This is a genomic window from Thainema salinarum CENA647 (genome assembly GCF_057732415.1).
Map to the genome: position 1 here is coordinate 4,141,722 of NZ_JBYJZJ010000022.1, position 115,343 is coordinate 4,257,064.

Consider the following 115,343-nt stretch of genomic DNA (forward strand, 5'->3'; position numbering starts at 1 on the left):
ATAAAGTACTACCCCTATTTGTAGTATTTCCGGAAACACCAGATCGAATTTTGCGGGGACTGCGAGGAGCCGGTTTACCGTTTGTTGTCTCACAATCACCCGCCATTCAGGAAAATTTTGCCGGAGCGGATGATGAGTCTGCCTCATCCCGTGAGTCCCAGGATCAACCGCAGGACTAGGCAAGTAGCAGTTAACTTATTAAGTATAGTGATTCCAGTTAAGAGTGAGAGAACGAGAGAGGAGAGTGCCTCATCCTGAGGCACTCTCCTCTCTCGTTCTTATCTAGAATCCCTATAACTACTTTTGCGTGGGCTGACAAGGATATTCAGAAACAATGAGCATAGTTTGTTTTAAGCAACTTGCCCACCGCTCGGCCATCAAAGCCTATCGGTGTCAAATGTAGTAACATCCAGTCTATCGGTATCTAATCCAGCCCTAACCTTCGAGCCGTCAATATTCAGCATATTCCAGGGTAAGTGAGGGCCGAGCTGTGCTGCTGTGCTGGTGCTGCCTGGGAATAGCGTGGGCTGTTGCGATCGCAAAATTGTTTGCTGTAGGGTAGCGACTTGATGCCAAGCACCTAGCGCTTCTAAGTGAATTGCAGAGGCCAACTGGCGGAGCGGTGTGTTGGTGCCGCCCTCTGGACGCGCTGTCACCCGTAGCCACTGCGACAAGCCAGGGGGAAGTTCTTCGTTCAGCCGCAGGGGCAAACCTTCAGTTGCAAATGACTGGGCGTATTGAGCCGTCAGGAAAGGCTGATAGCGATCCGCTTGCGGCGTTTTTTGCATGATGAAGGCCAAGCTAATTCCGCGTACAAACTGACGCAGTGCATCAGTCTCATAACCTGGGCGCTCTCGAATCAGCGGATTTTCCGTCAGAGCCGGATTCAGATAGGCCGGATCGCCCACGCTGAGATGGGTGCCACGCACGGCAGTAATGAGGTATTTTTCACTGTGCAGTTGCTCAAATGGCCAAAGCTGCTGAGAAATGGCGGGTGTAACCGGATCTTCAGTCCCGCTCAGCATCAGGGTTGGAACGCGTACTCCCTGTAGGCCGTGCTGACCAAATAGTTGACCAATGATTGGATTAAATAGCATCACTTGCCGAATCCGATGATCGGCCAGTGATTGACGAGGTCTATTCAAGTCGGTGGCAGCGCACTGGAGCCAATCAGCTGGAGACAAGTCAACTGATCGCTGATTCTGGCAAAAATCCTGTAGCTCAGGCAATGAGAGTCGTGCGCCTGCCAAAACTAGCGCTGTATAGCCGCCCATTGAGTGGCCAATAATACTGACCTCATTGGTGTTGAGTCGTCCTTTGAGGACGTGGGAATACTGATTGAGCCATTCAAGATGGTCGAGTACAAAGGAAACATCCTGAGGCCGATCAATAAACTCAGTGGCGGGTAAAATGCGGCTGGCTTCGCTTTGATCCGGCACATCCCCGTCAGATGTCTCACGAAACAGCGTTGTTAAGGCGGCAACATTACTGCCGGGATGCTCAATGGAGGCAACAACAAAGCCATAAGAAGCTAAATGTTCAGCCAGATAGGTTAAGAATTTGCGATCAGCTCCAAATCCGTGGGAAATGACAATCAGCGGCCCGTGCGAGTAGCGCTTGCTCCAGTACAGCTCGACGGGAATCAAGCGATCGCGTTCTGTATCGCGGAGTAGCAGCCCTCGGTGACGAGTGGAAAACGGGCCGACCTGAGTTGGATCAACGGTTGAAGGTAAAGCAGATTCCTCCTCATCGGTGGCAACATAAAGCTGCTGCGCCAGAACTGCCCCCATAGACTGGCTTTGTAAATAGGAAAAATTGATCTGTGAGGCAAACATGGTGGCTGCCAGGGCATCAATCGTCACGGTTTCCTGCGGCAGAGCCTTTAACATCCCTAATAAACTCAGCTTTTGATCCCGTTGAGCCGCTACGGTGAGCGCTGATCGTAGTTCTGGAATCGAAACATCTGGAGTTATTTCTCCGAGGGATTCGATCAGCCTCACGCCACTGCGAGTTTGCAATAAATCCTTAACGACTTTGTTGCCAAGATCCGGGTTGACTGCAAGCTGGTCAGACAAAATGCGCTGCACGTTGGGCGTGAGCAACGGATGGTAAAGCGATAAGCTGTCGGGTGGCTCACCAGTTTTAGCAAAGGCTTCTAAATCTGCGATCGCAACGGATTGCTTGACGGGACCAACTTGAATAATCAATCGCTCTGCGGCGCGGGTGCGGAGTTGACTTCCTGCCAGCAGTAAACCGCTCATACATAAAATTGAGCCAATCTGCCGAAGTCGCCGCTTTAACAGGGCAGGCCGATTGCGGACACTGGGTGTCAACAAATTGATCGATAAACTCAGCATTCTCAAATGGCTCAATGACAGAGATAGAGATATGTTGTTTTCCAACGTATCCAAACAGCCAACGTATCCAAACAGTAAGTAAGTTGGCATAAGTAAATGCAAAAGCTAAAAACCGGGGGAGAGCCCCTCCGGAGGGACTCTCCCCCGGTTTTTAGTATGCGTTCATTTACATACAGCTACATTACCTAAACAGTAACGGACAGATATAGACCCGTTATGTTCCTCTCAACGTACCCAAAATTGACTTTTCACACTGCATCATCAACAACTGGCTTTACGAAGTTTGACAAAATGTGGTCAGCTCAACCAGCTTAAATTGAACAGTACGATCATGATGCAGTGCAAGCTGGCAGTGTAAGCCCTGCCTCATGAGTTCGTGTTGGCAGGGAATATAAGCAGCGCCATTTGTTCAGTGTAGTTTAATCAATCTTTTGGCCTATTCACTCTATCTATAGATCCTTAATTTCTACAGATACCTAAGATACTGATCAGACACTCAAATACATTACAAATTCGTTACGCTGCTTATGCCCCACATTACGATTTACGGAACTCCGGTTAGCACCTACGTTCGCACGACGCGCATGCTGCTCGAATCAGCAGGCGTTGACTATGACTTGCAGGATGTTGGCATTTTTAACAGCGAGAATCAGTCATCGGATTACTTGGCTAAGAATCCATTCGGTAAAGTGCCCACACTAGAGGTAGACGGCACCCTGATGTATGAAACCAGTGCCATTACGGACTACGTCAACACCACACTCGCCAATGGCAAATATAGCCCCACTGATCCGCTGCTGCGGGCGCGGATGCTCCAAATTATGAGCATTGTTGATAACTATCTCTATCCGGCTGTAATTGGCAAAATTGTAATTCAGCGGCTGATTGTGCCCAGCCAGGGTGGACAAACTGATGAGCAGATCGTAAAAAGTGCGATCGCACCTGCCCACACCGCCATCGCCGCCATTGAAGCCCTGATTGCAGATGCGCCCTATCTGCTGGGTAGCGAATTGAGTCTTGCCGACCTGTATGTGATTCCGGTGCTGCTCTACCTGGCTCAAACGCCAGAGTTTCAGCCCGTGATGAGCGAGTCGCCCAAACTGCTCGACTGGTGGCAAAAAGCCAGTCAACTACCCGTTGTGCAAACGGTTTGCCAGTAGCCTGCCGTAACACAATGCAGATATTTTCGCCAGTAGAGAATTCCATCAGAGGACAGACCCTCATTTAGTTTACACATTGTTACAATGCGGTTAATGCTTCAGTTTGTATGTGCTGCGCCGAGCGAAAGCCTCTTACGCTGCATGTTCCAACTGAATGGCATGACCACTCCAAGGGAAAGTCAATCGTCCTGTTGATCGTGATCCATTCTGCGATCGCGCCAGTATCAAGTCCGTGTAGAAGAACCCAATTTACTTGTTTTTTGTGAAAGCTTGTAAGTAATTGGCTTTCAACCGGACTTTGGATAACTAGACATTTCAGTATTTACCTAGATATTGAGCGATTGCCTTTTCCGTTGAACGATAAGGAATCACATGAACGGTTTAAGATTCGGCAATTTATTTGGCATTCCGTTTTACATCAATCCCTCTTGGTTTTTAGTCCTCGCGCTTGTGACCTGGGATTATGGTGGCGGACTGGCTCAGCAGTTCCCCACGCTAACGGGTGCGGCTCCCTGGTTATTAGGTTTAGGCGCGGCGCTGCTGCTGTTTGCGTCCGTGCTGGCTCATGAACTGGGTCACAGCTTCGTGGCCATTCGTCAGGGCATCAACGTAAAGTCCATCACCCTATTCATCTTTGGTGGACTGGCTAGCCTGGAACGAGAATCAGACAGTCCGGCGGAAGCATTTTGGGTTGCGATCGCAGGCCCACTAGTTAGCTTCATGCTGTTTTTCCTCTTCATGACGATCGGCATCTTGGCTCCGGTTTCTGGGCCAATTGCAGCGATTGTGAACCTGCTGGCCTACATCAACCTGGCAATTGGTTTGTTTAACCTGATTCCCGGTTTGCCCTTGGACGGCGGCAACGTCCTGAAGTCCCTGGTCTGGAAGATTACGGGTAATTCCTATAAAGGAATCACCTTCGCTGGTCGAGTTGGCCAATTCATCGGCTGGAGTGCCATCGGCCTCAGCATACTGTCCTTCTTCGGCCTCAGCCCTATCGGTAGTGTCTGGACTCTGTTGATCGGTTGGTTCTTGCTACAAAATGCTGGGTTTGCAGCACAGTCAGCGCAATTTCAAGAGCGCTTGGACGGCTTGACCGCTGGCGATGTGGTTGAACCCGATAGCCCAGTAATCGCGGCTAATGCATCCCTACGCCAGTTTGCCGACGAGTCAATCTTGAATCAAAATAGCGGTTGGCAGCGGTTCTTGGTCACGGATGACGATCAGCAGCTCATGGGTACGGCCTCCATTGAAGATTTGAAGCAGATTCCAATTGACCAGTGGGAAACGCAGACAGTGCGCGATATTGCTAAGCGGACTGAATCTGAGTTAACCATTCAATCGAATCGCCCTCTGCTGGACGTGATTCAACTTCTGGAAGAAAAGCGCTTATCCGCTCTCACCGTCATCACTGAAAACGGTAACGTTGTTGGACTGCTTGAGAAAAGTGCCATTATCGATCGCTTACGCAATCCCAATCAGCTTAAATCTGCGTAGAGTAAGGCTCGTGAAGTAACGCTTGATGCGTGAGGAAAGAGGCGTAAAACTGGCCTTCCTTAATCAGCACAGTCAGGCAGCACAGTTAAAGCCAGAAAGCGCTCCCGTGGGAGCGCTTTCTGGCTTTTGGTGCAAGATTAGATCACAAGAACGAATTGGCCTAACCTTTGTGCTTACCGTTGCCGCGTTTGCCTTTATTTTTATGTTTTGCTCCTGGCTTTGTTCCGGGCGGCGTCCGGTGATCGCCAAAATACTTCTCACTGCGGTAGCGCAGCCAAACTTTTAGCACCTCCGGAATCTGCTGCTTTTGCTCCTTTGTCAGTTGGTTATACAGCTCTAGTGCCTTTTCTCGTTCACCGCGACAGGCGCGGTTATTGTGAGCATCCCAATAGGAGCGTGCCACTCGAATTCGCCGACAAACTTCTTTGATGAGGGCATCGCCTTCGAGGGGTTGATCGGGATTTTGCTTGGCCATATTACTTCGCTTGGGCAATGAAGGTGCGGTGGCGGGGGCTGTTGAATGTGACGGTCGGTGTTGCAAATCCCGCTGATTCAATCGCCTGGGCTAGATCGAGCGCAAAATACTGATCTAGATAGGGTTCGGTGCTTTTGAGCAGCGTGAAGACAAAGGGCGGAATGGTTTTCAAAAATTCCGATTGGGGATTCATATCCATAATAGCTACGTGACCACCAGGACGTACCAGGCGACGAGCTTCTTGCAAAATTGCGATCGCAGCCGACTGGGGCAGTTCATGGAACATCAGGCAGGCGGATACTAAGTCAAATGAGCCGCTGGATAACGGTGTATCTTCAGCGGCGGCATGTACCCACCGCATGGACTGGTAGTGCGCTGTCTGCTGAGCTTTATACTGCGCGACGGTGACAAAGTAGGGCGACAGATCCACACCCGTCAGTTGCGCGTTGGGAAACGTATCTTGCAGCGTAAACGTGCTCAAACCCACGCCGCAGCCCAAGTCCGCAATCGTCTCGGGCGCAGTCGGCAGTTGTGCCGTCAGGACATCATGGTAGCTCTGCCGCAGGCGGGCATCGCCTTGTGCGCCCGATTCCGGCCAGATACGGGCGTGAACTGCACGGGCTGCCACATCTAGCTCCATGGCAGGTGTCCAGCCCAGATTGCCCTCGTCGTAGGCGTGAAAACTGGTGGTGTAATAGTCGGGATAGGCCAAATTGGGATCGGTCATCGCGGCCAAATCCTGCTCCCAAGCGGCATCAAATTCGGCTCCCGACTGGCGCGATCGCAGATCGTGGACTTCCTGTCGCCACTGCACCCCAATGGTTTCGGCTCGCTTGACCATCATGGAGCGGGCACGGGTCTTGGCTAACTGCGCCAGCGGCTTGACCGCTAGGACGCCATTCACCACGCCGTTCATCACTTGAGACGTAGCCGCTGATAGGGGGGAGACAGTCGCAGACATAGGACGCTATAAGATGATGTAAAACAAGAATGAATTAACTGTCCATATTTACCTAAATCAAATCCTGGCACAAGCGGTTGAGCGGGAATTTCAGGCAAATTTTGGTTAAGGTGCGGATATTGCGATCGCAGGTCGGTCAGAACCGAACCTGACAGTATCAGTCCCTTTGATATCGTTAAGACTAGAATCGTTAAGACTAGATAAATATCTAAAGTTAAAAATAGTTGATCGTCTGAGCTACGCTACACCAATGTACGTATAACAGTCCCAGGACGATCTGATTAGAATCTTAATTTACGTAAAACGCCCGGTTTCTCTGCAAGCCTCAGGGCAGATTAGATCAGACGTATCGAACGAACAAGTTCAAGCAGGAGGCAATTTGGATGGCAGCAACTGATTTCAAAGACTATTACGCCATTCTGGGAGTAGACAAAAGCTCAAATGCTGACGAAATTAAGCGAGCCTATCGCAAATTGGCCCGTAAATATCATCCTGACTTGAATCCTGGCGATAAAGCAGCCGAGGCTCGTTTTAAAGAAGTCAATGAAGCCTACGAGGTGCTGTCTGATCCCGATAAGCGGAAAAAGTATGACCAGTTTGGTCAATATTGGAAGCAAGCCGGACAGGCGGGTGGCTGGGCAGGTGGCGCACCCGGCGGCGTGGGTGGCTTTGACTTCAGCAACTACGGCAGCTTTGACGAGTTTATTAACGAACTGCTGGGGCGCTTCTCCACGGGTGGCGCAGCTGGAGGCCGAAGCCGCACCTATGGCTATGGTGGCTCGCCACGGGGCGCAGGTGGTTTTAGTGGCTTTGATGATTTCGCTACGGGGTTTGGTGGCCGGGGAGGCTCAACCGCTGGTGCCAGCTTAGACCAGGAAGCGTCTATTTCCCTGACCTTTAGCGAAGCCTTCCACGGTGCCCAAAAGCGACTCAATTTGGGGACTGAGGTGATTGACGTACGGATTCCCGCCGGAGCAAGAAATGGCAGTCGGATTCGGGTGCGGGGCAAAGGTGTGGCCGATCCAATGGGATCGAATAAGCGGGGCGATTTGTACCTGAATGTGCAGCTCCAGCCCCATACGTTCTTCAAGCTGGATGGCGATAATCTGACCTGCGAAGTGCCGATTGCACCGGATGAAGCTGCGTTAGGTGGCTCAATTGATGTACCGACACCGGATGGTTCTGTCACCATGACGATTCCGGCTGGTATCCGCTCTGGTCAGTCGCTCCGACTGCGGGGCAAAGGCTGGCCAAACCGCAAAGGCGGACGTGGCGATCAGCTTGTGCGGGTGCAAATTGTACCACCGAAGACTCTCAGCGAGGTTGAGCGCGAGTGCTACGAAAAAATTCGCGACAGCCGCACAATGAATCCCCGCAGCAGCATCGCCAATATTCATCTGTAGAGTCTTAAAGTTTGTCAACCTGTGGCTCTATCCTAAAGTTTTTGCCTATAGAGAGAGGAGCTTTCCCTATTCTGCTCCCTTCTCACCGTGGAAAAACGAAGAGATGTTCTGATCAAAAAAGGCCCTTCTGTGTCAACTCGCTGACCAGAAGGGCTTCAGTTATCAGTAGAGAACTTGTCAGATGAAAGTAGTCAAAGAAGGATTGCTTCTGGGACTAGCTTGAAAGCAAACTACAGCGTTGCGTGGCTAACTTGGCTAGATAGGGTATACAGTGCCATCCAAGTTTGAGGGCCAACAATGCCATCGACAACGAGGCGATATTCGCCTTGGAACACTTTGACCGCGGCTTCCGTTTTGGGGCCAAAAATGCCATCAATTGGGCCAGCATGATACAGCGGATAGATCAGATTGTCGAAGCCAGAGAATACTCGCTGCAGGCGCTCAACATGCTCATTGCGGCTACCTGAACGCAGAACTGGCATATCAACTGGATAGCCTGCGTCTAAAGATTTCCAGGTTTTGGGGCCAACAATACCATCTTCTGCCAGAAACAGACGGTACTGCATTACTTTGACTGCGAACTCAGTTTGAGGGCCAAAGATGCCATCAACTTGAAGCTGGATGGGGCCACGCTGATTGAGTAAGTGCTGTAAATCTTTTACAACTGCACCTTGAGAACCGCGCTGTACAGTGGGACGTTGGATGTTGATATTGGTTTGCATCAGAAACTCCTTACAGGATGTGAGTCGATAGGGGTAATCGATAATTACGAATGGACTCGAAGTGAACTTGATGGAACGCTTGAATCCGTTCTAATAAAAATATCAATTCGCTCCTAGGAGATTTCGGCAGACCCTATGACCCAAACCGGGGCATTTAGGCGCAAAAGCAGTTTTCAAAGATTAAGAGAAAACCCCAGAATCTTGAAAGGGCTGATATTGCGAGCCTTTCAAAAGGATTTTGGGGGTTTCAGAACAGTTGCTGGATGGCTTAGCTCAGCCGCTGGAGGATATCGGGATTTTTCAGATCCGCTAGCGTTGCGCTACCAGTGCAGAACATAGCTGTCGAGATTTCGGCGACCAATAGCTCAGCTAAATCATAAACTGCCGCTTCTGAATCCGATGCGGCCTGCAAAAATGGCCAAGCCAGTCCCGCTAGATCTGCCCCCAGCGCAATGGTTTTCGCTACATCTAAACCTGTCCGCAGTCCACCGGAAGCGATTAGGGGGATTTCAGGTGCGATCGCACGTACCGAAGTAATACAATCAGCAGTCGGCAAGCCCCAATCGGCAAAGGTATTGCCCAAGCGGCGCTGCTTGAAGTCCTGCGCTCGCTCACTTTCGACCCGTGCCCAGGAGGTGCCGCCCGCGCCCGCCACGTCAATGGCGCTGATGCCGCAGTCAATCAGCCGCTGCGCCATTTTAGCCGAGATGCCGTTACCGACTTCTTTGGCGATGACTGGGACAGGCAACTGCTGACAGAGAGTTTCAATTTTTGCCAGCAGTCCCTTGAAATTCGTATCGCCCCGCGTCTGGACGCACTCTTGCAGCGGATTCAGGTGCAGAATCAGCGCATCGGCTTCCAGCCAGTCCACCACCTGCTGGCACTGTTCTAAGCCGTAGCTGTAGTTCAACTGCACCGCGCCGAGGTTGGCAAAAATTAGCGCATCGGGTGCGATCGCACGAATAGAAAAGGTCGATTGCAGCTCTGGATTTTCTACAGCCACCCGCTGCGAGCCGACGCCCATTGCTAAGCGATACTGCTGCGCCACTTCGGCCAGTCGAGTGTTAATCAGCTTGGCCTGCTCGGTGCCGCCCGTCATGGAGGAGATCAGCAGCGGCGCACCTAGAGATTTGCCGAGGAACGTTGTACTCAGCACCAAATCCTGATAGTCCAATTCGGGCAGGCAGCAGTGGACAAACCGATAGCGGTCGAGACCATTGCCTGTGCGATGAAACTGCACGTCTTCGTCAAGACAAATCCGCAGATGATCGGCCTTGCGAACCTGAGTTTCATGAGCGGTTTCGGGGGCTGCGTGAGCGGTATCTGGCGTACCTTGAGCGGGAGCGGAATGGGTGGAAGAAGATGGAGTCACGGATCGAAGTCGTTGTTCTACCTTGCGAAGATCCAGTTTCCCACGCATCGGTTCTGGAATGGCTTTTGGTAAATATTTTGTTGTTCTAGAGGTTGAGGGAAGGCTGTAGAGGGCTGTAGAGGCTGTAAAGGATTAGTGGGGGATGTGGGAAGTCTAGTTTTATATTGCGATCTGGATCTGCGATCGCACTTACGGAGGCGGATGACGATCTAGCAGTTTTTCCTCTGTGCGAATGGCTAGCATTGTAGGCCGATTCAAATCGAGAGCTTGTATAGTTGCTCGACCTACGGACGTTAAGCCGACAACGTACACATCATCCCAAACAAAATGTTCCTGCCAAACCTGTTGGCGAGGATTAAAGATTAAGACAATTTCACCCGTCTCAATATCTTCAAGCTCTTGTCGTGCTCCTTTACGTAGCGAACAAGACACACAAGCAAGAGCCAGATTTTCAGCGATTGTTTTACCAGAAGCCGCGACTGGTACAACATGATCAATGTGAAATGTGGCAACCTGCCCAACTTGAGAAATGCCACAGTACTCACAGCGGTTATTGGCTCGTTCAATGACAAGCCGACGCAAAGCAGCGGGAATGGTCGGCATTATGAGCGCTTCGTAACACGTGTAGACCGTAAGCGGAGTAGAGATAAGAACTCTGCTAATTCAACTAGTCCTTCTGCCTCTTGACGCTCCGCATGAGACAGTACATGGCCTTCGTCTTGCCGATCTAGCAGGAATTGCAGACGATCTTGAACGGCTTGTGGAAGCTGGAACTGAGTGAGTTCAACTGGAATTTCGACCACTTCAGACATAGAAAGTTGAAAGTTGATGATTGTAGATTCAGTCTAAACCGATCAGCCAAAGTTTAGGTTGATTCAATCAGAAAAACTCGCGATCGCACCTCACCCCTCCTCAACTTGAGATTGCACTTCTCAATTCTCTCAACCTGCGATCGCACTATTTCAGCTCTTTAGCGAAGTCTCGCTGCAATGTCTGTAAAGTGACTTCTAAACCGGAGGAATGAATCCAGCCTACATAACCGCCATAGACGCAGCGCTTGTTTTCATCACGGATAAATACATGATCCACACCGAATGGATTCTTCCAGATATGTACTTGAACACCGTTTTGGAATTTGAGCAGAGGCTGAGAGTGATGAAAATCAGCACGGTTTGCTTTAGTCATTCCAGGAACTTGATTAAGCCGCGATCTGAGTGTTTCGATTAGCGAATTTGTTTCAGAGTCAGAAACGGCTTCAGAGAATTTTTGATGAGAGCGACCTAGCAAGGCGTTGATTTCAGACAAAACTTCCGGGAGATGGGTTTTGTAGTCCAGGTGTCCACCTACAAGTTCAGTAGCATCTAGGTTAAGAACGCCATCCATTTCTAATTCGCTCATACCAATTGGGCTAGCTAGCCATTCCGCTGTCCGGTAAACATAGGCTAGGACTAAATCCTTTTGGGAATAGACGTTTACGATATTGCCTTCGACAACTTGCCTAGCACGTTCTAGCCGAGGGTCGTTTTGTGCTACTGCACCTGCGAGTAGGTATACATCAAATACCTTTCCTGACACGCCTCGATTTGCTAGTTGATCAAGTGCTGCAACGATGACTCGTGTTCCCAAGGAATAGCCAACGAGGGTAATTGGTAAGCCTCCAAATTCACCATCAGCGATGTAATTCCCCAAGAGCTTGCCAGCTTGCTCTGCACGGTTTTTAGCTACACCCCAGGGATTGTCTAATAATGTTGAGGGCAGAAAATGCAGCAACTGGCATTGCCGCCATTCCAAATGCTTTTTTAGTTGCAGACATTGCGGCTTTAGCTATGAATCCGCCGGAGATGCCTTTTAAGGAAACAGAGGTCAGAACCTTAAAAAGATCTTGTTGTTTTTTGGATTCCCATTTCAGATCATAGCTACAGGATTGAGGAAAGGATTGCTGAAGAGCTGACCACACATCGCTAGATTGTTCGCCTTGTTGTAGAAAGCCACTGATCCCAAGACAAATGTGTAATCCTTCACCTCCGATATGCTCAATATCCCACTCTTTAATATCGCCTAATCGATGATTTGCTTTCCAATTTGCAACTCCAGCGCCACAAGCTCCTAAAGCTGCCTGTACAACAAGACCTCCGCCTGCCATACCAAATCCGCCTGCGGCAAGTGAACCACCACCCAAAAAGGCCAGACCTGCCGAGGTAGCTGCTGCACCACTTAAACCTAAGAAAGTCGTGCCGATTGCTCCCCCGATTATTGGTGCTGCCAATCCACCTGTTAAAGCAATTGCACCACCTCCAACAATTGTTACACCTGCTATTTGAGCAACTTTCCCCCAATCCCAAGATTTGGGGTCTTGAGCAGTGTTTTCTGTGTTTTTCTTTGCTTCTTCTAGGGTGTTGCGGAATCGCTCAACCAAGTCATGCTCAATATTTTCAATAGTTGACCAAGGAACATCAAGAACTTTAGCTACTTCACTGATAGCCACCCGTTCTCGTGCATCGTAGACACCATCTGCAAAAGACATCTGGAGCAGTAACTCTAGTACGAACTGCTTAGACGCCGTGGTTTTAAGATCAAGCAGAATAGTTTGAAGTTCCGCTAAATCCACATTTTTCACTGGCGGTAGAGGATCAATTTGCAGGTGTAGGGCAACGTTTTCCAAGAATTCTAATTCCTGTTTAGAGATCTCTCCGTCTCTTGTAGCTAGCCAGATTAAAAGCTTGAGGATTGCCCGTTTTTCAGTATTTTTCCAGGATTGCATGAACTCTTAATTCCTTGGCGAGACCACAATATTAGATCAGATTTCCACTGCTATTTCGAGAAGATGTTAGGTTCTGGTTTAGTCAACCTGGCAAACTTCGATTTCTAACTCAGTAGAAGGTTCTTTTCCTTAAGATCTTCAACTTGAGAATGCCCAATCAGGAAAGTGGATCTGCGATCGCACTTATCATTTTCAATAAATTTCGGTAAGTTGTCCGAAATATTTGATTTGAACATGCTTTAAATTAGGATGCAGATTTACTCCTGACATCAGGTGTACACATGGGTTCACAGTCTCTACCAGCATTCAAAAATGGATCACGATGGATTGTTGCCGCCAGCGCGATCGCACTTTTAGGCACAGGCAGCGTCTTGGCGTATCTATTCTGGCAGCAACAGCCTCCCAAAGCCGTCAGCGCCAGGGTTCTGACCGTCGAGCGGGATACCGTCGAAGAAACAATCAACGCCAGCGGCACCGTCGAACTGGGCGATCAGCAAACTCTGACCTCCCCCACAGAAGGAGCAGTTGAACAGGTGTTCGTCAACTCTGGCGATCGCGTCACAGCGGGACAAACTCTGATTACCCTACGCAATGCCGAGCGGGAAACAGCCACGACAAACCAGCAACTGCTGATTGCTCAACAGGAAGAAACCCTCCAGCGCAGTCGCCAGCGGATCGCCGAAGCAGAGGTGCAGCTCACCGCCTATCGGGCCGATTTGGAGCGGTTGAGTCAGTTAGTAACTGAAGGTGCGATCGCAGAAACAGGAACGGAAATTCTTAATAAGCAGGAGCAGATTCGCGACACCGAAGCTCAACTGCGGGATGCCCAGTCTGAAGCCAACAAAGCGCTGCTAGAGCTAGATCGGCTGCAAGTGGAGGATCAAAAAGTGCAGCAGCAGCTCCGTGAAACCGTGGTCACAGCACCGATTAGCGGCATGATCCTGAATATCGGCGTTCTAGATGGCGATGGGGTTGAGGTTCGCACCGATCTGCTGACCCTGGGCGATCCAGCGGAAGAGGTCGTCCGTTTGAAGTTGTCTACCCTGGATGCCGCCCGCGTCAAAGTCGGTCAAACAGCCCGTGTCAGCGTCATTGGCCCTAATCCAGAGATCTACATGGGGCGAGTGGTCTATCTTTCACCGCTAGCGGTCACCGACGATAGCAGCAATGGTGGCGAACAGTCGGCTCAGTCGGTTGTGACGACACTGGTTCAACTGGATCAGCCAACGCGTACTTTGATTCCGGGTAGCCAGGTCAACGTCGAAATCATTCTGAAATCGCGTCCTGATGTGATAGCGCTGGGTACCGAAACGATTCAGCGCAATGGTGAAGACCCGTTTGTCTGGGTGATTGATGACCAGGGACAAGCGCAGCAGCGCCCCGTTGAACTGGGTCTTGAAGGACTCGTCACGGTTGAAGTCACCGACGGTCTTGAACCAGGCGACCAAATTATCGTGCCATCGCCCGATCAGCCTCTGACCGCAGGCACACCGATTGAAGCTGAATCCCCCAGTTCCTCCGCATCTCCTGAAGCCAATGAGTCTTTCATCAACTGATCTGCTGCGTCTCACGTTTCATGCCCTGCGCGGAAATCCCGTCCGCTCCACTTTATCAATGGTGGGCGTATTTATGGGCGTCGCTGCCGTCAGCGCCACGCTGCAAGTGGGCAGCATCAGTCGCGCTGTCATTCAGCAGGAACTGCAAAAGCGAGATGCGCCCAGCGTCATTGTCTATCCACGTTGGGAACCTGGCAAAACCTACCGTCGATTTACAACCGATGATTTGACATTCTTACAGCAGCGCTTGGGGCAATCTGACTCGGTGAGCGCCCTATCCTATGCTGGGGCTAGCTCAATGCTTTTTCAGGATCAAGAGTCAAATCCGTTTGTGCTGGCGGTGACGCAAAACTTTTTAGACAATACCGGACGCAGGCTGCTGTCAGGGCGGCTGTTTACCCCAGCCGACTTTAATAACTACCGTTCGGTATTGGTAATTGATAGCTTCCTAGCCGATAGCTTATTTGGCCAAACTGATGCTGATCCGGTTGGTCAACGAGTGTACGTCGATCAGCGTCCTTATGTAGTGATTGGAGTCGTAGAAGCCAAAATTGACGAAGAAGATGAAGCCCCGCAAGGCGAAGCCTACATTCCTATGTCCTTGCACCACGCGCTACAGGGCGATCGCAATCTCAACAATATGCTTATTCATGCTGAAAATTTGAACACCATTAAACCGTTGGAAGAGCAGGCAAAGGTATTGCTCACGCAGCGATCACCAGAGCAGAAGTATGGGACGTGGAACAACGTCGAGGATATCCGAGAACAGCAGCGTGTCTTAACTCTAGCTTCTCGCTCGCTCGCTGCCGTGGGTATGGTGACGCTGCTCGTCGGTGGTGTGGGCATTGCCAACATTATGATTGCCTCCGTCACCGAACGCACCGCTGAAATCGGCCTGCGTCGCGCTATTGGTGCCACTCAGCGAGACGTGATGCTGCAATTCATCCTGGAATCTGTAGTGATCAGCGTCGTCGGAGGAGTAATTGCGATCGCAACCGTCCACGGTCTAACCCGCATCGTCGCCACCACGTTTAACTTGCCCTATCAGTTTGAGCAGCGCACCATCATTATTTCTCTGGGTTCTGCCCTAGTCGTTGGCGTTGGTGCCAGCTTTGTACCAGCCTTACAAGCTAGTCGGCTTGATCCAGTCGAGGCCCTTAGATCCGACTGATGAACTGATCAAACCCCCAACTGGATTATCTTGCCGACATTACAGCGATATCTGTTGAGTTGTTGTGCAAAATGTGAGCAAAACCTACTGGCATGAATCGTGCTGATCGACCGATGGCGGCAGCGGTACCGGATCGTAGCCGCCAGGATGAAAGGGATGACACTTAGTAATGCGACGAACGGCTAGCCAGCTACCTTTAATCACACCAAAGCGATCAATGGCTTCGAGCGCGTACTGCGAACAGGTAGGCTGAAATCGGCAAACCGGCGGAAAGAGTGGCGAAATCAGCCGACGGTAGCCGCGAATCAGCAATAGGAAAAGCTGCTTGATCATGTATGAGTACCCAAGAAGTACCGATAGGAGTCCTCAAATTCTACGGTAGCCAAAATTGGGGCAAAAGCGCATTGCCAAAATCCCGAACCGTGCGATTGAGCGATCGCGCCAGTTGAATATGCGGTTCATCGGCCTGAACAGGCAAGATAGGGGCGGCTTGTCCCTGTCCCAAATGACTGATAACCAGATTCGCTGCTTCTAATCCGGTTACGTAAGCTTTTTCCTGTGACCAAGAACCATGCCGATTCACAATCCAGTCGCCACTCATAAACAAGTTATCGAAGCTAGTTTGAGCAGGTAGCAAATAGCGATAGCTACCCGGAGCAAAGTGGCTGACGGCTTGCGGCAGGCGAATCACGCTGTAATCGACGACATTCGCTTCACGGAAATCCGGCACACAAGCAGCTAGGTCTCGCTGAACCAGGGGAATGATTTCCTCATCGTCTAGCCCTAAAAACTGATTGGCATGATAAAAATCGGCTTCAACAACGCTGCCAGGGGCGTGACGATACTGATCGTGCAGGGCATTGAGATCGAAAAACGTCCAGCCTGTGGTGGGATGGAAGCCGAAACAGGCGTTTGATGGCTTAGGAATATCAATCTTGCGGTCAAACCAGAGGCGCGTCGCCAGGACATCAATTGCGCCCAAATTACTCAAGTTGCGGAACTCGGGTCGAGTTCGCAGCGTTGGGCTGCCAGCCACAATTTTTTTCATGCCCGTAATGCCGACAGCAAAGATGACGGCATCGGCTTCAAACTGTTTATCACCACAGACAACGCCAGTAATGCGATCGCAATTTTCCTTGTCTACCAAAACATCGCTGACGCGCTGATGGGGCAGAATCTGACCGCCCAGTTGCTCAATTTCCTTCACCCAAGGCCGGAAAATCTGCTCACCAACTGTACCGCGACACCACATCACGTCGAAATCCGGCTGATGAGCCAGGATGAAGAAGTAGAGCATCCCGAGAGCGGCAGCAGCGGAACACTGTTCTCCGGGCGCAAAAAGGCCGACCAGCAGCATCGGTTCAAATGACTCGCGATAGAGCCGTTCGGAAACGCCAAACTGTTTGAAGAGTTCCCGTGCGGTTACGCGATCGTAGCGCTGCCAAGCCTCGTCGGAGTTGTCGAAGTCAATCACGGCATAGAGCAGCGGCAGAGCTGACAAGCGATCAACCAGCGGCAAGCGCTTGAATTGGGTGTAGAGAAACGTGCCTAGCGGACTCGGCAAAGGCGGCTGATGCTGAAAAATGGGCGATTCAACTTCCAGACCAGCGGGTGAATATTGAGCCGATTGGATAAACGGCGTAAACGGCTGAAGCGCCAGTTCGTCAACCAGCGAAAAAATGTTGTAGTAGGGATACCAAAAGCCATGAATCCCAGCTTCGACTGACTTACCTTGATTCGTTTCCCAGCCTGCCACTAATCCGCCTGGATGGGCACCCGCTTCTAAAAGCGTGACCTCGTATCCCTGTTTAGCTAAATGATAGGTTGCGCCGAGCCCAGCCCAACCTGCACCGACGACTACAACTCGCTTGCCCGTTTCTGACATGATGATTTGACGATTGACAACTTGCCTAATGACAGGCCGATAGGACTCAGCCTGGCATGACTACAGGCTAATGCTACGGCAATCCGGTTGATCTTGCGGCTTAGATCTTGAGTTGATGAGATTTACGCCAGGTTTGCTGCTAGAGAATGCCCGCAAAATGGAGCGGCCCATGACCTGTGATCAGCTCAACTAGTAGGGCAATAAAGCCAATCATGGCTAGGCGACCATTCCAGCGTTCGGCGGTGGTGGTCAAGCCCCACTCCCAGCGCTCTTGGGGATATATTTTGGTGTCTTTACCGGGATGCACAACATCTTCAAACCGCTGTTGGGGAGAGCGCAGGGCTTCCTCGACCATGTCGGCCATGTCGTTAATAAAGATGGGGTGAGTATTGAGGGCTGGAACTCGCCGGAAGTTCTCAATACCAGCTTCTTCAGCGATTTCGCGGTATTCAATGTCGATTTCTTGCAGCGTTTCAATGTGCTCAGAGACGAAGCTGATGGGAACGACAACCATGTCGCGCACGCCCTGTTCTGCCAAATCTTCAATTGCATCTTCAGTGTAAGGTTGCAGCCATTCCACTGGGCCAACCCGGCTTTGATAGGCCAATGTCCAAGCGTTGGGGCGATTCAGGGTCTGCATAATCAGCTTTGAGCACTGCTCAATTTCCGCTTGGTAGGGATCGCCGGAGTCCTCGACGTAGCTGACGGGCACACCATGAGCGCTGAAGAAGACATGGACATCATTGGGATTGGGAAACTGATCCAGTTCCTGGGCAACTAAATCGGCCATTGCCCGCAGATAACCGGGTCGATCAAACCAAGACGGAATCACCGTGTAGTTAATTCGCTGTAAAAGCGGATCTTCTAGCCAGAGCCGCTCTAGCACCCGAAAGCTGGAACCACTGGTGCTGATGGAAAACTGGGGATACAGCGGTAAGATAACTAGTTCGTCGATCCGATCGCGTTTGATGCGTGCGATCGCTTCTTCCGTAAAGGGATGCCAGTAGCGCATGCCCACGTAGACCATCACGTCCTCGTGGCCATGCTGCTGTAGCTCCTTTTGCAGCGCCTGCGCCTGTTCTTCGGTAATGCGCCGCAGCGGCGAGCCACCGCCAATTTGACGATAGTTTTCTTGAGACGTGCGAGTCCGATTGGTCGAAATGAACCAGGCCAGCGGCTTTTGTAGCCACGGAAACGGCAGCCGGATAATTTCGGGGTCTGAGAATAGATTGAACAAAAATGGACCAACATCATCCAACTGCTCTGGCCCACCTAGATTTAGCAGTAAAACCCCAACACGACTCATGGCTGTTCCTGTTTTCGAGCGCTTTTAATAAACTTCACTGATCGTAACAAGATATTGCTGGCTTCGAACGTAAATTTCAACCAAAATCGTTGCAAGATCTTGATTTAAGCAAAGTCCGGCCAAGTTAAAGAATTCAATAGTAGGATGTATGATCCTAAATCCTTATTAAAGCTTATTAAACTCTAGCCGGGTTGAGAAGTGAATTTTTACCGTATGACTTATGGCAGAGATTTCGCCCATTGACGAAAAGATTAGTACGCTGAATCAGCGGCTCAAGGTGGCTCGCTTGGGTTTACAGGTAGAGCGACGCGGCCGAAAGCTGGGTCTACGAGGTACGTTTCCGCCCAAACCCGACAGCGATCGCAGACGACCTCATCAGCAGCGGTTGAGCCTGGGACTGCCGGCAACGCCTAGCGGTTTGAAAGAAATCGAGAAAGAAGCCAAAGTGATTGCGGCTCAGTTGATTCAAAACAGCTTTAGCTGGCATGACTATTTACCGGTTGCTAACGGCAAGCGACTCAGTCAGATGGATTTGACTGAGCAAATGGATGCCTTTCACGCTCAGTTTCTGGCTGATCCAGATCGAACATCCCGCCCAGCATCCAGCCGCACTACCTGGGAAACGGCCTACGCACCGTATTTACGTCAGCTACTTGAAACCGTTCGACAGCGACCGATGCTGACGCTCGTTGAATCAATTTACGCCACCGTCAAAGCCACCCGCGCCAATTCCCGCAGTCGTCAGGTCTGCTGCACGGCGCTGGGCGCATTTGCCGAGTTTTTGAATCTAGAACTGCCCAATGATCTAAAGGACTTTTGGGGCAACTACGGCACCGGACGCACTCAGCCCCGCCGCTTGCCCACCGATGAGGACATCTTGACCAACTTCAGCAAAATTCCTAACCCGGCTTGGCAGTTTGTCTATGGCGTGATGGCAACTTATGGGTTGCGTAATCATGAGGTATTTTTCTGCGACTATTCCAGCTTGGTTAGTGGTGATCCAGAAGCTGCGATCGCAGTTCTGGAAACTACCAAAACGGGTGAGCACACCGTCTGGCCGTTCTATCCCGACTGGGTGGAGCAGTTCAACCTGCGCGATATTCGTCTGCCGCCGTTAAACACAGATCTAACCCAAACCACACTGCAACGGGTAGGCCAACAGGTCAGCACCCAGTTTCGCCGCTATCAAATCCCATTTTCACCTTACGACCTGCGTCACGCCTGGGCCGTGCGCACCATCCACATAGGTTTACCCGATACCGTCGCCGCCCGCATGATGGGGCACTCCGTAGCCATTCACAACCGCACCTACCACCGCTGGATGACCCACCGCGATCAGCAAAAAGCGGTCAGAGCAGTGCTAGATTCAAGATCTGCCCACTTTTCTCCTTAACTTAGATGGCAAAAGTGCGATCGCAACAGCATCTACTACCCACCAACCATTAACTATCAACCTCTACTAATCACCCTCCACTACAACCCTAACCCTGCCGCATTGCCCCCAAACGACCAAACAAGTGACAGCAAACACGGCAAGTGCTAGAGGGATGCATCACCATAAACTCAGATTGAACGAAATTAAGGTTTCTAATCCTGTTTCATACGGTGTTGAGTTGTTTATTGTTGATGCCCCTTTTAATGCCCCTTTAAAGAGTGCGCTTGTTCAAACCTATGACTTTTCTTCGTTCTGCCTGGCACGGCTTGATTAGACTGTTGACCTACCGAACAGTCACGCTGCTGACACTCCTCTTCATGGCGGTCGTCATCGCGACCCTATGGAATATGTCATGGCTTTCTAACGATCTGGTTCAGACTCAGGCACTGCAAAACGCGGTGCTTTCGGCTGAGGCAATGCGAGAAGCGCGTACGGTGTATAGCTCAGAAGCCGTTGCCAGAGTTCCAGACGATAACGTTCAGGTCACGCATGACTATCTATCACAAGACAGCGCCATTCCCCTGCCCGCAACGTTTTTGCTAGAGCTAAGCCGCCGTCTTCGGGAAGACAACCCAGAGATGTCAATTCGAGTTTATAGTGACTATCCGTTTCCTTGGCATCAGGAAGATGGTGGGCCACAGGATGAGTTCGAGGAGAAGGCCCTCCAGGAACTGCGCCAAAATCCCGCTCAACCCTACATCAGTGTTGAAGACTTTCAGGGACGGCAATCGCTGCGCTATGCCGAGGCCGACATCATGATGCCGAGTTGCGTCACCTGCCATAATACTTACCCTGGCAGCCCTAAAACTGATTGGGTCGTTGGCGATGTGCGCGGTATTTTAGAGATTACTCAACCGCTGGATGCCTTTCAGGCGCGGATTCGGCAGGGATTGAAAGGTACGTTCCTGATGCTGGGTGGGCTGTCTGTTATTGGGATTTCCGGGCTGACGGTAGCCATTCGCGGTTTGCAACAGCGATCGCAGGAGCTAGCGATAGCCAGAGATCAGCTAGAAGCGGTAATTGATGCGGTGCCTGGCCCAATTTCGTGGATAGGTTCCAACGGAGTTTACCTGGGCGTGAATCGTAAACTAGCCGATGACTGGCAGATTTCCCAGGAGGCTTTTATTGGCAAAGAGGTGGGATTTTTACGCGGTAGTGATCAGCTTTCCATCTTTTTACAGCAATTTTTGGTTAACTCCGACACGTCAGCCTCTCAGGTGATTGATGTCAACATCAATGGCGAAGAACGAGCCTATTTGTTTGCGGCACAGAAGTATCAAAACGGTGAAGCAATTGTTTCAGTTGGCATCGACGTAACGGAACGAAAGCGAGCCGAGAAAGCGCTGCGAATTGCCGAAGAAAACTATCGCAGTATTTACGAAAACGCCCTAGAAGGAATTTTTCAGTCTAATCTCGAAGGCCGCTTTATCAGCGTCAATCCGGCAATGGCACGGCTGTATGGCTACAGTTCACCGGACGATATGGTCAACAGCATCACCAGCATTGCAGAGCAGATTTACGTTGAATCGGAATGTCGCGATACGTTTACGCACTTGTTGGTGAATCGGGGTGAGGTCAAGGGGTTTGAATATCGCAGCTATCGCAAAGACGGCAGCATTATGTGGGTAGAAGAAAACACCCGCGCGGTGCGAGACGATAAGGGTAAGCTGCTCTACTTTGAAGGAATTGTGCAGGATATTAGCGATCGCAAATTGCGTGAGGCGGATTTAAAGCGCCAGTTGCAAGAACTGCAAATTGAAATTGATGAGAAAAAGAAAGCCCAAGATGTAGCTAAGATTACGGAAAGTAGCTACTTTCAAGACCTGCAAAATGAAATTGCCCGCATTAATCTCGATGAGTTTTGGGATTAGACCTGATTCGTTATTCTTAAACCTGAGAGATGAGAGAGGGGGATTGAGCTGCCGCGTCGCGGTAGCTCAATCCCCCTCTCTTAGGTTTTGGTGCAATATTTGAAAAAAATGCTAACGCACGTCAATCTGCGATAGAGCCGTATTGGTGTAGTAGTGCGTCAAAATTTGGTCATAGGTGTAGCCCTGTTGCGCCATATTATGTGCGCCCCACTGACTCATGCCCAGACCATGCCCAAAGCCACCACCCTCAAAACGGAAAACACTGGGACTCGGGACACCATCAGCGCTGGCAACCTGACCAATTTCGGGCGAGATTGAGAACAACAGCGTGCTGCGTAAACCCAATGCCGTTCGCAATTCATTGCCACGCAGGCTCTTCTCGCCTGCATCCCCTACGACTCGGACTGACCGAACGCGGCCTGTGGGAGTCGTGGATTCGACCACAAATGAGAGGACATTGCCGACACCAGAAATTCGGTTGCTGACTTCGCTAGCTGAGAGTTCTGCAACCCAGCGGTAAACGGGTGCGCCTTCATCAAAATCGGGTACGCCTCGCAGATAAGGCAGCGGTTGCGACCAAACATTTTCCACGTTTTCGGTGTGACCACCAGACGACGAGTGAAAGACCGCTTCAATAATTTGGCCGTTGTGGGTCAGCACTTGACCAGCCGTGGCATTAACCGCGCTGATTGTGCCGGGAGCCTCGTCGATTAAGCCTTTGTAAACCTGCCAGGTCGGGGTATCTCCGACGTCATATACAGGCGTGGCAGACTTTTGGCGACGATACAGCGCATAGGAGCGAGCCGCCACCGCTTGAGCTTTGAGGGCTTCTTGCGGCCAACTGCCGCTCATTTCGCCACCCAGAACGCTATAGAGATAGTGTTCTAGATCAACGTAATTGACAGCCGTTAAACCACCCGAGGTTTTAACTAGAAGTGTGCGGCCCCGATACCAGCGATCGCTGATATAAACAAAGCCGCCTTCGCTGGGTTCAATCCAAATTTGGTCATCGAACCACTGATCGACTTCAACCCCAGAGGATTCAGCTTCGGCAGTGAATGAACCCATTGCGGGCAGCTGACCGAGGACTTGACCATCGCTATCTCGCACAACAGCAGTGGTGTTGCTGCCAACGGTGACTGTACCAACGTTTTCTTCAATTGCCACTCGCATTTCGAGAGCAGCAGCTGGTGCCATTAAAAATAGCCACCACATAAAAAGGCTTCCCCACCAGCGAGGCTGGGGAAGCCGAGTAATTGCCGTAAATAAAAGACGAACTGGGGTAGTTTGTGTGTGTGTCATAAGGAGAAACGAACCTCACACCATTGCGGTTTGGACAAATATCAAATGGGTCAGCGCAGATAGAAGGGACTGACCAACATTGCGATCAACTTCTATTCTTTGACGCCAGTTTCAATCTGAATTTCCTGATGGTTGGGACTGCTACTTTAAGTTAAAACTGCGGCTGATAGATTGAGTTTCAGCCAAATCCAAAGCAAATTGGATCAAGGTTAGCATTGGCTTGATCCCGGACAAAACCGTATTGTCGAAAAAGGATGTACGAAAAAGTTACCAATCGTCAGAAATTACACGATCTGCGATCGCACTTCATATCCTCAATTCCCCGATAGAAGAACTACACAGACACCATCGGAGCCAGCTAACGTTCAAAGACTACGGACAAACTAAGAAAGTTTCTGATTCACGATTCAATAATTTTTCATAACAAAACTCTACATTTAGCGCTAGATCGATTCTCTTCCCGCTGAATGTAGCCGTTCCCACCCAATTTCCACGTTGACTCAACCGCTATAATCCCCAACCAGCCAGTTGAAAAGACACTTATTAAACTGTCCCCCTCGCACTAGTTCTCCTGCTCCCCATCTCCCCACCCACCCATCTACTCATCCACCCTCCTCCCCTCGCCATCGCCATCTAAGAACCCTCTTGTCATAATGATGAAAGTGAGTATTCAACCCAAATTATTTTGCAGCTGACATTTTTAGGAACCAGTTCGGGTGTGCCAACGCGATCGCGCAATGTGTCGAGTGTGGCCTTGCGTCTACCACAGCGGGCGGAAGTTTGGCTGTTTGACTGTGGCGAAGGCACGCAGCATCAACTGTTGCGCAGCGACCTGAAGGCTGGACAAATTCGCCGCATTTTTATCACCCACATGCACGGCGACCATATTTTTGGTCTGATGGGACTGCTGGCCTCCTGCGGTTTGGCGGGTAGTCCACAGCAACAAATCGATGTATATGGGCCACCTGACTTAAGGGATTATCTCAAAGCCTGTCGGCGCTATTCGCAGACTCGCTTTGCCTATCCCTTAAAGGTGCATACTATCTCACCTGGTTTGGTCTACGAAGACGATGAATTTAGCGTATTCTGCGATCTGCTAGAGCATCGAGTCCCGGCTCACGGCTATCGGGTGGTGGAGAAAGACCGACCGGGTCGGTTTGACGTGGAACGAGCCAAAGCGCTGGGAATTCCGCCTGGCCCGATCTATGGTCGGCTCAAGCAGGGGGAGGTGGTTACGCTGCCAGATGGTCGGCGGATTAATGGTGCCGATTTATGTGGCCCGATTGAGGTGGGACGCAAGTTGGTCTACTGCACCGACACGATTTATTGCGATCGCGCCGTAGATCTTGCTCAAGATGCTGACGTGCTGATTCACGAAGCAACGTTTTCCCACCAGGACGCGGATATGGCCTATCAGCGGCTGCATTCAACTTCGACAATGGCCGCTCAAGTTGCCCTGGCTGCACAGAGCAAGCAGTTGATTTTGACCCACTTCAGTCCCCGCTATGCACCCGGCAATCCGATTGGTTTAGAGGATTTGCTGGCGGAAGCGCAGGCCATTTTCCCAAATACGGTTCTAGCGAAGGATTTCTTGACCTATGACATTCCGCGTCGAGAAGCCGCTCAACTCGTTTCCAGATAAGCGGTGGCCATGTTGATTAGGACGTAGAATAACCGCTCCTAGCTGAATTAATCGAAAAAGCAGTAGCGCCGATCAGACACTGATCGGCGCTACTGCTTTTTCTGGAGTTTATGCGTTAGCTGTTGATTGAGCCGTAATTGCAATCCACAGGAGGGCTAGGCAAAGTGCGATCGCAACTCGCACTGCCCAGCGCTTCAGTCCAACTGCTTTGTTTGACTGGGCTTTTAGCAACTCATCTGGAGAAGACGCATTGGACATTAGCTGGTTGGGGCGACTCTTGAGTAGATGAAGGCATAACTGGCAATCGACATAGCCATCGGCGAGAATTGCAGCTATTCTAACGTTTCACCAGCTTCAGCCTCATCCGCATCAGAAGCAAACTGCTGCACCCAGTCCTCACCAATCCGAATTGTCAAATCAGACTCGATATTACCCGTCGAAGCGGCCACAACACGACCAGTACCCAGTACCGATTCGATAACTCTAGCGTTTTCTACATCTCCCTGCTGGGCAATAATCTGGGTTTGTCGAATGGAATCCGGCCAGTCATTGACAACATAGACATCGTAAAAGCCTTGCTGCTGGAGGTAGTCTGCTACGTCGCGGGCAATATAAGGTTCGCCTGTCGCGTTCTGCACAGCGATGTGCAAGTCTCGGGCTGCCCGCTGCGTAATATCTGATGTTACCGTCGCGCCAAAATAGTCATTCATAATCCGATCGCCAGCGTCCGGATCGCGAATCCAGTAGCTAGCCACATACTCATTTGGATCGCTGAAGCGGCCTGGCAGCATCACCATTTGGAACGACTCTTCATCCAGGTTGAGCGCAAAATTTGCCAACGCCAACATTTCTTCCAGACTGAGATTGGTATCTAAATACTGCTGAGCAATTCGCATAATTTGGGGAATCCGGGGCAGAATGGCTGGACTCATAATACGATCGCGCAGAGACGATAATAACTGCTGCTGCCGCTGCACCCGACCAATATCGCCAAACCCATCGCTGCGGAAGCGGGCAAACTGTTCGGCCTCATTACCATCGAGAGTCTGCCAGCCCTGGGGCAAGTCAATATACAAATCCTGGGTCTGGTCAACATACTCCATCGGTTCAGGCACGTAAACCTCAACCCCACCGACGAGATCCACCACTTCCCGAAACGCTTCGGTGCTGACGCGCACATAGCGGTCAATTGGCACATCGTTCAAGGTTCGGCTGACAACACGAGCCGACATACTGGGGCCACCAATCACGTTCGCCTGGTTGATCTTGGTGACGCCGTAGTTGGGAATCTCAACCTGCGTGTCGCGGGGAATCGACAGCACAGTGAGCTGGTTATCGTTGGGATCAACCCGAACGAGCAGCATCGTATCCGTGCGGCCAGAGAGGACTTCCGGTGAATTACGATCGGCATCGGGTACCCGATCAATCCCCATAATCAGGATATTAACTGGGCGATCTACCTGATAGCGAATGCCGCGCTTCCACAATTCTCGTAGCGAAAAACTCTCTTGGGCTTGAGCAAACCACTGAGGCGGCAGTGGCGAAACCATGGCTAGCCAAGCCCCAAACCCAGCTGAAACAATTGCAGTCAAGAAAAAGGTGGAGCCTAAAAAGAAGCCTCGCCAAGGATGGCGCGGCTCTAATTCAGTTTCAGCAGCATCCAAATTGAGGTTCTCTTCTTGATCAATTGAATTAAATTGGTTGACTGAGTCATCCGTGGATACAGTTCGATCTGAGCCTAAATCCGATTTAGAATCTGCTTGTGTAGGTATATCTGAGTCATGTGACTGTTTTACTCCCTCAACCACGCCATTTCACTCCCTTACCACAATGAGGTCTCCTGCGAATATGCAGGTCTGAGACAAATTTGTGAGAAAAACCAGCCTTAGCCTTTCGCGACAACAATCCGGAATTTAGACCGAATTTCAAATGAGACCAACATACGGCGCTAAATCTAAACCCATTCTTTTAGATTTGTTACGACGCATTAGGGCGATTATAGCTTGGTCATTGAATCAACAGAAGTATCGTCTTGATTAGAATTGCTGAAGTTATGGTGTGGTTATCCTGAAAGACTTGATTTTGGCTTGAAAGGTTGCATAATCAGGCTGATGCCGTTGTTGATCTCAACTAATCCGAACTGAATCATGCAAAATTCTCTGATTCCCGTTATTTTGGCCGGTGGAAAAGGTGAACGTTTCTGGCCACTCAGCCGCATTCAGCGTCCCAAGCAGTTCTTGAGTTTAGATGGTAGCGGTAAGAGCTTACTCCAGACGACGGCGGAGCGTCTCTTACCCGTGGCTGGTGATTGGGAAAGACTGTGGGTAATTACGGCATCGCATCTGGAACAGGGGGTGAAAGAACAATTACCCAATTTGCCCTCAGAAAATTTACTTGTTGAACCGGAAGGGCGGGATACGGCTCCGGCAGTGGCCTGGACGACACTGGAACTGAGTCAACGCTATGGGGAAGATGCGATCGCAGGTTTTTTCCCTGCTGATCACTGGATTGCGGATGAAGATGCGTATCGACAAACGCTTCAAACTGCTGCCAACCTAGCAGCAACTCAGCACGGTATCGTCACACTGGGTATCCAGCCCAACTATCCGTCCACGGGCTATGGCTATATTGAGCAGGGCGAACCGATTGCAGTAGAGGGTATGGCCAGTAGTTCCGCCACCAACGCATTCACCGTTAATCGCTTCACGGAAAAACCCGATCTCGCCACTGCCGAAGCGTTTATCGACAGCGGGCGCTATAGCTGGAATAGCGGCATGTTTATTTTCGAAACTCGCACCATGCTGCAAGAGCTAGAATCCTATGCGCCGGAGCTGATTGCCACATTGAAGCAGCAAGGGGTTGCCGCTTATCCAACGTTGAATAAGCTAAGCATTGACTATGCCGTGATGGAGAAAACACAGCGAGCTTTTGTCATGCCAGCCGTATTTGGATGGGATGATTTGGGTGATTGGAATGCGTTGGAGCGGCTGTTGAAAAATGGCCAAACTAACGTTGAACTGGGTCATCATATTGGTCTAGATACACAAAACAGTCTGTTTTATGCCTCTGATGATGAAGAGGTCATCGTCACAATTGGATTGGATGATGTGGTTGTTGTGCGCGATGGTCAAGCGACACTCATCGTGCATAAAGATCGGACACAAGATATCAAGACAATCCTGAGTAAGCTAAAGAACGATCCGAAAACTCAAGGTCTTTTGTAAGTTCAATTCATAAATCATCCGAACTCGCTGTCATCTTCTTCCGTTGCATGGCGAGATAATGGGAGCATGATTGAGCGAATTTCAATAGAGCTGACGAATCAGTGCGGCAAGCACTGCCACTTCTGCTATAACCACAGCCAGCCGCAGGGTCAAACGACTTGGGCACCAGAAGAGGTTGTCCAGTTTGTGCAGGACTGTGCCCAGCAGGGAACCCAGGCGGTTTCGTTTGGTGGTGGAGAACCGCTGGAATATCCCAGCGTATTTGAGGTGCTGCGACAATTGCGTGGTACGGTGTTTCGGTCGCTGACGAGTAATGGATTGCATCTGCATGGCGATATGCTGGATCGACTGGTGGCGGCTCAGCCGGATAAGGTGCATCTGTCGATTCACTATCCCGAGCAACCAGCGGAGGTGAATCGGGTGATCCAGCAGGTGCAGGAACTGGAGATGCTGGGCATTCGCGGCGGTATTAATCTTTTGGTGCCTCGCTCGAAACTAGCGGCTGTAGCTCAGGCGGTGCAGGCGATTCATCAGGCGGGAATTGGCAATGATCGGATAGTGTACTTGCCGATGCGAATTGCCGATACGCCCACGCCAAAGCAGATTGCTCAGGTCAGTGGTGGTCAGCCGTTTCAGTCAATGAGCTGTCTAACAGCTTGTCAAAAAAGCCCCCGCTTCTGCTCAATTTCTTGGGATAAGCAAGTGGGCTGGTGTTCGTATACGATTGCCCGCCACCCACTCACGGCACCGACTGCTGAGGCTTTAGCAATGGCATTGCAGGATCTGCCGCTAATTTTTTGTGGGGGAACGTAGTTGAATGACACAGTTTGGAGACAAAGAAATGTGTGATTATCCCGCTGCTCACAGTATGGATACGGAATGGTTTGCCGTTGATGCAGATGGCAATATTGGTTTCTTTGATTCCAGTGAAGGTGGAGCCGTTCCGGAAACATGGAGCAGAACTCGTAGGGAAACAAAAATTGAGTATGTCTACGACTTCTTAGAGAAGTGGAGAGAGATTGAAGATGTTTCAGTCCTACAGATTCCAATTCCTAGCAATTCAATTGAAGGGATAGTATCAGTCTCTGAACTACTTCAACTTATGGAAACGGTTGATTATGACTATGATCTAGCTTTGAAACGCTTCAAGCGAAGCCCGAATAAATATAGTGAGAGTTGGATTGGTGTCTTCAATCTGTTCTTTATTACTGATCCAAATTTTCGGATTGGTTGGTCTGATTGGATCTTGCAATTTGAATCCGATGATGCGTTCAATCAATTCTCACAGAAGGTTTTTGCCCCCTATAGTCGAGGTGTAATCATCCGATTTTTAGGTAACAAAAGTATTTTTGGTGCTTATGAATATCTTATTGATTCTAATCGTTCGCTCGTCAGAGAGTTTATGCACTCAGGAAAAATCAATGGTGCAAAACCTGTGAAAATGTTCCACTATCGAGGTGTAAATCATCTACACGAGATCGGGCTGTTTCCCTACACTCAAAATTCAAGCGCTCCGATTCCCTACGAAAAAATGGCCGATCCGATCATTCCACTCAAGCTAGATGATTTACCGGAAGAACTACAAGATCAGATTAGCTGGACGTGGTTTGACGATATTTGCTTTACCGAACGGCAACTCATTCAACCGCTAGAGCACATGAAATGCAACACCTGGAGTGCCCGCGAATGGTGGATTGACACCCAAGGTCAAGAACGCGAAGGGCATCCGTTTAAGTAGATTAGGCTGCAAATCATTAGCCAAAGTGCAGCGGATCGACATCGATAGCGAGGCGTACCTGACGCGGACAGTGGGTTCTCAGCTCATTCAAATCTGGCACATCAGTGCCTAGCGGAAACTTCAGCATTAGTTGCCAGCGATAGCGGCGGGCAATTCGGACAATCGGTGCGGGGGCAGGCCCTAGCAGTTGGTGATCAACCTGGGCCAAAATCGAGTCTGGTGCGTCCAGCAGATCGGCAATCTGCTCCGCTGTTTGCTGTGCCTGAACCGGATCGAGACTGCTAAACCGCAGCAGCACAATTTGACAGTAGGGCGGAAAATGGGTTTCCTGGCGCTGCTGAAGTTCCGCCTCGGCAAAGGCCGCATAGTCCTGCTTCTGCACCGCCTCAATCACCGGATGCTGGGGATTATAGGTTTGCAAAATCACTCGGCCCGGATCATCTCCACGACCTGCTCGACCCGCCACCTGTAGCAGCGTCTGAAACGTGCGCTCACTGGCCCGATAGTCACTCATATAGAGCAGTCCATCAGCCGCCAAAATACCTACCAGCGTTACCTGGGGCAGGTCAATGCCCTTAGTCAGCATTTGGGTGCCCACCAGCAGATCGGCTTCTCCCTGAGCAAAGCGAGTCAGCAACGCCCGGTGCGCTCCCTTGGCACGAGTCGTATCGCTATCGAATCGGATGCAGCTCAGATCCGGAAACTGTTCGTGAATCGACTGCACCACCCGCTGAGTGCCGCTGCCGAAGTTTTTCAAATACTGAGAGCCACATTCGGGACAAGCTGGCGGTTGCGATCGCGCATAGTTGCAGTAGTGACAGCGCAGGACGGGCGGTGAGTGATCATAGGGTCGATGGTAGGACAGGGAAACATCGCAATCGGGACAGGGCATCACATAGCCGCAACTGCGACAGGAGACAAAGGAACTGTGTCCCCGTCGATGGATAAATAGCAGTCCCTGTTGGCCTTTGGCTTTCATCTCTTCCAAGCCAAGCTGGAGCGGGCGACTGATGATCGAGCGGTTGCCCTCGCGAAACTCGGTACGCAGATCAACGACCTGAATCTTGGGCATGGGGCGATCGTGGATGCGCTGGGGCAGGGAAAGATAGATGTGACGGGGTTGGTGCGGTGTCAAGGGTTGTTCGATCCCCCCGCCTTCGGCACCCCCCTTCAAAAGGGGGGCAGGGGAAATCCCTTTGTCCGATACAGATACCTGTTGATCATTCGCTGCTCGTTCTCCCCCCTTTTCAAGGGGGGCAGGGGAGATCTCTTGGTTCGCTAGAGATACCTGTTGATTATTCGCCACTCGTTCTCCCCCCTTATTAAGGGGGGTAGGGGGGATCTCTTGGTTCGCTAGAGATACCTGTTGATCGTTCGCCACTCGTTCTCCCCCCTTTTCAAGGGGGGCAGGGGGGATCTCCACTGCCTGTTGCCATGTTTCCAGCGATGGCGTTGCCGAACCCAGCAGCAGCGGACAGTTTTCTAACTCCGCTCGCCATTGAGCGACAGTGCGGGCGTGATAGCAGGGCACAGGTTGATCCTGCTTAAAACTGGAATCGTGTTCTTCATCCAGAACAATTAGCCCCACGTTTTGCAGTGGCGCAAAGACCGCTGAGCGAGTGCCGATGACGATGCAGGGATCACCCTGGAGCAACTGCCGCCAAGTGTCGTAGCGTTCACCGTCCGATAGGGCACTGTGGTAGACGCAAACACTGCGACCGTAGCGGGCGCGAAATCGGTCGGTGAGCTGGGGCGTGAGGCCAATTTCGGGAACGAGTACCAGCACTGACTTTCCGATTTTGAGTAGAGGTGCGATCGCTTGTAGATAAACTTCGGTTTTGCCCGATCCGGTGACGCCGTGTAGGAGCAATGTGGTCGAACCGTCAGCGGTATGAATGTGGTTGAGCGCCTTGGTTTGAGCAGGCGTCAGCGCTTTGGCCTGATCCAATGCCGGCACAAAATCTGGCTCCATCCGCAGTCGTTCGCGATCTTGGATGGAAATGTGGCCCTTTTGCTCTAGCTTTTTGAGCGTGGTGGAACTGGTTTGACAGAGCTGTAGCGCATCGGTCAACCAGCAGTCACCGCCGTTGCGCCAGAGGATTTGCAGAATCTCGCGCTGGCGCTTGGTGACGATATCGGCATCAAGGTCATTGGGATCAGTCGTAACTGTAACCGCTTGCTGAAGCTTGGGCTGCGGCGATTCCGGCGGCTCCAAATAGCTCTCCACCCAGCCCGCCTGCTGGAGCTGGCGCAGTCCTCGCTGAAACTGCTTCACCTTGCGCTGGAGATACATGCGGGTATAGTCGCCCGTTTTTGACTTTTGCAGCAGCGTCAGAATTTGCTGGGCGGCAGGCAGCAGCAGCGCTTTCTCGCCATCAGAGATATCGGTTTTGATTAGCCGTATCCGCGCTTGAGAACGTCCCAGCAGCTTGGGCGGCAGCGCTGTCCGCACAACCTGAATCAGCGGCGTTTGGTAGTACTGGGCCACTTTTTGCAGCAGCAGCCAGTAGCTGGGCGCACAGAATCCCTCGCTGATCACGTCTTCAACCGGACGAATTTGTTCTGGCTCTAAATGCGGAGGGAGATGAGACTGAAGCTGAAGTGCGATCGCACCTACCTGTTGCGCCCCAAACGGCACGCTCAGCACGTCACCGGGCTGTACGGTCAAGCCAGCAGGAATGCGATAGGTGTAAACATCCTCCGCAGCGGGACAGTCCACTAGCGCTGTTACCCAGATGGCCGCTTCAGGTGATTCTGAGTTTGGGCTGGCTGGACTGAAGGATGGGGTTGCCTCGGCCACTCTTAGGCTGCCTGAGTTCAGTGAATCGGCAGGATCGGTGTTCGACGTTGTCATGTCGGCGGGAATCGCATCAACGTCCTTGCGCTTGGGCTGACTGGATGTGCCAACAGCCGCGACTCGAACTGGATGATCAGAGGTAAGATTCATCGACGATCCCAAAGCGAAGTCAATCCCGAACTAATACAAACGATCTTAAGCTATATCTAGTGTCAATCATAGTAGCAAGTCTTGTTTTACCCAAGCCTGTCCATTTGTGCAACGGCATTCTCAAGCACCTGCAATTGCGTCGTTTCAGACTGATTGGCTCAACTGATTTACATTTCTTTAGCTAGCGCAACTCAACTCAAGAAGTCGAAATACAAAGAAAATATTACGAAACCCAAGGTTACCGATTTTTGCTCTGATACTGAGATCTAGATTGAATAAGGTCAGCTCAAATAAAGACCTTAAATATACACAACCCTATAAGAGAAGGGGGGTTACCAAGGACGCAATATTCGTGTCTGATCCCCCTTTGGAAATTCAAAACAAAAGGAAAGCGATGGGAGAGCCAGTTTTGGTTTCTCCCATCGTTTTTATGGCGCTGCTTAATTTAGTAGTCTGTCAACTTTGTTTTAACGGGTTTTGATGGTTGATGTGCCGCGCTCCGCGCGGCACATCAACCATCAAAATTGTTTTGACACAACACTAGGTATGAATACAGACCGACTGGTACCGCTGATTTCCCAACAAGAGATTGCCGATACGGTGCAGCGACTGGCGCAGGAACTCGATCAGGACTATTGCGATCGCAATCCAGTCGTGATTGGCGTCCTCAAAGGCTCGTTTATCTTTCTGGCTGACCTGATTCGCCAGATGCAAACGCCCATTCAGCGAGTTGAGCTGATCAAGCTGTCGAGCTACGGTTCCGGCATGACCAGTTCGGGAGAAGTTAGAATGCAGATGGATGTGCCTGCTGCGGTGATTAGCGGACAGGATGTGATTGTGGTGGAAGACATTGTTGATACGGGCCTGTCCACCACAAAAGCGTTTCAGGTGTTAAGCAGCCATCAGCCGAAGAGCTTGAAGCTTTGCACCCTACTTGATAAACCCGATCGCCGCCAGGTTCCGGTCACGATTGACTACTGCGGCATCATGGTACCGGATCGGTTCATCGTCGGTTATGGTATTGATTTCGACGAACGCTATCGACAACTGCCTGCAATTTATGCAGTTGAGCAGTCATTCAGTTGAATATTTAGCTAAAAGCTAAAAACTAAGTCCTATGAACGTACTCGATTGTTGCATCTTCGCAACAGTCTTGTTTAAGTTCCTTTAGAAAGTCAAAGATTGCTCACATAGAAAAGATGTTCTTTCTTTTCTATGGGTAATGCAGTAATAAAATAGGCTTTGGCTCATTTACAATCGGACGTTTAATGTAAAGCTTGATACGAAATCTGGTAATGACCTGCCAAATTGAATTTTGGGCAAACAGCGCTCAGCTACAGAGTTTTCAGCCAGCAAAGTTTGGTTTTCATAATGGATTAGAGCTACATCCATTCGTAAAGCCAGGCGTCAGTACCAGATTATTTATCACGCTTCCTGACCTCATTTACCGCCGCTCACAGTTAGTTCATTTAGTCTCATTTGTTCTTTAGCTTGCTTCGTTTAAGCAAGCCGTTTTCCAGCCGTTAAGCGCTCAGTATACTCGCGTCTATCCTAAAGGTTTACTATGTCTGCAACAATTCGCGTCCTCATGTGTCCTCCCGATCACTACGATGTGGACTATGTAATTAATCCGTGGATGGAGGGCAACGTTCATAAATCATCCCGCGATCGCGCCGTCGAACAGTGGCAAGGACTGTTCCATATTCTGAAAGAACATGCCGTTGTTGATCTGGTCAAGCCCGAAAAAGGCTGGCCAGATATGGTGTTCACGGCCAATGCCGGACTCGTTTCTGATAAAACCGTCGTACTCAGCCGTTTTCTCCATCCCGAGCGCCAGGGCGAAGAACCCTACTTCAAAGCCTGGTTTGAGCAAAATGGCTTTACCGTACACGAACTGCCAAAAGACCTACCGTTTGAAGGCGCTGGTGATGCCCTCTTAGATCGAGAGGGTCGCTGGCTGTGGGCGGGGTACGGCTTCCGGACTGAGCTGGATTCTCATTCCTACATCGCCAAGTGGCTGGATCTGGAAGTTTTATCGCTGCGCCTCGCCGATGAACGGTTCTACCACTTGGACACCTGCTTCTGTCCCTTGACCGACGGCTATTTGCTCTACTATCCGCCTGCCTTTGATGCCTATTCGAATCGGCTGATTGAAATGCGGGTGCCTGCCGAGAAGCGGATCGCCATCGACGAACCCGATGCCGTGAACTTTGCCTGCAATGCGGTCAATGTGGATCGGGTCGTGATTATGAACAAGGCCAGTGATCGCCTCAAGCAGCGGATGACCGATTTAGGCTTTCAGATCCTTGAAACACCGCTGACCGAGTTTCTGAAAGCAGGTGGCGCAGCCAAGTGCTTAACCCTCCGCACCACGGAACCAAGTCAGGACGAAATTCACGCTAATCAGCCTGTGGAAAGCCGCACGATCCGGCTGGAGGGACACCTACTCGACAGCGGTATTATCAATCGGGCACTGGATCTAATTGTCGGTGCTGGCGGTAGTTTCCAGGTGCTGGATTTCCATCTGGGCGAACAGCGCCAGAGTACATCATCTGCCTCCGTGCGCGTCTCGGCTCCCGCCCGTGAGGCGATGGACGATATTATGGCCCAACTGATTGACATCGGGGCAGTAGCGCTGCCTAGCGAGGTGCAGAACGCCCAGCTTGAAACGGTGGCTAAAACCGGAGTTGCGCCTGATGACTTCTACGTCACCACGATTTACCCGACCGAAATTCTCCATCAAGGGGCATGGGTGCGGGTGCAGAACCAGCGGATGGATGGCGTCATTGTCGTCAACGAAACGAATAGCGGTGTTGTGGCACGATGCAGTTTGCTGCGCGATTTGCAGGTCAATGACCGAGTCGTCGTTGGCGTGGAAGGCATTCGGACGGTTCGTAAAACTAGCGATCGCGACCAGAAAACCCAGGAATTTACCTTTATGGGTTCCGGTGTATCCAGCGAGCGCAAGGTTGAACTGGTGGTTGAACAAGTTGCTTGGGAACTGCGCCGTCTGCGGGATCAGGGCGGCAAGGTCGTGGTTGTGGCTGGCCCAGTGGTGATTCACACGGGCGGTAGCGACCATCTCTCGCAGCTAATCCGCGAAGGCTACATTCAAGCGCTGCTGGGTGGAAATGCGATCGCAGTTCATGACATTGAACAGTCGATGATGGGCACCTCCCTCGGTGTGGATATGAAGCTGGGCACAGCCGTGCGCGGTGGTCATCGTCACCATCTGAAGGTGATTAACGCCATCCGCAACTGCGGCAGCATTGCCCAAGCTGTTGAGCAGGGTGTGTTGACGCGCGGCATTTTCTACGAGTGTGTGCGCAACAACGTACCGTTTTCCTTGGCCGGATCAATCCGCGATGACGGCCCGCTGCCCGATACCAAAATGGATCTGCTAGAAGCGCAGACCGATTACTCTCGCTTGGTGGAAGGCGCAGACATGATCCTGATGCTGTCTACCATGCTGCACTCGATTGGCGTCGGCAACATGACTCCCTCTGGCGTGAAGATGGTCTGCGTGGATATTAACCCTGCCGTGGTGACCAAACTTAGCGATCGCGGTTCAGTCGAATCCACAGGTGTTGTCACTGATGTTGGCCTGTTCCTCAGCCTACTGGTGAAGCAGCTCGATCGGCTCACCAAGCCGTTTGCCGTGATGTAATATCAAGTCCGTGTATAAGAGTTTGTGAAATGCTTGCGGAGCAAGCATTTCACAAACAATAAAATAACGGGTTTTCAAGGAGACTTCATATATAGCGATAGTCAGCAATCAGGATAGGTCATAGAACAAGAACAGGACTGACGTTAACCATCAGTCCTGTTCTTTTAGTCAACGAGTCAACAAGATTGAACAATTTTGCTACTTGTTCGTCTATGGAACTCATCGCAATCGCTAAAAGAAAACTTTATTCAGTTTTGATAGGGTGCTGATTTGATCGATAGCTGTGTAAACGAGCGATTGCGATCGCAGTTTTTCCTATCTGAAAATCCATGCTGAAATCAAACTGGTTCCGTACCGCCATTAGTTTAGGTTTATTGGCGTTAATCGCACCTGTTGCCGATGCCTGTCCTGAGATGAATCAACAAGCATCCACTCGGTCGGTTTCGGTCGAGACCGCTCCATCGATGCGGGTGGAATCTGTCCGGGTGGATGCTGTTTCGACGACTGAACCAACTGAACCAAGCGAACAAACCATTTTAGCAACCACTCCAACCACCCCTACCTATCTGATTGAATTGCTCAATTTGACCAATGCTGAACGTCAGCGGGCTGGTTTAGCGCCCCTGAACCTGTCCGATAGTTTGACCAGTGCGGCCCAGTTCCATGCTCAAGACATGGTACGCAGCGGCAGCTTTAGCCATACAGGGTCAGACGGTTCACAGCCCAGCGATCGCGCTTTAGCGGCAGGGTATCCGTTCCGTTATGTAGGCGAAAATATTGCAGCAGGGGGTTCGACTGCTAGCGTCACCATGCAGCAGTGGATGAATAGCGCCGGACACCGCGCCAATATTTTGAAGCCGGAATATACCGAAGTCGGCTTTGGCTATGTCGCTGATGCAAATGCACCCTATCGTCATTATTGGGTACAGGTGTTTGGCAGTCCGCGTTAAACAGCCTTAAACCGCAGGGCGGACACATATCCGCCCTGCGGTGAAATATTTCGCAAATTGGGCGGTGGACTGTTAACGTCTACCAAGGGGCATCTCAATTTGGTCATTGGTTGGTCATTAATTTGGTCATTTAACCAAATTTGTCGTGTTTGTTTCTGAGATTAAACGAAGCGCATGAAAGCCCGTTTGCATTACCTTGTAGGAGTTGCCCTTACACTGGTTTGCTCCATCCCAATGCCTGTGAATTCTCAATCCACTGCCCAATCGAATCCGCAATCCATGACGGCCCAATCGATCAATACCCAATCGACTTGGCAAAATCCCCCCGATCCAATTCCAGAACTGCTGGATGCCCGCTGGTTTCCAGCGGTTAAAGTTTCGCCTAATCGCCAATGGCTGGTGCGGTTAGAGCGTCCCACCCTACCTGCGATCGCAGAATTGGCGCAGCCTCGTGTGCAAGTGGCGGGCCTCCAGATTGACCCAGCAACTCGAAGCTCCGCCATGAACTATACGCTGCGGGGCATAGAAATTCAGAATTTGACCACTGGTGAGATTCAACCCGTTGATCTACCTGAGGATGCTCAAATTGATCATCTGCACTGGTCACCCGACGGCAATCATTTAGCCTTTACGCTGACCAAACCGAACGGGTTGGAGCTGTGGGTGCTTGATCTGCCAGCCGCCAAAGCCCAGCAGTTAACGCCGCCGATCTTGAACGCGACCTATGGCGAACCCTGCAAGTGGCTGTCGGCTGAAGCGGGACTGATCTGCAAAGTTGTGCCGGATAATCAGCCCGCTCCACCTGAAAAGCCGCTGGTTGCAGATGGTCCCCGCGTTGAGCAGAATCTGGGCCGCGAGGCTCCCAGCCGCACGTTTACTAATCTGCTGCAAAATCGTCACGATGAAGCACTGTTTGAGTATTACCTCACCTCAGCGCTGGAATTGGTCAGTCTCAACGGCGATCGCAAACGCCTGACTGCGCCCCAGCTGATCCAGTCCGTCACCGCTTCTCCTGATGGACAGTGGATTCTGCTAACGACGATTGAACGCCCTTTTTCCTACCAGGTGACCGTCCAGCAGTTCCCCAAGCGGGTTTCGGTGCTGAATTTAGAGGGCAAAGAAGTGTTCCGCGTGGCCGATTTGCCCCTAGCCGATGACATTCCGGTAACGTTTGACTCCCGCCGCACAGGTCGTCGGGTAGTTCACTGGCGCGGCGACCGACCCGCCACGCTCTACTGGGTGGAAGCCCTGGACGGAGGCGATGCGGAACGTCAGGTGGACAAGCGGGACGCCGTCTATCTGCTGGATGCGCCGTTTACCGATCCGCCCCAACTGCTGTGGCAAACGGATTTGCGCTACTACCAGATGTTCTGGGGCCACGATAATTTGGCGCTGGGCATGGAATATTGGTATGACTCGCGCCGCATTCGGACGTGGCAGATTGATCCGGCTGATCCCAGCGCAGCCCCGACTCTGCTGGAAGATCGCGATTTCCAGGATGCTTACAGCGATCCGGGTGAACCGATAACAGCTCCTGGCGTGTATGGTCACCACACTCTTATCCTGGCCCCAGACGGCAACAGCATTTATTTCAAAGGGCGGGGAGCCTCACCTGAGGGCATCTATCCCTTTTTAGACCGCTGGAATTTGGCCACGGGCGGGCGGGATCGTCTCTGGCAGTCGACTGATCCCCAGTATGAGCAGGTGGTGGTGCTGTTTGATCCTGCCGCTGAGCAGATCATGACCTATCGGCAGTCTCAGGCGGAACCGCCCAACTATTGGCGCGTGGATCTCGCTTCGGGTGAGCGGGAAGCGTTAACCAACTTTACTGACCCAATGCCCTGGTATGCCGACGTCAATTGGGAAGTGGTGCGCTATCAGCGAGCAGACGGTGTGGAACTCTCGGCTACGCTCTATCTGCCGCCAGGCCATGATCCCGCCAGCGATGGCCCTTTACCCACGGTGCTGTGGGCCTATCCCCAGGAATACAAGAGTCGCGATGCGGCTGCCCAAGTGACAACAGCAGAAAATGCGTTTAGCCGTCCCTATGGCTATTCACCGCTGCTGCTGCTCACCCAGGGCTACGCGCTGATGATGGGGCCAACCATGCCGATTATCGGTGAGGGCAATGTTGAACCCAACGATACTTATCTGGAGCAGCTCAGCGGTAGTGCTGAAGCGGCAGTGAATTACCTAGTTGAACGGGGCATCAGCGATCCCGATCAAATTGCGATCGCAGGTCATTCCTATGGTGCCTTCACGGTTGCCAACTTACTGGCCCACACGAATTTATTCCGGGCTGGTATTGCCAACAGCGGAGCCTATAACCGCACGCTCACCCCGTTTGGTTTCCAAGGTGAACAGCGCACGTTTTGGGATGCGCCGGAAACCTATATCAATATGTCGCCCTTTACTCATGCAGGCAAGATCAATGAACCGCTGCTGCTAATTCACGGCGCAGAAGACGAGAATCCCGGCACCTATCCCAATGAAATACCCCGCCGCAAGCGGACGGGGTATCAGAATCAAAAAAGAGCAAGTTGATTATCCCGATGCAATTTGAGGTAATCTTTGCCTTGGGCTTGAACATATTTGGCGATCATTCCTTCATCCCCGTGGCGGCCTACTGTACTCGCAAAATATCCATCACTCCAAAACTCGCCTCCCCAAAGTTTCTGCTTCACTTGAGGGCATCGTTTGAAGACTTCTCGTGCAGTTAAACTTTTCAGCATCGTTACCAGTTTGGTCACACTATAGGTCGGCACGGACTGCACTAGAAAATGGACATGGTCTTTGTCCACTCCAATTTCGACAAACTTCACCTCGTAGCGTTTCTCGATTTCGAGGCAGACCTCTCGCAGAACCGCATCTACTTGCTCATCAAACACAACCCGTCGATACTTTGCTGGAAACACTAAGTGGTATAGCAAAACTGTTACGTTATGACTCTTGTGGATGTACTCACTCATTCTTAGATCTTACGCCGCAGAGCGGCGGGGAATGGACCCCAAGAGATTCAAAGTGAGCGGCTGTATGGTGCCATGCAGGGACTCGGCGGTACGGTGCGCTGGGTTGAGCTACCCCATGAAGGCCACGGTTATCGATCGCGGGAGGCGATTGGGCATACGCTGTGGGAGATGACAAATTGGTTGGATAGGTATGTGAAAGAGGGTGAGGAGTGAGGCGAGAGCGATTATCTTAAAAGTCAAGTCGAAAGGAGGTCAATTACGTCATAGCAGCCTCCGGTGGTTGCCAGTGCGTGCCGTGCTTGAGCATGGCATTGAGGATCGTCAGCAGCTTGTGCATAGCGGCAATGCGGGCGACTTTGGCTAACTTGCCACGCTGTTGCAGCCGCTCATAAAAGGCTTTGATGACAGGGTTGTAACGAACTGCAACTAGAGTGGCCATGTAGAGCATCTGCCGAACGGGTTTGCGGCCACCAAAGATCGAGCGCTGCCCTCGCTTTTGCCCACTATCGCGATTGAGCGGAGCCACCCCAACGAGAGCGGCAATTTGACGGTGTGAGAGCGTTCCTAGCTCCGGCAGCAGAGCCAACAGGGTGTTGGCAACCACCTGACCGACACCTGGAACAGAGGTCAGTTGAGCCTGGTGCTGCTGCCACTGTTGGTTGTGTTCCACTTGCTCATCAATCGCTTGGTCAAGGTCGCTGATGCGGTCTTTGAGCCAGTCGATATGGGCTTGAACGTCTTCCTGAGCGGGACCTCGCAGTCCAGCTAAACGGTTGCGCTCCATGGTGAGCATCTCCACTAATTGGCGGCGACGGGTCACCGCATCCTGTAACTGTTGGTGAGCCTCACTGGCCAACGGTCGTAGCGGAGGCTGCATCGCTTCGCCAAACCAGGCGAGGATCGCCGCATCGATTCGGTCGGTCTTAGCCAGTTGATTGGCAGCTCTGGCAAAGTTGCGAGCTTGCTTGGCGTTGATCACCGCTAGTGCATAGCCCTGCTGCTGTGCTGCAAGCGCGATGTGTCGCTCATAGCCACCTGTGGCTTCAACGATGATGCGACCCACCTGCGACGGCTTGGCCAACCGACGGGTTAAATCCTCAATTCCCTCACTGCTGTTGCTCACTCGGAAGTTCTCTCCAGACGGTCTAACATAAACATCCAGCCACCGTTTACACACATCAATGCCGACCCACTGCTTGACGGCTGATGACCTTGAGTCGGTTGATTGCGCGCACATAGTACTCTCCTTGTAGCGAATTCTAGATGGACGATACACACAACTCAGCCTTGCGTCATTCGGGATCTCTTTGTCCCTGCCGATGATCCGAGTTTGGGGTATCAAGTTGAGAGGCGACCCTGGCTCTCGCACGATGTCTCGCATCTCAGGAGGGTCGGTCTACCTCTCTTCTCTCAACATACAAGGAGTAAAGCGTTAAAAGTGCGATCGCATTTACATATCGTCTCAGTACCAGAATGAGTGGTGGGGTTGCATTGAGGGAAAGTGCGATCGCATTTAAGTATCATCTCACTACCAGAATGAGTGGTGAGGTTGCATGGAGGGAAAGTGCGATCGCATTAACAATGTGTCTGGTAACAAGAACGTTGATGATCAATGATGGATGACCAGGAGGGTTTTTGATGCTTAGCTCAACAGCACAGAAACGATTAGCATGAGTATAGACAGCTTACACAGCAATATTCAGCAGGAAATGAACATATAGAAAGCCAGAATCCATGATTAGCCGTAGTGTTACAACTAAATCTATATCATTTCAGGATTAGGTCGCTGTACCAATGAGGAAGCTTTTGTTGAACACTCCATGTTTCGAGCTTTTTAACGGGTGGTATGGTCGCTCCTTCCTTATTGATTGGGCATTTTTAGGTTTTATGAGTCAAAATAGTGCGTATGTATAGCTAGGGTTAGAAAAAATTCTTTTCTAAACGCTGCTAATTACAAACCTTTGCACACCTGAATAATAGGTAGACTACTTGTGGGGCGGAAAAAAATCTCAGAGCGAGAAACCAAACTACTCTGCCTGAAATCAGGAGGCATCTGTGCGTTTCCAAACTGTGGAAAATCACTAACTCAAGAAGGAACCGATTTAGATGATCCTGTCATAACAGGCGAGATTGCTCATATTGTGGCTTATGAGCCTGGTGGCCCACGAGGGGATGATTCATTCCCAAAGGAAGAACTCAACAAGCATACGAATTTAATTCTGCTCTGTGGTGATCATCACAAACTGATTGATTCTCAGTTGAATACGTACAGCATACCTGTACTTCGAGAAATGAAACGAGATCACGAAGCCAAACAGCGTGGCTCGAATCAACCGGAGAATACAGAAACCTCAGTTTCTTTCATTCAAGACAACTTACACAGCGGTCTTCTTGCTGTCTCCTATCTCCCTGCTGTCGTATTTTCAGCCCCAACTAAATATGGTGATCGCCAAGAGCATGAAGTAAAAGCACAGATGCAATATCCGTCTGATAAATGGGAACTCGCTCCATTCCTGCTCAAAGAAGGGCGTCTCTATGCTTTTCACGACCTGCGAGAGGCTAGCAACCCATTTCAATCTGTAACTTCAGACCAGGACGTTAAGCTGATTTCGGCACAAATGTTCTGGGACTCTGCGGAAGGAAAGCGTCGATATCAAACTCTGTTGAACCGTGCCCTCTACAAATTCACAGCTCGTTTTAACATTCGATACGATCCGGATCACCGACATTATTTCTTTCCTCCAAATGAAGATAAAGAAGAACGTTCCGTTATTTATCGTCCTTTGAGTCAAGGTCAGTCTAAACGGAAAGTTGCGTGGCCCCAAACGCGGAAAGCAACTGGAGAAACCAAAAATTTCTGGATTCATCTTGCCGCCTCACTAAAGTTCCATGAAGTGGCTCCACTACAGTGGTGCCTGAGTATTCGACCTGAGCGACACTTTACCTTAGGGCGTGTCATCAATTAAGCCAGATGACGGTAGCCGCGAGATAAATCGCCCCTAGAAAGCTCTCGGCTAGCTTATCGTAGCGGGTAGCAATGGCTCGATACTGTTTTAACTTGGCAAAAAAGTTTTCAATCAGATGCCGGGCTTGGTAGAGTTCCTGGTCATACTCACGAGGCTGACGTCGATTGCGCTTAGGCGGAATCACGGGTGTGATGCCGTCGTGCTCTAAGCGCTTGATGACTCGCTCATCGGCATCATCGGCTTTATCAGCCAGCAGTCCATCCGCCTCCAAGTCGCTCAAGAGCACATCAGCTCCGTCTAAGTCACTCGCTTGTCCGGGGGTTAGATAGAAGGCGGTCGGATTGCCCAACGCATCGACACGGGCATGAATCTTGCTACTCAATCCCCCTTTACTGCGACCTATCGCTTGGGCAGAGGCATCCCCCCCTTTGCTCCGGCACTGTGCTGATGAGCGCGCACAATGGTCGAATCAATCATGGCATATTCATTATCCGGCTCATTGGCGAGCGCTTCAAATACTCTCAGCCAGACTCCCGTGCGACACCAGCGTCGAAATCGGGTATGGATTTTGCGGTAGTCCCCAAAGCGCTCTGGCAAGTCTCGCCATGGAATCCCGGCTCGATATCGATACAAGACCGCTTCCACGAACAGTCGATTGTCGCGAGCCGTCACGCCCACGCTGCCAGCTCGACCGGGCAACAGGTCTTTCATGCGCTCCCATTGGTCATCTCGTAGGGCATAGCGACGGGGCATCCTAACACTCCTAATTAGATCGATTGCTCAGCTGTGACTCTTGATTTTACGCTGTCACAGGTCTATTTGATGACACGCCCTAGATGGCTGCACTCCTTTGCCTTCAAAGCAAATTGGTCGTCGTTCGACACGACTCAAAGCCCGGATGTATAACGATCTATATCTGAGTGAAGTTCACTTCTGGCGAGATTATCTTAGCCAAAGCAAGCCACAGATTTTCTTCAACTTTGGGAATCAATCAGCCATCATTGATACATCGCAGCTTCTTACCTTTGAAATTAAGTGGCCAGGAATTGCTGAGGATACTAAGCTATTCAAAAATCAAATCGCTACTCATGATCTATTTAGCTATAGTGAACTTCTTCACGCACTTGAAGGAGAAGATTACGATTACGAAGGCTTAGATGAAGATGAGGACTATGAGCTTGAAGATGAGAATTAAATGAATACGGCAGTGAGCAAAATTAAACCGCTCGAATTGAATTATCCAAGACTTTCAGCTCAGTTTTTTGATGAGCCAAAGCTTCTTTTCGCAGATAATAAGGAACACAGCGATCCTAAAATCGGCATTGCCCTTTATGGCCCTCGATCTCTCGGAACAAGTCGTCATAAACAGGAAGTACATATTGGCTTCATCGGTAGTGCTGAGGGTATGACTATAGCCAAACAATTTTACGACGATCTGACTGATGGTGTTGTTGGAGAGACTGGGCAAATATCGTTTCCAGGTTGTAAAGCTGATCGAGGTTTCCGATGTGAGCTCCGCATGGATGAAAACCTCTTTGAGTCAATCACTCGAAAAGAAATTATTGAAGTTCTCGGTATCAATAAGCAAAAGGAGCGTTTCGAGAGATTATTAGACATTCTGCAAACCAAATTAGAGCTGCTTACACAACGGGATTACCCACTTGATTACATTGTTTTTGTCCCACCGTATGACCTTTTCAAAAAGTGTAGGGTTGCGGATTATCGAGTGCAAAAAATCCCTATACATCGAGATCTTCGACGAGCCTTTAAAGCACTCGCAATGCGATTTCATAAACCTACGCAAATCCTTCAGGAGACCACAATTGGCCTAGTTGATTCTCGTCGGCAACTCGATCATCCATCACGAATTGCTTGGAACCTCTTGACTGGCCTTTACTTCAAGGTTGAAGGATTACCTTGGTCTCCAATTGGCTTGACACCAGGAACCTGTTTTATTGGAGTTAGCTTCTTTCGACCTCTTGGTAGTGTAAGCACCTTGCGCAGCAGCGTTGTACAAGCGTTTGACGAAGATGGTGAAGGACTTGTTCTCCGTGGCCCTAGTTTTCACTGGAATAGTCATCAGGAGGAGCGATCACCTCATCTATCCGAAGAGATGGCTCATGAGTTACTGCAAATGGTGCTTAATCGTTACCGGAGTGAACGACGACAACTCCCTCGTCGAGTTGTTATTCATAAAAGCTCTCGCTATGAACCGGAAGAACGCTCTGGCTTTGAAAAAGTATTGGGTGCTTCTGGAGTTGAACAATATGACTTGGTTTCGCTTCGTATCTCGAATGATGTCCGATTGATTCGAGCAGGGCAGTATCCGCCTTTACGAGGTGCTAGCTTCAATGTGGGAGATATTTCTTATCTATACACAACTGGTTATATTCCAGAAATAGGTGGATATCCACATGGTCATGTCCCTTCTCCGCTGCAGGTTGCTGATCACATTGGAGATGCTTCTGATGCTCAGATCAAACAAGAAATTTTGCTGCTAACAAAGATGAATTTCAACTCTGCTGACTTTGCTGGTTCGATGCCTATTGACCTTCGTTTCTCACGGCTCGTAAGCAACATCCTACGTGAAATCCCAGCAGAGCAATCACCCCAACCAAAATATAAATACTACATGTGATAACCTATGAGCAACTCCATCATTGCTAAAGTTATCGAGAAAATGAATGACTTGCCTGATGACTTACAACAGCAAGTCTTAGACTTCGTTGAAACACTACGACAACAACATCTAAATTCCTCTGGCGATGCCTGGGATGTCCTCGAATCTCTCACTGGCACGGTAGAAGCCCCAGCCGATTGGTCAGCCGAGCATGATCATTATCTCTATGGCACTCCCAAACGCCAGGAAACTGAATCATGATCCGCGAGCGACTATTCCTAGATACTGCCTTCATTCAAGCATTGCTCAATTTTCGCGACGACTACCATCAGCAGGCCGAACAGCTCTTTCCTCGTGTTCGCGCTGCCTCTGAAACTTGGATCACAGAAGTCGTTTTAGTAGAAGTGGGTAACGCTTTAAGTGCCATTAATCGCGATGGAGCCGTTCACTTTATTCAGCAGTGCTACAGCACCGATAACATTAACGTCGTCAGCGTTGACACAGCTTTACTGATGCAAGCACTTGCCCTCTATCAGTCTCGTCCAGATAAAGACTGGGGCTTAGCCGATTGCATCTCCTTCATCGTCATGCAGCAGCAAAACTTAACCGACGCAGTAACCAGCGATCGCCATTTTATTCAAGCAGGCTTCCAAATTTTGATGCGAGACAGAGATTAGCTTCCTATGAAGCAGGATGTGCGATCGCATTACCTATTCCAAAGCTTTACTCACTTTCGTCTTCCTCTGCTGAATAAACTCCGCAAAATCCTTGACCTCCTCTAACAGCACCTCCGGCATTTCCTCAATCAGCATCAGCAACTGTGCCCGTACCCCCACACTTTCCTCAACCGATTTCACAAGCTGTAACTGATGCGGATACACCGTCTCAACTCCCAGCGTCTCAACAAACGCTTCCGGATCTGCTTGATTGGCAGGCTCAAAATTTCCCTCTGCGTCATACTTCACCCAACCACCAAAACACTCCACCAGGTAAGCTTCCCCCTGATTCAGCACCTCCACAATTGAACCCAGAGTTTCAGCAGGCACATGAATCCCGTTGCCTGAAACGATATCCTCTTTCAGCCGCACTGTGTCAAATAGATTAAACGTCATGACTGCCTCCGCTTGCGATCAGGATATGCCGTGACAAATTGAGGGAATTCAAATCCTTGAGGTTGCTCCATATTTCAGGGACTCTTGTTGAGAGACTGCACCTGATCGAGTGTAGTCGAACTATTATGTCCGCTTTTTGCAATAACGGCATCCTGTGCGTTTCGTTATGGAATTAAACTGAAAGGACAGCGCTGACAGCATCTGCATACCTGCGCTCTGAGAGCAAGCACTAATGGCAACGACCTTACGCATCCAAACAGAAACAACTCCTCTAACGGTTTCCCTGCCGTCCATTGCGCCAATGACGCAGACCGAATTCTATACGTTTTGCCAAGCCAATCCAGCCCTGCGAATTGAACGCACGGCCACCGGAGAAGTTGTGATTATGCCACCCGCTTTTTCAGATACCGGGAATCGTAACTTTAACTTGGCGGTGCAGCTTGGCATTTGGTCAGAACAAGATAGCACTGGCCTCGGTTTCGACTCCAGCTCCGGATTTACACTTACCCAACGGAGCCACCCGTTCACCCGATGCAGCTTGGATTAAAGCAGAACGCTGGAACGCCTTGACAGCAGAGGAAAAAGCATCCTTCGCTCCCCTCTGTCCAGACTTTGTGATTGAGCTGCGGTCTGCCAGCGATACATTGGCAGAGCTACAGGCCAAGATGCAAGAATATATCGACAACGGCACCTCGCTAGGATAGCTGATCGATCGCAAACAGCGGGCGGTTTACATTTATCGGCCTAATCAAGCACCTGAACTGCTGGATAATCCCGATGAAGTCAGCGGCGACCCCGAATTACCGGGGTTTAGATTATCGATGGCAAAGATTTGGTAGCCATTAATAGAGAATTGAGAGGATTTGTTCGCGCAGCGTCTCTACAGCCAGTTACCCAGCAGCACAAACGGTGCCCAGAAAAACGGATGAACGTAGCATTTAACTGGCTGGGCATCTGCATCAAGCACAGCAGCCAATCTCTGCAAGTTGATCTACAAACTCAAGGGTGGATTGTGCCGTCTGGCATGGTTGCCCCATGTAGACAAGCGCCCTCTAAATTTGCGTCCCAGAGATTAGCCTGGATCAAGTTGGCATAACTCAAGTTAGCGTAAGCTAAATTAGCTCCTTGCAAATTGGCGCGGCTTAGATCGACTTTGATTAAATGCGCCTCTTGTAAATTGGCATTACTCAAAATGCTCTCGCGCAAATCTCCATCACTCAGTATCGCCCCCTGCAAATCGGCTCCGTAAAGATTGGCCGAGATCAGATTCGTGCCAATTAAGGTTGACTGCATTAGATTAGCCTGACTCAGGTTGGCCGTACAGAGATTTGCCATGCTGAGATTGGCCAGCGTCAGATTGGCGCTGTGTAGCGTAGCCCCGACTAAATTAGTTAAGCAAAAAACAGCGGCGGTAAAATTGGCGGCGCGGGCATTGACACCCTGCAGATTCGCCTGACTAAACGTGGCTTCTCGTAAGTCCGCCTGGCTCAAATCCGCATACTTAAGCGTGGCACCTCGCAAATTAGCCGTATAAAGCGTCGCGCCCCGCAGATCAGCCTGGGTTAGATCAGCGCCTTCAAACTGGGCTAAGCAGCCGTCAATCTGGGATAGCTTAGCCTGGTTGAGATTGGTACGTTTGAGGCTGGCCTGCCGTAGATTGGCATGGGCTAAATCGGCCATGCTCAGTACAGCAACATTCAACGTGGCTTGCTCTAGATCGGCTTCGCGCAGGTCAGCTTCGCGCAGATCGGCTCCAGCCAGATTCGCCTGCTTGAGTTTAGCCTGACTCAGATCAGCAGTGTAGAGTAGCGCTTCTCGCAGATTGGCATGTTCCAAGTTCGCCCCTCGGAGATGCCCCATGCAGCAGTCGGTTTGGCTCAGATCAATCTGACGCAAATCGGCATGACTGAGCAACACTTCCCGTAAATCCAACAGGGATGGAGATGATGACAGATTAGACGAAACATCAGGTGAACTACGGGCATATCTAGCCTGCCGCCATTGGTTCCAAACGGATACACCTTGATGAAGGCGAGCGAGATTTTCCTCCTGCATGTCAGACCTCTTCAGCAGCTGAGAGTGTGAGTTTAATAACAACGGAAAGTCCGTTTTGATTCAGACCGTATTCTTGATATGTCTATCCTCTCTCCAGGAAGGTTCCCTCACCAAGAGATCCGGTACTAAATTGCTATAAAACTTGATGAGGCGAGGGATTGGTTTATAGAAGCTTTAACTAGATGATGTAAGAACTGTAAAGGGTTGTAAAAAGATAAAAGAGATGACAAGCAGTAAATGAGTCATTATATGGTCTGTGCAGAGTTGCAGAATAATGTAGCGTAATTTACCGGATAGATGGCAATTTTACGGGCTTCTGATCAAGTTTCCGAAAAATTAGCGGTTGTGACTGAAGGTTTAAAGTAGACAATTTTGCTGACCGTGAGTCTTGATCAAGGTTTGTATGGCAAGAGCCTGTTGCGTACTCATGGAAATGATGATGCGGACAATGACGGTCAGATGATCATGTCAGCGTCAAATGACATTGCAACATGACGTTAAATCTTGGCGATCGCTGTTGAGAAGCTGCTGTTCAGGTGCAACCTAAAGAATAAGCGCGACAGGATTGCTGTTTGATTGCTGCTATACGACTGCTTTGTTAATTACTTCATTACCCTACTCCAATGAATAAGAGGCTTGATCCCGCCCTAGTGCTATCGTTTGCGGTTACGGTTGGCTTGCTGGGAGGTGGTGTATGGCTGCTAGGTAAAACTGCTCCTGGATTGATGAGTAACTTAACTGGCTCAACGCCAGTGCAATCGGTTTCGGACGGAACCGGGCTGAATCCGCGATCGCAAACTCAGTTGCGAATTCTCGGTGATACATTCAGCGGCTACAGCACGTTTCGTAATGGCACATTTCAGGATGGTTTGCAGGAACTGGGGCTGTCGCTGGAATACGCTGACGAGTTCGATCAGGCCAAGCGAGCAGAACAGCTCAATAAGGGGCAAGCTGACCTGATCGTGACAACGCTGGATCAGTTTTTGCAGCAGCAGCCCAACGGCAAAATCGTCGGTTTAATTGACCGGACGGTGGGCGCAGATGCGGTGGTGCTCAATACCAAGCAGTTCCCTAATCTCAAGTCGCTGCTGGATTTGCAGCCGCTGATTGCAGCCTCTCGCCAGCAGGGCAAAGCGCTCGGTATTGCTTTTGCTGGTGATACCCCCAGCGAGTATTTGGCGCTGGTATTGGACACCAAGTTTGATGCCTTCAACCTGTCGGATTTTGAGCAAACCCGCGTAGCCGATGCGTCGGAAGCGTGGGAACTGATGCAAGATCCGGATAGCAATGTTGCGATCGCAGTTTTATGGGAACCCTACGTCGCCCAGGCACGGCAGCAGGGTTACACTGTCGTTCTGTCTAGCGAGGACGCGCCCAACTCGATTGTGGATGTGATTGTCGCGTCGGATCGGGTGCTGCAATCTCAGCCAGCTCAGGTGCAGACTTTTCTGGAAGCCTACTATCGCCGCATTGATACCAACGTGCGCGATGCCGCCCAGCTCCAGCAGCAGATTGCTGAAGACGGTTCGTTATCTACCGCTGATGCCGCCGCGATTATTCAGGGCATTGACTTTTTCTCGGCTGCCGAGGCGCAGACCTGGCTGAGTGACGGCACGCTAAAGCGCCGAATTGAGGCGACAGCGGCTGTTCTGACGCTGTCTGGTCGATTGAACGGTGTGCCGGAGCAGCCGGAATCGCTCTATACGGGCGACCTGATTGCCAAAGCCGCGAGCAATACCCAAACGCTGATTGATTTGGTGCGGGCCGACAACCCCGAACTGGCCGATCGCTTAGCGGGACAGGGGCAAACCGTTGGCGCAGCCGTGCCCCAGCTTACAGCCACGCAGGTTCAGGCCGCCCCGGATATCGGCAACCTGGACGTGCGCGGCAAGGTAGAGTTTGGTACTGGCGCAGCTCAACTCACGGCTACGGGTCAGCAAACTCTACAGCAGCTTGCCCAGGAGGTAAAAGAGTTTAACCCGCAAACGGTTGCGGTGCGGGTGATTGGGCATACCTCGCGTTCGGGTGGTGCGGCGTTTAACCAAAATCTCAGCCAGCAGCGAGCGCAGGTAGTGGTCGATTATCTGCGATCGCAGGGCATTCAGCACAATATCATCGCGGAGGGCAAAGGCTGGACGGAGCCGCTGTCGGGGATTGATCCGGCAAATGCTCAAAATCAGCGCACTGAAATTCGATTGGTGCGAGTGAATTAATAATCGCAAGGGGATTGGCCACTGCGACCAATCCCCTTGCATGCTTTCACCTGTCTCTTCGACCAAACTCGTTGAAGTTACCTAGGGGCAAATAACCATTCGCCCCTACCGTATGCGTTTAACTAAACTAACTGCTTAAAGCAGGTGAATGTTAGAGAAGTTAAATTCAGTGGTGGTGGTTTCGCCTTGGGCGGTGGCTCGAATCACCTGGCGAGTCATCAGGTAGTAGTCACCGAACGGCTCATAGGTGTCTTCAAATTCCATTTCGCGCATGACGGCTTGGGTTTCGGGATTGCGGAAGATGGCGTCGTAGCGGCTGGAGACATAGCCACTGCCCGTGTCTAGGCTGGTTTTGTGATCAATGGTGAAAGCCATGCGACCCATGACGCGGCTGACTTGAGCAATTTCTTGGCCTTTCACTTTGTAGTTTGAGCCCATGGCGTCGCCCGTGACCAGGATCTCGACTGCGCCATTTGCGTCGGTTTCACCAAAGGCAAAGCTGTTTTTGCCGTGCGCCTTTTCAAACGTGTTGCGCTTGCGGTGCGTGACAATGTCCCGCATTTGCGTGTAGGCGGATTCTTGCACCTTTTCGTCTTCAAAACCGCTCACTTCAACGGTCATATCTTTGGCGATGCGAACCTGTCCGGTGTGAACTTCGTCGCCCTGCTTGATTTCGAGATCAGCTTCGTAGCCAGGAAAGTTGTCGTCCCAGGTGTAGCGGTTTTCGTAAGCGGCGCGAAACACGTCTTGAGCGCTGCGCTGCATCGTTTGTTCAGCCATGCAATAATCTCCCATTGTGCGTAATCGTCTGTTCCCTATCTTAAACTGGGATGCCAAAGTGCGCCGCCTTAGCTAGCTTGCACCAGTGCCGCAAAGTCATCCGATGAGAGGGGACGCCCGGTGTAATAGCCCTGGACGAGATCGCACTGTTGCGATCGCAAAAAGTCGAACTCAGCTTCGGTCTCAACCCCTTCAGCCACCACCTCTAAATAAAGCTGATGAGCCATGTGAATCACGGCGCGGGTAATCGCTTCATTTTTCGGATCATCCACCACATTTCGCACAAAGCAGTTATCTAGCTTCAGCGTGTCAATGGGGAACAGCTTGAGATAGTTCAGTGACGAATATCCCGTGCCAAAATCATCAATCGCCACCTTAATCCCTAACTGTTTCAGCTCATGGAGGACAGTTGCGGTGATATCGGTATCTTGAACTAGCGTTGTTTCTGTCAGTTCAAGCTCTAGATGTTGTGGGTTGAGCCCAGAATGCTGGAGGGCATGGACGATCATGCCGACTAAATCCGGTTGGCTAAACTGATAGCCTGAAATATTGACCGACAAGTGGAGCGGCTGATCCGATAGTTCGGTTTGCCAGCGCTGGGCTTGGCGACAGGCTGTGTTTAACACCCATTCTCCAATTGGTACAATCAGCCCAGTTTCTTCCGCTAATGGAATAAAGGCTTGGGGTGAAATCGGCCCATGTTCGGGGTGAAACCAGCGAATCAGTGCTTCTGCGCCCGCTAGCTTGCCCGTCATTGGATTAACTTGGGGCTGATAGTAAATTTCGAATTCATTTCGTCGGAGTGCATATTGTAAATAGGTTTCTAGCCGCAGTTGATCATCCGGCAGCAGTTCTAAATCAGATGTAAACAGCTTGTAGTGGTTTCCCTTCTGCTGCTTGGCGTGATACATAGCGGCATCAGCTTTGCGCAACAGCTCACTAATTTCGCGACCGTGGTCGGGATACAGCACACCCCCAATACTGGCGGTGACAAAAATTTCCTGACCAGCAATGCGAAATGGATGGGCTAGCGTCAGCAGAATAGCCTGAATAATCAATTCCACATCGCGGCGCGAGCTAATTTCTGTGAGCACTACGGCAAACTGACTACCGGTTAATCGAGCTAGTGTATCGCTGAGGCCAATGCAGTCTACCAACCGCTGGGCTACGGCTCGCAGCAGTTCATCTCCGTAGGGATAGCCCATTAAGTTATTAATTTGGTTAAGGCGGTTGACGCTGAGGTAGAGGACTGCTACGGGTTGCTCTTCCCGAATGATTTGATTGAGCGCTTGATAGAATCGCTCTCGAAACAGCAGGTGGTTGGGCAAATCTGTCAAACTATCGTAATGAACCAACCGATTCAGGCGTTCGGCAGCATGGCGCATGACAGCGGCATATCGTTCGTTAAGAGCGGCCCGCTGGGATAGTCTTGCCTGAATGGAACCGAGTAGTTGAGAAAGGGTAAATGGTTCAATCAAAACGTCATCAGCGCCTAGTTCCATGCCTTGTCGCACACGAGTTTGATTGGGATCAGCCGCAATCAGAATTACCGGAATGAGGGCGGTATCAATATGGCTGCGAATTTGAACCAGCACTCGGTAGCCGTCAGTATCGGGTAACGATAGATGACACACAATCAGATCAGGATGGGAAGATTGTGCGATTCTTACTCCTTCATGGCCATTTGGCGTAGAGAGAATATTAAAGTTAGCCGATTCGATAAAACTAATTGTGCGATCTTGCAGTCGATCTGTAGCTCCAATCATCAAAATGGTTTTCATCTCCAGTTCCAGTCACTGCACCCTTGAGCGTTCAAAATGTCAGAAATATAAATCGTCGTCATAGCGATTTGGCCGTTATTGGGCATGGGGGCAGTGATCTGTGCTCTGTGTTTGTTGAGTTGTCTATGAAAATGAGGGCAATGATCGAGTTCGCTGCACGTTGGTCAGCAACGCAGGTGCTAACGATTGCCAACGATCCAGATCCTGCCCAATGTTAGACATTAAACCGATGAAATATAGACTTGGCGAGTGAACCGATATGCAAGGATTGCGATGAGCAACTGTGGTGGGCAATTGCGATCGCAACATCACCTCGTTTACGGTTCTGCCAATCACTGCCAGACCCTGCACAAAATACCAGATCTGGCCGATATGAAATACTACATATGGCGTATGCGATCGGTATGGCCTATCTGCTACATACACTTCCCTGAAATATCGCAGCCAGCAAGGTTGCTCCTCGTAAATTCACGGAACTTTTAATAACTTCCTGCCTATTGACCAAAATCCGCTTCATAATCCGACCGTAAAACGCTGCACGATGGCGTCAAATCAAGATAACGCTACTCCATAGCCGTAGTGAGATGGAATCCGTTCGAAAATCCATCATTTTCTTAAAAACAACTGGTGTTGCGTTAACGACTTCAATACCAACTTGAGATCGAGTGCAAGCATTGTACCGAAATGTGCTCCCTTTTTTAGCAAGGGCGTCATCCCACGGTTGCGTTAGGTATTACAGCTGAGGGCTGGTTTTATAGGGGTTCTAGATAAGAACGAGAGAGGAGAGTGCCTCAGGATGAGGCACTCTCCTCTCTCGTTGTAGGCTTCACAAGCTCAATCCGACCTCTAGCTAAGTATTGATTGCTGAGTCTTGATAGCCTCTGCTGTAGCCCTTACGCCTCACCCCTCACAATCAAATTGGCTGCAATTTTGCCCGAGTTCATCACGCCTGGAATGCCTGCGCCGGGATGGGTGCCTGCACCCACTAGATATAGATTGGGAATGTCCTCGCTGCGGTTGTGGGGTCGGAACCAGGCGGATTGAAATAAGGTGGGCTCAATCGAAAAGGCGCTGCCCTTGTAGCTGTTCAATTCATCGCGAAAATGCAGCGGGTCGATATGGTGCTCCGTGACAATGTGCTGCGACAAATTGGGCAGGTAGCGGTCTTCCAAGTACTGGATAATGCGATCGCGATAGGGTTTTGCCTGCACTGTCCAGTCAATGTTGGCGTCTAAGTGGGGCACGGGTGATAACACATACCAAGAGTCGCAACCGGGTGGAGCCAACGAGGGATCGGTGGCGGTGGGTCGGTGCAGGTACAGCGAAAAATCATCGGCCAGAACTTTGCGATTGAAAATATCGTCCATTAGTTCCTGATAGCGTGGCCCCATGAGGATTTCGTGGTGAGCCATCTCGTCATAGCGGCGGTTGGTGCCAAAGTAGAGGACGAAGAGGGACATGGAGTAGCGTTTGGCCGTGAGCGTGCGATCGCAGTTTTTGCGGCGATCGGCAGCGGGCACTAGCTGCATGTAGGTATACGCGACATCGGCATTGCTGATTACGACATCGGCGGGAATTGTTTCATCGGTGGTGAGTTGTAAACCCGTTGCGCGGTGTGTTGTCTTATTGATCAGGATTTTTGACACAGATGTATTGAGTCGCAGCGTGCCGCCCAGATCGTGAAACAGCTTAACCAGACCGTTGACCAGTGCGCCCGTGCCACCCATTGCAAACCAGATACCAAATGCCTGCTCCAGCTTGTGGATCATGGCGTAGATGGTTGTACTTTGGAAGGGATTGCCGCCAATCAGCAAGGGGTGGAAGCTAAACACCTGCCGCAAACGCTCGTCTTTCAGGTACTGATTCACGAGACCCGCAACGGAATGCCAGGTTTGTAGCTGTGCCATATCGGGAGCCACTTTCAACATGTCAGCGAACTGCAAAAAGGGCTGCTCCATCAGCGGCAGTCCCTTTTGAAAGATGCGCTCGGCCATCTGATAAAAGCGCTCATATCCCGCTACGTCATTGGAATTAAACTGGCGGATTTGCTCAACCAGCGCTTTGGCATCGTCGCTGTAGCGGAACACCGAGCCGTCTTCAAACCGCACGTTATAAAACGGGTCAAGTCGCACCAGTTGTACATAATCCTCGGTGCGCTTGCCGCTTAGCTCAAACAGTTCATGAATGAGTTGCGGCACGGTAATAATTGTCGGCCCACCGTCAAACGTAAAGCCGTCTTGCTCATAGACATAGGCTCGACCACCGGGCTTGTCTCGTTTTTCGACGATTGTGACTTGATGCCCCTGCGCCTGGAGCCGAATGGCGGCGGAAAGTCCACCAAAACCACTGCCGATGACTGCGATTTGCATGGTTGCCTAGCATCCCAACTGAACTGAACAGATAGCCACCATTAAAGCGATCGTGGCTGAGATAGATTTAGAGAGGACATGGGTTGAACCAAAAAGCTGCGAAAAATTGGGGCATAACAGCCCCGTTGCACACCGACCACTCAAAGCTGGTGGATTGAGTTTGAGAGGTTATTGGCGGCGGGTAAACAGGATCGCTCTGCTGCTCAGGTTGTCTGTGGGGACAAACCTGAGAGCTTACCCATCAGTGTTGAGAGTCAAGTCAATGCAAATGCAATGAGAGCCGCTACTCTCCAAGAACTTTAGCTCAACGTATATTGACTACTTTTGAAGCACTTTACTGCTTTTGGCGTTCTTGCAACGCCTTATCAATTAATTTTGCCACCAGCCATGAGACAGACCGTTCATCTGTCTGTGCCCATTCCTCCAGTTCTTTTTTGCGCTCAGCAGGAATGTAAGCAACCACTCGATCTAAATCTGTTTTACCGCCCATTTTAAGTTTTACTTTCGCGTTTTCTTATATCTAAGATACCAACAATAGCCTAGCCTGCGTTGTGCTATGCCTTGCTGTGCTAGCATGGCATAGCGTGAAATAATCAAGGCTTTTATCCATGAACCGCTCAAATGTGCTTTCAATCGCTGAAAATCTTATGCAATCGCCAACGAGTCCAGGGCTTGTCTTGCTTTCGGCTAGAGAATTAGACAAGATGCGACGTGTCGGACGACTGGCTGCGAATCTCCTCAATCATCTTGAATCAATGGTGCAGCCTGGAGTGAGTACGCAAGCTTTAAATGATGAGGCGGCACGTTGGATGCAAGCTCATGGTGCAGTTAGCGCTACACTCGGTTACGCACCTCTTGGTTATCCCCCATTCACAGGTTCAATTTGCACCAGCATTAATGAAGTGGTTTGTCACGGCATTCCGAACCCAAAGCAAATCCTTAAAGACGGGGATATTATCAATATCGATGTGACGCCAATTTTAGATGGGTATCATGGCGACACGTCTAAAACATTCTTAGTTGGAAATGTATCAGCAACAGCCCGAAAATTGGTTGAAGTCACTCACCAAGCAATGATGCAGGGAATTGCTGAAATTAAACCCGGTGCCAGAATTGGTGATATTGGTGCTGCAATTCAGGAATATGCTGAGGCAAATGGGTTTTCGGTTGTTCGAGAAATGGTGGGGCATGGGGTTGGCCGGCAGTTCCATACAGAGCCTCAGATTCCTCACTATGGCAAACGGGGTAGCGGGCTAAAGCTGCGTCCGGGCATGGTTTTCACGGTTGAACCGATGCTAAACGAAGGAGCGCGTACTCTCAAGTTTTTAGCGGATGGTTGGACTGTGATTACAAAAGACAAGAAGCTCTCAGCTCAGTTTGAGCACACCGTTGCTGTGACTGAGGAGGGAGTAGAAATTCTAACTCTTCCCTAAATTTTCACGAATAATTTCCAAGACACAATGCCTTTAATTTATTTCTTGGTTGAGAGGCCCATGTGAGTATATCCTTCAGTGCGATCCCTCAGTGCGATCCCTCGGTGCGATCGCACTATTTAAATCAACATTCGGCTAATTTTTCCTGAATCCAGGCTCGAATTAGATCAGCCTCATCAATGCCTTTTTGAGCGGCAAGCCGCTGTATCTGCTGGGCTTCTTCAATATCGAGCGACAGCATCATGATCGTGTCGCGCTCAAAAATGGTGTCTACAACAGGCTTCATTTCGGTTATAAAGTCCACTAGGTCATGGTCTTCCCAAAATTCGGCCAGCCGATCGATCAGTTCGGACGGCGGTAGATCAAAATTGCTCATGACTGCTTCCACTGCTGATAGTATCGCCGCTCTTTTGAGGTCATCCGCCGCGCCATGATCGGATAGCCATCGCCATTAGCTAGCTGCAGGACAACGCAGAACACATATCGTCCGGTACGGGTTTGTCCCAACGTATAAAAGATTGGATTATTGGTTTCGGTTCTGGCTTGCAAGGTCAAAGACTGCCCAAAACAAACATCTTCTATTTCGTCGGTTCGCACACGATGATGATTAATGCGATCGCAACAGTCTTTTGACCAAATCAGCTTGCGGATTTTCATATTTCATTACGATAGGCGATTACCGCATAAAACGGATCACCGACAGGAACACCGACGAGCTGCAGGATAGCAGGTAAATCAGAGGTTTTAGCGATCACTTCCGGTGGGCCAAATCCAGGAACAGATTGGAAGTAGCGTTTGACCAGTTCAATGTGATCGCGATCGGAACTATCGCGCCACGCCTGAATCGCTTTCTGGTAGAACATGCGGTTAGAGAAGCTGACGATGGCGACGCCGCCCGGTTTCAGAACGCGGGCAATTTCGGCGAATACGGCCTCCGGCTGCTGGAGATACTGCACCGACACCGCAATTAGCACTGCATCAAATGAAGCATCCGGCAGCGGTAACTGCTGATTTTGGTTTAGGTTCTGAACAAAGAAGTGGTCAAGCTGGGGATTCCGCGCTAGTTCTTGGGGATTGAGGCCATGTCCTTCCACATGCTCGTACTCAACATCCTCTGGCAAGTGGGACACCCAACTGCTCATTAAGTCCAGCACGCGGCTATGGGCCAAAATGCGATCGCGATATAAATCTGTGAGCTGTTGAATAAAACCTTCATCTATATGGGTGACAAAGCGGGGCGCTTCGTAAAATAGCGCATCATCGGTTTCATCTAGCTTTTGGCGTTGCTCAGACGGAAGCAGCATGGTTCACTCGGCAGTACAATTCTCCCCACCCATTTTAAAGTGTGTTGCAGATTGTAAAACCTACTTGTCTTTACTCGTCCTCTAACTGCCTCAGTGTCGTAAATCCGAACTTTGCCAAAAATTCCTGTCCTTCCGTAGTCTTCAGCAGCTCGGCAAACTTAGCTCCGGCTTCAGGCCGACTGTTATCCCGCCGATAGATCACCGTCACTGGATAGGCCAATGGATATGTTCCTTGACGAATCAGCTCCGCATTTGGCTGATAGCTGCCCTTGCGATCGCACAAATCCAAATTGGGCGTAATTGGCTCTCCGGCAAACTCTAAAAGCTGCGCCTCTGCCCGTCGCGGCCAGTCCAGCGCCAGCGGGTACACCGAACATTGGCCAAATACTAAACTCAGCGGCGCGAAGCCGACTGCCCCTGTCTGCCGGATTTCAAAATCGCGCAGAATCGAGCGCAGCATCGGGATGGTTTTTAGTGACTGGATCTCCCCATCGCCTAGGTTGCGGAAGGTGTCAATATTGCGATCGCTGCGTAACACCAACTGCTCAAACATCGCGGCTGAGGCTGAATCGAACGGGCGATAAAGCGAAACAGGCAAATCTGCGCGGCTAAACTCGTCCCAGTTTCGTACCTGATCTGTATAAAGCTGCTGGAGCTGCTGAAGCGTAATTTCACCATTTAAAGCTTTGGGTAAACTTTGCGATCGCTTGGGATAGTTAAACGCCACCAGCATCGCCAACCCATCGTGGGCAAACACTTCTGCGGCTGTATCGGGTGGCAAATCGGCCAGTCGAGGCAAGATGGCAAAATCGACTGCACCGGATATCACTTGATCGACTGCTGCCGTGACCGATACCGATGATCGATAAGTCAGTTGAAAATCCGGCTGATCAAACTGTAGCTGCTGCATCAGTGTAGGATTTTCAGGCAGCGTCGGTTCAGCCGCTTCGTCTGCCGATTCCGCATTCGGCGCATCCGCAGATGCGATAAAACTGAATTCACCTAGCGGTGCTAGCCCAGTCGAATCGCTCCCCGATCCAGTTAGCGCTGCCGCATCTGCTGCCGCTTTCTCCAGGTTGAGCCGCACCAGTTGATTCCAAGGGTCATCGTCAACGCTGGTGTAGCGGAATTCACCCTTTGGCACTGCACCCACTTCTTCAAAACAGCAAATTGGCGGCGCTTCATCTGCAATGGTGGCCGCTCGGGGCCGGATGAGCAGCCAGATCAACCCAGCCAGCAGCGCTAGCACCAGTAAGCTAATTCCGGCAATGATCCCACGCCGCAGCCAGGTTCGCGACTTGGGCACTAATCGCTCCGCCGGAGCAGCAAACTCGTTCTCCATCATCGCGGGCGGAATTCGCAGCAGTGCAGCCCGCGCCACTTCGGCATTTTCAAACGGCACCTCTATGCCGAGTAACCGCAAGATGAACTGCTTCAGCGCAGGCGGCGTCAATTCCGGCCAGTGAACATCCAGACGAGGACTGAGCGGCTGATACTGCTCGTTCACCGTCGTTCCCGTCAGCGTATAGAACGCCACCTGGCCCAGATGAATCAGGTCATCCTGAACTGTCGTCTGCGTATGGGTGGTGTGCGTCGGGTTAAACAGAAATTCCCACAGCGCCACATCGGTTAAATAAACAAATGGATGCTCTCCCTGTTCCACCCAGAGCAGACTGTCCAGCCGGATGTTGCCATGTACCATACCTGTCTGCACCTGCCCCAGCGGCAGGGCAAACTTTTGCTGGTGTAAAAAGGCGAGGCTTTGCAGCGTTTGATTGAGCAACTGATACACCGAGACGGGACTAAAGGCTCCCTGCAAAAGCTGCTGATTCAGGGTGGGATGCTGATCGGTGGCGCTAGTGATTAAATAGCAGCGTTCCTGTTCCGGATCTGCGATCGCTTCTATCGGTGCAATTACGCGTGAATCCTGAAACCGGCCATCCGCTAGGGTTAGGCCTGCCAAGCTAATGAATAACTGCTGACACTGGTGCTGGTGCTGGCTGTTGAAATACTTGGTGGGCAGCAGATATTCCTTAATGGTGACGGGAACTTCTGCACCCTCCTGCATAGCGGCGTAAAGCCGTCCCCAGCCGCGCCGCCCCAGGCAGGCTCCAACTCGATACACCCCGCGCCGTCCCACAATCTTGCGCTCAGGGAGTAATGTGCCTGGAAATCCACAGAGAGAACAGGTCGGAATATTCAGGATATTCGTTGTCGATTCTGGACGATCCCATTGCTGATCCGATGGAGTTGTGCCGTAGAGAGGACGGGCGCAGTTGAGCGGATCACGCTGGTCGCAGCGGTATTGGTGATAGTAGGACGGTGGCGGCTGAATACCGTGGGTAGCAATAATAGTTGGCTGGCCCAGGGGTTGTACCTGAATCTCCTCATCCGCATCGGCAGGAATCACCTCTGGCCGAATCTCCTGCAAAACTGATTTGAAGGGAGCAGGTCACTTTCTTGAGAGAAAAATTAGAGTAAGACTGTAGCGATATTTTGAGGGTGCTCTAATGACGCCAGCGGAACACCAAGAACTCTTACAGTGCAGTCAACGCATCGCGGAACTACTGTACCAGGAAGCCTGTGAGCAAAACCAGCCGATGGCAAATTTGGGAGCCATCGAATCAACGGTGCGCGCTCAAGTGCAAGAACACGTCACGCCAGTCATTGGGGAGTTTTTTGCCAAACCGTTACCGGCACCGACGAAGGATATCCCCGCCAACTAGAGAGCATTCTGGGCCGGTTATCCCTCAGTAGTGAACAGGCCAAACAACTCGGTGTCCGTCCCCGACAACAGGTCAGCCCTTATTTAGAGCTGTGCTGTCTGCGCCAAAGCGCAATTGTTTCTTATGCCCAAGCGGCGATTGAAGTAGAGGTGCAAACGGGACGACGGGTGAGTGCGAAAACGCAGCAGCGGTTGGAGGCGCGCCATGACTTCGAGCTGCCCACGAGTGAGGTCCCGGTTGAGCAAATGAGCCTGGATGGCGGCATGATTCGCTTGCGCACGCCGCTGGGGGAAGCGGCTGAGTGGCGTGAATATAAAGCCTTGAATTTGGGTGAGCAGCATCAGGGCATGGCCTGGTTCAAAGACAACGAACACCTGATTGAGTGGGCAAATGACCTCCCCTTAGCCCCGATAGTGGACTGCCTGGGCGATGGTCATGATGGGGTTTGGGGCATCTATGCCCAGATTGGCAACGACCACCAACGTCACGAAATCCTCGATTGGTTTCACCTGATGGAAAATTTGCATCAAGTCCAAGCCACTCCAGAAGCACTCGAAACCGCTCGCAGCTTTCTTTGGCAGGGACAAGTAGACGCTGCTATGAATGTGTTTGAGGTGAGCGAGTCGGAAGCAGCACGTCGCTTCTGTGGCTATCTAGAGCGGCATCGTGACCGCATCCCCAATTATCGTTACTACCAAGAAGAAGGGTGGCCGATTGGCTCGGGGGATGTTGAGTCCTGGGTGAAGCAAATTAACCAACGCACGAAGATCCCTGGCGCTGCCTGGAACGCTGAGCGGGTGCCGCAGGTTTTAGCGCATCGTTGTGCTTACCTCAACGGCAGGCTCTCACCTCAGAGATGTTTTTCTCTGTAGAAGGTGACCTACTCCCGATTTGAACCACTGACGGTTAAGCAAACGCTGATATTTCACCATCCGTACTGGTACCGGATAGCGCAATAAATACCGTTTGAGGATGTAGCGCGGAATTGATCGCAGAACCACTATATCTGACCTCTATGCTGTCTGGAAAACCAAGCAAGACCGACGATGCTTCCATCCTAAAATTCAGTCATTTCTTTGAGTAAAAAACTTAAGAAAGTGTCTAAATAAAAATCTAAAAACAATCTAATAAATGCTCAATATTAGACCAATGGCTAATTGCGATCGCGCATTCTGTTCCTTGATTGGTTTACGTCAAGCAGAATCTCTGAAGCTTATATAGGGCAAAGCTTTTATCCCTACGTGATTTTGTAGATAAATATTGCAAGAGTTGTATTTTTCCGTGAATTGAGGCCAAGCTTTTAGTTGAAAACAGTAGGCTGAATCTAGTTCAAAATAGCCGCATGTAAATAAATAATCTAAAAAACGGGAGGCACCCCTCCGTATGTGATTAGCGTAGTTGTACGATCCCCTGCTGTCGCCGCCCCCTTGAAAAAGGGGCTATACCACCACCAGTTCAAAGTCCCCCTTTTTAAGGGGGATTTAGGGGGATCTATCAGAGTGTTTCGCTAAACAAGTACGCCCCGGAGGGGCGCTCCCCCGGTTTTTTAGATGCGTTTATTTATGCCAACCTACTAATCTCTATTGACCTACGTGAGGTTTATACATGGCAAGGGATCAAGTTGTTCGCTTATTCCGGGATGTTCAAATCGATCCAGCGCTCAAAGAGCAGCTCAATGCATCTGCTACGGTTGATGATTTTGTGGCGATGGCAAAAGGTTTTGGCTATCACTTTACCGTTGAGGAATGGCGCGAATCAATTCGGTTTTCCGTCGAAGAACCCGAGTGCAAAATGTCGGAAATTCCAGGAATTTAACATCAAATTTTTCCAAAAGATCCCATAGCCTATGCGTGCCGCGCATAGGCTATGGGATTTTCTAGTCCTCTAGCGGTGCAACCGATCCGGCCACGCAGTCATCCAACCAAAGTCGAATCGCCTGCGCGATCGCACCATTGGTGGCATTTTCGGGTGCGGTGGGGGGTTGACCGTTAGGATAGCCGCCCCAGCTTGAAAAAAGCTGCGACAAATACCAGCGTTCATCCGTGCGCGCCAAGAACAGCCAGTGAAACTCTTGAATCTCCTCGGTTTCGCCTTCTCGCAGGTACTGCCGCTCCAGCGTCGTGAAAAAGACCTGCTCTGGCGCACCTGCTTCCGGTTCGGCATCGTCGGGCGACTTGATGGGTTGATAAATTCCTGGCCCCAGCGTCAGCGGATCAAACTCTGGAATGCCTGCAATGATCACGATTCCGGGCTGTCGAACATCCAGATAGGTCGGCTGCTCAGGGTCAAGGCGAATATCTTCCAGTAAGTCACCCGGACTGCGACCATAAGCCCGCAGCAGCACGCGGTTCGTATAGGCAGGCAAATCCCGCAGCAGCATCTGCGTCAGCGGCTCAACCTCTTCCGGGCAAGCTTCATTTGGCCAGATATAGTCTTCCTCTGTCTGAGCAGGAACTGCGATCGCAGTCCCCATCAGTACGGACACAGCAGTTGCGATCGCAACCCTGCCAGCACCACCTACCCGCATCAAACTTGGGCATTGACCCGAATTAGGCTGCAGGGTGGGATAAATCCAGCGCATAGGGCAGGCGTTAAAGCTCAGCTTGCTGATCGACCTTCGATTGAGTTCTCAACCGGACTGAATCGGCATGGGACGTCAAGCCTTCAGCCTCGGCCAGTACTTCAACCGAGCGGGCAACCGACTGTAGCGCTTCTGGTGAATACTGGATTAAGCTGGAGTGCTTCATAAACGTTTCAACACCCAAAGCCGATGCATACCGCGCTGCGCCAGAGGTCGGCAGCGTATGGTTGGGGCCAGCTAGATAGTCCCCGATGGCTTCCGGTGTGGAGTGACCCAGGAAGATCGCTCCGGCATGGCGAATTGAATCCACCAAATCCCACGGTTCAGCCACTTCCAGTTCCAAGTGCTCCGGCGCAAACTCATTGGACAACTCTGCCGCTGCTTCTAGCGAATCCACCACAATCGCCAGACCATAATGTGCGATCGCTTTTTCAGTCAGGATGCGTCGGGGATGATTGACCAACTGCTGCTCAACCTCAGCTACGACCTGGAGCGCTAAAGTTTGATCCGTTGTGATTAGAATTGCCGCCGCTAAGGGATCATGTTCAGCCTGGGCCAGCATGTCTGCGGCTACATGTATGGGATTCGCTGTTGAATCGGCAATAATCAAGACTTCAGACGGCCCTGCTAGCGAATCAATCCCAACAACGCCATATACCAGCTTCTTGGCCAGCGTCACGTATATATTTCCTGGCCCGGTGATTACGTTGACGTTGGGGATCGTCTCCGTCCCGTAGGCTAGCGCGCCAATAGCCTGGGCACCGCCTACCCGGTAAATTTCGCTGATCCCCGCTTCTTGGGCCGCAACCAGTACTGCTGGATTAACCGCTTTGCCTTCACCTGGCGGCGTCATCATCACAATTTGCGGTACGCCTGCCACCTTAGCGGGCACTGCATTCATCAGCACCGTACTGGGATAGGCGGCTCGTCCACCGGGAACATAGATGCCAGCTCGATCAACCGGAGTGTAGCGCTTGCCCAGCACCACGTTTTGGTCATGGAACTGCACCCAGCTTTTGGGCGCACGCTGGCGGTGAAATTCTTCAATGTTGTGGCGAGCCAGCCGAATCGCATCCAGCAGTTCTTTGGAAACTTGCTGATAGGCCGCCTCTAGCTCAGAACCGCTGACGCGTAGTTCATCAGCCGTTAGCGTTTGCCGATCAAATTCCGCCGTATAGTGTAGAACCGCTTTGTCGCCTTGCCGCTGAACGGCCTGAAGCACTTCTCGAACGGTGGACTCTTTGTGGAAGACTTGGTCTGTATGAGTGCGATCGCAGATTCGTCGCAACTCAGTTTGTGCCTCAGTGTGCTGGTTGATAATTCGCAGCATTGCAGCCTTGGGTCTCAGAACGATGCTAACTCAGTGGATTCGCTTGAAAACAAGCTCAAGACTATATTAGCGGTTTCGCTGCTAAGCTGCCGCCATCCCTCTACGGAAATTGCATCTGCGTTTCATCACTTACGTCAATATTTGCTGGCTATACTCTGACAAACCCGCTAGCAACACGCTGGCAATATTTACGGCAGTTGGCTCAGTTGTGAAGTCATGCTGCGATTTCGGATAGGGCCAAAAGCCATCTTCTAGACTGGATCTAAGAGACTTTTACGATTCACGTACTGTTCACGCATCGCTCACGCACTTAAACTTGAACGCTTCATGAAAGTTCTGTTCCACGTTATCCGCCAGACGCAGTCTTCAGCTCCACGCCGCCAAACCTACGAGCTGGAGACCGATCCCAGCGTTACCATCTTGGACTGCCTGAATCAGATTAAATGGCAGCAGGACGGTAGCCTCGCCTTTCGCAAAAACTGTCGTAACACCATTTGTGGCAGCTGCGGCATGAAAATCAACGGTCGCTCGGCCCTAGCCTGTAAGCAAAACGTCGGCCAGGAAATTGAGCGATTTCACCTTCAGCAGGAAGCATTTAGCGGATCTCCAACGAAAGACCAACCACCGGAAATCACGATTGCACCGATGGGCAACATGCCCGTAATTAAAGATCTGATCGTGGACATGGCTCATTTTTGGGACAACCTGAAAGCGATTGATCCCTACGTCAGCACCAAATCGCGCCGCGTCCCAGAACGCGAGTTTCTGCAAACCCCAGCCGAACGCGAAAAGCTGGAGCAATCCGGCAACTGCATTCTCTGCGGAGCCTGTTACTCCGAATGCAACGCCGAGGAAGTTAACCCCGGCTTTGTTGGCCCCCATGCTCTGGCCAAAGCCTACCGGATGGTGGCCGATTCACGGGATGACCGCACCGAGGAGCGGGTTGAGCTTTATAACGAAGGGACAAAAGGCGTTTGGGGCTGTACTCGCTGCCAATTCTGCAACAGCGTTTGCCCAATGGAAGTCGCGCCGATGGACAAAATCGGCAAGATCAAAGGCGAAATCCTTGACCGTAAAGACGACCAAGATAGCCGCTCCGTCCGTCATCGCAAGGTGCTGATCGATCTCGTCAAACAAGGCGGCTGGATTGACGAGCGCCGCTTCGGTCTGCGTGTCGTCGGCAACTCCTTCCGCGATTTATCCGGTCTAGTCAGCTTAGGGCCACTGGGTTTACGAATGCTGGCACGGGGCAAATTCCCCCTCACCTTTGAGCCATCGGAAGGAACTGAAGAAGTGCGATCGCTAATTGAAGCCGTCCAAGCCACCGATGCCCAATCAAATTGCCATCACGATAATCGTTAGTAGCGTCTAAATATCAACAGTCCGGACAGTTTTTGGGAGAGTGCGAAGAAAGCTATCCACCGTGTAGAGTGCGAATGTACCTAACATGTCGCACCAATGGATAGCCTCAATCGGATTCTAACCGGTTTGCTGGAGACAGCAGGCCATTTGGTAAACCCCAACAACAGTTTTTGTTGACCTTGATGACCACAATTTTCGTGGTCTGTGGCAAGGTGAACTACGCCAACCTCAGTCGTTACAGTGACTTAAGCGAGCGAAGTTACCGTCGACACTTCGAACGGGGCATTGGCTTCGAAGGACTCAATCAAGCACTGATAGAACCATTAAGACGAGACGAGGCGGTTCAGGTCGCAGTGGTCGATTGCACCTTTATGGAAAAAAGTGGACGGCACACCTACGGTCTAGACCAGTTCTACAACGGTAAAACCCAGCGTCCAGAACGGGGCTTAGAACTGTCAGTGGTGGCGATTGTCGATCTGGAGCAGAATACAGGGTACACGCTGTCTGCCCAGCAAACCGAGGCAGACTTACCTCATTTGAGAGCGTCTTCGAAACAGGGAAAGGGCGCGAAGGGCAACCGGATTGACTTCTATCTGGGGCATCTGGCCTACTGCCTGACGTTCTTCCCCACTTGGATTCGCTACATTGTCGCCGACGGGTTTTACAGCAAGTACAAGTGGGTCACTGGCGTGGTGCAACTCGGGTTTCATGCGATTGGCAAACTGCGCTGTGATGCCAACCTCAAGTTCCTCTATGAGGGGCCATACCAAGGGCGAGGTGCTCCTCGACGCTTTGACGGCAAGGTCAACCTGCAAGACCACCGACGATTTCAGTTGGTCAAACGCTTGGACGATGGAGTTTATCTTTATACCGCCATCGTTTGGTCGGTCAGCCTCAAGCGCAACATCCGGTTGGCCTATCTGCTCAAAGAGCATCGGGGTCGCCGCAGTTATGTCGTGCTGTTTTCTACCGACCTCAACATTGACCCGTTCCTCCTTTACCGGTGCTACACGGCCCGATTTCAGATTGAATTTATTTTCCGTGATGCTCGTCAGTTTACCGGGTTAGTGGACTGTCAAGCTCGCTCTGCCGAAGCGATAGACACCCATGTCAATGCCAGTTTGATGGCACTGAACCTGGCTAAAGTCGCGTTGCAAAACAACCAGAAAGACGATGATTCGCTGAGCTTCTCGCTCGCCTCTTTCAAACGACTGGCCCTCAACCAACATCTTTTAGACCGATTTATTGACCAGTTTGACTTGGAGCCGACTTTTATTAAATCCCATCCTAATTACCAAAAGCTGCTTGATTACGGGGCGATAGTCTCCTAAATCTGTCCGGAGTGTTGAAATATTAGACTTTATCGGAAATTGTTTTGTAGCGCGGCGAAGCCGCGCTACAAAACAATTTCCAACCCCAAAAACTTTATTTCCAATAAAGTCTATTGATCAAGTTTCAGGCAAGAAATTTACGATAGTAGGGGTGCTGAGCGATAGCAAGCAATTCGCGATCACCCTTACTGTCACCATACGCATGGATCACATACTGCTGAGTTGGCCCCAACAGCGCTTCTAGACGAGCGACTTTCTCAGACCCATAGCAGTTTTTGCCCAACATACGGCCAGTGAGATAGCCATTACGGCTTTCTAACCGAGTTCCGATGACTTGATCAATTCCAAGTTGCTGTGCAAGAGGTTGCAAGTAAGCTTCCAGAGATGCGCTAACGATAAGAGTCTGATGTCCCTGTTGTTGATGCCAGATTAAGCGTTGCACGGCCTCGGCTCGTAAAAGGTTGGGCAAAACCTGTTCTGCGAACTGTTGGCCTAAATACTCAAGCTGAGCCGTCGAAATACCAGCTAGAAAGTAAGTTAGTAGTCTTTCCTTTGCCCGCCAGTTTGGAATCAGCTTGAGGGCATAGCCTGCTAGCATTGGGCTCAAAACCAACAATCCCCAGGTAAATCGCCAACGACCTGTCAACATCTGCAAGAATGGCAGCAGCGAGTCTCGATGAGTTAACGTGCCGTCAAAATCAAAGACTGCAATCACGGGCGAGTCAATGGAAGAAGGAATAGAAGGGGGAATTGATTGCGTCATACGTTTAAAGAATATTTAGAAAAAATTGATGTAGAGAGAAAAGGAGAATTAATATAGGTTTTCATTTTTGCCAGGGCGGCTCAACGGGTTAGTGGATCCTAATCAAACCTAAAATTAGGAGCTCAGTTTTGTAGCCGATAAAGACTCAATAAAATGAGCAGCGACCCAAAGAACAAATATGATTGCAATAAGTTAAGCAGAGGCAGCTGAGCAAAATGCTTTGCTACATATAAGTAATTACTCGTCAGTAGATAGCTAAGCCCCAAAATCGGTAGTGTCCAATTTGCCCAAATCCGATATTGGAAGATTTGAGGCAATACAAAGGCATAAATGGGTAGCAAAATACCGTAATGATGTTCCCATGCAACAGGAGACGCCATAGTGGCCGTCAATGCAATAATGGCAAAGTCAAATGTGCTGCCACGTAATTGCTTACTTTGAGGTGGGCGCAGCGCCAAAATTAGCAGTAATAGCGAGCTTGCTAATGTGCCTAAATAAACCCAGATATTAAATGGGGCAAAGGCATCAGATGTCCACTTTAAGTTACTGCCGTTAAAGAGTAATCGATTTAGCAATCCATTAACTGATTGATTGGGATAATAGGCTTCTCCATGTTTGGAAATGTAGGACAGGACTTTGAGATAGTCCAGGTTGTTTTCAATCCCAAACAGTGCGATCGCAATTAATCCTCCCGCTGCAGCCGTCACCATAAATGCGATCGCAAACCGCCACTGCTTTCGCAACAAGCCCCAAAGCAGAATGACGGCATATTGAGGTTTAATAAGGCAAATCAACCCACCTAAGACTCCAGAAATTTGCTTTTTCTCTTTCATCCAGCACCAGAGCATCACAGCAAACAATGCATTAAGTAGGTAAAGGTAAAAACGCGCATCTATATAACAGATGATGAAGAAGCGAGTTGAGACGGAAATCGAAATCGCTCGACGGAGTATCCCGCTTTTTCAGCTCTCGCCTCAAAGCCGTCGATAACGGCATAGGCTAAATCCAATTCATCTTCAAACATCTGCCCATTTAACTCATGGGTTTTCACCTGATGCCACTCGGGTTCAATCGGATTGAGCTCCGAGCAATATTTGGGTAAGAAGAACAGGTAAAGTCCCTGAGCTTGCCAGTCTGCCCATTTGTCTTGCACAGCTCGACTGGTATGAATGGGGCTGTTATCTTGAACAATGACTCGAATGCATCCATTGGCCTTAAACCGGGGCTTGGCCTGACGGGCTTGCTCATCCATTAGCCGGATGTAGCGCTCGGCGTTGAAGCTGCCAATCACCAATCCATACGCGAAACTCACGAACGGTTGGAGCAGACCGAGGATGCTCAGTCGCCTGCCCTTGCGGTGAGTCTGCTCCAGTCGCTTTTGCTCGCCTTCGAAAAAGTAGCTGTAGCTGACGGGCATCCAGAGACAAAAGCCTGCCTCGTCAAGATAGGAGAGGTCAATCTCTCCACTGGCGGCCGCCCATTGCAACATCTCCAAATCCGCTACCTTCTGGGCTTTCTCAACTGGGTCTTGTTTCCCTCGGTGGCTGTGTCGAGTGCGCTTCCAAATGATTCCCTTTTTTTGAGTACGTCCCGCAGATGGGCCGCACTTAACTTGATATGTCTCTCCTCTTCCAGCTTTCGCGCTAACTGACGGCTGTTATAAGTTCGTTGCTCCTGGCGTAGACATGTTTCCAGATACTCCATATCTTCCGGTTGCCAACGTGGTTGCGCTCCCGGTCGCGGTGCATCCCAGAGTCCTCCTAATCCACCCTCTTGCCAGCGATGCAGCGTTTCTCTGACCGTTCGCTCTCTCCACCCGAAGAACCGGGCAATCTGCTCAACATACAGCCCTTGGTGACTCATCCGAATCACTTCTGCTCGGTCTTTCACTCGTTGCGGCACGGTTGTGGCGGTGCGTAACTCAAAGAGGGTACGGTCTTCTGCCCCTGTCAAAAAGACTCGTAAGCGCGCTCCCATTGCTCCTGATCTCCTACTGGCAGTGAGTCCCTTTATTCAACTTCACATACCTTCTTTTTTCAACCCCGCTCTACTTAATCCAAGCTTGAATTTGACCTAAGCTATAGGCTCGTATTGCTGGATAAAATGAAAGTCCCAGTAAAATCAGCAGCACAGTTTGCAAAATGCGTTCGTTGCGTGGCGGAGAAATAACTTTTGTCCATACCAGCGAGGTATTAAAGATTTGGATAGAGACAAATATCAACCCGATGAAAAAGATCCAAGAGATAATTGCCAGTATTTGATACAGCAACTGAGGATTATCTGGATGAAATGGCGATAAGATAGCCTGCAGACCATAAAACAGCAGTAAAGATGTTAATGGATACTGAAATTTTGTGTGTTGCTCGAAAAATACTTCCGCATACAGTGGCATATGCGGAGATGCTTTCAGTTGTTCAAAAGCACTCCACATCGGCTCCCATGAATCTAAGTCTTGACGCATAGTTAGAAACCGAAACAAGTGTGAGAATGGAATCTCACGTGTGCGGACTGGTAGATCAAAAATTAAAGCATCGCTAATGGCAACAATTGTCGAGAACAATGACATTAGCGTACATGCAATCAATAAAATTAGTAATCCTTGGGTCAAAGGCGTCAATTGCTGCCAATAACGGATGATTGTATGTAGCTTGGGTCGTAAATAAGCCATCGCCAAATCTCCGAGTGCAATGGGTCACTTTTTAAAAGCATCAACATGAGTGGTTATATCCAGTCTGGTTGAAAACCCACAATTTATTTTTGCGAAACGTTTGCTCCGCAAACGTTTCGCAAAAATAAATTGGGTTCTTATATACAGACTGGATATTATAAATAGATTCCACAAGTCTAAAGAAGACTTTGTTCAGACGGATACGAATGATAAAACGCTCTAGCTTGCTCAAACTGCGTGATGTTGTTGAATCCTGTACAGATCAAAAGGGTGACTAAAAGCGCGATAAAGATAGAACGCTTGGTATTCAAAGCCCCTAACGCCAAAATTCCGATAAAAAAGGGCAAAAAATGGAGCGAATAGAGAAATGTCTCTCGTCCGGTATAAATCAGATGCAATCCCAATTGTCCTAGTAGAGAAAGGCCCAGCATTAATCGCAGACGCAAATGCGTTTTCATCGTGAAAAGTTGCCATAGTCCCAGCGCTAGTAACCCTAGCCATAGACCAACTGCGATCGCACCAACGATACTGCCAGTCCCTGGTGTAGAAAACTGAACCGACATAATAGGAAATCCTTTACTCGGATGGGCAATCACTTGCACTGCTGGCATCACCACTGTATGGCACAGGAAAGATTGGATGATATTCCACCAATTGCCCACTTCAGACGAAGCTACATATTTCAGCTCGTTACGATGAATCCAGGGCAACGAGCTATCAAAGAGGACTCGCTGAATCCCCACAAGAATCATGACAATCAGTAGGGCTACACCATTGATGCGCAGTGCTCGCTGCCAAGGATACACTAATCCAGTTGCAATCCAAGCCACCAACCAATTTGTAATAGTAATGCTCAAGTTGATTGCGCTAATAAAAACACCAAAACTCCAAGGAAGGCAGCAAAATTCCGTCAGCGCTACCCAAGCTAAAGCCCAGATATAGCCCAAAGAACCCATGGGATAAGATTCCAAAATGGGGAACCAAAACAGCCCAGCGGCGCTGATACCACCCAGGAAACTAAGTAGAATGGCATCTACTGTGCGACAGCCCATCAGTCTCAAAAAAGCAAACAGACTAGAGAGCCATAGTCCAGCGACCGTAGATATCATCAGTCGCACAGCTATGAGAACGTCAATCTGAAAAAAATGGAGAAAGTAAACTGGTAAGCAAAATGCAAATGATATTAATGGATGTTTGTAGGCACGGGAGTGGAGTACATCCTCGTGGGGATTAGCCAACGTCAGGTAGTAAGCCGCTACATCTGAGTCAAACCACGTATCCCCGTAAGCATCCAGTTCTAACACTTCTGAACCAATGAAATAGGCGGCCCAGTAGGTTCCTATTCCACTGAGTAGCATTAGTCCTAAGCCAACAAGTAAATCGGAGCGATAGCGCAAAACTATCTGGCACAAATCGGGCCAATTAGAACTCGCTGATTTTGATAAAAGAGGTATCATAGCTGCTAGTCTTAATGCTATAAAGTGCGACCAAAGGCAACGGCACAAATGCCGCTAATGATAAGGCCAACCCCCATCCAGTTCACAGACGATATTTTTTCGCTGAGCAAGAAAGCACCTGCGACAGTGGTAGCGACTACAGTCAGGCCAATCACGATCGGATAAGCAACGGAAAGGTTAAACTTGCTCAAAATCGAAATATAGATGAGCGTACTCAGGCCATAGGCAGCAACTCCACCCATCAGATACAGATTGAGTAGACTTTCACCCGCTCCCGATTTAAACAAGATTTGAGCAATTGTGTTTAGACCCACTGCCACTAAAATCAGTCCAGCAAAAAATAGATTTGTCATAACTCTTTCCTATTGAATTACTCCATGCTTATTGAGCCATAGAATCGTGAACGCGGTCGCGGCCCAAGCAGCAACGGTCAGTAGAAGGGGGCGATCGGATAGCAATACTTCTTCAGGACGTTCAGTGTGTTCTTGCCGAGCAATTTCTATCGTGTCGCTGTGCCCATACTCCTTCGGATCGCTGAGCAACTGATAACGAAATACGCCGTAAAGTACAAATGGAAATGTGAGCATCATCCAGGGTGTTGAAGCTCCTCCTGATTGAAACCCCGCACTCCACAGGGCATAGCTCATCAGCGTTCCTGTCGTCACAATATTTTCCATTCGCGAAAGCAAAGCAAGGGAATAGCGCTTGAGTACGGAACGCGTACTGCCACCCTGTCTCAGCTCTGCCTTACGCTTTTCGATGGCCAGAAACAGTGCCAGCATTGCCGTGCATACCAGAAACCAGACCGACAAATCGATGTGGGTAGCAGTAGCTCCAGCACAGGCGCGCAGTACAAAGCCACTTGCGATCGCAATAATGTCTAGCAGCGGAGTTCGTTTCAGTTTGAGATTGTAAGCGAGCTGTAATAATGCGTAGCTAATCAGAATTAAGCCCAATCCAAGCGAATGGTGCAAACCCAGAGCGATCGAACTGCTCATGAGGCCAAGAGCCATAATGAATGCAACTGGCACGGAAACTAAACCAGCAGCGATTGGGCGTTTACACTTAATCGGATGATGTCGATCAGACTTCACATCCGCAATATCATTGAGCAAATAAAAGCTACTCGAAATAAAACAAAATAGAAGAAACGCGAATAGGCTATTTAAAACAATTTCTATGTCAAGAGTAAAATTGAACAAAGGTGCAGCAAAAACAATTAAATTCTTGCTCCACTGATGTGGGCGACAAGCCAAAAGATAAGGAAATAGACCCTTGGTTGATAATCGTCTAAAAGGCTGAACATACCTAGAAGTCATAGTTCATCATTCATTGAAGCGAAACGACACCGCATTGCTGTACCCAAGTAATGAGATAGACAGAACCTTACCAAACGAGGCTTGCTCTGAGAATGAATTTTCAGCATTCGGGTGCTGGTAAAGCAGCAGGAGCGATCCGTGTTGATTAAGCTAGTTAGTTGTACAGCTTTGCGTTGAAATTTATTTTCCGCAAAGAAATTAGGATATATACGGTTGGCACTTCCAACTTTATGGAACCTTTATCTATTTCATCTTTGAATGGTTATATGTAGAATTACTGAAGTCTTTGACAGTCAATGCTTTTTCGGTGGTGCTTTTATGGGGTTTAATTCCTCTGGCTTTACGGAAATTTAATCTATTAATCTTTAAATAGTTATCCACGGATTTAGCTGTGACCACTGTCTTTATGGCAAATCCATAGATTGCTTAGATTTTGTTCTTTCCCTTGCCAATCCAGACTTGGAAAAGCAACTTTGTCGTGATGTGGCAGTAAACACGCTTCGAGTTTTAATGCAAGCCCTAAGACGGCTGACAGAGGTAAAGCGAGTTCCACTATCATGGCTAAGGCAATGTAATTTAACCGAACACCATGATGTCTGAATCTCCTTCGACCGGAACCCAGATCACTACACCTGTTGGTGCACAACAACCTACGACCGAACTCGAACCGGGCTTTGGTTGGACCGCTTACGCCGAGCTAATCAACGGTCGCTTTGCCATGTTGGGCTTTGTGGGACTGTTGATCTTGGAATTCTTTACCCATCAGGACTTTTTTACCTGGGTGGGTTTGCGCTAGTGCTATTTCTTGCTAACTAACCACATTGAATGAGCATGTCTACTGTTATTGCTCCAGTTACTACTCAATCAAATACAAAAACGCGCTCTCAACTGGCGCTCACTCTCGGTGATCCGGCTGGAATTGGCCCAGAGATTGTGCTGAAGGCACTGGCTGATCCGACGATTCAGCAGGATTGCGAGATTACCGTTGTCGGCAGCGCTCAGTTACTTCAGCAACAGTATGAGCATTTGCGATCGCAAGGTGGCTTAGATCTGGCTGATCCGACCACGCTCAAGATTCTAGACATACCGCTGTCCGATGCAGAAACGGCAGGGCTGGAGCTGGGGACAGGAAACGCCGCTAGTGGAGCCGCTAGCTTTCACTATTTAGAAACCGCTGTAGATCGGACGCTGGCCGGAGAGTTTGCCGGAGTTGTGACTGCACCGATCGCGAAATCGGCTTGGAAAGCTGCGGGACATCTCTATCCAGGTCAGACTGAGCTGCTGGCTGAACGAGCAGATGTGACAGATTTCGGCATGTTCTTTGTGGCCCGTTCTCCCCATAGCGGCTGGAGCTTGAAAACGCTGCTGGCGACGACGCATATTCCCCTGCGAGAGGTGCCGGATGCGCTGACACCGGAACTGATGAGCCAAAAGCTGGACTTACTGATTCGGACGCTTCGACAAGATTTTGGGTTGGCTGAACCCCAAATTGCGATCGCAGGTTTGAATCCCCACAGTGGTGAACAGGGTCAGCTCGGTCGCGAAGAGATAGACTGGCTGACACCCTGGCTTCAAGAACAGCAGCAGCGCTATCCGCAGGTGACGCTAACGGGTTTAGTCCCACCAGATACTCTTTGGGTGCGGGCAGGACAGGCTTGGCATGGAACGCTGCCATCTACTCAAACATCTACTCAAGCAATGCCGGATGCCTATCTGGCGCTGTATCACGATCAGGGTTTGATTCCGGTGAAGCTGCTGGCATTTGATCAAGCGGTGAACACGACGATTGGCCTGCCGTTTATTCGGACTTCGCCAGATCACGGGACGGCGTTTGATATTGCGGGGCGCGGTATTGCGGATGCGACCAGCTTGAAAGCGGCGATTACCTTAGCTGCGGAGCTAGCCCAGACTCGTCAGCAAACTTCAGTCTAATGCCATATCTGGTAGGGGCAAATGGCCATTTGCCCCTACGTACCGTCATCTCCCTATTTCGGGGTTTGGTAGAGGTTATACGTTCTCGATACAATCGGGAACGGGACAGTTGTAAACAGGGATTGCAAAACCAGCATGTTGCCACGGGAAGATCTGCTCAAGGGAGTAGAAGATCGAGACAGTTTAAGCCGCGTGATTGATCAAGCCGAACAGGCGATTCGCACGTGGGAAGTCGTGGTGACGGATTTTTTATCGCCACCGCAGCAGTTTGAGGCTGAACAGGCTTTTTCGCGCCTAACGGAAGTTCAGCTTGTGTTTTGGGGTGGCTATCCCCAGGCGGAGCGAAAGCGACTTGCGATCGCACGTTCCGAATTACCGCTAGACACCGATCAGGTCAGCGTTACCGCCATCAGCCTCGACGGTAATTTCCTGTTTGACCCAGCCACCCATCGGGATTTTCTGGGTGCAACGCTGGGTACGGGAATTGTGCGGGAAAAAGTTGGCGATATTCTCGTCCTGGGCGACCGGGGGGCGCAGGCGATTGTGGTGCCGGAACTGGTGGAATACTTACAGATCAACCTGACGCAGGTGCGGTCGGTGCCTGTGAAAGTGCGTCCGATTCCGATGGATGAGCTGAAGGTGCAGGAGCCGCGCAAGAAGGAGATGACGACGGTGGAAGCGTCGATGCGGTTAGATGCGATCGCATCTGCCGGATTTGGCATGTCGCGCAGTAAAATGGCTGATCTCATTTCGGCGGGTGATGTGCGGGTGAACTGGAAGGAAATTACCCAGTCGAGTCATCAGGTACAGTCGGGCGATTTGGTCGCAATCCGGGGCCGAGGTCGGCTGGAAATTGGCGATGTAGCCGTCACGAAGAAGGAACGATTCCGCGTTAACTTGACTCGTTACATGTGATATCCGTTCAAGCCTCACTTTATTCAACGTTTCAGCGTTTTTAGACCAATGGCAGGACATAGTAAATGGGCCAATATCAAGCGTCAAAAGGCCCGTGTTGATGCAGTTAAGGGTAAAGTATTCGCTAAGATTTCCCGCGAAATTATTGTGGCGGCTCGCAGTGGTTTACCTGATCCAGAGGCTAATTTTCAGTTGCGAACCGCGATTGATAAAGCCAAGGCGGCGGGGGTGCCGAATGACAATATTGAACGTGCGATCGCAAAAGGATCGGGGCAGCTTGGGGCTGGCGATGAGCTAGAAAGTATTCGCTATGAAGGATACGGTGCTGGCGGCGTAGCGGTGCTAATTGAAGCACTAACTGACAACCGCAACCGCACAGCGGCTGACTTACGAGCCGCCTTTAGTAAAAACGGCGGCAATTTGGGCGAAACGGGCTGCGTGAGCTGGATGTTTGAGCAGAAGGGAGTGGTGAGCATCACCGGCCTGATTCAAAACGAAGACGCACTGCTAGAAGCCTCGCTAGAAGGAGGCGCAGAAACCTATGATCTGATCGAGGTAGATGAAACGGACGGGGCAGAAGTCTATTGTCAGCCGAGCGACTTGGAAACGTTGAGTAAGGCACTGAAAGCCAGTGGCTATCTGGTTAGTCAAGTTGAACTGCGCTGGATTCCGAGTAATTCTGTCGAAGTAACCGACACCGAGCAGGCGCGATCGCTAATCAAGATGATGGAGGCGCTAGAAGACTTAGACGATGTGCAGTCGGTGACGGCTAACTTTGAAATGTCAGATGATCTAATGGTTGCCAGCCTAGTTTGAGGGTTGTCGTCTCAGTAGTTGAGACAACCGCTGAAGGATCTGCTGTTTGCGGGATTCAGGAATCTTAGAAATCCCACCACGATGCAGCAGTTGTTCAGCAATTTTGGGTTCCAGAGCCATGATACAACTCCTGATTAATTGCGAAGATATCTCGACTTTAGTGATTAAAAGTAAAAAAAACGTAAAGTTGGCTCAAATTGTCATGAATTGGGTGAATCAACGTAACCACTAATAAAAGCTCTACTCCTGGATCGCTTTTAGATCGCTGAAGTAGAGCTTTCTTAATTCTCTATCTAGATTCACGGCAACATCCTAGATTAGCCGAATCGACCGGATACATAGTCTCTTGTGCGCTCTTCCTTGGGATTGCTGAAAATTGTTTCCGTATTATCATATTCCACAAGGTAGCCAACTTTACCACCTTTCTCTGTGGCCTCAGCGTTGAAAAAGGCTGTCCTGTCTGAGACGCGAGAGGCTTGCTGCATATTGTGGGTAACAATGACGATCGTATAATTTTGCTTCAGATCCTGCATCAATTCCTCAATTTTGAGCGTCGAGATTGGATCTAATGCTGAACAAGGCTCATCCATCAGAATCACTTCCGGCTCAATTGCGATCGCACGTGCAATACACAAACGCTGTTGCTGACCACCAGACAAGCCCAAGCCACTATCACCCAGCTTATCCTTCACCTCATCCCACAGGGCAGCACCCCGCAGCGACCGCTCAACCAGCTCATCCATATCGCCCCGATAGCCGTTGATCCGTGCTCCAAAAGCAATATTTTCATAGATAGACTTTGGAAATGGATTTGGCTTCTGAAACACCATTCCAATCCGCCGCCGAATGTCGACTGGATCAAACTGCTTGCTGTAAAGATCACGATCGTGAAACGTAATACGTCCTTCTACTCTTGCACTGGCGACCAGATCATTCATCCGGTTAAAACAGCGCAAGATGGTGCTTTTACCACAACCAGACGGACCAATAAAAGCCGTAATTTGGTTTTTATTAATATCAAGAAAAACGCTACGAACAGCTAGACTTGCGCCATAGTAAACCGAAACGTTTTCGGCTTTTAGCACTACCGTATCTGTAGCAACGGCATTAAGTTGTGAAGTCATAAATTACTTCCTCTTTAGTGGATCAACAGGAGGACAACGGATGGAAGGACAACGGATGGACAGTCAATCTGCCTCATTCAATAAGCAGTTGAAGATATGTCATATTGTTCGCGTTCCGGTTTGTAAACAAACGAGAATCTCACGAACGATTTGTTTGAAACTTATTACGCAAATAAATCGCAGTTGCATTCATGATTAACAACACAACCATCAGCACAATGATGGCGGCGGCTGAATTCACCTGAAATTCCTCCTGTGGGCGAGATGCCCAGTTGAAGATTTGGAGCGGTAAAACCGTGTAGTTGTCCCGTAAACTTTGCGGTAGAAACGGTACATAAACCGCTGCACCAACTGCAATTAGGGGTGCTGCTTCACCAATGGCCCGCGATAGCGCCAAAATCGTTCCTGTCATAATGCCAGGAAACGCCTGTGGCAAAATATGATTCCATACAACCTGCCAGCGAGTTGCGCCTAGAGCAAAGCCAGCCTGACGCAAACTGTCTGGAACAGCCTTTAGTGCTTCACGAGTTGCCACAATAATGATGGGTAAAATCAGCAGTGCCATAGTTAATCCACCTGACAACACGCTGTTACCACCTGTCAATGGCCGTAAAACATCCACAAAAACAAACAGGCCAAGCAGTCCATAAATAATCGATGGAACTGCTGCTAGGTTACTAATGTTGATTTCAATCAGCCGGGAATACCAGGAATCCGGCGCAAACTCTTCGAGGAAAATCCCCGATGCAACTCCAACTGGGAAAGATACTAGAGCTGTAATCAATAGCAGCCAAATTGTGCCAACTAAAGCAGACTTGATTCCAGCCTGCTCTGCTCTCCGCGAGGAAAAAGACCAGATGAATTCCCGTTCTCGAATAAATGGGATGCCACCGTCGTTACCCAGTAAGCGTGGCGCACCATCAAAAATGACATCAACTAACAGCACCACCAAAAGGAGTACTGCGAAGAATATAGCTAGCCACGTCAATGCTGCAAAAATCGAATCAAACCGATAGCGCCGTGACAGCGCGGGATTGAAGTTACCCGCCTTAGAATCTGCCAACTTTGAATCAGAATCCCAGGTGGTCATTATTCGTATTTCTCCTGGAAGCGACGAACAAACCAAAAACTGAAAGTATTCAGCATTAGCGTGATGACAAACAGAGTTGTACCCACAGCAAATAGAGTGATGTAAGCAATACTGCCAACTGGAGCATCACCTAGACTCACCTGCACAATAAATGCAGTCATGGTCATCACAGCGACCCGTGGATCGAGCGTCAGTAGCGGGCGCGCACCTGCTGCTAGCGTCACAATCATCGTTTCACCGATCGCGCGTGAAACGGCCAAAATAACAGAGGCCACAATGCCAGATAGCGCGGCAGGCAGTACAACGTTGATAATCACCTCACGCTTTGTTGCACCCAGCGCATAAGCACCCTGGCGCATGCTTTGTGGAACTGAATAGATGGCATCCTCACTCAGAGATGCAACCAGCGGCATGATGGCAATACCCAGCACTAACCCAGCGCTCAGAGAATTAAATGTTTCCAGACCGGGCACAATTGGCCTCAGTAACGGGGTTACAAACGTCAGCGCAAAGTAACCATATACAACTGACGGCACGCCCGCTAACACCTCTAATGTCGGTTTTAACCACTTACGAATCTTGGCTGGTGCATATTCACTCAGACAAATTGCTGCCAAAAGCCCGAAAGGTAGGGCCACCAACATTGCGATCACAGTTGTCATCAAAGTAGCGCTGATTAACACTAAGATGCCAAAGTGTTTATCTGCAAAGAGAGGTGTCCACTGTGTAGCTGTCAAAAATTCAAAAATAGATACCTGCTTAAAGAACTCAAGCGTTTCAAAAGCAAGTGTCAGAATAATTCCGACTGTGGTGACAACTGATACAAATGCCGCCAAACCAAACAGGTATTTGATAATATTCTCAGTTAATTTGCTGGCCTGACGATTGGGTTTCCATAAGGTGGACTGATCAAAGGAAGGGTTACTTGTCATGATCTGACGGATAAAACGACCCGAGCATATATACCATTTCTAATTGTTGGTGATGGACAGGGTTAGTTGTGCGATATACAGTCAGCACAATCCAACCTGCCTCTAAATTTTCGAAACCTGTATGGGCTTGGTATAAGCCGCTGATTTGGCAACCACTAATCTCAGGATAGATTGACACACCCAAAAGGTTGCTATAGATACTCCTACCTAAAAAATGAACCGAAGTAAAGAATATTGCAGGGCATTTATGCTCTACGTAAACTCAACTGAGTTCACTGGGAAATAAGCTATGCCCTGCAAATTAACCAATCACTGAGTCTTGAAAGACCGACAAAGATTTTGTAATCAAAGCCTCAGGTCTTCAATCCAATGAATCTAACGAGCCCATTACAGCACTTCACTGAGCTTGACACCTACTGTTGAGCCACCTGGGAAGGCGCTGCCAGTCTTGCGATCTTCTAGACGAGTTTGAGCCTTGCTGTAAATATCATCGGGCATTGCAACATAGCCTGTTTCTGATACGTAATCAGAGTTTGCCGGATCCATATAGAAGCTGATAAACTCCTGTACCTCAGGCCGCTCTAATGCTGCGGTGCTGACATAGATGAAAATTGGGCGAGCTAGAGGCTGGTATGTACCATCATTAACAGCGTCAGCACTGGGTGCAACACATCCTTCACCATTACTGGGATCTTCGTCATCAATGGCGACTGCTTTCAATGCGTCTTGGTTTTCTTCGTAGTAGGCATAGCCGAAGTAACCCAATGCCCCCGTATCGCCTTCGACTCCTTGAACTAGGACGTTATCATCCTCACTGGCAGTATAGTCACTGCGGCTTGCGCCTTCTTCGCCATTGACGGCATCAGTGAAGTAATCAAAGGTTCCTGAGTCTGTACCGGGGCCGTATAGAGGCATGGGTTGATCTGGAAAATCGGGGCGGACTTGATTCCAGTTACTAAGGGTTGAGTCAGGAGCCCAAATTGCTTGTAGCTCAGCAACGGTTAAACATTCAGCCCAATCATTTTCGGGATTCACGACAACAGATAGTGCATCGTATGCAACAGGTAGCTCTACAAATTCGACTCCTGCGTCTGCACAAGCCTGAATTTCTTCTTCTGAAATTGGGCGAGATGCGTTAGAAATATCTGTTTCGCCAGCACAAAACTTTTCGAATCCGCCACCTGTACCTGAAACTCCTACGGTAGTCCGAACGTCAGGATATAGGGCGCGAAATTCCTCGGCCATTGCTTCACTGATTGGAAATACTGTGCTAGAGCCGTCAACTGCAATACTACCGCTTAGGTCAGAACCACCACCAGAGTTGCTTGCTGTTTCTGTGGAAGCCCCAGTGTCTCCACTGCCATCGGTTGTGGCTGTGTCTTGGCCGCCACAGGCCCCGATTACGAATGCTAATGCAAGAGAGGAGGCCAATAGGCCAAAACGCTTAGAAGAAAATTTGGACAGCATACTACTTTTCCGTCTTGGGGTGTACTGATTTTACGTGCGTGTAAGCAAACAGGAAGGATTATATCGTTGTGACGTAAAGAGAAGGTTAAGCATCTTGTATCGCAGATTACAGAAGCTTGAGTCAATCTGTAGATTGGCCTCGCTAGTATCGGATGAACCCTTTCACCATCAAGCAAAGGCAGGATCGCAGGATCGTATACAAGACTGCACAAATAACCGCATTGCTTCGACTAACGGCTATGGTTGCCTTGCTGTTTCTATTGATATAAATTCTGGGCTTTGTGACTGAGAATGACGCGACGCTAAACAGTTTCAGCTATTCTGGGTTGAATGGGTGCCTAGATTCTCAACAGGAGGATATCTTCTCTCAGACTAGCTCGATCAGCTTCTATGTTCTGGCACATAGCCCAGCGTAAGCTGCCTCACTCCTCATCTGTATGTGAACAAATCGTGAGCAATTTCGATATGCCATCCGCTGTTCAACAATTCAAGCGCCTAATTTCTGCAACTAAGCCATACCTCCGGTGGGTTATTGCAGGTTTTACGATTTTCTTTGTTCTGTCTACGCTGCATCAAAACTGGCAAGAGGTGACCACGCTTGAAATTAGTCAGGCCGGATGGTTGGCTTTATTTGTAGCCTTTGGGGTCATTCTGTTTGCATTGATTTGGTCAGGCTGGGTGTGGAGTTGGATCTTCCTTGATTTTAATCAATTGGTGGGGGGAACGTGGAGCGTTCCTGTCTATGTCAAAACAAATTTAGCGAAGTATATTCCGGGCAACGTTTGGCATTTTTATGGTCGAATTACGGCGGCAAAGGCTGTGGGGATTCCGCTTGGGACATCAATGTTGAGTGTTCTCTTTGAACCAATGTTGATGGCTGCGGCTGCGCTATTGGTTGCCTCTAGTATTCACGCGAGCAAGATTGGCCTGTGGTATCTGGTCTCGATTGGCATCTTAGTCGGACTGCATCCCAAAATTGTTAATCATGTTCTTTTTTATCTAAAGCGGGTAAAAGAGCGGAAGTCGCCGATTCAGGGTGATTTCGACAACTTTATCCGACTTCACCGTTATCCTTGGCGTCCACTGTTGGGAGAAGTGGGCTTTATCGTGCTGCGGGGAGTAGGATTTTGTTTGATCTTTATTTCGCTGTATTCGGTTGAATGGGATCAGTTTCCTGTCTTGCTGGCTAGTTTTAGTTTGGCTTGGCTAGTCGGATTTATTGTGCCAGGTGCGCCGGGTGGAATTGGTGTATTTGAGGCCATATCGATTTGGTTGCTGAGGCCGATATTTCCCATTGGTACAATCTTAGGCGCGATCGCACTTCATCGATTTATCAGCGTCATGGCCGAGATTTGTGGTGCGGGTATAGTTTTCCTTGATGAATACTGGAATGACCGTACAACACAAATCTCATCTCAGATTCCAATTAACCCGATCAAGCGGCCTGATCTTTCCGCTGAATCACCTGACTCGGATAATCCCAATCGACCACTTCCCTGAGGCGAACTCTGTTCTGCCGTCATTCTGCTTTGTCCTTTGTAAGAAGGAGTTTGGGACGATCAGAGTTGATTACGTTTTGTCGAACTGATGCGATCGCATCCTTCTCGCATCAGTACTCTCGCAGCAATCTTCTACGTAATTGTTCCCGATCGGTCTACTAGTTATAGCTTAAGCATATAAAAACAATGTAATTTGGCAATGGGTGGACTTAAAGGAACTGTAATTTTACAGAGATTCTCCTTTGCAGGTCTGAAAGTTACATGCATATATAGGAGAAGTCTACCTACACAAGTTGTAATAGCATGCTGGCTCCTAATCTTATGCGGCCCGATATCTCGATTGTCGTTCCGATTTATAACGAAGTTGAAAGTATTCCACATCTTGTTGATGCGATCGCATCCAGTGTGCGAAACCAGAATATTAGTTACGAAATTGTCTGTGTAGATGACGGTTCATCCGATGGTTCAACGGAAGTGTTGCGCTCGATGGCACGGGAGCGGGATGACCTCCGAGCCATCCTGTTGCGGCGTAATTACGGTCAAACGCCTGCAATGGCGGCTGGATTTCAATACGCTCAGGGCAACATCATTGTCACAATGGACGGTGATTTGCAGAACGACCCAACCGACATTCCCCGCCTACTAGACAAGATTTATGAAGGTTACGATTTAGTTAGCGGCTGGCGCAAAGAGCGTCAGGACGATGCGTTGACGCGTCTGTTGCCTTCTAAAATTGCCAACTGGATTATTGGTCGCGTTACCGGCGTCAAGCTGCATGACTATGGCTGTTCTCTGAAAGCCTATCGTGCCGAACTCGTTGCAGACATGAATCTCTATGGAGAGCTACACCGCTTTTTGCCAGCGCTAGCCTTCATTGAAGGAGCAAGAATTACAGAAATGCCCGTGCGCCACCATGCCCGTCGATTTGGCAGCAGCAAATATGGCCTCGGTCGCACGTTCCGCGTGGTCATGGACTTGCTGACCATCTTCTTCATGAAGAAGTTTTTAACCCGTCCTATGCACGTCTTTGGTATTGCAGGTTTAGGATCGCTGGTGGTGGGTACGCTGATTGGTATTTATCTCACTATCCTCAAATTGGGCTTCGGCCAGTCGATTGGCGATCGCCCCTTACTGATCTTGGCCGTTTTGATGGTTGTAGCTGGTATCCAAATTTTCTGTTTTGGCTTACTGGCAGAATTGCTTATGCGGACCTATCACGAGTCCCAGAATCGCCCGATTTATCGCGTGCGTGAGGTGATTGAAGGTGTCCGGACATCTGTTAAGTAGCAGCTTGGTGGGCACATCTTGAGCAGCTACAGCATCCTATTGCAACAACCAACCTGACAGACACTAGATTTTCGCAGCTAACTGCTAATCTACCTGGAGAGCCTGGCGAGGACGTTGAACTCGCAGGCTCTTTTACTGCATTAATGGCGAATTGATAGCGATATTCAAGGTTCTAACCGTATCGTAAGGAGCGAATTGAATCTGGGAAGACTAAGAGAACTTACTGAGAAACCTGCTTCTCTGTGTTCCCATACGTTACGTCTTCATCATGAATATGAATCGCCGTCAATTTATTGCTTTGGCTGTATTGTCTGCGCTCCTGACAAATTGCCGCAATTCCTCTAGGCAACTTGAGCAAAATACCAGTCCGGATCATTCAGCTAATCCAGGCACGACTCATTCAGAGGCTACAGGTTTTGATTGGCGACGCTTTGAGGGTGCAGAGATTACGCTATTTCTTGATGATCATCCTTGGACAGATGGAGTCCGTCCCTATCTCAAGGATTTTGAGGCGTTAACTGGCATTAAACCCAACCTGCAAGTTGTGCCAGAACCAGCTTATTTCGAAGAAATGGAGACAGCAATTCGGGGAAATCCATCGCTTGCAGATGTCTATTTTCTGCCCGTTGATTCTACGGCGTTCCGGCAGTGGAAGAATGATGTGGTGCGTCCACTCACGCCGTTTATCAGTGATGCGAGCCTAACAGCCTCGGATTATGATCTACTGGATTTTCCGGAAGGATTCCGCATTGCAGGCATGTACCCGCCAGCTAGCCCAGACGCCCAACTGTATGGGATTCCAGCTACGTTTGAAGCGTATATTCTTTTCTATAACAAGGATCTCGTTGCTCAGTATCTTGATGGTAAGGTGCCTCAAACGATGCCAGAGCTGGTTGCTGCCGCGCAGCAGATCAACCGGGCTGGCAACGGGCAGGTATTTGGTGCGGTGATGCGGGGCATCCGGTCGGATGCCATTATTGATACGGTCACTGGCTTGGTGTTGAACAGTTGGGGGCAAGACCCGACACCTCTGCCCTATAACGTTTGGTTTAACAATGACTGGTCCAAGCCTCGGCTGAATGAGCAGCGGATTACAGAGGGACTGACGTATTATGCTCAACTAATGCAGGCTGGGCCACCGAATATTCAATCGATTGACTGGCCAGATGCCAATCAGCTTTTCCAAGATGGCAAAGTGGCTTTTTTTATTGATGCTAGTTTGTTTGGCCCCAGCTATGAGAACTCAGAGTCATCGAAAGTTGCAGGGAAAGTTGGCTATTCAACGCTACCAGCAACCGATCGGGGGTCGCTGACTGGTCACTGGCTGTGGGGTTTGGGTATTCCAAGCGGGGCGGCTCAACCTGAGGCGGCTTGGTACTTTATCCAATGGGCCACCAGTCAAGCGATGGAACCCAAAATTGGGATGAAGACGGGTGGTGCGCCTCGTCTTTCAACTTGGCTGAATAATGTGGACTACGCCAATGCGATGAATCCAGAATATGCGCTGGCCGTACAAACGGCGATGCAAACGTCCCGACCAACAGTAGTGTTTCGAGATAACTGGAGTGAGATGGCCTTTGCGATCGCAGATGCCATTCAGTCCATCTATGCGGGTGAAGCGCCTGCAACCGTTACCCAAACCCTCCAGCAGCAAATTGCCCTACTTGCCCAAGGATAATGAAAGCCCTCTTCTATCAATTGCGAGCCTTGACTTCGATTCGGACTCAAATGCTGTTGGGGTTCGGGGCGATTCTGCTGTTTAACGGCATTAGCACTGCCATTGGCTACCTAAGCCTCCAGCGTTTGAAAACCAGTGCCCAAACCAATCTGGAATACGCCGCCCAGATCCGAGAACTCAGCCTGGAAATTCGTAATGAATTTCTGATTGCCCGCCAGTATGAAGAATCGTTTTTGAACCGCTGGCGCACGGCAGAATTTCAAGCGCAAGCCAGCAGCTTTGTAGACACCAATCAGCAATATTTGAGTCAGTCTAGAGACAAGATCGATCAGTTAGAAGCAATTTCCCACGACACCGAGGCGTTTGCCGCTGAAATTGATCAGTTACGGTCACTCCTCAACAACTACGAATCTGCTTTTCAGGCCACTTTGGCGCGGATTGAAACCGACCATACCAATCTTGGATTTGAGCAGAGTCTAGACGATGGGGCGCAAGCCATCCAGCGCCAAATCCAGAGCCAAAATAATCCGCAACTGCAAAGTTTGTTCTGGCAAATTGTGGCTAGCGAACAAGCTTACTTCAATACGGGCGATCAGCAGCATGTGGATAATGTGCGGCTAGTGGGTAATCGGCTCAAACGGTTGGCGACTACGACGGGTGATCCGGCCACAGGCCAACTGGTTGAAAGTATCAATCGCTATCTTGCCGATTTTGATCAGATTGTGACGCTGGATCAGCGAGTGCAGGTCAATACGCTGCTGTCGCAAAGTGTGACCCAGGAAATTGACCAGCTAACCCAGCAGATTAGCGATCAAAGTCAGCTCGGTGTTGAACAGGCCCGCAACCAGCTCCAGCAAATTGCCATTCAAAGTCGCATTGCGCTGCTGACGACCGCAGTGTTAGCCTTTACAGTGGCCGGACTAGCGAGCTTGCTGCTGACGCGGCGGATTCTGCGTCCGCTGAACCAACTTGCGATCGCAGCTCAGCAGATGGGCGAGGGCAAACTGCACACTCGGGTTGACATGGCCGGAGATGATGAATTTGCCGTGGTGGCGCAAATCTTTAACCAGATGGCGGCTCAGCTTCAGAGTACGCTGGAAGATTTAGAGCAGCGCGTTCGCGATCGCACCCTCCAGCTATCGCAGACCAATCATACTCTGAAAGAGAAAACTGAGTATTTAGAAAAGACACTGCATGAACTGCAGCAGATTCAACTGCAGCTAATTCAAAGCGAAAAAATGTCGAGTTTGGGACAGTTAGTCGCCGGGGTGGCCCACGAAATCAACAACCCGGTCAACTTTATCCACGGCAATCTAGCGTATTTGGATGAATATGCCAATAATCTGGCCTTTGTCTTGAATCGCTATCAGGAGCGGTTTCCAAATCCAGGCGAAGATATTGCCCAACTCTTAGATGAATATGACGTAGAGTTCATTCAGCAGGATTTGAATAAACTGTTAACATCCATGCAGGTTGGCACCGATCGGATCAAAGAAATTGTCTTGTCTCTGCGCAATTTTTCTCGCTTGGATGAATCTGAATCCAAATCTGTTGATCTACATCAGGGCTTAGATAGCACACTCCTCATTCTGCAAAACCGCCTAAAGGGCAACTCTCATCGTCCCCAAATTGAGGTGATCAAAGAATACGGTAATCTGCCAGCAATTAGCTGCTATCCTGGTCCGCTGAATCAGGTGTTTATGAATCTCCTCGCCAACGCGATCGATGCGCTAGACGAAAAATTTGCCGAGACGCAGGCTCCAGATCCCAGTTCAGAACCACCGACTATTCGCATTTATACATCCGTTATTCATGAACATCAGGGCAATCAGCCGTCGCAGCCTTTTGTGCTGATTCAAATGGCCGACAATGCAGGTGGCATGCCGCCCCACGTTCAGGCTCACCTGTTCGATCCGTTCTTCACCACTAAACCCGTGGGACAGGGCACAGGTTTGGGATTATCAATTAGCTATCAAATCATTACCGAGCAGCATCATGGTCAGCTCCGCTGTCAGTCAACCGTTGGTGAAGGTACACAGTTTAGTATCTTGCTACCCTTTGAGGACAGTGGGTCTGACGTTGGCTAACAACGCTTCAGCTTCGGCAACGTTGAGGGGACGAGCAAATAGATAACCCTGGCCAAATTCGCAGCCCAACTGCTGGAGTTGCTGAAGCTGTTCATCAAGCTCGATTCCTTCTGCGGTCACGTCCATCCCTAGCGTATGCGCAAGGGCCGTAATCGCCCGCACAATCTCAAAGCTGTCGGGATCAACGTGCATCCGACTGACAAAGGAACGGTCGATTTTGAGGTTATTAATTGGAAATCGACTTAGGTAGCCAAGAGACGAATAGCCAGTGCCAAAGTCGTCAATACTGATTTGAATATGTCGCTGGCGAATTTGCTGCAGCGTTGCGATAGTCGCTTCTGTATGCTGCATGAGCGTACTTTCGGTAATCTCCAGCCGCAGTGTTTCTCCCGATAGACCAACATCTTGCAAAATTGCATCCAGTGTTTTGACCAGCGTGGGTTCGCATACTTGCTGACTGGCAACGTTGATGTTGAGTTTGAGCTGATGATAGCCGTTAAACTGCTGTTGCCACTGATGAATCTGACGGCAAGCCTGCTGCAAAATCCAATTTCCTAATGGGATAATCAAACCTGTTTCTTCGGCAATGGTAATAAATTCGTCCGGTCGGATCATGCCTTCTAGCGGATGCTGCCAGCGCACCAGCGCCTCGAATCCCAAGATAGACTGGTCGTTGAGCGAGATAATCGGTTGGTAGTGGAGCTGAAATTCCTGGCGTTCTAGGCCAAGCCGCAGATCATTTTCAAGCTGTAGCCGCCGCATGGTTTGGGCATACATCTCTTGGTTAAACAGCTCGTAGCCGGACAGGTGAGTTTCTTTGGCTCGATACATGGCAATATCTGCATCGCGCAGTAAATCGGAGGCAGAGGGGTATCGATCTGTCGCCATCACAATGCCGATACTAGAGCGGATAAAAACGGTATTGCCATTAATCTCGATGGGTTGACTCAATTCGGCCCGAATCCGCTCAACCCAGTGAATTGCGTCAGAGGTACTGCGAATTTCGTCTAATAAAATGGTGAATTCGTCCCCTCCCAAGCGAGCCACAGTATCGGCTGGTCGAATGCACTGCAGCAGCCGATTCGCTACTTCGATTAACAGACAGTCTCCGGCTCTGTGCCCCAAGCTGTCATTTACAACTTTGAACCGATCCAGATCAATGAACAGGATGGCGAAGGTGTAATCTGGATGGCTCTTTTTGCGGCGGAGGGCCCGTTCAATGCGCTCGATAAAAAGCGTGCGATTGGGGAGTTGGGTCAACGCATCGTGGAGTGCATCGTGGATGAGCTGCTGTTCGACTCGTTTGCGATCGCTAATATCAGAAATAATCCCCTCGATTCGAATGGGCGTTTCGCTATCGGCGATCACCAGTCGGCTCCGATTTCTGACCCAGCGAATTCCGCCATCGGAGCCGAGAATGCGATGTTCAATATCAAGATTGCCTCGCACGGTGAGGGCTTTGATAGATTCCTGCACCTCGGCTCGGTCATCCGGATGGATCACCTCGAACCAGAGAGCAGGATTCGTCAGGAAGTCTTTGACTGGACGTTGATAGACCGTGGCGGCAGCGGGATTGAGATAGAGCACGTGAAACGGCTCAAAGGAGGCCGACCAGATTACGTCCTGAAGCGTGTTTAAGATTCCCTCGAGTCGTTCTTCGCTGGCCTTGAGCTGCTGATTGACCGCTTGAAGCTGCTGCGTGCGCTGCTGCACACGTTGCTCTAGTTCGTTGTTTAGCTGATCGAGTTTGGTTTGAGCCAGTTTTAGCTCAAGTTGGTTTTTGATGCGAGCCAGGACTTCCTCCACTTGAAACGGTTTAGTGATGTAGTCTGCGCCACCGACCGAAAACGCTTTGACTTTGTCAAATGCAGCATCTGACGCACTAATGAAGATCACAGGAACGGCTTGAGTTCTGGGATCAGCCTTCAACCGCTGACAAATGGTATAGCCGTCCATATCCGGCATCCGGATATCCAGCAGAATCAAATCGGGCATTTCTGCTGCCATTGCCTGAAAGGCGATTGGCCCACTTTTAGCGCAGCGCACGTCATATTGGTGTCCGGCAAGCGCCGCCGATAAGGCCCGCAAATTGTCAGGAGAATCGTCAATGACCAGGATCTTCTGTCCGCTGGGTGCTGGGGCTAGATCGCTGTTTCCGTTTAGGTTGTGATGAGCGGTATCAGGAATGAAGTGATGCATAAACCCTAATCGTGTAAGCAAAAAGTATGCCGAATTTGCTGGTGCAAGTTGTGCTGGGGAGGCGCTGAAGCTTGAGTTAGCTGGATGATTTGTGATGATTTGTGCCCGGTTGGACGCATAGACTGGACTAGACTGTGAACTGGGATGCAGCCGGAGTGCTTGGGGCAGAGGGATGTTGAGCGGCCAGAGCTGCATCTGCGATCGCAACAATTTGGTCAAAATCAAAGTTGTTAACTTTTGCTTGCAGGTTGACTTGACACTTGCGGTATTCGGATGGCAGTTGATCCAGCAGGGCAATGATGGCTGAGCTATTGAGCTGAACAGCGGCTTGGCGGAGTTGTTGGAGCCATTGGGGGGACATCGCGGCCAAACTGGTTGGAAGGGAGTAATGGGACGTACCGTTGGTGGTGCGATCGCAGGTTGAGCGATCAACTATCAGGCGCTCATCTTGCAGGCTCTCGTCATAGAGATAGCGCACACCCAGGTGTGCCGCAATCTTGTTGAAAATTGTGGCCGATTGGAATGGCTTCCGCACAAAATCATCGCAGCCCGCTGAGAGAACCATCGCTTTTTCTTCTTCTAGAGTGCTGGCCGTGAGAGCAATGATGATCGTGGCTTGACCTTGCGGTTGAGCCTTAATCTGCTGGGTGGCCTGATAACCATTGAGCACCTGAAAGGGTGACAACATAGCTAGATAGCTTGCTGCATCAAGGATAGGGCACGGAGACCCCGCTGAAAATAGAGGCGTTTGTGGGGTTTGAGCGCCATCAACTGAAACGCTTGATTGGCCCACAGTTCCATCCCATACGTCCACCGTTGCCCATAGAGAGCCAAGCTGAACTCACTGTGTCGCAAGGTTTTATCTTGGTGTTTTTGAATACGTCCAGCATAGTGGTCAATGCGGAGTTGCCGCATCCATTGCCCCTGTAGGGTGGCCAAACTGTACGCGATCGCAATGAGTAAGAGCAAGGCTAAAAATCGGGGTTCATTGACCTTGGTGTCCTCTAAGTTGTAGCCCCCAGTCTTACAGTCCTTGAAGAGCTGCTCAATGCCCCAGCGACAGCGATAGATCTCAATGGCCTGCTTCAAATTAGGCAGATTGGTGAGAATATACCAGGGGTCTTTCGGGCCTTTGTTACGATAGCTTCGTTTCCAATAGATCGCCAAATTAAAGGGACCCAACCCATCGCCTTTGTTGGCCAAGATGCCCCGATAGAACTGTCTCATGCCGGGTTGAATGCCCAAGTCTTTCACCACGGTATACTCCTGTTGCACACTCACTTGAAAATGAAGGTCTTTCTTCTGCCGCAAGGCAAACATGATGCCCCTGGAGTCTAGCCATTTAGCTAGTTTTGGACTATGGAACTCTCGGTCTCCAAGCACTAAGACGGGGTAGGATTTCAACAGGGGGAAAACGGCTTTTAGCAGTCGTTTTTGAGTCCGAAGGTCGCTGTTGCCGCTTTGCTTTAAGACCTCCCAATACAGGGGCAGGGCATGGGTGCCCCAGATCAGAGAGACCATGAAGATATTTCGCCCTTTCCACTGAGTGCGGTCAATCGCCAGAATCCAGTAGCCATACTTTTGATGCTTCAGTTGTTTGAGGCGGCGGCGTTGGGATCGATTCAATCCCCGTCCGGTTTGCTCTTGCCGAATCCAGTATTTCACCAGCGGAAACCACAGCAGTTTGACCCTCAGTTGAGGCAAGACTAAAAACCGCTGTAAGTTCCGTTTTCGACTGCCATATTGAATCGGTTGAGGAAAGACACTGGCTAAAACTGACAGTTTGACCTGACGATGGGCCTGTAGCAAACATAACAAGAGCTGCAGGGTCAAATACTGCGGGTCGCTCAGATGAGCTTGGAGGGTGGTTTGGTAGAATGCAGGAAACATATTTGGTTGGGGGAGTCTGCTCAAGGCTCCCTATTTCTTTGCCTCTGTTATTCTCTCAAAGCTTTGTCCACCTTGGTTCTGAACTCGCTTGTCACCCGGTTAGTGGAAATAAAGTTTTCGGGGTTGGAAATTGTTTTGTAGGGCGGCGGAGCCACCCTACAAAACAATTTCCGATAAAGTCTAATACTCAATGGGTTCTCCCATTTCGTTTAGGTAGCCCTGCTCTACCAAAAATGCCTTCAGTGCTAAGGGAAAACTGTAGTAGCGACCCACTTCTTCGCCGCCCATGTTGATCGTCAGACCCCAATCATCATCAGGATTATAGTGCGCCAGCATGTAATCCCAGCCCTCTTGGTATTCGCCCAGCAAAATCTTTTGTGCTACGTAACCCGCCAGAATCCCATTGGGAAATTCGGGATTTTCTTCAACAGCTTGATACATTTGCCAAGCATGCGATCGCAACTCTTCCTCGTACTGGCCAGTGGTCTCTTCCAGGTGACCGTCTTTAAAGGTATAGATTAGCGAAGGTGGAAATGAGCCGGCATAGGAACTAAACCGATAGAGGAAGGAATTATCCACGGTGATAAACTCGGTTGAACCGTCACCATCCAGGTCTTCAAATGACCCGCCACCACCATCCAAGTATCCCGTTTCCGCCGTGACAAACTCACCATCCTGCCAGGAATAAATCGAATAGTTGGTGCAGCAATGGGCACCACCACTGTAGGTACTCACTAACACTTCCGCCGTACCATCGCTGTTTAAATCCTCCAGCCAAACCCGACCATAGCCAAACGCCATTTCAGAATTGGTTAGCTGCGGTTCGCCCTCGTAAAACAACTGATAGGTCAGATTCTCCTGATCCCAAGCGTCTTCTGCATCTACATCAAAAGGTGTATAGCTGACTGAAACGGAAACTGGCCCAGCCGATAGCTCTCGATTAGTGAAGGGTTCAGACTCATGACCGAGCTCGATCTCTGTATCCGCTAATGCGGTATTGGTTAAAACTGGAGATGCGATCGCAACTGTCACTACCCCCAGTCCCAGCATGAAGCTTTTCAAGAGCAACGAACCAGTCAATAGCGATGCAGGACAACAGCGGAGACGTTTCATCGTTCAATCCTCAACAGGTATAAAATCTAACGCAGCTAGCGCCAATAAATAGACTATCTTCTGCTCACTACAAATCATTTCCCTGCTGATCCGCACAGTTTTAACTAGACTTTTCGATCTGTACCGTCACCGAGCCATCCCATTTTGCTTGAGCCACTGACAGAAATCCAACGTCTAAACGTTGGAACGTTTAAACGTTTTCAAGGCTTCTCAACCTTCTAATCAATGTGGCTCCTGTATTAAACCAGTGTTAAACCAACAGAATAAGCTTATGAGTCGTCTTTTTCAGCAAAAGTGATGCTAGGATGCGTAGTGGCCTGCATCAGTTAAGAATAAATTGCAACAGCCAAGCCACTTCCTTTTATGACTGAGCGACTACCCAAATCCAAATCAGGCAAACTGCTCTGGTCTCGCCGCCGACTTTTGGGCTATGGCGCGGCGAGCATTGGGTTGGTGGCAGCTTCTTCTGTGGCTGTACGATCCAAGTGGCCCTCTGGCAATTCAACTCAGCCCGTACGGATTCCCCCTTTACCCGAGAACTACACGGCTCCTGCTGACAACCCTTTTGACCCAATGGCAGTGCTGCGAGAGTTTGATTATGGCACAGTCCGGCATGAACAAGGTCGCATCGTGCGGGAGTTTGAGGTTACGGCCAATAGTTCAAAACTTCAGCTTAACAGCGTCATCCCGTTTGTGAGCTGGAATCTCAATGGTCGGGTACCAGGGCCAACCCTGCGAGCGAAAGCGGGAGAACGAGTGCGCATTATCTTTCACAATGAAGATGGCCACTCGCATAGCATGCATTTTCACGGCACTCATCCCGTCGAAATGGACGGGGTTGATCCGGTGCGGCATGGCAATACCAAAGTCTACGAGTTTGATGCTGAGCCATTCGGGGTACATCCCTATCATTGTCACATTGCCCCCGTTACGCGGCACATCAGCAAGGGGCTGTATGGCCTGTTTATTGTCGATCCGCCCCAGGAGCGCCCACCTGCCGATGAGATGGTGCTGGTGATGGGCGGTTTCGATATCAATAATGATGGTCACAATGAACTGTACGCGTTCAACGGTATTCCTAACTACTATCGCGACCATGCAATTCCGATTTATCAGCATCAGAGAATTCGGCTGTATCTGCTGAATATGATTGAGTTTGATGCAGCCGTCACCTTTCACATTCACGCCAATATGTTCCAGATCTATCCCACAGGCCGCGTTCTCAGTCCTACTATGGACTCCGACGTGATCACAATGGGCACTGCTGAGCGCCACATCCTCGAATTTTCCTATAAATATCCTGGCAAATACATGTTCCATCCCCATCAGGATGAAATCGCAGAACATGGCTGTATGGGATTTTTTGATGTCATACCGAGCTAAACTTTTTCGCGTTATCTATTGACAGTTATTTCTAATAATCATAAGCTCGTCACCAAGCTCATTAAATGAAAGTGATTCTCAAGTGTCATGGCCAAACAGTTAAAAGCAGTTGAACTCTTTCTTGCCCTTGGTTTAGCGGCAACAGTCAGTGCGTGTGGTAGTGCTTCAACGGAAGGAGGCGAAGCTGGAGAGACATCTGATTCAGCTCAGACAACCGATGTTGCCTCAGCAGGTGGCGAGGGCCATGAGGGGGGTGAAGGTCACGCCTCTGAAGGCGGCGAAGGCAGCGCCTCCGGTAATCCAGACGTTGACTACATGACTTCGCTAGCTCTGATGAAAGGTCATCTGTCCGTTGCAGAGGAACTGATTAACGAAGGTAGCTACGCAGAAGCAGAACCCCACATTGGACACCCGGTTGAGGAGCTGTATGGCGGCATCGAAGGTCAACTGACGGAGCGCAATGTGCCGCAGTTCAAGAGCGATTTGACTGAGCTACATGATTTGGCTAAGTCAGCTCCCACTGACCCGCAGATGAAAGAAGAATTTCAAGCCTCAATGGCCAGTATCGATAGTGCGATCGCAGCTATTCCAGAGGAACAGCGACAGTCACCCGAATTTGTCATGGATGTGATTGTCAACACGCTGCGTACGGCTGCCGAGGAATATGAAGCGGCCATTGTAGATAATCAAATTGTGGAAGCAATTGAATATCAAGATTCTCGCGGATTTGTTCAGTACGCCGATCAGCTTTATCAAACCATTGCAGACGAGATGAGCCAAACTCGCCCAGAAGATCATGCTGTGATTATGCAAAATCTGGATGAACTGCAAACGATTTGGCCCTCGGTAATACCGCCCGAATCTCCCGTACAGTCACCAGACGTTGTTTACGGTCTAGTATCGGAAATTGAGTTGCGGAGCTAGAGCGCCCATACTCTCACTCCTTCTCACGTTTTACAGCCATAAGCCTCTAGTGCTGTGTCAAATCAGTTTTGATGGTTAATATGTCGCGCTTTACACGATATATTAACCATCAAAACCCACCAAAACAGCGTTGACAAACCACTAGGTTGAACACTTGAGAAATGGTCACGGCCATAAGATCTGATGTCCCTGCTGAGTTAATACTTCAATAGCGCGATCGCAGGTTTCCTGTTTCACCAGTACATAGTCGGTGTCATAGGTGGAAATGGCAAAAATACTGATTTCTGCTGCGGCCAGGGGAGTTGCGATCGCAGCTAAGATACCTGTTAAGCCAAAGTCCAATGTTCCTATTACCTGCAGTGCACGCCAGCCGGATTCCACTTTCATGTCGGTCAGATTGGCTGGAACTTGAGCTGCCGAACAGACAACCGAGAGTTCGGTTGCGGTATAGGTAATTGAGCAAAACTGCGATCGCGCCCAGCTAGGAATGGTCGCCGTTGGCGCTAGCTGGCAAATAGCGAGTTGCTCAGGTAAGACGGTTAGCGAAAGTGGCGTGGTCATGCTGATGTCATTCGGATGCAGATGCTTGATGTTGCTGCTCGCGACGGGTCTGTAGCTGTAAGAGGATATCGTGATGGACTTCGCGAGTGATGGGATAGAGTGCAGCAATGCCAACGCCCGTTAATAATACAGCGGCAGGCAATGGGCCTAACAGCCAGCGAATCGCAGCCAGCGCACTATCGGGCTGATTTAAGACCAGCGCATCACTACTCTTTTGCGTCACATAGCCTGACCACTCTAGGGTTTTGCCGACTAGAAAAATCGAGATTGCTGTGCCAAATTTCTGTAACTGCACCATTAATCCACAAAAGATGCCCTCTCGCCGCTGCCCCGTGTTCAATTCGTCTAGATCAATCACATCCGGCAGCATCGCCCAGGGTACCAAATACGCAGTTGATAGACCAAATCCAGCGAGGACGCCCAGGACATACATCCAGCCAACTTGTCCCGGTTGCAGCAGAAAGAGACCCAGTTGAGCCGCTACCGTTAGCGGAATGCCCCAGCAGTAGGTGGCTCGTTTGCCGATGCGCTGCCCGATTGGGCTCCAGAAAAATATCATCATCAAGGCTGTTCCCTGCACCGCCAAAACCATTTGGGTGAAATGCTGAGCGGGCAGGCCCATCCAGTTGATCACGAAATATTGCAAGATGGCTGCCGTTGCCTGAAGCGCCACCCACGAGCAGAGGTAGACGCCCATCACATAAAGAAACGGGCGTGAGCTAAATACAATGCGTAGCTGCTGTCCGATAGGGAGATGAGACGTGGCTTCTACAGCAGGGCGAGTAGACTGGAGTTGCCAATAGCGATCGCGGGTTGCCCAGACGCAGCCAAAAACGGAAATCACCACGATGAATCCCGAAATCACTCCTAGCCAGAGATAGCGCTGTCCGACATCCGCAACTGTCGCGAAAATAATTTGGGCGATCACCAGTCCTAAGATGCTGCTACCAATGCTAAAAGCGGATTTGAAGCTAACCAGTTGCGTCCGCTCATCGTAGGTTTGGGTCAGCTCAGCCGCCAGCGTGGAGTGCGGAATCGCCACGGCAGTGAGCGCCGCATAAAACAGAATCAGCACGCCGCTGTAGTACAGAAATAACTGCCACTGGGTCGCGAGTGGCGGCATCAGCCACAGCATACCAAAGCTAATGCCGAGGGGCACTGCCCCCCAAATCATCCAGGGATAGCGGCGGCCCCACTTGGAGCGAGTGCGATCGCTAAGCCAACCAATCAGCGGATCGTTGATGGCGTCCCACACTTTGCCAACCAGCAGCACCGTGCCTGCTAACCCTGGCGATAAGCCAACCACATCGGTAAAAAAGAACAGCAGGAAAAAGACCAGGATGCTGTTGGGGATTTCCTTGCTCAGCTCTCCCACACCGTAGCCTAACTTGGTTGTGAGATTCAGAGAAACCGGAATTGTTGCAGCAGACACAGGGGGTGCAGACATGGATTTTTACTTCTGTGAATAGACGTCGCGAGAGTTGCCAGTCATTGCGATCGCAGATCTACACGGATGTATTGAGCTGCGAAATTCCAGCAACCGTTAGCCCTAACACCTTAAAACAGTTTGCCAGCTATCTAGGTAGCCCAACTCTGAAGCGTCACCTCCTTGCCCGCTGGATAAACGGACGGTAGTGGTATTCAGGTAATGTCTAGTTTCGCTTTCAGCAGCTCATAGAAAATCCGCGATAGATCTCGCCGCTTCAGCACGGCTCTATCTTTGGGCGTCCCTGTGCGCTGAAACACATCGTAGGCCACGACCAAATTCGTGCGCTCCAATACGCGAGCGATGAGAAACGAGAGATGCTCTCGAATCATGGGTCGATCAGGCGCAAACAGTCCCGGATCAACCCCGCTGACAATGTTTTTATCGGCCAGTGTTTCAATTACCCCGTAGGCCCAGTGTGTTCTAGGCACATCTACAAAAGTAGGCTGCTGCGGCACGGTGATGGCTAAATCTAACAAATTCACCAGTGCTGCACAAACCACAGCCCGATTGACGCTGGCCTCTGGCCGAAAATGCAGCGCACCATTCAGCTCACTCCGCACAATTCCCGCCGTAGCCAGCACCTGAATCGGCTCAAAATCTGGATCATCATGGGCCACATCATCAAACCAAAAAATCGGTATGCCATTGCGGGTCAAAAATCCCTGGAGCTTCCGCACCATTGCCCTCGATTGAGCAATTTCACGCGGCTGCAGTCCTGTCCAAATGGTGAACACGGCCAGAAACCCGCTGGCCTCGCCAATGGCCCATTCAATTGGATGCAGCCGATAAACGGCATTGGTCAAATGTGTCGTGCCAATACTTTTAGACGACAGAATCAAGCCATCCATTTGTCGTGGAACCAAAGCTCCTAACGGCAGCGAAAAAGGCTTAGCCAATAAAAATGCACCCAATGGCGCAACATGCCCTCTCGCGTCATTGCCGTGTAAATCAATGTAGTGATAGTCACCAATCCCAACGCTGTCATCAAAACAGGTGCCTCGGGCCGCATTTGGGAAAAATGCCTCTGCCACATCTTCGTGCCGAATCGTGGTTAGCGCCTGTCCTCGGCGAGCTTCCCGAATATACGGGTCGAGGGCAACTCCATCAGATGACCACATTACGTCGCCACGGGGCTGAAGTTCGGCCAAACCGTTCGCTTGCAAATAGCGGACATAGGCGCGGGCGCGACTGTAGCCTTCTCGCAAATAGCGCTGGCGAGTGGCTGCATCAACACCAACTAAATAACCGGGTCGATAGTCATTGCCGCAGTACAAGTTGCCTGCTGGATCATGAGTGACCCCCCAGTTGAGTACCGTAATATCTCCGTCACTAATCTTTTTCTCGGCTGGTTGCTGTCGCAGCATGCGCCGATAGCGAAAGGGGCCAAAGTCATGATAGAAATCGAGCAGCTTCCATTCTCCGCTCGATTTTTTGTAGTAGGTTGTCGTAAATGGATCACGGCCATAGTCGGTGTTGGGAGCAGGCATGACCTGACTGCGTCCGGCCACTCGTTCGACTGCAACACCGTAGGTGAAAGACTGCTGACATTCTGGATGCGGCACCATTGGCAGAATCTGCTCATTGGTTTGCTGACGCGATTCTTGTCCAACGTGGGACGGAATATTGCCCAGTTCCAACAAATCGCCTAAGTCTGTGGCTTCAATAATTACAGTCGCGCTAATTGTAAAGGTATAGTTGCGCTGAGTATCGCGGAAGACAACGCCTGTCATGCGATCGCGCACAGCAGAATTGGTCTTCAACACCTGAATTGGCACAGCATGCGGCACTAACTTAAGCCGATTTTGATTCAAAAACGGTGCGATCGCATCATTCAGGGCCGTAGCCGCCACGATTGGCGTTGTACAGAGTGGACTCACCCAGCCGCCACCTGGATTGCTAACAACCTCGCCCTGTAGCGGTTGGAGCTGGCGTTGGCGCTGCCGAAACTGTCGCTGCGACTGGGAAAGGGCAAAGCGCTCTCCCACCACTGTTTCGCCAGTTGCCGCCTGCTGAATCAAGCTGCCATCGTCCGAAGCCGGTAAACCTTGAGTCGTGAATTGGCCACCTACAATATGTCGGGGCTGTACCAGATAAATCTCTAGTTGGCTATATTTCAAGCCGGTCAGTGCGGCTGAATAGGCTGCGGTTGAGCCACCGACAATCAAAATGGGACAGGTGAGGGTTTGATTTGCTGATGGACGGGTAAAGACGTGACTGGCAAAAATACCGTTTTGGTGAATGGCCGGGCCGGGCATATGACCTCAGAAGCGTGAGTAAGAGAAAACGCTGGACAGAAGTCATTGTGGCATCTGTTTGGGGGAGACGCTAAATTCGCCCGGAATTTGTTCGTAATCGTCCAGTCAAAATCGTCCAGCAAATCAGATGCGATTCAAATTTGATTCAGATGCGATCGCACTTCAGACTTTTCTGTTCACTTTTTGCCCAGATTAAGCAACGCTTCCTACTGCTTTGTCCAGTGTGTTTTGAGGGGTAGAAGAATTTCTACTTTGACAGACTACTACGGCAAATATTCGTAACGCGAGAAAATCGCCGCCTGGCCATGCAGATTGCCTTGTGGGTCAATCACGTTCCAGAGAATGCCATCATCAATATGAAAGCGGCGACTCGTGCTGGAGATGCGGACACCCGAGTAGGGAGTATAACCTTGTTTTTGGGCAGTCGAGAGAAGTTGCGATCGCGTTTCCTGATTAACAACTTCAGCAGTTTTACGGGATGGCATCTGGATAAATTCAGCCCAAGTCAACTCCCAAATTTGCAGCGCCAACTGGTTGCCATAGTTAAAAATCGGATCTGCTTCTGTCCCGTGAGACAAAACTGCCAGATGAGCGTGAAAGACCTGCTCAGCTTGTTCAAGCGGTGAACCCTGAACGTCCAACAGTGGCCGACCTGTCCAGTGCTGAAAACTGTAGAGCAATCGCTGCGTGTGGTGAATAATAAACGGATCTTGCCAGGGTTGATTCATCGTTGAACAGTACCGCTAATCTTTGCACTTTGCATTAAAGCCCAGCAGGGATGATTTTGCGCAATGCGGCTGCTCACCCCTGCTGGGCTTTAATCCTACTAATTGTTAGTAGGGTCTACTGTCCATTCCGCTTTTGGATAGAAGCTATCATCTGCTGACGCACAAGCTGAGCCCATTGGCTGAAGTCAAAGGAATCATCTAGAGGATGAATACCTTGACCAGCACGTGATTGCGAACGGGTTGAGCGAGAGTTGGGCGAGTGTACCATGGAAACCTCCAGAAAAAAGTAAATTAATGCATCAACATATGACAGAAGATGAATATTAACCCCAAACCAAATCGTTTCACGAAAGCAAATGAAACTGAGCGCGATTTCCTACCGTGAAGACGCCAAAACAACCGGCTGTTATCACTTAAAAGTCGAACGTTCACCGTTTCGGGTTGCCTGATCTTGCACCCAATCGATCTAGAACCCAAAGCTGTCATATTGCTACGGCACTGTGGCGGCAACACGACTTTTCAGGCTGGGGGACAAGATGTAATTATTGGACATTTGGGGGTTAGCAGCGGCCAAACAGCTTGTCGTTCTGTAGCAAGCTATGCCTGACAGCACTAGCATCGCTGCGGTGGATTGCGATGGGTCTAAAACAAACTCACCCTGACAAGGCTACCTCATCCTGATTAAGTTTGCTCAAGACTTTGGCTTAAATCTTACTTATATCGTTCCCTAGATAGACTCAGAACTATCAAAAATAGGAAATGATAAAGACTGAAGCAAATAAGATGATTTCATCTTATTCCTAAATAGTCACTGACCAATGTGTAATATCCGTCCTTTATGCGTTCGGTTTTTATCCTGATAACAAACAAATGTTTTTCCTACGGTATTAGAGGCGCTTACGCAGGGATAATCAAAACTCATTCACGCTGGATTCAGACCTTATCCACAACTATCTGCTCTTGATTACATGTAGCTATGTGCGATTGCAGGCTACTTCTCCCATCAATCAACGTTTAGCTGTAACAAACTTGCAATAAAACTGTAACAAAAATCAAAAACAAAACTCGATTAATATCCTGTAATTGTTTGCACCCACTGTTTGCAGTTATTTGTATTAAACCTGTATTCAACTTGCATTCAGTATTGAGCCCTTGTCCTCAACCCTATTCATTTTGAACTAGCGTAACTTAGTCATCATTTCATCATTATTTCTGTTAAGAAAGTCATTGTTTGCTCACTTGGATACATTATGTCGAGTCAGTTTTACCGTTTTATAGATTCTGATAGCGGTGGTTAGCCGATGTGCAATGTATTTGTAGAACTGGAGCAGTTGACACGGCGGTATGTTTATTACAGGGTATCCAGTACACATACCAAGCGTAATACCGAATATAAAACGTGCTGTTGCCCAACTTTAACGTCAAACGTGATGAACTGATAATTAAATCTTTGTGATTGAGGACTGATAAGGCTTGGCGGTCTTAAACCATCTACTTTGAATTCTTTACTATTATGAGCAATTTAATGAACTCCAAACTCAATCAGCAAGCTTTTTGTCCGGTTTGTGATCACCCACTGCTACGACACGTCAATAAGGGCAGTATTGTTCTGTTTTGCACCTCATGTCGCCAAGAATTCTCATCTATTCTGATTGAGTCCGAGACGATTTCAGCGAATGCCGTTCAAGCTAAATTATCCCTATCTGATTCGATTTCGGTTGAACCGTCTATTCCCTTAGCTCCACCGGCTGTTGCCCAGTAGTGCCAAATCTGAAGAGAAAGAACCGAGCTGTTTTTGTGAACGTCCGGCATGATCGGACGTTCACAAAAACAGCTCGGTTTTTTAGCAGACTTATTTTTGGGTAAACGTCCAAATACCCGCCCAGTTGTTCGGAATGCCTTCTACCTGCAACTGCTGAATGCGATGGAGATAGAGCCGAGCGGTTTGGTCAAACGGATTGATTGTGACAACCTGCTTAAAACAGGCAGTGGCCTTGACAAAGTCGCCTTGGCAATAATGCTGAATCCCTTTATCAAATAGCGTGGCTGTTTCTTGCTTCAGTTGCTGAATTGGTGCTGGTTCAGCATTGAGCACTTCATAAACGCCGATGGGTTCAGTCCGGCCTTTGACAATGGCACGATCGAGAAAGCGAAACTGGTAGGTTGGGCGCTGCAGCTGATTAAGTGCGTCTTCTGAGACCAAAAGATGCACCCCGTAATATTTGGTTAATCCTTCCAGTCGCGCAGTCAGCGTAATCGTGCCGGAAAAGGCATCGCCCTGCATCCGATTGGATTCGCCAATAATGCCAATCATCATGTGGCCAACGTGGACGCCGATGCCGATGTTGATGGACGGTTCACCAGCCGCTTGGCGCTGCCGATTATAGTCCTGCAAGCGCTTGAGCTTAGCCAGTCCGGCTGCGATCGCATCATCCACTCCACTGGGGAAAACGGCCATCAGCCCATCTCCCAGGTATTTGATCGTGATGCCGTGATATCTGTGAATTTCCGGGCCGACGTGCCCCAGATAGGCATTGATAAAGTCAAAGCTTTCCTGCGGCGTCATGTATTCCGACAGTGCCGTAAATGAGCGAATGTCTGAGAACATGACCGCCATTTCGGTACTAACGTAGTCGCCTAGATCGACATCAACGATGCTATCCTTATGCAGAAATTTTAGGTACTCATGGGGCACAAACCGCCCGTAGGCATTGACAAGCGCCTCTAACTGCCGATTGGCGGCACTCAGCTCTTGTTCGCGAGCCTGAATCGTTTCCACCATGTTGGTGAACACCCGCGCCAGTTCGCCTAACTCATCGGCACGCTGGACAAGGCTATCGAGACTGTTGGCCGCAAACGTGCCCTGCTTAACTGCGATCGCAGCAGCGGTAATTTTTTCAACCTGCTCGATATATTTCGCCATCTGCTGGTTCTTTTCATAAATATTGAACACATGCAGATGGTGATCGGTGGCCAAATCCTGGCAGACTTTCATGCCGCGAATGCTATTGCCGTGGTCATCCAGCCGAGGCGAAAAGATGCCAATTCCCTGCTTTTGGGGCACGATTCCCATCACGCCGCCATTCGGTTCAGCCTGGGCGGGAATGCCAACCTGATATGTCCATTCCCCAGACGAGTCATGCATGCCGCAGGTCAAGATAACGCTAATTACGTCCTGAATGTACTGTTCCTGAATGGCCCGCTCTCCCGTAACTGGATTCAACCCGCCATTGGCCAGAGTTGCCGCAATCACCGCCAAGTCGCGACTGTTAACCATGACCGAACTGCACTGAAAATAAAGGTCGAGCACATCGGTGATCGGGCGCTGCACCAGCCCCATTTTCACCATCAAATGTGCGATCGCTTGTTCCCGCTCACCCTGCTCTTTTTGCGAGAGAAAAACTGGCAGACTGGTCAAAATATCCCGTCCGGCGTAGCGGCTCAGCATCGCCATCACCCGCTTAAACCGACTGACCAAGCTGTCACCTTTGATCAATCCCGCAATCACGATTGCCCCAGTGTCCGTCAGCGGGTTATGGGGACGATGTTTATTGCTGTTCAACCCAATCAGCGTTTCTAGTTCGCGATAGGGTTCGATGCCAACGTAGTGACTTACCTGCTCTCGTCCGTGATCTTCCAGTGCTAGGCCATAGAGCAGGGCACGAGACAGGGCTTGAATTGCAAAGGGCTGGTGGCAGTGGCCTACCTCATACACCTGACCATCGACCGTGGCAATACACACGCCAAAAAAGTCGGCTGCGGGTGGTTCAATTCCGGCTAACGGATTGGCAGGCTTACCCTCGGTGAAAGACTGGTACTTCTCGTGCAGATCCACTAAGTACGTCCGAAACGGGGATGCAATATCCTGAATGGCGCTGGTTAGCGATCGCAGATTGGAATCGTTCATACTACGCATCCACGGCTCGGTTCGTCTGTTATAAAACTGGCATGAGGCACCCTACGATTTCGTTAATTTGGTTCATATTAGAAAAAGGGCGAAGCGACGGACGATGCAACAGTCAGTTAATTAGCTCGCGTCAGGTGCTGGTTTTCCACAATACAAGATTTCAACAGCAGGTGTCGAAGACCGGGAAAATACGGATTATTCGTAATACGTCCGTATTTGCAACTAGGCTTAGGTATTACTATAAAGTTGAAAATATTTAAGCTTTGAACACCATTTTAATGTGAGCCATCGTCCGCCGAAACTACTGTATGGAAAACTGTCACAGGAACGTATGGGCTTAGAAATGGGCTGTGCTGCTGGAATTGGCATCGGCGTTGTGCTGGTGCTGCTGGTGCTGCTGATTAAAAGCTACTGGCCGATTTTCCTGGCCATTACGCTGGGGCTAATTGGATGGCGATTTTGGCGACGACGACAGCGAACCATCAAGGCTAAGCAGACGTTTCTTCAGCAAACGTTTTACCAGTTGCTCCAGGCAAACCGGGGTCGCATTACGGTGTTTGATTTTGCGGTGCATACCAACCTGACTGGGCCAGAAGCGAGAGAGTTTCTGAATGCCCGCGCCCGTGAGTTTTACGCCAATTTTGAGCCGAACGATCACGGTGATGTGCTGTATGTATTCCCAACGTTAAGCTCGATGTCTCAATCGGCTGTTTCGAGTTCTCTCGATCAGCTGAATCAGAGTATGGACTAGCGATTTTACGTGCCTAGAGTGTTTATTTTGTGTAAAAGTCAGGCTGTGCCTAACTTTTACACAAAATAATGCGGGTTCTTTTTAATTGGATTCGGTATTATCAATGCACGATATCGTTAATGCGCGATCGCAGTTTCAGCTTCGTACAAAATTTCTTCTGAAGCGACTTGATACTCAGAATTCACCCAAATCAATGCGGCCTTTGTAACCTGCTGTGCCCGCAGCGTCACCTGGGAAAAGTTTCGCAGTACGCCCTGCTCCGTTTCAATCACGCGCGGCACGCTGGCGCAGTTTACATAAACCGTATGGGCTTTATCGACTGATACCATTTGGCGCAGTCGATCTTTACGATGCCGCAAGCGATGGTGCATGTGACCAAAGGTGACAAGAGGAATGACTTTGCCGAGTTCTCTGGCCTGTGCGATCGCAACTGCCAAATCCGGATCACCATAGTCTCCTCCGATCGGGTTCCAATCTTTACCACAGGGCGCTTCTGCCGTATCACCGAGTCCCGTTGGCCCACAGTGACCAATCATCAAAACCGTTTCGTATGCCGCTTGCTGCATGGAGTTCATAATTTGCTCGATGGATTCCTCGAACCCTAAAATCCCGTAGCGCTCTTGGTAAAACTGTCCGTTTTTCCAGGCGCTGCCACCCCAGCTAAACGGGCGTCCGCCCACAATTGAAAGTTTGAGATCGGCTAAATCCAGCTTGCTGTAGCCAACGTGGGCTTCTCCCAGTAAATCCAACTGAGCTTGGACGCGGTCTTCCAATCTGCGATCGTAGGGGCATTTGCTCCGTCCCCAGTCGGAAGCACTGTACCACGCATCGTGGTTGCCCATAATTGCAGCCTTTGGAATTTCAAGTTCAGCAATCTGCCGCACAACGTCTACCGATTCATTGCCAAAATCCCCCACAAACAGCGCTAAATCAAACCCAAGCTGAGTCAACGCCTCGTTGTCAGCGGCACTCCACTGGTCATGAATATCCCCGATTAATGCAATATTGACCGTCTGCTCCTGGTGCATTTGAGCCTTCATTCCTCCTCCTACTGCTGCCCTGCTTAAGCCGGACTTGCGGTGTGCGTATGCCTGCAATGCAGCAACACTCGCTTCTTCCTAGTGTAGGTGCGAATGACCTGAGGTTGCTGCTTATCGAAAAACTGACTAATGTCTCAGATCCAATGGCAACGGCTACCTCTAAAGTTTTGGCGAGCAAGTTTTGGTAAGAAAGTTTTGGCAAGATAGGAGAACCAAGCATGACGAAGCGGGGTTGAAATGGGGTTAAAGATAAGACGGTCTAGGAATAGTTGTGGTTTGAGCAAGATAAGTGGAGTTGCGATCGCACTTCTGCCGATTCTGTTCAGCTGGCCCGTTCAGGCCAATCCGGATCTAGAGTTACAGGCAGACGAAATTGTGTCGTATCTGGTCGGACAGATGGATACATCGGCACAGGCAGCAGCCAGTGAGGAAACAGCGGCGGTGCAGATGACAACCTGCGTGATTCAAGTTGAGGCGAGTGAAACAGGCAGTCGTGATGGTCAAGGAACGTACCTTTACCAGGAACAGGCGCTGATGGCCCAGCTTGAGCAGCCCTATCGGCAACGGTTTTTACAGATTGTGCCCCACGAACTGAGCCAGAGTGTGCGATCACACAGCTACAAGCCGTCTCATCCGGCAGCTTGGATTGGTCTATGTGAGCAACCTGAAGCAAATCGGATGGTGCCAGCAGCGGACTTAGGCGAGTCGGTGTGTGACGTGTTTTTACGCCCCGTGCCGAGCGGCTACCTCGGTAAAACGCCAATTGGCGGCTGTCCGGCTGATTTCCGGGGCGCGGTACGCATTACCAATCAGGTACTGCTACATGCTCAGGGAATGAATACCTGGGATCGGGGATTTGACGCCGACGGAAATCAAGTCTGGGGCGCGGAGGACACGGCCTATCAGTTTCGCCGCTAATCGATCATCGCCATCTCGATTACAGCCATCGTCTACCCTTGCCATTTGGGATGGAGATCTTGATACGTTTCAACGTTTCAACGTTTCAACGTTCGAACGCTCCAACGCTCAAACGTTTCAACATGTTCAGAGCTTCCCATCTTGTCCCTAGTTAAACAAATTGGGCAGGGTTTGCCAGTCTGCGATCGCGGATTCGCTCCAGAGCCAGTTTTGCGCCAGCTTGAGGGTTTGGAACTGCTCTGCATCATTGCTAATCACCGTGCGATAAAGCTTGTGTGCTTTACTGAGCATGGTGGTTTGAATGGGATCGGGCTGGCTTTGAGCCAGTTGTGCAGAGGCCAGCGCCAGTCCAGCATAGGCAGTTAAGGCGTGATCATCATCAGTCAGCGAAGGCTCAACCAAAGCGTATTCCTCCGAATCGGGCGCATAATTAGGGATTTGCTGTTTGAGCGCGGCAGTTTGTTGTTCTTCAATCATCGACAGAGCATTGAGCCAAGTCTGGGCAGCAACCTCAAAGCGGTCTTCTGCGTAATAGGCAAAACCGAGCGCAATCTGATAGAGCGGGTTTTCCGACTCATCCGCCACCGCAGCTTCCCAGTAGCGACGGGCATCGCTAGCGCTGTAATCTGCATTGCCAACCTCTATAAACTGCCAGGCCAAACGCCCCTTGAGGAAGTTGATCGTTGGATCATTCAGCAGAGACGAGGGAACTTCAGCCAAAACGGTTTCGGCTTGGGGCAGTGCGCCGCGATCGAGCAGCACTTCAACCGCATCGGCGGCGGAGTCTACATTACCGTTTTGGAGCCGCACGAGCGCAATCGTCGTCAAATCGCCTGTCGTCTGTTCTGCTAACTGATCCGAGGACATGGACTGAATGGGATCGGGTACCTGCTCAATCTCGTCTAAAATTCCCGGCGATCGCCCATTCTGGCTGGCGAGATGCAGCACGGCAGTGCTGAGTAATGCCGCCGCCAAAATACTGACCACGCCTGCGCCAATTCCGGCCCAGAGCAACTTGCGATCGCGATTTCTAGGATTTTGAGGCTGATTCGATTCACCTGAGGATGGTGATGCAGATGGATAAGCTGCAGCCGAACCCGCTTCATTTGGATAAGGTAATTCGGATGGATAAGGTAATTCTGGGTTTGCGCCAGGTTGATCTACGGCTGGTGGCTGTGTCCAATCTCGATAAAGGGTCGAAACCCGCTGGGAAGATGCGTCCGGCAGCAAGACCTCGTCTTGAGATGCACGAACGGACGGCTCAGTCGTAGGAGCCGCGCTGGATTCTGTATGTGAGAGTTGTTCAATCAGGTTGGCAACCGTGGCGGCATCATCGGCATAGCGGCTGGTGTCCTGATCTAGCTCATCGGCCAATGCGCTGACATCTGACCCAGAGGGCAAACCGGACTGGGCCGCAGGCCACTCGGCAGGTGCAGCTTCTGAACCAGCCTCTGACTGAGTGGGCTGAGCATCCAGCCAAGGCCGCAGCGACTCATCATCCCACTCGGACGCAAATGGGGCAGATTCCAGTTGCGATAGCTCATCGTTAATACCCACTTGGATGCCTGCTTCTGCGATCGCATCGGCAAACTCTGGATCATGCCAATTTGTCGTCGCATCCAAATCCAGGCTGTCGTAGCCCGCCATCAGCGGTAGGCCAGCGTCAGTGGTTGCGGCAGCCACATAGCCATCAAACTGGTGATGAAGATATAGAACGGGCAGCGCCCAGTAGAGCTGCTGAGAACCATAGGCCGAGATCAAACCCTGCCGTGCTCGACTAAGGCTCAAATCCACCGGATAGCCCTGTTTTAAATTGCGGTAGAACAGGCGCGACAGCGTGATAGCTACCTCGTCGGGAATCCGCTCAGCCATCGCCAGTACACCAGGAACGCCACGCCGCAGCAGAGCCTGCGCTAAATTCCGCTGGCCATTTTCCGCGGCCAACCCTGGATCAGCGTCATAGTTGCCGCGACAGGAATTGAGCACTGCCATGCGAATGCCGTTGTTGACGAGCAATCCTGCTAAATCTTCACCATTGAGAATTTCGGTCAGCCCGGTTTTGGAATTGACCAAATACAGACTGCCACCCAAAGGCCCCGGATCGCTGTGGCCAGCATAGTGAAAAACCTGATAGTTACCCTGCTCCAAAGCTTGAGTCAACTCCGCTCGTCCTGGCTGTTCCAGCAGCTTGATTTCTACGGTTGGCGCATCCGCAATCAAGAGGGGCGACTGCGATCGCACCAGTTCTTGCGAAAGCTGCTGAAATTCCTGCCGCAGTAAGAGCCGTTCTTGATCGGTCGGTGCGGCAGTCACCATCAGGATACGCAGCGGCTGCTCCGAGCGCTTTTGCCAGGGATGGGGGCTAAAGGTTGGGCTGCTCCGTTCTACCTGATAGCGCGAAAAGACAATATCCGTTCCCGTTGCCAGCGGACGATCGCCATCGTGCAGCACTTCCCAGGGCAACTGATGCAGCCGTGCCTCCGGTAAGCCGACCCGCAGCCGCAATCCTTCACGCCGATGCTGCGCAATACTTTGGGCCGCCATCCAGCTATCGCGCACCGACCCTTGAAAAAGAGCCGTATAGAGTTCCTGCCCCAGAACCAGCAGACTCTGCGGCGCATCCGCTTCACCGGACAAATCTGCATCTGGACGGGCAAAGGGCTGCTGAAGAATGGACAAAATCGGATCGTCCAATTCTTGACGAGTTTGCTGTAACCAGCGCTCAATCGGCCAGGTCACTTGTTCTTCGGCAATACGCACTCCCGTCGCCATACGCTCTGTACGAATCAAGTAGGTATCTTGGCCAACGGGGGTAATGGATAGATGAAACTCCTGGGTCACAATGCGGATCTCCTGACGGCTTGTATCAAGTCCGTGTGTAAAAACCGCTTTATTTCTATGAAAATAAAGCACGGTTTTACTCGGACTTTGTATGAATACCAAATGCGTTTCTCGGTGAATCTAGATCAGTCCAGATTCAGTCCGGATTTAGTCCGGATTAGCCCAAATCAAGCGTGCTAGCTTGACCCCAAACGATGCGATCGCAACCGTTTAGCTGAATCAATATCTAGCGCTCGGATTTTATTTGATGAACCAAAATTGAGATTGATATCCAGTACAGGTGCCGAACTTGATTCGTTTTTGTGAATAATTAATCGGTCAACTTCTCACAAAAACGAATGACGGTTTTTCACTCGACTTGGGTATGAATCATTCATTCAGATGCGATGGATTTGAGCAAAAGTAGATGCAGTCGTCACGTGCCCTGTAGATAGTTTGACGACACTCAAAACCACTGAAGTTCCCTCATTTACAGGTAGAGGGGTCACTCTTATAACTGCCACATGCAGACAGCGATGAAGTCCTAAAACGAGCTGTTTTGCTCTATGCCGATTTTAATCTTGGCACCCGATACACCCTGTCCTGTCTCGATCGTTCCAGGTGCGATCGCGCTTGTCGTCCTGTCCCCACACATCTTCACAATATCGCAGCCAATTAAGCGCCGAGAGCGGAGAGAAATTTACACAGTTTTAATCGTTTTGCTTTGGCTGAAGGGTATTTTAAGCCTAAGCCACTTGAATTCTCTTGGCTACAGTCAAACCATGAAGTCACGTCAGCCTTTCTTGAGTACCCTGCAACCGAAAGTTCTCGCTGCGGTTGGTGGTACCTGCTTGGTACTGTTTTTGGGTCAGCTAGGTGTGGCTCGCTCTATTATCGTGCGCGGCTATGCCAATTTAGAACTAGAGCAGGCTCAAACCAATGCCGAGCGGCTAGAGCGATCCTTCGCCCGAGACATCGAAAACTTAATGGCCATGATTCGGGATTGGGCCGTTTGGGATGACACCTATCAATTTGTGCAGACCGGAGACGAGGCGTATATCAAATCGAACCTCACGTCTGATACGTTTATGTCCCTGTCTCTGAATTTGATCGCGATTTTTGATGACGATGGCAACTTAATCTACGGCCAGGTGTCGGATGTCGATGCTGCAAGCCAAACCGACATCCCACCAGAGCTGTTGGCTGCGATCACTCAGCATCCAGATTTACTAAATCGTTCACTGGCATCTCCCCATATTTCAGGATTTGTACGCCTCAATCAAATCCCAATGGTGCTGGTCAGCCACGCCATTCTAACCAGCACGAACGAAGGCCCCGTCCAAGGCAGTTTAATCATGGGCCAGTACTTTGGCGATCTACAGCTAGCCGAACTGACAGAAACCACTCGTCTGCCTGTAGACAGCTTTATGTATGGTGCCGATTCGAAAGAGTGGTCGCAGGATGTGCGTGCGATCGCACCAACCCTAACCCATCAAGCTCAACCCACGGCAGTTCAAGTTTTAAATTCAGAGCAAATTGCGGCCTATGCCCGCATCTCGGATTTGAGTGGACAACCCGCAATGATTTTGAAAACCACCAGCGATCGCGAGATTTATACCAGGGGACAAATCAGCCTGCACTATTACTTTTGGTCTTCGCTAATTATTGGTGCAGGGTTTTGCCTGCTCATTTTGCTGCTGTTACGCTATCTCGTCCTGTCTCGATTAGAATGGCTCAGCCAACAGGTCAACCAGATTGGGACGACAGATTTGGCTACCAACACTCCTAAACCCGTTCAAGTTACGCTCTCGGGGCATGACGAGATGGCACAATTGGCCCAGACCATTAACTGGGCGCTCCAGCAGCTGCATCAGCGAACTGCTGAACTTCAGGCGGCCAAGCAAATGGCGGAAGTCGCCAAAGAAGCCGCAGATGGCGCGAATCAGGCAAAAAGTACTTTTCTAGCCAACATGAGCCACGAGCTGCGCACGCCGCTAAATGCCATTTTGGGATTTGCCCAGGTCTTGGGCCGCGATCGCAGTTTAACGTCCGAGCAGCACGAAAAAATCCGGATTATCAATCAAAGTGGAGAGCATTTGCTGAGTCTCATCAACGATGTGCTAGACATGTCCAAAATCGAGGCTGAGCATATCGAACTGCATCCCAGCCCCTTTGATCTGCCCTACCTGCTGGAAACCCTGGAAGATATGCTGCATCTCAAGGTCGAATCGAAGGGCATCACGCTCACTGTTGCATCTGACCCAACGGTGCCTCAGTACATCTACGGCGACAGTCGCAAACTCCAGCAAAGCCTGATCAATCTGCTCAACAACGCCATCAAGTTCACAACAGAAGGTGATATCAAACTAACTGTGGCTTGCCTAAATCCGTCTCCCGAGCCTATACTGCCGGGGCGACCCGTTCACCTACAGTTTTCGGTAGCAGATACCGGAGTCGGCATCGCACAAGATGAACTTCCCTTACTGTTTGAACCCTTTGCTCAGACCGAATCCGGGCGACAGGCCCAGCAGGGAACTGGCCTTGGATTATCGATTAGCCGCAAGTTCGTGGAACTCATGGGAGGAGAAATCACCGTTAACAGCCAAGTTGGCAAAGGCACAACCTTTACTTTCGATATCTGGGCCGAAATTGCCGATGGTCGGATGGCAGCCAGCGCGTTCGCTCCGCAACACATCGTGATCGGTTTGGCACCGGGTCAACCCTCTTACCGCATCCTGGTGGTAGATGACCGCCCCCTCAACCGCAAGCTGTTAATTGATCTACTAGGCCCAATTGGGTTCGAACTGCGGGAAGCAGAAAATGGTCAAGCTGCGATCGCACAGTGGGAAGCTTGGCAGCCCCATTTGATTTGGATGGATATGCGCATGCCTGTGCTCAATCTAACCGGGTGACAAGCGAGTTCAGAACCAAGGTGGACAAAGCTTTGAGAGAATAACAGAGGCAAAGAAATAGGGAGCCTTGAGCAGACTCCCCCAACCAAATATGTTTCCTGCATTCTACCAAACCACCCTCCAAGCTCATCTGAGCGACCCGCAGTATTTGACCCTGCAGCTCTTGTTATGTTTGCTACAGGCCCATCGTCAGGTCAAACTGTCAGTTTTAGCCAGTGTCTTTCCTCAACCGATTCAATATGGCAGTCGAAAACGGAACTTACAGCGGTTTTTAGTCTTGCCTCAACTGAGGGTCAAACTGCTGTGGTTTCCGCTGGTGAAATACTGGATTCGGCAAGAGCAAACCGGACGGGGATTGAATCGATCCCAACGCCGCCGCCTCAAACAACTGAAGCATCAAAAGTATGGCTACTGGATTCTGGCGATTGACCGCACTCAGTGGAAAGGGCGAAATATCTTCATGGTCTCTCTGATCTGGGGCACCCATGCCCTGCCCCTGTATTGGGAGGTCTTAAAGCAAAGCGGCAACAGCGACCTTCGGACTCAAAAACGACTGCTAAAAGCCGTTTTCCCCCTGTTGAAATCCTACCCCGTCTTAGTGCTTGGAGACCGAGAGTTCCATAGTCCAAAACTAGCTAAATGGCTAGACTCCAGGGGCATCATGTTTGCCTTGCGGCAGAAGAAAGACCTTCATTTTCAAGTGAGTGTGCAACAGGAGTATACCGTGGTGAAAGACTTGGGCATTCAACCCGGCATGAGACAGTTCTATCGGGGCATCTTGGCCAACAAAGGCGATGGGTTGGGTCCCTTTAATTTGGCGATCTATTGGAAACGAAGCTATCGTAACAAAGGCCCGAAAGACCCCTGGTATATTCTCACCAATCTGCCTAATTTGAAGCAGGCCATTGAGATCTATCGCTGTCGCTGGGGCATTGAGCAGCTCTTCAAGGACTGTAAGACTGGGGGCTACAACTTAGAGGACACCAAGGTCAATGAACCCCGATTTTTAGCCTTGCTCTTACTCATTGCGATCGCGTACAGTTTGGCCACCCTACAGGGGCAATGGATGCGGCAACTCCGCATTG

96 protein-coding genes and 2 pseudogenes (2 of these 98 cut by a window edge) are annotated in these 115,343 nt (G+C 50.2%); 45 read left to right on the top strand and 53 right to left on the bottom strand.

From position 1 onward, the window contains the following. On the top strand, nt 1-179 hold the 3' portion of the coding sequence (locus tag AC286M_RS24955) for a hypothetical protein (RefSeq protein ID WP_488206948.1). The gene continues 427 nt to the left of window position 1, outside the view; the window shows 179 of its 606 coding nt (coding positions 428-606); the start codon falls outside the window, past its left edge; it ends in the stop codon at nt 177-179. Nucleotides 180-377: 198 nt separating this feature from the next. Here AC286M_RS24955 and AC286M_RS24960 read toward each other — a convergent pair whose 3' ends face one another. Beyond that, the gene (locus tag AC286M_RS24960; RefSeq protein WP_488206949.1) at nt 378-2,357 is read right to left on the bottom strand and encodes an alpha/beta hydrolase; all 1,980 of its coding nucleotides are present in this window, start codon (nt 2,355-2,357) and stop codon (nt 378-380) included. Between the two features lie 527 nt (nt 2,358-2,884). Here AC286M_RS24960 and AC286M_RS24965 point away from each other — a divergent pair. Further along, nucleotides 2,885-3,517, top strand: a complete 633-nt coding sequence (locus AC286M_RS24965; RefSeq protein ID WP_488206950.1) for a glutathione S-transferase family protein — start codon at nt 2,885-2,887, stop codon at nt 3,515-3,517. Between the two features lie 372 nt (nt 3,518-3,889). Next, complete coding sequence (locus AC286M_RS24970; protein WP_488206951.1) at nt 3,890-5,014, top strand: site-2 protease family protein; 1,125 nt, start codon at nt 3,890-3,892, stop codon at nt 5,012-5,014. Between the two features lie 160 nt (nt 5,015-5,174). Here the strand turns inward: AC286M_RS24970 and AC286M_RS24975 are convergent, their stop codons facing one another. Together AC286M_RS24975 and AC286M_RS24980 are read right to left on the bottom strand one after the other, a co-directional pair. Further along, nucleotides 5,175-5,489 (bottom strand): Precorrin-3B methylase, encoded by a 315-nt coding sequence (locus AC286M_RS24975; RefSeq protein WP_488206952.1) that lies wholly within the window; start codon nt 5,487-5,489, stop codon nt 5,175-5,177. Nucleotide 5,490: 1 nt separating this feature from the next. Next, entirely contained in the window at nt 5,491-6,450 is a 960-nt protein-coding gene (locus AC286M_RS24980; RefSeq protein WP_488206953.1) for a class I SAM-dependent methyltransferase, read from the bottom strand. A gap of 383 nt (nt 6,451-6,833) precedes the next feature. Between AC286M_RS24980 and AC286M_RS24985 the strand changes: the two genes are divergently transcribed. After that, complete coding sequence (locus AC286M_RS24985) at nt 6,834-7,853, top strand: DnaJ C-terminal domain-containing protein (RefSeq protein WP_488206954.1); 1,020 nt, start codon at nt 6,834-6,836, stop codon at nt 7,851-7,853. Between the two features lie 230 nt (nt 7,854-8,083). On the opposite strand, the gene AC286M_RS24990 is transcribed toward AC286M_RS24985, so the two are convergent. The 6 genes from AC286M_RS24990 to AC286M_RS25015 form a co-directional block, all read right to left on the bottom strand. Next, nucleotides 8,084-8,575, bottom strand: coding sequence for a peptidoglycan-binding domain-containing protein (locus AC286M_RS24990; protein WP_488206955.1), 492 nt, complete (start codon nt 8,573-8,575; stop codon nt 8,084-8,086). 268 nt (nt 8,576-8,843) lie between these two features. Beyond that, nucleotides 8,844-9,947, bottom strand: coding sequence for a type 2 isopentenyl-diphosphate Delta-isomerase (gene fni, locus AC286M_RS24995; protein ID WP_488206956.1), 1,104 nt, complete (start codon nt 9,945-9,947; stop codon nt 8,844-8,846). Nucleotides 9,948-10,136: 189 nt separating this feature from the next. Then, nucleotides 10,137-10,550 carry an HNH endonuclease gene (locus AC286M_RS25000; protein WP_488206957.1) on the bottom strand — a complete coding sequence of 138 codons (414 nt, stop codon included), beginning with the start codon at nt 10,548-10,550 and terminating at the stop codon, nt 10,137-10,139. After that, complete coding sequence (locus AC286M_RS25005; protein WP_488206958.1) at nt 10,550-10,759, bottom strand: hypothetical protein; 210 nt, start codon at nt 10,757-10,759, stop codon at nt 10,550-10,552. The genes AC286M_RS25000 and AC286M_RS25005 overlap by 1 nt, the downstream gene beginning before the upstream one ends. A 145-nt stretch (nt 10,760-10,904) precedes the next feature. After that, nucleotides 10,905-11,717 carry a DUF726 domain-containing protein gene (locus tag AC286M_RS25010; protein WP_488206959.1) on the bottom strand — a complete coding sequence of 271 codons (813 nt, stop codon included), beginning with the start codon at nt 11,715-11,717 and terminating at the stop codon, nt 10,905-10,907. Further along, nucleotides 11,665-12,708, bottom strand: a complete 1,044-nt coding sequence (locus AC286M_RS25015; protein ID WP_488206960.1) for a DUF726 domain-containing protein — start codon at nt 12,706-12,708, stop codon at nt 11,665-11,667. The genes AC286M_RS25010 and AC286M_RS25015 overlap by 53 nt, the downstream gene beginning before the upstream one ends. Nucleotides 12,709-12,989: 281 nt before the next feature. Here AC286M_RS25015 and AC286M_RS25020 point away from each other — a divergent pair, with 281 nt between their 5' ends. After that, nucleotides 12,990-14,264: an efflux RND transporter periplasmic adaptor subunit gene (locus tag AC286M_RS25020; protein ID WP_488206961.1), complete on the top strand. Its 1,275-nt coding sequence runs from the start codon at nt 12,990-12,992 to the stop codon at nt 14,262-14,264. After that, complete coding sequence (locus AC286M_RS25025; protein WP_488206962.1) at nt 14,245-15,435, top strand: ABC transporter permease; 1,191 nt, start codon at nt 14,245-14,247, stop codon at nt 15,433-15,435. The genes AC286M_RS25020 and AC286M_RS25025 overlap by 20 nt, the downstream gene beginning before the upstream one ends. 84 nt (nt 15,436-15,519) lie before the next feature. Here AC286M_RS25025 and yidD read toward each other — a convergent pair whose 3' ends face one another. The 3 genes from yidD to hemH form a co-directional block, all read right to left on the bottom strand. After that, entirely contained in the window at nt 15,520-15,768 is a 249-nt protein-coding gene (yidD, locus tag AC286M_RS25030; protein WP_488206963.1) for a membrane protein insertion efficiency factor YidD, read from the bottom strand. Between the two features lie 40 nt (nt 15,769-15,808). Then, on the bottom strand, nt 15,809-17,320 hold the full coding sequence (locus AC286M_RS25035) for a hydroxysqualene dehydroxylase (RefSeq protein ID WP_488206964.1): 1,512 nt from the start codon (nt 17,318-17,320) through the stop codon (nt 15,809-15,811). A gap of 139 nt (nt 17,321-17,459) precedes the next feature. Then, the gene (gene hemH, locus AC286M_RS25040; RefSeq protein WP_488206965.1) at nt 17,460-18,626 is read right to left on the bottom strand and encodes a ferrochelatase; all 1,167 of its coding nucleotides are present in this window, start codon (nt 18,624-18,626) and stop codon (nt 17,460-17,462) included. A 220-nt stretch (nt 18,627-18,846) separates the two neighbouring features. On the opposite strand from hemH, the gene AC286M_RS25045 reads away from it, so the two are divergent. Then, nucleotides 18,847-20,019: a site-specific integrase gene (locus AC286M_RS25045; protein WP_488206966.1), complete on the top strand. Its 1,173-nt coding sequence runs from the start codon at nt 18,847-18,849 to the stop codon at nt 20,017-20,019. A gap of 278 nt (nt 20,020-20,297) precedes the next feature. Next, nucleotides 20,298-21,932: a PAS domain S-box protein gene (locus AC286M_RS25050; RefSeq protein WP_488206967.1), complete on the top strand. Its 1,635-nt coding sequence runs from the start codon at nt 20,298-20,300 to the stop codon at nt 21,930-21,932. 111 nt (nt 21,933-22,043) lie between these two features. Here the strand turns inward: AC286M_RS25050 and AC286M_RS25055 are convergent, their stop codons facing one another. After that, complete coding sequence (locus AC286M_RS25055; RefSeq protein ID WP_488206968.1) at nt 22,044-23,129, bottom strand: SpoIID/LytB domain-containing protein; 1,086 nt, start codon at nt 23,127-23,129, stop codon at nt 22,044-22,046. Nucleotides 23,130-23,919: 790 nt separating this feature from the next. Between AC286M_RS25055 and AC286M_RS25060 the strand changes: the two genes are divergently transcribed. Continuing rightward, nucleotides 23,920-24,876: a ribonuclease Z gene (locus tag AC286M_RS25060; RefSeq protein WP_488206969.1), complete on the top strand. Its 957-nt coding sequence runs from the start codon at nt 23,920-23,922 to the stop codon at nt 24,874-24,876. A 108-nt stretch (nt 24,877-24,984) separates the two neighbouring features. Here AC286M_RS25060 and AC286M_RS25065 read toward each other — a convergent pair whose 3' ends face one another. Together AC286M_RS25065 and AC286M_RS25070 are read right to left on the bottom strand one after the other, a co-directional pair. Continuing rightward, on the bottom strand, nt 24,985-25,134 hold the full coding sequence (locus AC286M_RS25065; protein ID WP_488206970.1) for a hypothetical protein: 150 nt from the start codon (nt 25,132-25,134) through the stop codon (nt 24,985-24,987). A gap of 74 nt (nt 25,135-25,208) precedes the next feature. Next, on the bottom strand, nt 25,209-26,540 hold the full coding sequence (locus AC286M_RS25070; protein WP_488206971.1) for an LCP family protein: 1,332 nt from the start codon (nt 26,538-26,540) through the stop codon (nt 25,209-25,211). 483 nt (nt 26,541-27,023) lie between these two features. Here AC286M_RS25070 and AC286M_RS25075 point away from each other — a divergent pair, with 483 nt between their 5' ends. From AC286M_RS25075 to AC286M_RS25085, 3 genes are all read left to right on the top strand, one after another. After that, nucleotides 27,024-28,100: a mannose-1-phosphate guanylyltransferase gene (locus tag AC286M_RS25075; protein ID WP_488206972.1), complete on the top strand. Its 1,077-nt coding sequence runs from the start codon at nt 27,024-27,026 to the stop codon at nt 28,098-28,100. A gap of 66 nt (nt 28,101-28,166) precedes the next feature. Next, nucleotides 28,167-28,913 carry a radical SAM protein gene (locus AC286M_RS25080; RefSeq protein WP_488206973.1) on the top strand — a complete coding sequence of 249 codons (747 nt, stop codon included), beginning with the start codon at nt 28,167-28,169 and terminating at the stop codon, nt 28,911-28,913. Nucleotides 28,914-28,917: 4 nt separating this feature from the next. Further along, a complete protein-coding gene (locus AC286M_RS25085; RefSeq protein ID WP_488206974.1) occupies nt 28,918-29,838 on the top strand; it encodes a hypothetical protein in 921 nt (306 codons plus the stop codon). 16 nt (nt 29,839-29,854) lie between these two features. Here AC286M_RS25085 and priA read toward each other — a convergent pair whose 3' ends face one another. Beyond that, nucleotides 29,855-32,785, bottom strand: coding sequence for a replication restart helicase PriA (priA, locus tag AC286M_RS25090; protein ID WP_488206975.1), 2,931 nt, complete (start codon nt 32,783-32,785; stop codon nt 29,855-29,857). A 546-nt stretch (nt 32,786-33,331) separates the two neighbouring features. Here priA and hpt point away from each other — a divergent pair. From hpt to AC286M_RS25110, 4 genes are all read left to right on the top strand, one after another. Then, the gene (gene hpt, locus AC286M_RS25095) at nt 33,332-33,871 is read left to right on the top strand and encodes a hypoxanthine phosphoribosyltransferase (protein WP_488206976.1); all 540 of its coding nucleotides are present in this window, start codon (nt 33,332-33,334) and stop codon (nt 33,869-33,871) included. A gap of 478 nt (nt 33,872-34,349) precedes the next feature. Beyond that, nucleotides 34,350-36,452 carry a bifunctional arginine dihydrolase/ornithine cyclodeaminase gene (argZ, locus tag AC286M_RS25100; RefSeq protein ID WP_488206977.1) on the top strand — a complete coding sequence of 701 codons (2,103 nt, stop codon included), beginning with the start codon at nt 34,350-34,352 and terminating at the stop codon, nt 36,450-36,452. Nucleotides 36,453-36,781: 329 nt separating this feature from the next. Further along, nucleotides 36,782-37,402, top strand: a complete 621-nt coding sequence (locus AC286M_RS25105) for a CAP domain-containing protein (protein WP_488206978.1) — start codon at nt 36,782-36,784, stop codon at nt 37,400-37,402. 240 nt (nt 37,403-37,642) lie between these two features. Further along, nucleotides 37,643-39,946 carry a S9 family peptidase gene (locus tag AC286M_RS25110; RefSeq protein WP_488206979.1) on the top strand — a complete coding sequence of 768 codons (2,304 nt, stop codon included), beginning with the start codon at nt 37,643-37,645 and terminating at the stop codon, nt 39,944-39,946. On the opposite strand, the gene tnpA is transcribed toward AC286M_RS25110, so the two are convergent. Then, nucleotides 39,928-40,371, bottom strand: coding sequence for an IS200/IS605 family transposase (gene tnpA, locus AC286M_RS25115; protein WP_488202591.1), 444 nt, complete (start codon nt 40,369-40,371; stop codon nt 39,928-39,930). The genes AC286M_RS25110 and tnpA overlap by 19 nt on opposite strands. A gap of 72 nt (nt 40,372-40,443) precedes the next feature. On the opposite strand from tnpA, the gene AC286M_RS25120 reads away from it, so the two are divergent. Next, nucleotides 40,444-40,584 (top strand): hypothetical protein, encoded by a 141-nt coding sequence (locus AC286M_RS25120; RefSeq protein ID WP_488206980.1) that lies wholly within the window; start codon nt 40,444-40,446, stop codon nt 40,582-40,584. Nucleotides 40,585-40,627: 43 nt separating this feature from the next. Here the strand turns inward: AC286M_RS25120 and AC286M_RS25125 are convergent, their stop codons facing one another. Then, on the bottom strand, nt 40,628-41,608 hold the full coding sequence (locus AC286M_RS25125; RefSeq protein ID WP_488202946.1) for an IS110 family RNA-guided transposase: 981 nt from the start codon (nt 41,606-41,608) through the stop codon (nt 40,628-40,630). A gap of 754 nt (nt 41,609-42,362) precedes the next feature. Here AC286M_RS25125 and AC286M_RS25130 point away from each other — a divergent pair. After that, nucleotides 42,363-43,337, top strand: a complete 975-nt coding sequence (locus tag AC286M_RS25130; RefSeq protein WP_488206981.1) for an HNH endonuclease signature motif containing protein — start codon at nt 42,363-42,365, stop codon at nt 43,335-43,337. On the opposite strand, the gene AC286M_RS25135 is transcribed toward AC286M_RS25130, so the two are convergent. After that, nucleotides 43,330-44,090, bottom strand: a protein-coding gene (locus tag AC286M_RS25135; RefSeq protein WP_488203762.1) for an IS5 family transposase whose coding sequence is annotated in 2 segments (ribosomal slippage) — nt 43,330-43,763 and nt 43,763-44,090 — 762 coding nt in all. Because the reading frame shifts where the segments join, the coding sequence is not laid out codon by codon here. The genes AC286M_RS25130 and AC286M_RS25135 overlap by 8 nt on opposite strands. 97 nt (nt 44,091-44,187) lie before the next feature. Here AC286M_RS25135 and AC286M_RS25140 point away from each other — a divergent pair. From AC286M_RS25140 to AC286M_RS25155, 4 genes are read left to right on the top strand one after another with little or no spacing between them, the layout of a single operon-like run. After that, on the top strand, nt 44,188-44,532 hold the full coding sequence (locus tag AC286M_RS25140; RefSeq protein ID WP_488206982.1) for a hypothetical protein: 345 nt from the start codon (nt 44,188-44,190) through the stop codon (nt 44,530-44,532). Next, nucleotides 44,533-45,975 (top strand): argonaute/piwi family protein, encoded by a 1,443-nt coding sequence (locus AC286M_RS25145; RefSeq protein WP_488206983.1) that lies wholly within the window; start codon nt 44,533-44,535, stop codon nt 45,973-45,975. Between the two features lie 6 nt (nt 45,976-45,981). Further along, nucleotides 45,982-46,218: a hypothetical protein gene (locus tag AC286M_RS25150; protein WP_488206984.1), complete on the top strand. Its 237-nt coding sequence runs from the start codon at nt 45,982-45,984 to the stop codon at nt 46,216-46,218. After that, nucleotides 46,215-46,634, top strand: a complete 420-nt coding sequence (locus AC286M_RS25155) for a type II toxin-antitoxin system VapC family toxin (protein WP_488206985.1) — start codon at nt 46,215-46,217, stop codon at nt 46,632-46,634. The genes AC286M_RS25150 and AC286M_RS25155 overlap by 4 nt, the downstream gene beginning before the upstream one ends. A gap of 33 nt (nt 46,635-46,667) precedes the next feature. Here the strand turns inward: AC286M_RS25155 and AC286M_RS25160 are convergent, their stop codons facing one another. Further along, nucleotides 46,668-47,069 carry a hypothetical protein gene (locus AC286M_RS25160; RefSeq protein ID WP_488206986.1) on the bottom strand — a complete coding sequence of 134 codons (402 nt, stop codon included), beginning with the start codon at nt 47,067-47,069 and terminating at the stop codon, nt 46,668-46,670. Nucleotides 47,070-47,370: 301 nt separating this feature from the next. Between AC286M_RS25160 and AC286M_RS25165 the strand changes: the two are divergent. Beyond that, nucleotides 47,371-47,773, top strand: a pseudogene (locus AC286M_RS25165) (Uma2 family endonuclease). Nucleotides 47,774-48,068: 295 nt separating this feature from the next. Here the strand turns inward: AC286M_RS25165 and AC286M_RS25170 are convergent. Further along, nucleotides 48,069-49,124, bottom strand: coding sequence for a pentapeptide repeat-containing protein (locus tag AC286M_RS25170; protein WP_488206987.1), 1,056 nt, complete (start codon nt 49,122-49,124; stop codon nt 48,069-48,071). 623 nt (nt 49,125-49,747) lie between these two features. Between AC286M_RS25170 and AC286M_RS25175 the strand changes: the two genes are divergently transcribed. Then, on the top strand, nt 49,748-51,337 hold the full coding sequence (locus AC286M_RS25175) for an OmpA family protein (protein WP_488206988.1): 1,590 nt from the start codon (nt 49,748-49,750) through the stop codon (nt 51,335-51,337). A gap of 135 nt (nt 51,338-51,472) precedes the next feature. Here AC286M_RS25175 and AC286M_RS25180 read toward each other — a convergent pair whose 3' ends face one another. The 4 genes from AC286M_RS25180 to AC286M_RS25195 form a co-directional block, all read right to left on the bottom strand. After that, entirely contained in the window at nt 51,473-52,117 is a 645-nt protein-coding gene (locus AC286M_RS25180) for a DUF3386 domain-containing protein (RefSeq protein ID WP_488206989.1), read from the bottom strand. 68 nt (nt 52,118-52,185) lie between these two features. Continuing rightward, entirely contained in the window at nt 52,186-53,898 is a 1,713-nt protein-coding gene (locus AC286M_RS25185) for a putative bifunctional diguanylate cyclase/phosphodiesterase (protein WP_488206990.1), read from the bottom strand. A gap of 893 nt (nt 53,899-54,791) precedes the next feature. Beyond that, nucleotides 54,792-56,267, bottom strand: a complete 1,476-nt coding sequence (locus AC286M_RS25190; protein WP_488206991.1) for a phytoene desaturase — start codon at nt 56,265-56,267, stop codon at nt 54,792-54,794. A 334-nt stretch (nt 56,268-56,601) separates the two neighbouring features. After that, the gene (locus AC286M_RS25195; RefSeq protein WP_488206992.1) at nt 56,602-56,757 is read right to left on the bottom strand and encodes a ribbon-helix-helix domain-containing protein; all 156 of its coding nucleotides are present in this window, start codon (nt 56,755-56,757) and stop codon (nt 56,602-56,604) included. Between the two features lie 118 nt (nt 56,758-56,875). Between AC286M_RS25195 and map the strand changes: the two genes are divergently transcribed. Then, nucleotides 56,876-57,700: a type I methionyl aminopeptidase gene (gene map / locus AC286M_RS25200; protein ID WP_488206993.1), complete on the top strand. Its 825-nt coding sequence runs from the start codon at nt 56,876-56,878 to the stop codon at nt 57,698-57,700. Nucleotides 57,701-57,824: 124 nt separating this feature from the next. On the opposite strand, the gene AC286M_RS25205 is transcribed toward map, so the two are convergent. The 4 genes from AC286M_RS25205 to AC286M_RS25220 all read right to left on the bottom strand — a co-directional run bounded on the left by AC286M_RS25205 (nt 57,825) and on the right by AC286M_RS25220 (nt 61,435). Continuing rightward, nucleotides 57,825-58,076: a hypothetical protein gene (locus AC286M_RS25205; RefSeq protein WP_488206994.1), complete on the bottom strand. Its 252-nt coding sequence runs from the start codon at nt 58,074-58,076 to the stop codon at nt 57,825-57,827. Next, nucleotides 58,073-58,357: a BrnT family toxin gene (locus AC286M_RS25210; RefSeq protein ID WP_488206995.1), complete on the bottom strand. Its 285-nt coding sequence runs from the start codon at nt 58,355-58,357 to the stop codon at nt 58,073-58,075. The genes AC286M_RS25205 and AC286M_RS25210 overlap by 4 nt, the downstream gene beginning before the upstream one ends. Continuing rightward, nucleotides 58,354-59,004 carry a methyltransferase domain-containing protein gene (locus tag AC286M_RS25215; RefSeq protein WP_488206996.1) on the bottom strand — a complete coding sequence of 217 codons (651 nt, stop codon included), beginning with the start codon at nt 59,002-59,004 and terminating at the stop codon, nt 58,354-58,356. Before AC286M_RS25215 ends, AC286M_RS25210 begins: the two co-directional genes overlap by 4 nt. Before the next feature lie 70 nt (nt 59,005-59,074). Continuing rightward, nucleotides 59,075-61,435 carry a substrate-binding domain-containing protein gene (locus AC286M_RS25220; RefSeq protein WP_488206997.1) on the bottom strand — a complete coding sequence of 787 codons (2,361 nt, stop codon included), beginning with the start codon at nt 61,433-61,435 and terminating at the stop codon, nt 59,075-59,077. Between the two features lie 79 nt (nt 61,436-61,514). On the opposite strand from AC286M_RS25220, the gene AC286M_RS25225 reads away from it, so the two are divergent. Beyond that, a protein-coding gene (locus AC286M_RS25225; protein WP_488202786.1) for an ISKra4 family transposase occupies nt 61,515-62,602 on the top strand; the annotation gives its coding sequence in 2 pieces (ribosomal slippage) (nt 61,515-61,686 and nt 61,686-62,602; 1,089 coding nt in all). Between the two features lie 733 nt (nt 62,603-63,335). Next, nucleotides 63,336-63,545, top strand: a complete 210-nt coding sequence (locus tag AC286M_RS25230; RefSeq protein ID WP_488206998.1) for a Nif11-like leader peptide family natural product precursor — start codon at nt 63,336-63,338, stop codon at nt 63,543-63,545. Between the two features lie 61 nt (nt 63,546-63,606). On the opposite strand, the gene AC286M_RS25235 is transcribed toward AC286M_RS25230, so the two are convergent. Then, nucleotides 63,607-64,311 carry a hypothetical protein gene (locus AC286M_RS25235; RefSeq protein ID WP_488206999.1) on the bottom strand — a complete coding sequence of 235 codons (705 nt, stop codon included), beginning with the start codon at nt 64,309-64,311 and terminating at the stop codon, nt 63,607-63,609. Nucleotides 64,312-64,321: 10 nt separating this feature from the next. Further along, nucleotides 64,322-65,641, bottom strand: coding sequence for a histidinol dehydrogenase (hisD, locus tag AC286M_RS25240; RefSeq protein WP_488207000.1), 1,320 nt, complete (start codon nt 65,639-65,641; stop codon nt 64,322-64,324). Nucleotides 65,642-65,968: 327 nt separating this feature from the next. Here hisD and AC286M_RS25245 point away from each other — a divergent pair, with 327 nt between their 5' ends. After that, nucleotides 65,969-67,003 (top strand): succinate dehydrogenase/fumarate reductase iron-sulfur subunit, encoded by a 1,035-nt coding sequence (locus AC286M_RS25245; RefSeq protein WP_488207001.1) that lies wholly within the window; start codon nt 65,969-65,971, stop codon nt 67,001-67,003. A gap of 182 nt (nt 67,004-67,185) precedes the next feature. Then, nucleotides 67,186-68,334, top strand: coding sequence for a transposase (locus tag AC286M_RS25250; RefSeq protein ID WP_488203201.1), 1,149 nt, complete (start codon nt 67,186-67,188; stop codon nt 68,332-68,334). A gap of 124 nt (nt 68,335-68,458) precedes the next feature. On the opposite strand, the gene AC286M_RS25255 is transcribed toward AC286M_RS25250, so the two are convergent. The 7 genes and pseudogenes from AC286M_RS25255 to AC286M_RS25285 all read right to left on the bottom strand — a co-directional run bounded on the left by AC286M_RS25255 (nt 68,459) and on the right by AC286M_RS25285 (nt 74,541). Beyond that, nucleotides 68,459-69,097: an HAD-IB family hydrolase gene (locus AC286M_RS25255; RefSeq protein ID WP_488207002.1), complete on the bottom strand. Its 639-nt coding sequence runs from the start codon at nt 69,095-69,097 to the stop codon at nt 68,459-68,461. Nucleotides 69,098-69,219: 122 nt separating this feature from the next. Continuing rightward, nucleotides 69,220-69,957, bottom strand: coding sequence for a glycosyltransferase family 87 protein (locus AC286M_RS25260; RefSeq protein ID WP_488207003.1), 738 nt, complete (start codon nt 69,955-69,957; stop codon nt 69,220-69,222). A 32-nt stretch (nt 69,958-69,989) separates the two neighbouring features. After that, nucleotides 69,990-71,074, bottom strand: a pseudogene (locus tag AC286M_RS25265) (IS630 family transposase). Nucleotides 71,075-71,144: 70 nt separating this feature from the next. After that, nucleotides 71,145-71,765 carry a hypothetical protein gene (locus AC286M_RS25270; protein ID WP_488207004.1) on the bottom strand — a complete coding sequence of 207 codons (621 nt, stop codon included), beginning with the start codon at nt 71,763-71,765 and terminating at the stop codon, nt 71,145-71,147. A 176-nt stretch (nt 71,766-71,941) separates the two neighbouring features. Further along, nucleotides 71,942-73,177, bottom strand: coding sequence for a hypothetical protein (locus tag AC286M_RS25275; protein ID WP_488207005.1), 1,236 nt, complete (start codon nt 73,175-73,177; stop codon nt 71,942-71,944). 62 nt (nt 73,178-73,239) lie between these two features. Beyond that, nucleotides 73,240-73,575, bottom strand: a complete 336-nt coding sequence (locus tag AC286M_RS25280; protein WP_488207006.1) for an SMR family transporter — start codon at nt 73,573-73,575, stop codon at nt 73,240-73,242. Between the two features lie 9 nt (nt 73,576-73,584). Next, entirely contained in the window at nt 73,585-74,541 is a 957-nt protein-coding gene (locus tag AC286M_RS25285) for a decaprenyl-phosphate phosphoribosyltransferase (protein WP_488207007.1), read from the bottom strand. A gap of 589 nt (nt 74,542-75,130) precedes the next feature. Between AC286M_RS25285 and AC286M_RS25290 the strand changes: the two genes are divergently transcribed. The 4 genes from AC286M_RS25290 (at nt 75,131) to AC286M_RS25305 (ending at nt 78,204) form a co-directional block, all read left to right on the top strand. Then, nucleotides 75,131-75,337 carry a CAB/ELIP/HLIP family chlorophyll-binding protein gene (locus AC286M_RS25290; RefSeq protein ID WP_488207008.1) on the top strand — a complete coding sequence of 69 codons (207 nt, stop codon included), beginning with the start codon at nt 75,131-75,133 and terminating at the stop codon, nt 75,335-75,337. Between the two features lie 35 nt (nt 75,338-75,372). Further along, the gene (gene pdxA / locus AC286M_RS25295) at nt 75,373-76,473 is read left to right on the top strand and encodes a 4-hydroxythreonine-4-phosphate dehydrogenase PdxA (protein ID WP_488207009.1); all 1,101 of its coding nucleotides are present in this window, start codon (nt 75,373-75,375) and stop codon (nt 76,471-76,473) included. 135 nt (nt 76,474-76,608) lie between these two features. Continuing rightward, on the top strand, nt 76,609-77,388 hold the full coding sequence (locus AC286M_RS25300) for a photosystem II electron transport protein, Sll1252 family (RefSeq protein WP_488207010.1): 780 nt from the start codon (nt 76,609-76,611) through the stop codon (nt 77,386-77,388). Between the two features lie 48 nt (nt 77,389-77,436). Continuing rightward, nucleotides 77,437-78,204, top strand: coding sequence for a YebC/PmpR family DNA-binding transcriptional regulator (locus AC286M_RS25305; protein ID WP_488207011.1), 768 nt, complete (start codon nt 77,437-77,439; stop codon nt 78,202-78,204). Between the two features lie 317 nt (nt 78,205-78,521). On the opposite strand, the gene pstB is transcribed toward AC286M_RS25305, so the two are convergent. The 4 genes from pstB to AC286M_RS25325 all read right to left on the bottom strand — a co-directional run bounded on the left by pstB (nt 78,522) and on the right by AC286M_RS25325 (nt 82,817). Continuing rightward, entirely contained in the window at nt 78,522-79,328 is an 807-nt protein-coding gene (pstB, locus tag AC286M_RS25310; protein ID WP_488207012.1) for a phosphate ABC transporter ATP-binding protein PstB, read from the bottom strand. Nucleotides 79,329-79,467: 139 nt separating this feature from the next. Continuing rightward, nucleotides 79,468-80,418, bottom strand: a complete 951-nt coding sequence (pstA, locus tag AC286M_RS25315) for a phosphate ABC transporter permease PstA (RefSeq protein ID WP_488207013.1) — start codon at nt 80,416-80,418, stop codon at nt 79,468-79,470. After that, nucleotides 80,418-81,350 carry a phosphate ABC transporter permease subunit PstC gene (pstC, locus tag AC286M_RS25320; RefSeq protein ID WP_488207014.1) on the bottom strand — a complete coding sequence of 311 codons (933 nt, stop codon included), beginning with the start codon at nt 81,348-81,350 and terminating at the stop codon, nt 80,418-80,420. The genes pstA and pstC overlap by 1 nt, the downstream gene beginning before the upstream one ends. A 387-nt stretch (nt 81,351-81,737) precedes the next feature. Further along, nucleotides 81,738-82,817, bottom strand: a complete 1,080-nt coding sequence (locus AC286M_RS25325; protein WP_488207015.1) for a PstS family phosphate ABC transporter substrate-binding protein — start codon at nt 82,815-82,817, stop codon at nt 81,738-81,740. 465 nt (nt 82,818-83,282) lie between these two features. On the opposite strand from AC286M_RS25325, the gene AC286M_RS25330 reads away from it, so the two are divergent. From AC286M_RS25330 to AC286M_RS25345, 4 genes are all read left to right on the top strand, one after another. Continuing rightward, on the top strand, nt 83,283-84,317 hold the full coding sequence (locus AC286M_RS25330; protein ID WP_488207016.1) for a UPF0104 family protein: 1,035 nt from the start codon (nt 83,283-83,285) through the stop codon (nt 84,315-84,317). Between the two features lie 302 nt (nt 84,318-84,619). Continuing rightward, nucleotides 84,620-85,603, top strand: a complete 984-nt coding sequence (locus tag AC286M_RS25335; RefSeq protein WP_488207017.1) for a glycosyltransferase family 2 protein — start codon at nt 84,620-84,622, stop codon at nt 85,601-85,603. A 268-nt stretch (nt 85,604-85,871) separates the two neighbouring features. After that, nucleotides 85,872-87,281: an ABC transporter substrate-binding protein gene (locus AC286M_RS25340; protein WP_488207018.1), complete on the top strand. Its 1,410-nt coding sequence runs from the start codon at nt 85,872-85,874 to the stop codon at nt 87,279-87,281. Continuing rightward, the gene (locus AC286M_RS25345) at nt 87,281-89,368 is read left to right on the top strand and encodes an ATP-binding protein (RefSeq protein WP_488207019.1); all 2,088 of its coding nucleotides are present in this window, start codon (nt 87,281-87,283) and stop codon (nt 89,366-89,368) included. Before AC286M_RS25340 ends, AC286M_RS25345 begins: the two co-directional genes overlap by 1 nt. Here the strand turns inward: AC286M_RS25345 and AC286M_RS25350 are convergent. From AC286M_RS25350 to AC286M_RS25365, 4 genes are all read right to left on the bottom strand, one after another. Beyond that, the gene (locus tag AC286M_RS25350; protein ID WP_488207020.1) at nt 89,333-91,786 is read right to left on the bottom strand and encodes an EAL domain-containing response regulator; all 2,454 of its coding nucleotides are present in this window, start codon (nt 91,784-91,786) and stop codon (nt 89,333-89,335) included. The genes AC286M_RS25345 and AC286M_RS25350 overlap by 36 nt on opposite strands. Continuing rightward, a complete protein-coding gene (locus AC286M_RS25355; RefSeq protein WP_488207021.1) occupies nt 91,695-92,255 on the bottom strand; it encodes a response regulator in 561 nt (186 codons plus the stop codon). The genes AC286M_RS25350 and AC286M_RS25355 overlap by 92 nt, the downstream gene beginning before the upstream one ends. A gap of 2 nt (nt 92,256-92,257) precedes the next feature. Beyond that, nucleotides 92,258-93,457, bottom strand: coding sequence for an IS4 family transposase (locus tag AC286M_RS25360; RefSeq protein WP_488203413.1), 1,200 nt, complete (start codon nt 93,455-93,457; stop codon nt 92,258-92,260). A 180-nt stretch (nt 93,458-93,637) separates the two neighbouring features. Then, the gene (locus tag AC286M_RS25365; protein WP_488207022.1) at nt 93,638-94,570 is read right to left on the bottom strand and encodes an FG-GAP repeat domain-containing protein; all 933 of its coding nucleotides are present in this window, start codon (nt 94,568-94,570) and stop codon (nt 93,638-93,640) included. Nucleotides 94,571-94,933: 363 nt separating this feature from the next. Between AC286M_RS25365 and AC286M_RS25370 the strand changes: the two genes are divergently transcribed. After that, complete coding sequence (locus AC286M_RS25370; protein WP_488207023.1) at nt 94,934-95,953, top strand: multicopper oxidase domain-containing protein; 1,020 nt, start codon at nt 94,934-94,936, stop codon at nt 95,951-95,953. Nucleotides 95,954-96,040: 87 nt separating this feature from the next. Then, a complete protein-coding gene (locus AC286M_RS25375; RefSeq protein WP_488207024.1) occupies nt 96,041-96,877 on the top strand; it encodes a 4-helix bundle domain-containing protein in 837 nt (278 codons plus the stop codon). A 165-nt stretch (nt 96,878-97,042) separates the two neighbouring features. On the opposite strand, the gene AC286M_RS25380 is transcribed toward AC286M_RS25375, so the two are convergent. After that, a complete protein-coding gene (locus AC286M_RS25380) occupies nt 97,043-97,438 on the bottom strand; it encodes an ACT domain-containing protein (RefSeq protein ID WP_488207025.1) in 396 nt (131 codons plus the stop codon). 7 nt (nt 97,439-97,445) lie between these two features. Beyond that, on the bottom strand, nt 97,446-98,885 hold the full coding sequence (locus AC286M_RS25385) for an MFS transporter (protein ID WP_488207026.1): 1,440 nt from the start codon (nt 98,883-98,885) through the stop codon (nt 97,446-97,448). 14 nt (nt 98,886-98,899) lie between these two features. Between AC286M_RS25385 and AC286M_RS25390 the strand changes: the two genes are divergently transcribed. After that, nucleotides 98,900-99,073, top strand: coding sequence for a hypothetical protein (locus tag AC286M_RS25390; protein WP_488207027.1), 174 nt, complete (start codon nt 98,900-98,902; stop codon nt 99,071-99,073). A gap of 6 nt (nt 99,074-99,079) precedes the next feature. Here the strand turns inward: AC286M_RS25390 and AC286M_RS25395 are convergent, their stop codons facing one another. Both AC286M_RS25395 and AC286M_RS25400 read right to left on the bottom strand, forming a co-directional pair. Beyond that, complete coding sequence (locus tag AC286M_RS25395; protein ID WP_488207028.1) at nt 99,080-101,182, bottom strand: FAD-dependent oxidoreductase; 2,103 nt, start codon at nt 101,180-101,182, stop codon at nt 99,080-99,082. 263 nt (nt 101,183-101,445) lie between these two features. Then, a complete protein-coding gene (locus tag AC286M_RS25400; protein ID WP_488207029.1) occupies nt 101,446-101,910 on the bottom strand; it encodes an MEKHLA domain-containing protein in 465 nt (154 codons plus the stop codon). A 1,525-nt stretch (nt 101,911-103,435) separates the two neighbouring features. Here AC286M_RS25400 and AC286M_RS25405 point away from each other — a divergent pair. Continuing rightward, nucleotides 103,436-103,672, top strand: a complete 237-nt coding sequence (locus tag AC286M_RS25405) for a hypothetical protein (RefSeq protein ID WP_488207030.1) — start codon at nt 103,436-103,438, stop codon at nt 103,670-103,672. Between the two features lie 90 nt (nt 103,673-103,762). Here the strand turns inward: AC286M_RS25405 and AC286M_RS25410 are convergent, their stop codons facing one another. Next, nucleotides 103,763-105,817, bottom strand: coding sequence for a glutaminase (locus AC286M_RS25410; RefSeq protein WP_488207031.1), 2,055 nt, complete (start codon nt 105,815-105,817; stop codon nt 103,763-103,765). Nucleotides 105,818-106,097: 280 nt separating this feature from the next. Here AC286M_RS25410 and AC286M_RS25415 point away from each other — a divergent pair, with 280 nt between their 5' ends. Further along, nucleotides 106,098-106,568, top strand: a complete 471-nt coding sequence (locus tag AC286M_RS25415) for a hypothetical protein (protein ID WP_488207032.1) — start codon at nt 106,098-106,100, stop codon at nt 106,566-106,568. A 116-nt stretch (nt 106,569-106,684) separates the two neighbouring features. Here the strand turns inward: AC286M_RS25415 and AC286M_RS25420 are convergent, their stop codons facing one another. Further along, complete coding sequence (locus tag AC286M_RS25420; protein ID WP_488207033.1) at nt 106,685-107,608, bottom strand: TIGR04168 family protein; 924 nt, start codon at nt 107,606-107,608, stop codon at nt 106,685-106,687. 276 nt (nt 107,609-107,884) lie between these two features. On the opposite strand from AC286M_RS25420, the gene AC286M_RS25425 reads away from it, so the two are divergent. After that, on the top strand, nt 107,885-108,526 hold the full coding sequence (locus AC286M_RS25425; protein WP_488207034.1) for a chromophore lyase CpcT/CpeT: 642 nt from the start codon (nt 107,885-107,887) through the stop codon (nt 108,524-108,526). Nucleotides 108,527-108,673: 147 nt separating this feature from the next. Here the strand turns inward: AC286M_RS25425 and AC286M_RS25430 are convergent, their stop codons facing one another. Further along, on the bottom strand, nt 108,674-111,367 hold the full coding sequence (locus AC286M_RS25430) for a CHAT domain-containing protein (RefSeq protein WP_488207035.1): 2,694 nt from the start codon (nt 111,365-111,367) through the stop codon (nt 108,674-108,676). Nucleotides 111,368-111,912: 545 nt separating this feature from the next. On the opposite strand from AC286M_RS25430, the gene AC286M_RS25435 reads away from it, so the two are divergent. Continuing rightward, nucleotides 111,913-114,258: a CHASE4 domain-containing protein gene (locus AC286M_RS25435; RefSeq protein ID WP_488207036.1), complete on the top strand. Its 2,346-nt coding sequence runs from the start codon at nt 111,913-111,915 to the stop codon at nt 114,256-114,258. 91 nt (nt 114,259-114,349) lie between these two features. Continuing rightward, nucleotides 114,350-115,343, top strand: partial view of an IS4 family transposase gene (locus AC286M_RS25440; protein WP_488203413.1) — the 5' portion only. The gene runs 206 nt beyond the window's last position; only the first 994 of its 1,200 coding nucleotides appear in the window; the start codon lies at nt 114,350-114,352; its stop codon lies beyond the right edge, outside the window.

Coding starts and splice junctions, on each gene's coding strand:
- AC286M_RS25155 (WP_488206985.1), top strand. CDS start 46,215: ATGATCCGCGAGCGACTATTCCTAGATACTGCCTTCATTCAAGCATTG.
- argZ (WP_488206977.1), top strand. CDS start 34,350: ATGTCTGCAACAATTCGCGTCCTCATGTGTCCTCCCGATCACTACGAT.
- AC286M_RS24985 (WP_488206954.1), top strand. CDS start 6,834: ATGGCAGCAACTGATTTCAAAGACTATTACGCCATTCTGGGAGTAGAC.
- AC286M_RS25195 (WP_488206992.1), bottom strand. CDS start 56,757: ATGGGCGGTAAAACAGATTTAGATCGAGTGGTTGCTTACATTCCTGCT.
- hisD (WP_488207000.1), bottom strand. CDS start 65,641: ATGCTGCGAATTATCAACCAGCACACTGAGGCACAAACTGAGTTGCGA.
- AC286M_RS25215 (WP_488206996.1), bottom strand. CDS start 59,004: ATGCTGCTTCCGTCTGAGCAACGCCAAAAGCTAGATGAAACCGATGAT.
- AC286M_RS25405 (WP_488207030.1), top strand. CDS start 103,436: ATGAACTCCAAACTCAATCAGCAAGCTTTTTGTCCGGTTTGTGATCAC.
- AC286M_RS25050 (WP_488206967.1), top strand. CDS start 20,298: ATGACTTTTCTTCGTTCTGCCTGGCACGGCTTGATTAGACTGTTGACC.
- AC286M_RS25000 (WP_488206957.1), bottom strand. CDS start 10,550: ATGCCGACCATTCCCGCTGCTTTGCGTCGGCTTGTCATTGAACGAGCC.
- AC286M_RS25105 (WP_488206978.1), top strand. CDS start 36,782: ATGCTGAAATCAAACTGGTTCCGTACCGCCATTAGTTTAGGTTTATTG.
- AC286M_RS25035 (WP_488206964.1), bottom strand. CDS start 17,320: ATGTCAGAAACGGGCAAGCGAGTTGTAGTCGTCGGTGCAGGTTGGGCT.
- AC286M_RS25175 (WP_488206988.1), top strand. CDS start 49,748: ATGAATAAGAGGCTTGATCCCGCCCTAGTGCTATCGTTTGCGGTTACG.
- AC286M_RS25120 (WP_488206980.1), top strand. CDS start 40,444: ATGCAGGGACTCGGCGGTACGGTGCGCTGGGTTGAGCTACCCCATGAA.
- AC286M_RS25205 (WP_488206994.1), bottom strand. CDS start 58,076: ATGAGCAATTTTGATCTACCGCCGTCCGAACTGATCGATCGGCTGGCC.
- AC286M_RS25160 (WP_488206986.1), bottom strand. CDS start 47,069: ATGACGTTTAATCTATTTGACACAGTGCGGCTGAAAGAGGATATCGTT.
- priA (WP_488206975.1), bottom strand. CDS start 32,785: ATGAATCTTACCTCTGATCATCCAGTTCGAGTCGCGGCTGTTGGCACA.
- AC286M_RS25250 (WP_488203201.1), top strand. CDS start 67,186: ATGACCACAATTTTCGTGGTCTGTGGCAAGGTGAACTACGCCAACCTC.
- pstA (WP_488207013.1), bottom strand. CDS start 80,418: ATGACCACCTGGGATTCTGATTCAAAGTTGGCAGATTCTAAGGCGGGT.
- map (WP_488206993.1), top strand. CDS start 56,876: ATGAACCGCTCAAATGTGCTTTCAATCGCTGAAAATCTTATGCAATCG.
- AC286M_RS25245 (WP_488207001.1), top strand. CDS start 65,969: ATGAAAGTTCTGTTCCACGTTATCCGCCAGACGCAGTCTTCAGCTCCA.
- AC286M_RS25045 (WP_488206966.1), top strand. CDS start 18,847: ATGGCAGAGATTTCGCCCATTGACGAAAAGATTAGTACGCTGAATCAG.
- AC286M_RS25365 (WP_488207022.1), bottom strand. CDS start 94,570: ATGAAACGTCTCCGCTGTTGTCCTGCATCGCTATTGACTGGTTCGTTG.
- AC286M_RS25375 (WP_488207024.1), top strand. CDS start 96,041: ATGGCCAAACAGTTAAAAGCAGTTGAACTCTTTCTTGCCCTTGGTTTA.
- AC286M_RS25300 (WP_488207010.1), top strand. CDS start 76,609: ATGTTGCCACGGGAAGATCTGCTCAAGGGAGTAGAAGATCGAGACAGT.
- AC286M_RS25065 (WP_488206970.1), bottom strand. CDS start 25,134: ATGTCCAATGCGTCTTCTCCAGATGAGTTGCTAAAAGCCCAGTCAAAC.
- AC286M_RS25410 (WP_488207031.1), bottom strand. CDS start 105,817: ATGAACGATTCCAATCTGCGATCGCTAACCAGCGCCATTCAGGATATT.
- AC286M_RS25325 (WP_488207015.1), bottom strand. CDS start 82,817: ATGCTGTCCAAATTTTCTTCTAAGCGTTTTGGCCTATTGGCCTCCTCT.
- AC286M_RS24975 (WP_488206952.1), bottom strand. CDS start 5,489: ATGGCCAAGCAAAATCCCGATCAACCCCTCGAAGGCGATGCCCTCATC.
- AC286M_RS25435 (WP_488207036.1), top strand. CDS start 111,913: ATGCCGATTTTAATCTTGGCACCCGATACACCCTGTCCTGTCTCGATC.
- AC286M_RS25020 (WP_488206961.1), top strand. CDS start 12,990: ATGGGTTCACAGTCTCTACCAGCATTCAAAAATGGATCACGATGGATT.
- AC286M_RS25235 (WP_488206999.1), bottom strand. CDS start 64,311: ATGCGCTGGATTTATCCCACCCTGCAGCCTAATTCGGGTCAATGCCCA.
- AC286M_RS25380 (WP_488207025.1), bottom strand. CDS start 97,438: ATGACCACGCCACTTTCGCTAACCGTCTTACCTGAGCAACTCGCTATT.
- AC286M_RS24990 (WP_488206955.1), bottom strand. CDS start 8,575: ATGCAAACCAATATCAACATCCAACGTCCCACTGTACAGCGCGGTTCT.
- AC286M_RS25420 (WP_488207033.1), bottom strand. CDS start 107,608: ATGAAGGCTCAAATGCACCAGGAGCAGACGGTCAATATTGCATTAATC.
- AC286M_RS25180 (WP_488206989.1), bottom strand. CDS start 52,117: ATGGCTGAACAAACGATGCAGCGCAGCGCTCAAGACGTGTTTCGCGCC.
- AC286M_RS25255 (WP_488207002.1), bottom strand. CDS start 69,097: ATGACGCAATCAATTCCCCCTTCTATTCCTTCTTCCATTGACTCGCCC.
- AC286M_RS25085 (WP_488206974.1), top strand. CDS start 28,918: ATGACACAGTTTGGAGACAAAGAAATGTGTGATTATCCCGCTGCTCAC.
- hemH (WP_488206965.1), bottom strand. CDS start 18,626: ATGAGTCGTGTTGGGGTTTTACTGCTAAATCTAGGTGGGCCAGAGCAG.
- AC286M_RS25005 (WP_488206958.1), bottom strand. CDS start 10,759: ATGTCTGAAGTGGTCGAAATTCCAGTTGAACTCACTCAGTTCCAGCTT.
- pstC (WP_488207014.1), bottom strand. CDS start 81,350: ATGACAAGTAACCCTTCCTTTGATCAGTCCACCTTATGGAAACCCAAT.
- AC286M_RS24965 (WP_488206950.1), top strand. CDS start 2,885: ATGCCCCACATTACGATTTACGGAACTCCGGTTAGCACCTACGTTCGC.
- AC286M_RS25285 (WP_488207007.1), bottom strand. CDS start 74,541: ATGACTTCTAGGTATGTTCAGCCTTTTAGACGATTATCAACCAAGGGT.
- AC286M_RS25370 (WP_488207023.1), top strand. CDS start 94,934: ATGACTGAGCGACTACCCAAATCCAAATCAGGCAAACTGCTCTGGTCT.
- AC286M_RS25150 (WP_488206984.1), top strand. CDS start 45,982: ATGAGCAACTCCATCATTGCTAAAGTTATCGAGAAAATGAATGACTTG.
- AC286M_RS25015 (WP_488206960.1), bottom strand. CDS start 12,708: ATGCAATCCTGGAAAAATACTGAAAAACGGGCAATCCTCAAGCTTTTA.
- AC286M_RS25340 (WP_488207018.1), top strand. CDS start 85,872: ATGAATATGAATCGCCGTCAATTTATTGCTTTGGCTGTATTGTCTGCG.
- pdxA (WP_488207009.1), top strand. CDS start 75,373: ATGTCTACTGTTATTGCTCCAGTTACTACTCAATCAAATACAAAAACG.
- AC286M_RS25190 (WP_488206991.1), bottom strand. CDS start 56,267: ATGCAAATCGCAGTCATCGGCAGTGGTTTTGGTGGACTTTCCGCCGCC.
- tnpA (WP_488202591.1), bottom strand. CDS start 40,371: ATGAGTGAGTACATCCACAAGAGTCATAACGTAACAGTTTTGCTATAC.
- AC286M_RS25075 (WP_488206972.1), top strand. CDS start 27,024: ATGCAAAATTCTCTGATTCCCGTTATTTTGGCCGGTGGAAAAGGTGAA.
- AC286M_RS25230 (WP_488206998.1), top strand. CDS start 63,336: ATGGCAAGGGATCAAGTTGTTCGCTTATTCCGGGATGTTCAAATCGAT.
- AC286M_RS25395 (WP_488207028.1), bottom strand. CDS start 101,182: ATGCCCGGCCCGGCCATTCACCAAAACGGTATTTTTGCCAGTCACGTC.
- AC286M_RS25305 (WP_488207011.1), top strand. CDS start 77,437: ATGGCAGGACATAGTAAATGGGCCAATATCAAGCGTCAAAAGGCCCGT.
- hpt (WP_488206976.1), top strand. CDS start 33,332: ATGAATACAGACCGACTGGTACCGCTGATTTCCCAACAAGAGATTGCC.
- AC286M_RS25345 (WP_488207019.1), top strand. CDS start 87,281: ATGAAAGCCCTCTTCTATCAATTGCGAGCCTTGACTTCGATTCGGACT.
- AC286M_RS25290 (WP_488207008.1), top strand. CDS start 75,131: ATGATGTCTGAATCTCCTTCGACCGGAACCCAGATCACTACACCTGTT.
- AC286M_RS25170 (WP_488206987.1), bottom strand. CDS start 49,124: ATGCAGGAGGAAAATCTCGCTCGCCTTCATCAAGGTGTATCCGTTTGG.
- AC286M_RS25055 (WP_488206968.1), bottom strand. CDS start 23,129: ATGGCACCAGCTGCTGCTCTCGAAATGCGAGTGGCAATTGAAGAAAAC.
- AC286M_RS25025 (WP_488206962.1), top strand. CDS start 14,245: ATGAGTCTTTCATCAACTGATCTGCTGCGTCTCACGTTTCATGCCCTG.
- AC286M_RS25335 (WP_488207017.1), top strand. CDS start 84,620: ATGCTGGCTCCTAATCTTATGCGGCCCGATATCTCGATTGTCGTTCCG.
- AC286M_RS25355 (WP_488207021.1), bottom strand. CDS start 92,255: ATGTTGTCACCCTTTCAGGTGCTCAATGGTTATCAGGCCACCCAGCAG.
- AC286M_RS25210 (WP_488206995.1), bottom strand. CDS start 58,357: ATGAAAATCCGCAAGCTGATTTGGTCAAAAGACTGTTGCGATCGCATT.
- AC286M_RS25330 (WP_488207016.1), top strand. CDS start 83,283: ATGCCATCCGCTGTTCAACAATTCAAGCGCCTAATTTCTGCAACTAAG.
- AC286M_RS25270 (WP_488207004.1), bottom strand. CDS start 71,765: ATGGCTTATTTACGACCCAAGCTACATACAATCATCCGTTATTGGCAG.
- AC286M_RS25360 (WP_488203413.1), bottom strand. CDS start 93,457: ATGTTTCCTGCATTCTACCAAACCACCCTCCAAGCTCATCTGAGCGAC.
- yidD (WP_488206963.1), bottom strand. CDS start 15,768: ATGATCAAGCAGCTTTTCCTATTGCTGATTCGCGGCTACCGTCGGCTG.
- AC286M_RS24970 (WP_488206951.1), top strand. CDS start 3,890: ATGAACGGTTTAAGATTCGGCAATTTATTTGGCATTCCGTTTTACATC.
- AC286M_RS25385 (WP_488207026.1), bottom strand. CDS start 98,885: ATGTCTGCACCCCCTGTGTCTGCTGCAACAATTCCGGTTTCTCTGAAT.
- AC286M_RS25185 (WP_488206990.1), bottom strand. CDS start 53,898: ATGAAAACCATTTTGATGATTGGAGCTACAGATCGACTGCAAGATCGC.
- AC286M_RS25080 (WP_488206973.1), top strand. CDS start 28,167: ATGATTGAGCGAATTTCAATAGAGCTGACGAATCAGTGCGGCAAGCAC.
- AC286M_RS25145 (WP_488206983.1), top strand. CDS start 44,533: ATGAATACGGCAGTGAGCAAAATTAAACCGCTCGAATTGAATTATCCA.
- AC286M_RS25125 (WP_488202946.1), bottom strand. CDS start 41,608: ATGTGCGCGCAATCAACCGACTCAAGGTCATCAGCCGTCAAGCAGTGG.
- pstB (WP_488207012.1), bottom strand. CDS start 79,328: ATGACTTCACAACTTAATGCCGTTGCTACAGATACGGTAGTGCTAAAA.
- AC286M_RS25280 (WP_488207006.1), bottom strand. CDS start 73,575: ATGACAAATCTATTTTTTGCTGGACTGATTTTAGTGGCAGTGGGTCTA.
- AC286M_RS24980 (WP_488206953.1), bottom strand. CDS start 6,450: ATGTCTGCGACTGTCTCCCCCCTATCAGCGGCTACGTCTCAAGTGATG.
- AC286M_RS25400 (WP_488207029.1), bottom strand. CDS start 101,910: ATGAATCAACCCTGGCAAGATCCGTTTATTATTCACCACACGCAGCGA.
- AC286M_RS24960 (WP_488206949.1), bottom strand. CDS start 2,357: ATGCTGAGTTTATCGATCAATTTGTTGACACCCAGTGTCCGCAATCGG.